The organism is Mycobacterium sp. NPDC003449 (assembly GCF_053588415.1).
Genome location: NZ_JBSFPX010000008.1, coordinates 1 through 87,622 on the forward strand (window position 1 = coordinate 1; position 87,622 = coordinate 87,622).

The 87,622-nt window shown below is 67.6% G+C and carries 92 protein-coding genes and 2 pseudogenes; 54 read left to right on the forward strand and 40 right to left on the reverse strand.

Annotated features, from left to right (window positions below; translation table 11 throughout):
- Positions 1-193: pseudogene (locus ACWDTP_RS04115) on the reverse strand (LppP/LprE family lipoprotein); the annotation flags it as partial.
- A 241-nt stretch (positions 194-434) separates the two neighbouring features.
- Here ACWDTP_RS04115 and ACWDTP_RS04120 point away from each other — a divergent pair.
- Positions 435-833: a hypothetical protein gene (locus ACWDTP_RS04120; RefSeq protein ID WP_450016856.1), complete on the forward strand. Its 399-nt coding sequence runs from the start codon at positions 435-437 to the stop codon at positions 831-833.
- An 83-nt stretch (positions 834-916) separates the two neighbouring features.
- On the opposite strand, the gene ACWDTP_RS04125 is transcribed toward ACWDTP_RS04120, so the two are convergent.
- The 4 genes from ACWDTP_RS04125 to aroA are packed head-to-tail and all read right to left on the reverse strand — an operon-like array spanning position 917 to position 5,014.
- Positions 917-1,723: an SDR family oxidoreductase gene (locus ACWDTP_RS04125; protein ID WP_450016858.1), complete on the reverse strand. Its 807-nt coding sequence runs from the start codon at positions 1,721-1,723 to the stop codon at positions 917-919.
- A 47-nt stretch (positions 1,724-1,770) separates the two neighbouring features.
- Positions 1,771-2,697, reverse strand: coding sequence for an SAM-dependent methyltransferase (locus ACWDTP_RS04130; protein ID WP_450016860.1), 927 nt, complete (start codon positions 2,695-2,697; stop codon positions 1,771-1,773).
- 52 nt (positions 2,698-2,749) lie between these two features.
- On the reverse strand, positions 2,750-3,730 hold the full coding sequence (gene rsgA, locus ACWDTP_RS04135; RefSeq protein WP_450016862.1) for a ribosome small subunit-dependent GTPase A: 981 nt from the start codon (positions 3,728-3,730) through the stop codon (positions 2,750-2,752).
- A gap of 6 nt (positions 3,731-3,736) precedes the next feature.
- Positions 3,737-5,014, reverse strand: a complete 1,278-nt coding sequence (aroA, locus tag ACWDTP_RS04140; protein ID WP_450016864.1) for a 3-phosphoshikimate 1-carboxyvinyltransferase — start codon at positions 5,012-5,014, stop codon at positions 3,737-3,739.
- Between the two features lie 53 nt (positions 5,015-5,067).
- On the opposite strand from aroA, the gene ACWDTP_RS04145 reads away from it, so the two are divergent.
- Both ACWDTP_RS04145 and ACWDTP_RS04150 read left to right on the forward strand, forming a co-directional pair.
- The gene (locus ACWDTP_RS04145) at positions 5,068-5,856 is read left to right on the forward strand and encodes an SOS response-associated peptidase (RefSeq protein WP_450016866.1); all 789 of its coding nucleotides are present in this window, start codon (positions 5,068-5,070) and stop codon (positions 5,854-5,856) included.
- The gene (locus ACWDTP_RS04150; RefSeq protein ID WP_450016868.1) at positions 5,853-7,346 is read left to right on the forward strand and encodes a DUF7782 domain-containing protein; all 1,494 of its coding nucleotides are present in this window, start codon (positions 5,853-5,855) and stop codon (positions 7,344-7,346) included. The genes ACWDTP_RS04145 and ACWDTP_RS04150 overlap by 4 nt, the downstream gene beginning before the upstream one ends.
- A gap of 13 nt (positions 7,347-7,359) precedes the next feature.
- Here ACWDTP_RS04150 and ACWDTP_RS04155 read toward each other — a convergent pair whose 3' ends face one another.
- A complete protein-coding gene (locus ACWDTP_RS04155) occupies positions 7,360-7,977 on the reverse strand; it encodes a TetR/AcrR family transcriptional regulator (protein ID WP_450016870.1) in 618 nt (205 codons plus the stop codon).
- Positions 7,978-8,178: 201 nt separating this feature from the next.
- Between ACWDTP_RS04155 and ACWDTP_RS04160 the strand changes: the two genes are divergently transcribed.
- The gene (locus ACWDTP_RS04160; RefSeq protein WP_450016872.1) at positions 8,179-8,613 is read left to right on the forward strand and encodes an MmpS family transport accessory protein; all 435 of its coding nucleotides are present in this window, start codon (positions 8,179-8,181) and stop codon (positions 8,611-8,613) included.
- A complete protein-coding gene (locus tag ACWDTP_RS04165) occupies positions 8,610-11,483 on the forward strand; it encodes an MMPL/RND family transporter (protein ID WP_450016874.1) in 2,874 nt (957 codons plus the stop codon). The genes ACWDTP_RS04160 and ACWDTP_RS04165 overlap by 4 nt, the downstream gene beginning before the upstream one ends.
- 22 nt (positions 11,484-11,505) lie before the next feature.
- Here the strand turns inward: ACWDTP_RS04165 and ACWDTP_RS04170 are convergent, their stop codons facing one another.
- The 3 genes from ACWDTP_RS04170 to ACWDTP_RS04180 form a co-directional block, all read right to left on the reverse strand.
- On the reverse strand, positions 11,506-12,354 hold the full coding sequence (locus tag ACWDTP_RS04170; protein ID WP_450016876.1) for an SDR family oxidoreductase: 849 nt from the start codon (positions 12,352-12,354) through the stop codon (positions 11,506-11,508).
- A gap of 130 nt (positions 12,355-12,484) precedes the next feature.
- On the reverse strand, positions 12,485-13,432 hold the full coding sequence (locus ACWDTP_RS04175) for an alpha/beta fold hydrolase (protein WP_450016878.1): 948 nt from the start codon (positions 13,430-13,432) through the stop codon (positions 12,485-12,487).
- Positions 13,433-13,675: 243 nt separating this feature from the next.
- Positions 13,676-14,143, reverse strand: a complete 468-nt coding sequence (locus ACWDTP_RS04180; protein ID WP_450016880.1) for a nitroreductase family deazaflavin-dependent oxidoreductase — start codon at positions 14,141-14,143, stop codon at positions 13,676-13,678.
- A gap of 291 nt (positions 14,144-14,434) precedes the next feature.
- On the opposite strand from ACWDTP_RS04180, the gene ACWDTP_RS04185 reads away from it, so the two are divergent.
- On the forward strand, positions 14,435-15,316 hold the full coding sequence (locus ACWDTP_RS04185; RefSeq protein WP_450016882.1) for an oxidoreductase: 882 nt from the start codon (positions 14,435-14,437) through the stop codon (positions 15,314-15,316).
- Between the two features lie 144 nt (positions 15,317-15,460).
- Here the strand turns inward: ACWDTP_RS04185 and ACWDTP_RS04190 are convergent, their stop codons facing one another.
- On the reverse strand, positions 15,461-16,273 hold the full coding sequence (locus tag ACWDTP_RS04190; RefSeq protein WP_450016884.1) for an SDR family NAD(P)-dependent oxidoreductase: 813 nt from the start codon (positions 16,271-16,273) through the stop codon (positions 15,461-15,463).
- Positions 16,274-16,353: 80 nt separating this feature from the next.
- Here ACWDTP_RS04190 and ACWDTP_RS04195 point away from each other — a divergent pair, with 80 nt between their 5' ends.
- The gene (locus tag ACWDTP_RS04195; RefSeq protein ID WP_450016886.1) at positions 16,354-16,773 is read left to right on the forward strand and encodes a MarR family winged helix-turn-helix transcriptional regulator; all 420 of its coding nucleotides are present in this window, start codon (positions 16,354-16,356) and stop codon (positions 16,771-16,773) included.
- A gap of 61 nt (positions 16,774-16,834) precedes the next feature.
- On the opposite strand, the gene ACWDTP_RS04200 is transcribed toward ACWDTP_RS04195, so the two are convergent.
- From ACWDTP_RS04200 to ACWDTP_RS04210, 3 genes are all read right to left on the reverse strand, one after another.
- Positions 16,835-17,155 carry an EthD family reductase gene (locus tag ACWDTP_RS04200; protein WP_450016887.1) on the reverse strand — a complete coding sequence of 107 codons (321 nt, stop codon included), beginning with the start codon at positions 17,153-17,155 and terminating at the stop codon, positions 16,835-16,837.
- A 323-nt stretch (positions 17,156-17,478) separates the two neighbouring features.
- Entirely contained in the window at positions 17,479-18,714 is a 1,236-nt protein-coding gene (locus tag ACWDTP_RS04205; RefSeq protein ID WP_450016888.1) for a CynX/NimT family MFS transporter, read from the reverse strand.
- Positions 18,715-19,012: 298 nt separating this feature from the next.
- Positions 19,013-19,435 carry a nuclear transport factor 2 family protein gene (locus tag ACWDTP_RS04210; protein ID WP_450016890.1) on the reverse strand — a complete coding sequence of 141 codons (423 nt, stop codon included), beginning with the start codon at positions 19,433-19,435 and terminating at the stop codon, positions 19,013-19,015.
- Positions 19,436-20,033: 598 nt separating this feature from the next.
- Here ACWDTP_RS04210 and ACWDTP_RS04215 point away from each other — a divergent pair.
- From ACWDTP_RS04215 to ACWDTP_RS04230, 4 genes are all read left to right on the forward strand, one after another.
- A complete protein-coding gene (locus tag ACWDTP_RS04215; protein ID WP_450016892.1) occupies positions 20,034-20,807 on the forward strand; it encodes a maleylpyruvate isomerase family mycothiol-dependent enzyme in 774 nt (257 codons plus the stop codon).
- A 306-nt stretch (positions 20,808-21,113) separates the two neighbouring features.
- Complete coding sequence (locus ACWDTP_RS04220; RefSeq protein WP_450016894.1) at positions 21,114-21,959, forward strand: SDR family NAD(P)-dependent oxidoreductase; 846 nt, start codon at positions 21,114-21,116, stop codon at positions 21,957-21,959.
- Between the two features lie 81 nt (positions 21,960-22,040).
- Positions 22,041-23,231 (forward strand): cytochrome P450 family protein, encoded by a 1,191-nt coding sequence (locus ACWDTP_RS04225; RefSeq protein ID WP_450016896.1) that lies wholly within the window; start codon positions 22,041-22,043, stop codon positions 23,229-23,231.
- A gap of 36 nt (positions 23,232-23,267) precedes the next feature.
- Entirely contained in the window at positions 23,268-23,936 is a 669-nt protein-coding gene (locus ACWDTP_RS04230; RefSeq protein WP_450016898.1) for a LysE family transporter, read from the forward strand.
- 120 nt (positions 23,937-24,056) lie between these two features.
- On the opposite strand, the gene ACWDTP_RS04235 is transcribed toward ACWDTP_RS04230, so the two are convergent.
- Together ACWDTP_RS04235 and ACWDTP_RS04240 are read right to left on the reverse strand one after the other, a co-directional pair.
- A complete protein-coding gene (locus ACWDTP_RS04235; RefSeq protein ID WP_450016899.1) occupies positions 24,057-24,803 on the reverse strand; it encodes an SDR family NAD(P)-dependent oxidoreductase in 747 nt (248 codons plus the stop codon).
- 4 nt (positions 24,804-24,807) lie between these two features.
- A complete protein-coding gene (locus tag ACWDTP_RS04240) occupies positions 24,808-25,611 on the reverse strand; it encodes an enoyl-CoA hydratase-related protein (protein WP_450016901.1) in 804 nt (267 codons plus the stop codon).
- 91 nt (positions 25,612-25,702) lie between these two features.
- Here ACWDTP_RS04240 and ACWDTP_RS04245 point away from each other — a divergent pair, with 91 nt between their 5' ends.
- The gene (locus ACWDTP_RS04245) at positions 25,703-26,338 is read left to right on the forward strand and encodes a TetR/AcrR family transcriptional regulator (protein WP_450016903.1); all 636 of its coding nucleotides are present in this window, start codon (positions 25,703-25,705) and stop codon (positions 26,336-26,338) included.
- On the opposite strand, the gene ACWDTP_RS04250 is transcribed toward ACWDTP_RS04245, so the two are convergent.
- Positions 26,295-27,212 (reverse strand): LysR substrate-binding domain-containing protein, encoded by a 918-nt coding sequence (locus tag ACWDTP_RS04250; RefSeq protein ID WP_450016905.1) that lies wholly within the window; start codon positions 27,210-27,212, stop codon positions 26,295-26,297. The two genes, ACWDTP_RS04245 and ACWDTP_RS04250, sit on opposite strands and share 44 nt — an antisense overlap.
- A 77-nt stretch (positions 27,213-27,289) precedes the next feature.
- Here ACWDTP_RS04250 and ACWDTP_RS04255 point away from each other — a divergent pair, with 77 nt between their 5' ends.
- The 4 genes from ACWDTP_RS04255 (at position 27,290) to ACWDTP_RS04270 (ending at position 30,865) form a co-directional block, all read left to right on the forward strand.
- The gene (locus ACWDTP_RS04255; RefSeq protein WP_450016907.1) at positions 27,290-28,513 is read left to right on the forward strand and encodes an acetyl-CoA C-acetyltransferase; all 1,224 of its coding nucleotides are present in this window, start codon (positions 27,290-27,292) and stop codon (positions 28,511-28,513) included.
- 101 nt (positions 28,514-28,614) lie between these two features.
- Positions 28,615-29,373 carry a 3-oxoadipate enol-lactonase gene (gene pcaD / locus ACWDTP_RS04260; RefSeq protein WP_450016909.1) on the forward strand — a complete coding sequence of 253 codons (759 nt, stop codon included), beginning with the start codon at positions 28,615-28,617 and terminating at the stop codon, positions 29,371-29,373.
- Positions 29,370-30,146: a CoA transferase subunit A gene (locus ACWDTP_RS04265; RefSeq protein WP_450016911.1), complete on the forward strand. Its 777-nt coding sequence runs from the start codon at positions 29,370-29,372 to the stop codon at positions 30,144-30,146. Before pcaD ends, ACWDTP_RS04265 begins: the two co-directional genes overlap by 4 nt.
- Positions 30,143-30,865 (forward strand): CoA transferase subunit B, encoded by a 723-nt coding sequence (locus ACWDTP_RS04270; protein ID WP_450016912.1) that lies wholly within the window; start codon positions 30,143-30,145, stop codon positions 30,863-30,865. Before ACWDTP_RS04265 ends, ACWDTP_RS04270 begins: the two co-directional genes overlap by 4 nt.
- Here the strand turns inward: ACWDTP_RS04270 and ACWDTP_RS04275 are convergent.
- On the reverse strand, positions 30,781-31,320 hold the full coding sequence (locus ACWDTP_RS04275) for a M15 family metallopeptidase (protein WP_450017018.1): 540 nt from the start codon (positions 31,318-31,320) through the stop codon (positions 30,781-30,783). The two genes, ACWDTP_RS04270 and ACWDTP_RS04275, sit on opposite strands and share 85 nt — an antisense overlap.
- A 74-nt stretch (positions 31,321-31,394) precedes the next feature.
- Positions 31,395-31,883, reverse strand: coding sequence for an aminoacyl-tRNA deacylase (locus ACWDTP_RS04280; protein WP_450016914.1), 489 nt, complete (start codon positions 31,881-31,883; stop codon positions 31,395-31,397).
- Between the two features lie 215 nt (positions 31,884-32,098).
- Between ACWDTP_RS04280 and ACWDTP_RS04285 the strand changes: the two genes are divergently transcribed.
- Both ACWDTP_RS04285 and rsrA read left to right on the forward strand, forming a co-directional pair.
- Positions 32,099-32,746 (forward strand): sigma-70 family RNA polymerase sigma factor, encoded by a 648-nt coding sequence (locus ACWDTP_RS04285; RefSeq protein ID WP_450016916.1) that lies wholly within the window; start codon positions 32,099-32,101, stop codon positions 32,744-32,746.
- Entirely contained in the window at positions 32,743-33,045 is a 303-nt protein-coding gene (gene rsrA / locus ACWDTP_RS04290) for a mycothiol system anti-sigma-R factor (protein ID WP_450016918.1), read from the forward strand. The genes ACWDTP_RS04285 and rsrA overlap by 4 nt, the downstream gene beginning before the upstream one ends.
- 77 nt (positions 33,046-33,122) lie before the next feature.
- Here the strand turns inward: rsrA and ACWDTP_RS04295 are convergent, their stop codons facing one another.
- Entirely contained in the window at positions 33,123-33,215 is a 93-nt protein-coding gene (locus ACWDTP_RS04295) for a 50S ribosomal protein bL37 (RefSeq protein WP_003882799.1), read from the reverse strand.
- Between the two features lie 140 nt (positions 33,216-33,355).
- On the opposite strand from ACWDTP_RS04295, the gene ACWDTP_RS04300 reads away from it, so the two are divergent.
- Together ACWDTP_RS04300 and ACWDTP_RS04305 are read left to right on the forward strand one after the other, a co-directional pair.
- On the forward strand, positions 33,356-33,571 hold the full coding sequence (locus ACWDTP_RS04300) for a biotin/lipoyl-binding carrier protein (protein WP_450016921.1): 216 nt from the start codon (positions 33,356-33,358) through the stop codon (positions 33,569-33,571).
- A 46-nt stretch (positions 33,572-33,617) separates the two neighbouring features.
- Positions 33,618-35,144: a sensor histidine kinase gene (locus tag ACWDTP_RS04305; protein ID WP_450016923.1), complete on the forward strand. Its 1,527-nt coding sequence runs from the start codon at positions 33,618-33,620 to the stop codon at positions 35,142-35,144.
- Positions 35,145-35,263: 119 nt separating this feature from the next.
- On the opposite strand, the gene whiB1 is transcribed toward ACWDTP_RS04305, so the two are convergent.
- The 3 genes from whiB1 to ACWDTP_RS04320 all read right to left on the reverse strand — a co-directional run bounded on the left by whiB1 (position 35,264) and on the right by ACWDTP_RS04320 (position 37,177).
- Positions 35,264-35,518 (reverse strand): transcriptional regulator WhiB1, encoded by a 255-nt coding sequence (whiB1, locus tag ACWDTP_RS04310; RefSeq protein WP_003893300.1) that lies wholly within the window; start codon positions 35,516-35,518, stop codon positions 35,264-35,266.
- 257 nt (positions 35,519-35,775) lie between these two features.
- Positions 35,776-36,738 carry a diacylglycerol/lipid kinase family protein gene (locus tag ACWDTP_RS04315; RefSeq protein WP_450016925.1) on the reverse strand — a complete coding sequence of 321 codons (963 nt, stop codon included), beginning with the start codon at positions 36,736-36,738 and terminating at the stop codon, positions 35,776-35,778.
- Positions 36,739-36,784: 46 nt separating this feature from the next.
- Positions 36,785-37,177, reverse strand: a complete 393-nt coding sequence (locus tag ACWDTP_RS04320) for a YchJ family protein (RefSeq protein WP_450016927.1) — start codon at positions 37,175-37,177, stop codon at positions 36,785-36,787.
- A gap of 85 nt (positions 37,178-37,262) precedes the next feature.
- Between ACWDTP_RS04320 and aroQ the strand changes: the two genes are divergently transcribed.
- Both aroQ and ACWDTP_RS04330 read left to right on the forward strand, forming a co-directional pair.
- The gene (gene aroQ / locus ACWDTP_RS04325) at positions 37,263-37,703 is read left to right on the forward strand and encodes a type II 3-dehydroquinate dehydratase (protein ID WP_450016929.1); all 441 of its coding nucleotides are present in this window, start codon (positions 37,263-37,265) and stop codon (positions 37,701-37,703) included.
- Complete coding sequence (locus ACWDTP_RS04330) at positions 37,700-38,077, forward strand: hypothetical protein (protein WP_450016931.1); 378 nt, start codon at positions 37,700-37,702, stop codon at positions 38,075-38,077. The genes aroQ and ACWDTP_RS04330 overlap by 4 nt, the downstream gene beginning before the upstream one ends.
- Here the strand turns inward: ACWDTP_RS04330 and ACWDTP_RS04335 are convergent.
- From ACWDTP_RS04335 to ACWDTP_RS04345, 3 genes are read right to left on the reverse strand one after another with little or no spacing between them, the layout of a single operon-like run.
- Positions 38,074-38,559, reverse strand: a complete 486-nt coding sequence (locus ACWDTP_RS04335; protein ID WP_450016933.1) for an N-acetyltransferase family protein — start codon at positions 38,557-38,559, stop codon at positions 38,074-38,076. The genes ACWDTP_RS04330 and ACWDTP_RS04335 overlap by 4 nt on opposite strands.
- Complete coding sequence (locus tag ACWDTP_RS04340) at positions 38,556-39,665, reverse strand: isochorismate synthase (RefSeq protein WP_450016935.1); 1,110 nt, start codon at positions 39,663-39,665, stop codon at positions 38,556-38,558. Before ACWDTP_RS04340 ends, ACWDTP_RS04335 begins: the two co-directional genes overlap by 4 nt.
- The gene (locus ACWDTP_RS04345; RefSeq protein WP_450016937.1) at positions 39,650-40,261 is read right to left on the reverse strand and encodes an acid phosphatase; all 612 of its coding nucleotides are present in this window, start codon (positions 40,259-40,261) and stop codon (positions 39,650-39,652) included. Before ACWDTP_RS04345 ends, ACWDTP_RS04340 begins: the two co-directional genes overlap by 16 nt.
- Before the next feature lie 28 nt (positions 40,262-40,289).
- On the opposite strand from ACWDTP_RS04345, the gene ACWDTP_RS04350 reads away from it, so the two are divergent.
- Together ACWDTP_RS04350 and ACWDTP_RS04355 are read left to right on the forward strand one after the other, a co-directional pair.
- On the forward strand, positions 40,290-41,117 hold the full coding sequence (locus tag ACWDTP_RS04350; protein WP_450017020.1) for a ParA family protein: 828 nt from the start codon (positions 40,290-40,292) through the stop codon (positions 41,115-41,117).
- A gap of 9 nt (positions 41,118-41,126) precedes the next feature.
- Positions 41,127-41,840, forward strand: coding sequence for a PP2C family protein-serine/threonine phosphatase (locus tag ACWDTP_RS04355; protein ID WP_450016939.1), 714 nt, complete (start codon positions 41,127-41,129; stop codon positions 41,838-41,840).
- Positions 41,841-41,935: 95 nt separating this feature from the next.
- Here the strand turns inward: ACWDTP_RS04355 and ACWDTP_RS04360 are convergent, their stop codons facing one another.
- The gene (locus ACWDTP_RS04360) at positions 41,936-43,165 is read right to left on the reverse strand and encodes an Rv3212 family protein (RefSeq protein WP_450016941.1); all 1,230 of its coding nucleotides are present in this window, start codon (positions 43,163-43,165) and stop codon (positions 41,936-41,938) included.
- An 18-nt stretch (positions 43,166-43,183) separates the two neighbouring features.
- Entirely contained in the window at positions 43,184-44,734 is a 1,551-nt protein-coding gene (locus tag ACWDTP_RS04365; protein WP_450016943.1) for a DEAD/DEAH box helicase, read from the reverse strand.
- Positions 44,735-45,049: 315 nt separating this feature from the next.
- Here ACWDTP_RS04365 and ACWDTP_RS04370 point away from each other — a divergent pair, with 315 nt between their 5' ends.
- Positions 45,050-45,751, forward strand: coding sequence for a ferritin-like fold-containing protein (locus ACWDTP_RS04370; RefSeq protein WP_450016944.1), 702 nt, complete (start codon positions 45,050-45,052; stop codon positions 45,749-45,751).
- A gap of 6 nt (positions 45,752-45,757) precedes the next feature.
- Here the strand turns inward: ACWDTP_RS04370 and ACWDTP_RS04375 are convergent, their stop codons facing one another.
- On the reverse strand, positions 45,758-46,534 hold the full coding sequence (locus ACWDTP_RS04375; RefSeq protein ID WP_450016946.1) for an MmpS family transport accessory protein: 777 nt from the start codon (positions 46,532-46,534) through the stop codon (positions 45,758-45,760).
- 236 nt (positions 46,535-46,770) lie between these two features.
- On the opposite strand from ACWDTP_RS04375, the gene ACWDTP_RS04380 reads away from it, so the two are divergent.
- Positions 46,771-47,010, forward strand: a complete 240-nt coding sequence (locus tag ACWDTP_RS04380; protein ID WP_450016948.1) for a DUF3107 domain-containing protein — start codon at positions 46,771-46,773, stop codon at positions 47,008-47,010.
- Position 47,011: 1 nt separating this feature from the next.
- Here the strand turns inward: ACWDTP_RS04380 and ACWDTP_RS04385 are convergent, their stop codons facing one another.
- Complete coding sequence (locus tag ACWDTP_RS04385; protein ID WP_450016950.1) at positions 47,012-47,671, reverse strand: TetR/AcrR family transcriptional regulator; 660 nt, start codon at positions 47,669-47,671, stop codon at positions 47,012-47,014.
- Between the two features lie 227 nt (positions 47,672-47,898).
- Here ACWDTP_RS04385 and ACWDTP_RS04390 point away from each other — a divergent pair, with 227 nt between their 5' ends.
- The 3 genes from ACWDTP_RS04390 (at position 47,899) to ACWDTP_RS04400 (ending at position 51,128) form a co-directional block, all read left to right on the forward strand.
- Positions 47,899-48,936 (forward strand): DUF3152 domain-containing protein, encoded by a 1,038-nt coding sequence (locus ACWDTP_RS04390; RefSeq protein ID WP_450016952.1) that lies wholly within the window; start codon positions 47,899-47,901, stop codon positions 48,934-48,936.
- A gap of 122 nt (positions 48,937-49,058) precedes the next feature.
- Entirely contained in the window at positions 49,059-50,237 is a 1,179-nt protein-coding gene (gene moeZ / locus ACWDTP_RS04395) for an adenylyltransferase/sulfurtransferase MoeZ (protein WP_450017022.1), read from the forward strand.
- Between the two features lie 36 nt (positions 50,238-50,273).
- A complete protein-coding gene (locus ACWDTP_RS04400) occupies positions 50,274-51,128 on the forward strand; it encodes a TIGR02569 family protein (RefSeq protein WP_450016954.1) in 855 nt (284 codons plus the stop codon).
- A gap of 89 nt (positions 51,129-51,217) precedes the next feature.
- Here the strand turns inward: ACWDTP_RS04400 and ACWDTP_RS04405 are convergent, their stop codons facing one another.
- Entirely contained in the window at positions 51,218-51,514 is a 297-nt protein-coding gene (locus ACWDTP_RS04405) for an MGMT family protein (RefSeq protein ID WP_450016955.1), read from the reverse strand.
- A 1-nt stretch (position 51,515) separates the two neighbouring features.
- The gene (locus ACWDTP_RS04410) at positions 51,516-52,301 is read right to left on the reverse strand and encodes an alpha/beta fold hydrolase (protein ID WP_450016957.1); all 786 of its coding nucleotides are present in this window, start codon (positions 52,299-52,301) and stop codon (positions 51,516-51,518) included.
- A gap of 172 nt (positions 52,302-52,473) precedes the next feature.
- On the opposite strand from ACWDTP_RS04410, the gene ACWDTP_RS04415 reads away from it, so the two are divergent.
- Positions 52,474-55,608, forward strand: coding sequence for a PD-(D/E)XK nuclease family protein (locus ACWDTP_RS04415; RefSeq protein ID WP_450016959.1), 3,135 nt, complete (start codon positions 52,474-52,476; stop codon positions 55,606-55,608).
- Positions 55,605-58,865, forward strand: coding sequence for an ATP-dependent helicase (locus ACWDTP_RS04420; RefSeq protein ID WP_450016961.1), 3,261 nt, complete (start codon positions 55,605-55,607; stop codon positions 58,863-58,865). Before ACWDTP_RS04415 ends, ACWDTP_RS04420 begins: the two co-directional genes overlap by 4 nt.
- 13 nt (positions 58,866-58,878) lie before the next feature.
- Here ACWDTP_RS04420 and ACWDTP_RS04425 read toward each other — a convergent pair whose 3' ends face one another.
- Positions 58,879-59,253 carry a DoxX family protein gene (locus tag ACWDTP_RS04425; RefSeq protein ID WP_450016962.1) on the reverse strand — a complete coding sequence of 125 codons (375 nt, stop codon included), beginning with the start codon at positions 59,251-59,253 and terminating at the stop codon, positions 58,879-58,881.
- Positions 59,254-59,328: 75 nt separating this feature from the next.
- Here ACWDTP_RS04425 and ACWDTP_RS04430 point away from each other — a divergent pair, with 75 nt between their 5' ends.
- The gene (locus ACWDTP_RS04430; RefSeq protein ID WP_450016964.1) at positions 59,329-60,423 is read left to right on the forward strand and encodes a potassium channel family protein; all 1,095 of its coding nucleotides are present in this window, start codon (positions 59,329-59,331) and stop codon (positions 60,421-60,423) included.
- Positions 60,424-60,484: 61 nt separating this feature from the next.
- Positions 60,485-61,408 carry an NAD(+) diphosphatase gene (nudC, locus tag ACWDTP_RS04435; protein ID WP_450016965.1) on the forward strand — a complete coding sequence of 308 codons (924 nt, stop codon included), beginning with the start codon at positions 60,485-60,487 and terminating at the stop codon, positions 61,406-61,408.
- 92 nt (positions 61,409-61,500) lie between these two features.
- Here nudC and ACWDTP_RS04440 read toward each other — a convergent pair whose 3' ends face one another.
- Both ACWDTP_RS04440 and ACWDTP_RS04445 read right to left on the reverse strand, forming a co-directional pair.
- Entirely contained in the window at positions 61,501-61,749 is a 249-nt protein-coding gene (locus ACWDTP_RS04440) for a mycoredoxin (RefSeq protein ID WP_450016967.1), read from the reverse strand.
- A gap of 50 nt (positions 61,750-61,799) precedes the next feature.
- A complete protein-coding gene (locus ACWDTP_RS04445) occupies positions 61,800-62,546 on the reverse strand; it encodes a helix-turn-helix domain-containing protein (protein ID WP_450016968.1) in 747 nt (248 codons plus the stop codon).
- A 132-nt stretch (positions 62,547-62,678) separates the two neighbouring features.
- Here ACWDTP_RS04445 and ACWDTP_RS04450 point away from each other — a divergent pair, with 132 nt between their 5' ends.
- The 6 genes from ACWDTP_RS04450 (at position 62,679) to ACWDTP_RS04475 (ending at position 67,527) form a co-directional block, all read left to right on the forward strand.
- Complete coding sequence (locus tag ACWDTP_RS04450) at positions 62,679-62,873, forward strand: CoA transferase (RefSeq protein WP_450016970.1); 195 nt, start codon at positions 62,679-62,681, stop codon at positions 62,871-62,873.
- Positions 62,874-62,884: 11 nt separating this feature from the next.
- The gene (locus tag ACWDTP_RS04455) at positions 62,885-64,021 is read left to right on the forward strand and encodes an acyl-CoA dehydrogenase family protein (RefSeq protein WP_450016972.1); all 1,137 of its coding nucleotides are present in this window, start codon (positions 62,885-62,887) and stop codon (positions 64,019-64,021) included.
- Between the two features lie 28 nt (positions 64,022-64,049).
- Positions 64,050-65,078, forward strand: coding sequence for an acyl-CoA dehydrogenase family protein (locus ACWDTP_RS04460; RefSeq protein WP_450017024.1), 1,029 nt, complete (start codon positions 64,050-64,052; stop codon positions 65,076-65,078).
- A gap of 88 nt (positions 65,079-65,166) precedes the next feature.
- A complete protein-coding gene (locus ACWDTP_RS04465; RefSeq protein WP_450016974.1) occupies positions 65,167-65,694 on the forward strand; it encodes a helix-turn-helix domain-containing protein in 528 nt (175 codons plus the stop codon).
- 135 nt (positions 65,695-65,829) lie between these two features.
- A complete protein-coding gene (locus tag ACWDTP_RS04470; RefSeq protein ID WP_450016976.1) occupies positions 65,830-66,615 on the forward strand; it encodes an aldolase in 786 nt (261 codons plus the stop codon).
- A gap of 33 nt (positions 66,616-66,648) precedes the next feature.
- Positions 66,649-67,527 carry a dihydrodipicolinate synthase family protein gene (locus ACWDTP_RS04475; RefSeq protein ID WP_450016978.1) on the forward strand — a complete coding sequence of 293 codons (879 nt, stop codon included), beginning with the start codon at positions 66,649-66,651 and terminating at the stop codon, positions 67,525-67,527.
- A gap of 59 nt (positions 67,528-67,586) precedes the next feature.
- Here the strand turns inward: ACWDTP_RS04475 and ACWDTP_RS04480 are convergent, their stop codons facing one another.
- On the reverse strand, positions 67,587-68,156 hold the full coding sequence (locus ACWDTP_RS04480; RefSeq protein WP_450016980.1) for a helix-turn-helix domain-containing protein: 570 nt from the start codon (positions 68,154-68,156) through the stop codon (positions 67,587-67,589).
- A gap of 121 nt (positions 68,157-68,277) precedes the next feature.
- Here ACWDTP_RS04480 and ACWDTP_RS04485 point away from each other — a divergent pair, with 121 nt between their 5' ends.
- From ACWDTP_RS04485 to ACWDTP_RS04500, 4 genes are all read left to right on the forward strand, one after another.
- Entirely contained in the window at positions 68,278-69,078 is an 801-nt protein-coding gene (locus ACWDTP_RS04485; protein ID WP_450016982.1) for a class II aldolase/adducin family protein, read from the forward strand.
- A gap of 106 nt (positions 69,079-69,184) precedes the next feature.
- Positions 69,185-70,579, forward strand: a complete 1,395-nt coding sequence (locus tag ACWDTP_RS04490; RefSeq protein ID WP_450016984.1) for an MFS transporter — start codon at positions 69,185-69,187, stop codon at positions 70,577-70,579.
- 59 nt (positions 70,580-70,638) lie between these two features.
- Complete coding sequence (locus ACWDTP_RS04495) at positions 70,639-72,765, forward strand: ATP-dependent DNA helicase UvrD2 (protein WP_450016986.1); 2,127 nt, start codon at positions 70,639-70,641, stop codon at positions 72,763-72,765.
- Positions 72,766-73,268: 503 nt separating this feature from the next.
- On the forward strand, positions 73,269-73,580 hold the full coding sequence (locus ACWDTP_RS04500; RefSeq protein ID WP_450016988.1) for a WhiB family transcriptional regulator: 312 nt from the start codon (positions 73,269-73,271) through the stop codon (positions 73,578-73,580).
- A gap of 23 nt (positions 73,581-73,603) precedes the next feature.
- Here the strand turns inward: ACWDTP_RS04500 and ACWDTP_RS04505 are convergent, their stop codons facing one another.
- The 3 genes from ACWDTP_RS04505 to ACWDTP_RS04515 form a co-directional block, all read right to left on the reverse strand.
- Positions 73,604-75,112 carry a carboxyl transferase domain-containing protein gene (locus tag ACWDTP_RS04505; protein WP_450016990.1) on the reverse strand — a complete coding sequence of 503 codons (1,509 nt, stop codon included), beginning with the start codon at positions 75,110-75,112 and terminating at the stop codon, positions 73,604-73,606.
- Positions 75,109-76,365 (reverse strand): CaiB/BaiF CoA transferase family protein, encoded by a 1,257-nt coding sequence (locus ACWDTP_RS04510; protein ID WP_450016992.1) that lies wholly within the window; start codon positions 76,363-76,365, stop codon positions 75,109-75,111. Before ACWDTP_RS04510 ends, ACWDTP_RS04505 begins: the two co-directional genes overlap by 4 nt.
- Positions 76,366-76,545: 180 nt before the next feature.
- A complete protein-coding gene (locus tag ACWDTP_RS04515; protein ID WP_450016994.1) occupies positions 76,546-77,916 on the reverse strand; it encodes an SLC13 family permease in 1,371 nt (456 codons plus the stop codon).
- 173 nt (positions 77,917-78,089) lie between these two features.
- On the opposite strand from ACWDTP_RS04515, the gene ACWDTP_RS04520 reads away from it, so the two are divergent.
- Both ACWDTP_RS04520 and ACWDTP_RS04525 read left to right on the forward strand, forming a co-directional pair.
- Positions 78,090-78,782 (forward strand): FadR/GntR family transcriptional regulator, encoded by a 693-nt coding sequence (locus ACWDTP_RS04520; protein WP_450016996.1) that lies wholly within the window; start codon positions 78,090-78,092, stop codon positions 78,780-78,782.
- 9 nt (positions 78,783-78,791) lie between these two features.
- Positions 78,792-79,574: a class I SAM-dependent methyltransferase gene (locus ACWDTP_RS04525; RefSeq protein ID WP_450016998.1), complete on the forward strand. Its 783-nt coding sequence runs from the start codon at positions 78,792-78,794 to the stop codon at positions 79,572-79,574.
- Between the two features lie 21 nt (positions 79,575-79,595).
- Here the strand turns inward: ACWDTP_RS04525 and ACWDTP_RS04530 are convergent, their stop codons facing one another.
- Both ACWDTP_RS04530 and ACWDTP_RS04535 read right to left on the reverse strand, forming a co-directional pair.
- Positions 79,596-80,930, reverse strand: coding sequence for a macrolide-binding ATPase MABP-1 (locus tag ACWDTP_RS04530; protein ID WP_450017000.1), 1,335 nt, complete (start codon positions 80,928-80,930; stop codon positions 79,596-79,598).
- Between the two features lie 42 nt (positions 80,931-80,972).
- Positions 80,973-81,257, reverse strand: a pseudogene (locus ACWDTP_RS04535) (cyclodehydratase); the annotation flags it as partial.
- Between the two features lie 13 nt (positions 81,258-81,270).
- On the opposite strand from ACWDTP_RS04535, the gene ACWDTP_RS04540 reads away from it, so the two are divergent.
- The 9 genes from ACWDTP_RS04540 to ACWDTP_RS04580 all read left to right on the forward strand — a co-directional run bounded on the left by ACWDTP_RS04540 (position 81,271) and on the right by ACWDTP_RS04580 (position 87,569).
- A complete protein-coding gene (locus tag ACWDTP_RS04540; RefSeq protein WP_450017002.1) occupies positions 81,271-82,770 on the forward strand; it encodes a recombinase family protein in 1,500 nt (499 codons plus the stop codon).
- Positions 82,767-83,132, forward strand: coding sequence for a hypothetical protein (locus tag ACWDTP_RS04545; protein WP_450017003.1), 366 nt, complete (start codon positions 82,767-82,769; stop codon positions 83,130-83,132). The genes ACWDTP_RS04540 and ACWDTP_RS04545 overlap by 4 nt, the downstream gene beginning before the upstream one ends.
- Before the next feature lie 98 nt (positions 83,133-83,230).
- The gene (locus ACWDTP_RS04550; protein ID WP_450017005.1) at positions 83,231-83,371 is read left to right on the forward strand and encodes a hypothetical protein; all 141 of its coding nucleotides are present in this window, start codon (positions 83,231-83,233) and stop codon (positions 83,369-83,371) included.
- Between the two features lie 301 nt (positions 83,372-83,672).
- Positions 83,673-83,897 carry a hypothetical protein gene (locus ACWDTP_RS04555; RefSeq protein WP_450017007.1) on the forward strand — a complete coding sequence of 75 codons (225 nt, stop codon included), beginning with the start codon at positions 83,673-83,675 and terminating at the stop codon, positions 83,895-83,897.
- 98 nt (positions 83,898-83,995) lie between these two features.
- Entirely contained in the window at positions 83,996-84,775 is a 780-nt protein-coding gene (locus ACWDTP_RS04560) for a hypothetical protein (protein ID WP_450017009.1), read from the forward strand.
- Positions 84,776-84,879: 104 nt separating this feature from the next.
- Positions 84,880-85,839, forward strand: coding sequence for an AAA family ATPase (locus tag ACWDTP_RS04565; RefSeq protein ID WP_450017011.1), 960 nt, complete (start codon positions 84,880-84,882; stop codon positions 85,837-85,839).
- A gap of 748 nt (positions 85,840-86,587) precedes the next feature.
- The gene (locus tag ACWDTP_RS04570) at positions 86,588-86,791 is read left to right on the forward strand and encodes a hypothetical protein (protein WP_450017013.1); all 204 of its coding nucleotides are present in this window, start codon (positions 86,588-86,590) and stop codon (positions 86,789-86,791) included.
- A 112-nt stretch (positions 86,792-86,903) separates the two neighbouring features.
- Entirely contained in the window at positions 86,904-87,179 is a 276-nt protein-coding gene (locus ACWDTP_RS04575; RefSeq protein WP_450017015.1) for a hypothetical protein, read from the forward strand.
- A gap of 213 nt (positions 87,180-87,392) precedes the next feature.
- Positions 87,393-87,569 (forward strand): hypothetical protein, encoded by a 177-nt coding sequence (locus ACWDTP_RS04580; protein ID WP_450017016.1) that lies wholly within the window; start codon positions 87,393-87,395, stop codon positions 87,567-87,569.
- Positions 87,570-87,622 lie beyond the last annotated feature (53 nt).

Genomic DNA, 87,622 nt, shown 5'->3' on the forward strand with positions numbered 1-87,622 from the left:
CGACCGGCGGCGGCGGAGCCGGGGTTTCCGGGGGTGCCGTCGTCGTGGTCGTCGTGGTGGTGGTCGTCGTGGTCGGACTGGTCGGGGCCTGCTCTTCGCTGGTGCCGCAGGCGGCGAGCAGGCCACCCATGGCGATGAGGGCGGCCAGGCCGGCGGTGGCGGCCAGGCGGCGGGGGAGATGACCTGCGGTCATGGCGATGTCCTGTCTGTCGCGGTACATTCGGGCGAACTGAATTGAACTTTATCGTCCAGTTATGGGTAAGGTCAATCGCTGTTTCAGGTGATGGCGTGTGATTCATTCCGAAATGCCGGACGATGAGGTCCAGTCATGGGGTAACTCCAAGTGTTCACCCGACGTCCTCCCAGCGGCCTGGCAGTCGGCGGTTCTAGCCTTCGGCCACTGAATACGTTCGGTTGTCGGCTCGGAGGGCGAGATGAACAAGCTGCATGGTGTGGCCGTAGCCGCATTCGGCGCATGCGCGATACCGGTGGGAATGCTGGCCACCGGGGTGGCCTCGGCAGACGACTACGCCGGGCAGACCTATGGCGATGCCCAGTCGGCGTTGAGCGATGCCGGAATGAAGGGGGTGGTCGCCTCGCGTTCGGGCGATTCGCTGTCCGACGACGACTGTGTGGTGACCAGTTCGGAGAAGGCGCCGTGGCTCAAGGGCGACGACTTCGCACCGGTCAGCGACACGGTGCTGAACCTGAACTGCAACGCCGGTGTCGCCACCGCGACGAAGCCGGGGAACTCGGCGGCCAGCCCCGAAGGCCGGGTCGCGATCCAGAAGGCCAAGGACGAGGCCGCGAAGGACGCCAAGCAGGCCAAGTAGCCGTGGCACGGCGAGCGTGCGGGTCTGCCGCCCGACACGCCGCCCGCGGCCGGCATATGCGCACGCTCGCGCGCTCGCGCCCGTCACCTGTCGATCTGCCACACCTTGGGCCAGTCCTTACCGCGGAACGCGGCGTCGGTCCCGCCGTCGATGAAGATCACCGACCCGACGAAGTACCCGGCGTCCGGGGCCAGCAGGTAGGCCACCAGCGCGGCCACCTCATCGGGGCGTCCGCCGCGCCCGGCGGGAATGGTCTTGAGGAACTGCTCCATCGCCTCACCGGTCAACGGGTCCTTGCGCCCCTGCTGGGTCATCGGGGTGTCGACCAGACCCGGCGCGATCGCGTTGAGCCGGATGCCGTCGGCGATGTACTCCGCGGACCTGGTGCGTGCGTAGTAGGCGAGCGCCGCCTTGGTCGCCGGGTACGCCTGCAGGGCCGCGTAGTCCCCGCACGAGTCCGCGACGGCGTTCGCGCCGGCCTCATCGCCGGCCAGGCATGCGTCGGCCAGGGCGACCGGCCAATTCGGCTGGCTGGTCGTCGAATTGGAACTGATCAGCACTACCGACGGATTCTCGCCACGGGCCAGCAGGGGGCGAAGACCTTCCAGCAGTTCGATCGCCCCGAAGTAGTTGACCGCGATGAGCGGCCGGGCCGCCCGACCGGTCGCGGCGGCCAGCCCGGCGAACGGGACGAAGCCGTCGATCCGGTCACCGGCGATCTCGGTCACCCGGGCGATCGCGCTGGCCCGGCCCTCGGACGTGCCAAGGTCCACGGTCACATCCGCGTCGTGCAGGTCGATTCCGATCACATCGTGGCCGTCGGCCTGTAGTCGGGTCTTGGTGGCTGCGCCGATTCCGGACGCGCTGCCGGTGAGAACGTAAGTGGCCATGGTCAGGAACCGTAACGTGGCCGGCCCGACGGCTGGTCGGGTACGGGTCAGTCCTTGATCGCGGTGCTGTAGTAGTTGTCGCTGAGCGAATGCTGGCCGTCGGTGCGCGGTGGTACCGGCAGACCGGCTTCGGCGAGCAGGGTGGTCAGCGGGGTGCGGGTCGAGCTCCAGCCCAGTGCGCCGAGGTACTCGTCGACGTCGTTGCGCGGGCCCGGATAGCCGAGATCGCCCAACTCGACGTCGAAACCGTGCTCGCGCCACCGTTCGGTGATCGGATCGAAGCCGTCGAAACCGTCTGTCTCACTGTCGCTGCCGATCAGCGCCACCTCCGAGGCCAGCCTGCTGCCTCGGGCGCTGAGCTCGCTGATGGTGTCCAACAGCTTGTCCTGCGCGTCGGAGGGCAGGAACGGCAACAGCCCCTCGGCGCTCCACGCCGACGGCCGGGTCGGATCAAAACCCGCTGCGCACAACGCCGATGCCCAGTCGTCGCGGAGGTCCACGGGCACATTCCGCAGCTCCGCGGTGGGGATCGCGATCAAGTCGGACAGCGCGGTGGTCTTGAAGGACAGCACGTCGGCGACGTCGATCTCGAAGACGACGGTCCCGGCCGGCCAGGCGAGCCGGTAAGCGCGGGCGTCCAGGCCCGACGCCAGGATCACCACCTGGCGGATCCCGGCGGCCGTCGCATCGCCGAAGAACGCGTCGAAGTAGCGGGTGCGGGCCGCGAGCAGGTTGGTCATCTGCTCCATGCCCCACGGCGCGCCCGGAATGTCGACCGCGGCGGAGTCCAGTTCGCCGGTGGCCCAGCGGATGAAGAATTCGACGCCGACGGCGCGCACCAGGGGTTCGGCGAACGGATCGTCGATCAGGGCGGCCGCGGCGTTGGTGGCGCGGGCACGGCCCGCCGCGACCATGGTCGCGGTGGCGCCGACGCTGGTGGCGAGATCCCAGGTGTCGTTATCGGTACGTTCCATGCCACGATCTAACGCTTAGATACACTAACCAGCAAGGTTGGGGGCCCGATTATCAGGATTCTTTCAGGACCGCCAACAGCCGTCGCGCCGCGGCGACCCGGTCTGCGGCCGGGCCGGACAGGGGGTCCAGCGCGCACTCCGGATCGGCGGGCGGTCCCATGTGCCCGCAGCCGCGCGGGCAGTCGGCGATGGCCTCCGCCAGATCGGAGAACGCCAGCAGCACATCGTCGGGTTCGATATGGGCCAGCCCGAACGAGCGCACCCCCGGCGTGTCGATCACCCAACCGTCGCCGCCCAGCGGCAACGCCACCGACTGCGTCGAGGTGTGTTTACCCTTCCCGACCCCCGAAACCTCACCGGTGGCCCGCTCGGCCTCGGGGACAAGGCGATTCACCAGGGTCGACTTGCCGACCCCGGAATGGCCGAGGAACACCGTGACCCGGTCGGTGAGCAGTGGGGCCACCGTGTCCAGCGGATCGTCGCGGCCCGCGTTGACGATGGTCAGGTCCAGATCGGTGAACTGCGCCGCGAACGGCTCGGGCGGTGCGAGATCCGACTTGGTCAGGCACAGCACCGGTTCCAGCCCGCCGGCGTAGGCGGCGATCAGCGCGCGTTCGACGAATCCGGTCCGGGGCGGGGGATCGGCCAGCGCCACCACGATCAGCAGCCGGTCGGCGTTGGCCACCACCACCCGTTCGGTCGGGTCGGTGTCGTCGGCGGTGCGGCGCAACACCGTTCGCCGATCCCCCCGGCGGACGATGCGGGCCAGCGTGTCGGGCCGCCCGGACAGGTCCCCGACCACGTCGACGTCATCGCCCACCACGATCGGGGTGCGGCCGAGCTCGCGGGCCCGCATGGCGGTCACCCGGTGGTCCTGGTCACGGTCGAGGGCGCAGCCCCAGCGACCGCGGTCGACGGTCACCACCATGGCCGGGCGGGCATCGGCGTGCTCGGGCCGGGTCTTGGTGCGCGGGCGGGTACCCCGCCCCGGCCTGATCCGGACGTCGGATTCGTCGTACTCCCGAGCGCTCAAGTCCGATTACCCTGCGGCGGCCAGCATCTCGACCCACATCAGCGGAAAGTCGGGCAGGGTCTTGGCCGTTGTCTCGATGTTCTCCACCTCGACGCCGGGAACCCGCAGGCCGATGATGGCGCCCGCGGTGGCCATCCGATGGTCGGCGTAGGACCGCCAGGTCCCGCCGTGCAGCGGCCGCGCCGTGATCAGCAGACCGTCCTCGGTCTCGGCGCAGTCGCCGCCGAGACCGTTGATCTCGGCGGTCAGCGCGGCCAACCGGTCCGTCTCGTGCCCGCGCAGGTGGGCGATACCCCGCAACCTCGAGGTCGAGCCCTCACGAGCCAGCGTGGCCAGCGCCGCCATCGTCGGGGTGAGTTCGCCGACGTCGTGCAGATCGGCCTCGAAGCCGTCGTAGCCGTCCGCGCCGCCGACTTCCAGCTGGGAACCGGTGTGGCGCACGGTCGCATCGACCTTCGCCAGCAGGGCGAGGATGGTGTCGGCGGGCTGGATGCTGGCCGCGGGCCATCCCGAGATCCGGACGGTGCCGCCGGTCGCCAGCGCGGCCGCCAGGAACGGGGTGGTGTTGGAGAGGTCGGGTTCGATGACCCATTCCCGCGCCGCCACCGGGCCGGGGGAGACGTGCCACCGGTTGGGAGTCGAATCATCAACGGCGACACCGGCATCGCGCAGCATCGCCACCGTCATCGCCACATGCGGCGCCGACGGGACCGAGGCACCGGTGTGCACGATGGTGAGCCCGTCGCGCATGGTGGCCCCGGACAGCAGCAGCCCCGAGACGAACTGCGAGGAGCCCGACGCGTCGATCTCCACGGTTCCGCCGGTGATCGCGCCGGTTGCGCGCACGACGAACGGCAGCCCGTCGCCGTCGATATCGACTCCGAGCCCACGCAGCCCGGTCAGCAGCGGAGCCATCGGCCGCGACCTGGCCTGGGCGTCGCCGTCGAAGGTCACCGACGACGTGCTCAGTGCGGCCAGCGGCGGCACGAACCGCAGCACCGTCCCGGCCAGCCCGCAGTCCACCCGCGCATCGGGAGCCGGTCCGATCGCGCCGCTCACGGTCAGCTCGCTGCCGTCACCATCGACCGTGACCCCCAGCGTGCGGATCGCGTCGATCATCAGATGGGTGTCTCGGCTGCGCAACGCGCCGCGGACGGTCGACGACCCCTGGGGGGTGGCCAGCGCGGCCAGGATCAGGGCCCGGTTGGTCAGCGATTTCGAGCCGGGCACCGTCACGGTGGCGTCGACGGGAACCGTCGTGGACGGGGCGGGCCAGTTTTGCACGTACTACATCCTGCCTCATCCTGCATGGTCCGGTTTCTGCGAGCATGGGCTCTATGTGTGGACGTTTTGCGGTGACCACCGATCCGGCGCTGTTGGCCCAGAAGATCCAGGCCATTGACGAGACGGCGGAACGCCCGGCCGACGGCGCCGGTGGGAAGGACCTCGCGGGTGCCAACTACAACGTGGCGCCCACGACCACCATCAGCAGCGTGGTCAAACGCCACACCGACCCCGATGACGAATCGACCCGCCGGCTGCGGTCGATGCGGTGGGGGCTGATCCCGCCGTGGGTGAAGACCACCGAGGACGGCGCCCCCGACAACAAGGGGCCGCTGCTGATCAATGCCCGCGCCGAGAAGGTGACCACGTCGCCGGCGTTCCGCAACTCGGCCAAGAACAAGCGCTGCCTGATCCCGATGGACGGCTGGTACGAGTGGAAACCCAACGACGGCGCCGCGGGCGGCAAACCCAAGAAGGTGGCCAAGACGCCGTTCTACATGTACGGCTCCGACGGTGAGCCGCTGTTCATGGCCGGGCTGTGGACCACATGGCGGCCCTCGGGTGCGCCGCGCGCCAGCGCACCGCTGCTGAGCTGCACGATCATCACCACCGACGCCGCCGGGCCGCTCGCCGAGGTCCACGACCGGATGCCGCTGACGATCAGCGCATCGGACTGGGACCGCTGGCTGGATCCTGACGCCCCGATCGACGAGGGGCTGCTGCGCGGGCACGGCGATCTGGACCGCATCGCCATCCGGGAGGTGTCCCGGCTGGTCAACACTGTCCGCAACAACGGCCCGGAACTGATCGAGCCCGCCGAACCCGAAGCGTCGCTGTTTTGACCGCGCTGGAGCCCCGGCTGCTCGACGCGGTCGGGGCCGATCTGCGCGCGGCCGGTTATTCGATCGACGGGGTGGCCGAGCTGTTGGGCGCGGAGGCGGATGCGGCGCTGGGCCGGGGCGTGTGGTGGCCCGCGCTGCGCGTCACGCTGGCCGCGCCCGTCGACAAGCGACCACTGGCCGTGCTGGTGCGCCTGTTCCTGCTCGGCGCCGACGAGCCGCCCGAACACGTCGAGCTCGCGTTTCCGTCGACGCCGCCGGAGGCGCTGGTGGCCAGCGGCGTACTCGAGCGGGACGGGCACGTCCTGCGGGCGGCTCTGGACATCCGGCCGCACAGTGACGGGGCGCGGGACTTTCTGGTCGTCTCCGATCAGGACTCCGCGGTGCGTGGCGGGCCGGTGCGCCACGATCACGTCCTCGGGATCGGCGGGGCGTCGGTGTCGCTGGCCCGCGCCGTCGTCCGCACCCCGGTGCGACGTGCGCTGGATCTGGGCACCGGCTGTGGCATTCAGGCGCTGCACCTCGACGCGCACTGCACCGACATCGTGGCCACCGACACCAATCCGCGGGCACTGGCGCTGGCGGCGGCCACTGCCCGGCTCAACGGGATGTCGTGGGATCTGCGCTGTGGCAGCCTGTTCGAGCCGGTGGCGGGCGAACGCTTCGACCTGATCGTCTCCAACCCGCCGTTCGTGGTCGGCTCGGGCGCGCTCGACTATCTCTACCGTGATTCGGGTGTCGCGGGAGATGTCCTGTGCGAGAGCATCATCGAACAGATCGGCGCACACATGGCGCCCGGTGGCACGGCACACATCATGGCCAATTGGATCGTGCGCAACGGCGATGACTGGCGGGAGCGGGTCGGCGGCTGGCTGTCGGGTACCGGGCTGCACGCCTGGGTGGTGCAGCGCGAGCTCGCCGACCCGGTCGGCTATGTCTCGATGTGGCTGGCCGATGCCGGTGAGACGCCGCAGCAGGCCGCACGCCGTGGTGGGGACTGGCTGGACTGGTTCGCCGAACACGACATCGCCGGGATTGGGATGGGGTTGATCTCATTGCGGGTGCCGGGGGACGGCGAATCCCCCGAGCAGATCCTCGAGGAGATCACCGGCGCCGACGAGCTGGTCACCGGACCCGAGGTGGAGGCGTTCTTCGCCCGGCGGGCCTACCTGCGCGACACCTCGGACCATGCGCTGCTGGCGGCCCGGCTCTCGACCGCGCCGGTGTTCCTGGAGGTGCAGTCCCTTCCGGGACCCGGCGGCTGGCAGTCGGTCGGTGCCGCGGTCCGCCGGCCGGGTGGGCCCGGCGCGGTCCTCGGCGTCGACGAGGTGATGCGGGCGCTGCTGGCCGGATGCCGCGGCGAAGTGCCGCTGGGCGCCCTCGTCGATCTGTTGGCCGCCCACCACGATGTCGACGCCGACGCGCTGGCCGAGGCTGCCCTGCCGGAGGTTCGCGACGCGATCGGACGCGGGATTCTCTATCAGGCCGACTGAGATCGGCTGGGCCTCAGACGTTGTAGGTGACCGGCGACAAGAGCCGGTTCGACAGGTCCAGGAGCGCGCCGTGCAGGTCGGCATCGTCGATGTCGGCGAGCAGGGGGTCGGAGACTGCCCGGCCCACCCCGCCGACGAAGACTGACAACGCGATCCGCCTGGCCGGGTCGGGTTCGGGGCCCTCCACCAACTCGCGGACCCGATCGGAGACGGATCTGTATTCGGGCTCGGCCAGGACGATCTGGTCGATCGCCGGGTCGCCGTGAAACAGCACGGCCAGCCGTCGGTGCCGTATCGCCATTTCCACCATGCCGCTGATGGCGACCGCCTGCCGCGCCTCCCGGTCGGGCAGTGCTTCGGCGATTCTGACGACGCGCGCCATGTCCTCGATCGTCGGGCGCAGCACTTCCAGGACGATGTCTTCCTTGGACTGGAATTGGTAGTACACCGCGGGTTTGCTGACCCCGACGCGGTCGGCGATCATCTTCAGCGATGTCCCGTGCACGCCGTGTTCGGCGAACAGGGTAAGTGCGGCTTCGAGGATTCGTTCCCTGGCGAGGCCCCGCGGTGACACCGGCTTCGCCACGTCGCTTCCCTCCTGGTGGACTCGTTCGCCCTCCGAATGCTCCACGCTAGCCCTCCGTTACTGACCTAGGGGATCAACCGGTCTTCGCAGCATCGTGTAGTTGACCGAACGGCTTGCCATAGTTTTGGTGACCGCTTAGTGTTTGTTTTGCGATCGTTCAACTATCGCAAAATCCTCCGCCGCACGACCCCTTGGCCAGATGGTGCACAGACGCGAGCTCGGTCAGGCGAAACGAAAGGCACATCAGTGGTCGGACTAGTGAAGCGGGCATGGATTCCGCTGCTCATCGTGGTGGTCTTCGCGATAGGCGGATTGGTGGTCTACCGCATGCACGGATTGTTCGCCTCGGACAACGAGATCACCCGACCCGGCGCCGGTCTCGCCGAGGATGCCGAGCCGTTCGACCCCAAAGTCGTGAAGTACGAAATCTTCGGAATGGAAGGCGCCGTGGCGACCATCAACTATCTCGACCTCGAAGCGGTACCGCAGATCGTCAGGAATACCCCGCTGCCCTGGTCGATCACGCTCACCACCACCGCACCGTCGGCCAGTGCCTCAATCGTGGCCCAGGGCGACGGAGACAGCATCGGTTGCCGCATCGTGGTGAACGACAAGGTCAAGGAGGAGAAGACGACGAACGCGGTGCGGGCACAGACGTTCTGCCTGGTGAAGTCCGCGTGAGTGACAACCACGCCGGCCAGCATCCGGCGATTCCCCGGTTCATTCGGCGCTTCTCGGTACCGATCCTGTTGGCCTGGGTGGCGTTGAGCGTCATCGTCAACGTGGTCGTCCCCCAACTGGAGGTGGTCGGTCAGGAACACTCGGTGTCCCAGGCGCCCGATGACGCACCGTCGCTGCAGGCGACGACGCTGGTAGGCAAGCTCTTTGAAGAATTCGACTCCGACAGCTCGGCGATGATCGTTCTGGAGAGCGAGCAGCCACTCGGGGGTGAGGCCCACCATTACTACGACGGGCTGATCGCCAAACTCAGGGCGGACCCCACCCACATCCAGCACGTCCAGGACTTCTGGGGCGATCCGCTCACCGCGGCGGGCGCGCAGAGCGCCGACAACAAAGCGGCCTACGTGCAGCTGTACCTGGCCGGCAACCAGGGTGAGACCTTGGCCAACGAATCCGCCCAGGCGGTCAAAGACGCCGTGGCCGCCGATCCGCCGCCGGCGGGTCTGAAGGTCTACGTCACCGGGTCGGGGCCGCTGGCCTCCGACCAGCAGCACGCCGGTGACGAGAGCGTGCAGATGGTCACCGCGTTGACCGTCGTGGTGATCCTGGTGATGCTGCTGCTGGTCTACCGCTCGGTCATCACCCTGGCCCTGGCGCTGCTGATGGTGATGCTCGAATTGGTCGCGGCCAGGGGCATGGTGGCATTTCTCGGCCACTACGAGCTGATCGGGCTCTCGACGTTCGCGGTCAATCTCCTCACCATGTTGGCGATCGCGGCGGGCACCGACTACGCGATCTTCCTCATCGGCCGCTATCACGAGGCGCGTCAAGCCGGCGAAGACCGAGAGACCGCCTACCACACCATGTTTCGAGGCACCGCGCACGTGATCATCGGCTCGGGCCTGACCATCGCCGGGGCGACGTTCTGTCTGAGTTTCACCCGATTGCCCTATTTCCAGACGCTGGGTGTGCCCTTGGCCCTCGGCATGCTCGTCGTCACGCTGGGGGCGGTCACCATGGCCCCCGCGGTGATGACGGTGGCCAGTCGATTCGGATTCCTCGACCCCAAACGCACCGCGACCACGCGATGGTGGCGTCGGGTGGGCACCGCCGTCGTGCGTTGGCCCGGCCCGATCCTGGCAGCGACCATCGCGGTCGCCCTGGTCGGGTTGCTGGCCCTACCGTCCTACACGACGAGCTACAACGACCGGGATTACCTGCCCGCCGGCATCGAGGCGAACGAGGGCTACGCCGCGGCGGAGCGGCACTTCTCCCAGGCCCGCCTCAATCCCGAGTTGCTGCTGGTCCGGGCCGACCATGACATCCGAAACCCGGCGGACATGCTCATCGTCGACCGGATCGCCAAGTCGATCTTCCACCTGCCCGGCATCGCCCGGGTGCAGGCCATCACCCGGCCACTGGGCACCCCGATCGAGCACACCTCGATCCCGTACCAGATCGGCATGCAGGGCGTCACCGAACAGTTGAACCAGTCCTATTCGGAGGAACGCACGGCTGACCTCCTGGCCCAGGCCGGCGACATCTCCAAGACCATCGGGGTCCTGCGCCAGCAGATGGCACTGCAGCGGGAGAGCGCGGCCGCCCAACACGAGCAGACCGAAGCCTTCCACCAGATGATTCCGATCGTCATGGATCTGCGCGACAAGATCGCCACCTTCGACGACTTCTTCCGGCCGCTGCGCAACTACTTCTACTGGGAACCGCACTGCTTCGACATTCCCTCTTGCGCCGCAATACGATCGGTGTTCGACGCCCTCGACGGCATAGACGCGGTCGTCGACCAATTCGGAAGCGTCACAGCCAGTTTGGACAAGCTCGATGCTCTCCAGCCGAAACTGAATGCCCTTCTCCCTCCGCAGATCGCGAGTCAGGAGGCCAACCGTGACCAGATCCTGGCCAACTACGCGACGCAGAAGGGCCGCCAGGACCAGCAGGCCGAGCAGCAACAGAACTCGAATGCGATGGGCCAGGCGTTCGACGAGTCCAAGATCGACGACTCGTTCTACTTACCGCCCGAGGTCTTCGACAACGAGGATTTCAAACGGGGCCTCAAACAATTCGTGTCGCCCGACGGTAAGGCCGTGCGCTTCATCATCTCCCATCAAGGGGATCCGGCGTCCGCGGAGGGCATCTCCCACATCGACGAGATCAAGAACGCGGCGTTCGAGGCCATCAAGGGAACGCCTCTCGAAACCTCGAAGATCTACCTGGGTGGCACCGCCGCGACCTACAAGGACATGCAGGAGGGCTCCAATTATGACCTCATGATCGCTGCCGTGTCCGCGCTCTGCTTGATCTTTGCCATCATGCTGGTGATCACCCGGGCATTCATCGCCGCACTGGTGATCGTCGGCACGGTGGTGCTGTCGCTGGCCGCGTCGTTCGGCCTGTCCGTCCTGCTCTGGCAACACATCATCGGGCTCGAACTGCACTGGTTGATCCTGGGGATGTCGGTGATCATTCTGCTGGCGGTCGGATCGGACTACAACCTCCTGCTGGTGTCCCGCTTCAAGGAAGAGCGCGATGCGGGATTGAACACGGGCATCATCAGGTCGATGGGCGGCACCGGCAGCGTGGTGACCTCGGCCGGTCTGGTGTTCGCCTTCACCATGATGTCGTTCGCGATCAGCGACCTACGCGTGCTGGGGCAGGTGGGTACCACCATCGGGCTCGGGCTGCTCTTCGACACCCTGGTGGTGCGGTCGTTCATGACACCGGCCATCGCGGCGTTGATGGGCCGATGGTTCTGGTGGCCGCAGAACGTACGTACCCGGCCCAGCCGTCGTCAACGTGAGCTGACCGCGGCCGCGGGCCGGCACCGAACCGAACCCGCCCCGACGGCGCGTTGAGGACGGGACGGGTGCTCGACAGTCAGGGCTGGGTGTACCCGGGCGGGTTGGGGGTGTCGACCCACAGATCGACGCCGAGGTCCGAGCCGGGCACGCAGTCATACACCGACAGGTCGGTGACGCCGGAGTCGAGCAGCACGTCCTCGCACAGCAGGCTCTGCCCGGTGTACTCGCGGGCCGGTTTGGTGAAGATCGCATAGGCGGCGTCGGCGTAGACGTCGGGTTTGCGGGCCCGTCCCATCGCCTCGTCGCCGCCGAGCAGGTTCTGCACCGCCGCGGTGGCCACCAGGGTGCGCGGCCACAGCGTGTTGGATGCGACGCCGGCCTCGCGCATCTCCTCGGCGATCCCCAACGCGCACAGGGTCATCCCAAACTTCGCCATCATGTACGCCGTGGGTTTGAGCCATTCGGACTCCAGCCGGATCGGCGGTGACAGGGTCAGGATGTGCGGATTCTCCCGGCCCTTCATGTGCGGGATGCAGGCCTGTGAGACGGCGTAGGTGCCGCGGATCTGGATGCCGTTCATCAGGTCGAACCGTTTGAGCGGCACCTCCTCGATGGAGCCGAGGTTGATCGCCGAGGCGTTGTTGACGCACAGGTCGATGCCACCGAACTGTTCGACCGCCTTGGCCACCGCACCGGCCACCGAGTCGCCGTCGCGGACATCGCCGACGATCGGCAGCGCCTGCCCGCCGGCCTCCTCGATCTCCTTGGCCGCGGTGTAGATCGTGCCTTCGAGCTTCGGGTGCGGTTCGGCGGTCTTGGCGACCAGGGCGATGTTCGCGCCGTCGGCGGCGGCCTTCTTGGCGATCGCCAGCCCGATACCGCGGCTCGCGCCGGAGATGAACATGGTCTTCCCTGACAGTGTCATACCGACACCTTAGGCTTGGCCGGTCTGACCGGAATACCGGATGGCCCAGCGCCCCGTCGTCTTCGCCTGTCGCTCGCGTACCCGAGCCACACTCTTGCACGCACCGTTTCGCGAAATTTCGTGCACGGAGCTAACTCGCGACGTTCTGGGAGATCCAACTTTGCACAGTTTCGGCGACGTCGTCGCTGTTCAGATCCATCATCATATTGTGGGAATTGCCGGTATGGCCGAGCTCGGGGAGCACCAGGGTCTCGGCCCGCACCCCGTGTTGTGCGGCAGCGACGACATATTTGGACCAGACGGCTTGGAGGTCCTCGTAAAGAGCGCTCTCCTCGATGAAGTCGCCTTGGATGATGACCTGCGGACCCGGGGCGGCCCCTTCGGAGATGTCGGGTAGTCCGTGTGGCTCCAGCAAGACGGCGGCCGCAACCAGGCCCGGGTTCATCATCGCTACGTGAGCGGAGATGCCTCCGCCGTGGCTGTGGCCGACGAGGACGCAGCGGCCGATGCGCTCCACGGCAGCGGTAAGGCTCGCCACGGCGCGGCCGTTACTGCTGGTCCAGCGTGGGACCGACTGTCGCGTTACTTCTTCTAGCGCCGAGACGGGAAACTGCGAACCGGGGAATGCGCGGCGTTCGGCATAGTCGGACATGCGGCCGATCCGGAAGACGTCCCAGGATTGCTGTTCATTGCGCAGAATTGGTTGGCCCTCCCACTGTCCTGGCAGTGAACACCATCCGGCGCGGCCGCGTTCGACATTGTCCACGACGTAACAGGGATGACCGGCCGTCAGGAAACTGGTCACCCATCCTGGTCGGCCATCCGGAGTGCTTTCCCACATCGCGCCGGTCAGGCCGCCGCCATGGACGAAGACAACGGGTGGTTTGGTGCTCCTCGCCGGGATCAAATAGTTGACGTAGGCATGGTCAATCGCATAAGTCCCGTTCGGATCATGGGCGTAGGCGGGAAGATCTCCGGTAAGTCGCACGTGTTGGTGCGGTTCGCCGGTAATCGTTATCCGTTGTCCGCCAGCGTAGAAGCTGCCGACTGACTCGAGAACGATGTGTTGGGCGGTCAATGAATACTCCTAGTCTGTCGATGTCCATTACCAAGCCTCGATCACGCCGACCATGTTGCGGCTCTTGCAAAGTGCAGCGGCAAGGCGCCCAGCTGTACGGATACACGCCGGCCCGCCCGCGTCGATTGTCGACGGCAACTCATGCTTGGTGGTGTAGCGCGAACTACGCTGCCATCGAGACTAGTCAGCGCCGGCGAGGCACCTTGGCGCACCCGGCGAGGATGACTGGAGATCCGCCACGGGTTAGGCGCGTACCAGCTCGAACAGCGGAATTGTCCGGTCGGTCTTGGTCTCGTATTCGGCGTAGAGCGGCGCAATTCGGACGATCTCTGACCATGTTGCATCGCGCTCCTCGGCGCCCAGTTCACGGGCAGTGACGTCGTAGACCTCGGGTCCGACCTCGATGCGCGCGGATGAATCGGTCCGCAGGTTGTGAACCCACGCGGGGTCTATGGGCGCACCCCCGAAAGATCCGACGATGAACATTCGGCCATCGACCGACACGTACGACAGCGGGGTGAGCCGCGGGTGGCCCGATTTGGCTCCCGTCGTGTGCAGCAGCAGCAAGGTCCGCACTTCGATGATGCCTTTTGCGAACGTCTCGCTCAACGTGCCACCGTTGGCGCGAAATTCGTCGATGACCGTGGCGTTGAAGTCGTTGATCGCCTTCGTGTCGGAGAGCAGCTTGTCCTGATCGGCTTCATCATTCACGGGAAGCCACAGCCTTCAGATCTGTGTTCCTATTCCCTATCTTCGCCACTCGTGGAAATTTGTCCGCCACGCGCTTCTGGCCCGCCGGGGCGCGAACGCAGGATCCCTCGGTGGGGTCACCCTTCGGCGTGGCGTTAGTGCCAGACTCCTCGCGCTGCCGCGGCGTGAACGGTGCGAGCGGTCAGCGGATCGATGCCGTCGAACAGGGTTGCGCCACATCGAGACTCGTCGGGGGGCGAGGTCTGACCGCGTGACGCGTCCGGCAGGGCAGAATTCGGTACATTTGCGGGAGTGAATATTGCTCTTATCGGCCCGGGCGCCATCGGCGCGACCGTCGCCGCCCTCCTGTACGACGCCGGCCACCAAGTAGCGCTCTACGGTCGTACGCCCCGGGCCTCCATCGAACTCCGCGACGACCACGGCGGCCCCGTGACGGTGCCCGGGCCGGTCTACACCAACCCGGCCGACGCACCGGGCCCGGCGGACGTCGTGCTGTTGGGAGTCAAGGACACCCAGAACGACAGCGCCGCCGATTGGCTGGCCAAACTGTGCGATCAGAATACGGTGGTGCTGGCGCTGCAGAACGGCGTTGAGCAGGTGGCGCGGGTCGGCAGGTTCTGCCCGGCGTCAACGGTCGTGCCCGCCGTCATCTGGTTCTCGTCGGCGACGCACCCGGATGGTTGGATCCGGTTGCGCACGCCGGCGCGGATGGTGCTGCCCGACGACGACGCGGGGCGCCGGTTGGCCGACGTGCTGAGGACGCAGAGGTTGACCATCGACCTCGACTCCGACTTCGTCACCGCCGCGTGGCACAAGCTGCTCGTCAACGCGGTCGCCGGGCTCATGGTGCTCACCGGCCGCAAGTTCGGGATGTTCCACCGTGCCGACACAGCCGCGCTGGCGCGCTCTTACCTTGCCGAATGCCTCACCGTCGCACGGGCCGAGGGCGCACGTCTCGGTGACGATGTCCTCAACGAGATGGCTACGATGTTGGTCGAACTACCGCAGGACATGACGACGTCGATGTTGACCGACCGTGAGCTCGGCAGGCCGCTTGAATGGGACATCCGCAACGGGGTCGTGGTGCGCAAAGCTCGTGAGCACGGGTTGACGACACCGATCGGGGACATCCTGGTCCCATTGCTGGCGGCGGCCAGTGACGGACCTGGCTAGAAGTACCGAGTCCCACACCGTGCTCGCGAGGGGTGCCGCACCTGGGGTACGTCACTCGGAACAGCCATCGACGGTTCTTCGGCGAGGCGCACGACAACGTCCAAGCCTTCCTTGACGGACAACCGATTCGGCTGATCCGACCGGTTACGTGGCGTCGACCACCTCGTCGTAGCGCTGCTTCCGGTTGACGGCGCCAGCCAATCGGGCGGTGGTGGCCCGTGGAAGCACCCGAGGTAGCCAGCTGACGACTCGGATTCGGGGGTGGCCCGGGTAGGACGCCGAGCGGCGCTTGGCGTAGTCGTCCAGCGTTCGTGTCGCGATTCGTTCCGGAGTGTCGGCGCCGGACTGGATGGTGGCGGTGGTGCGGTCGAAGAAGCCGGTGTCGATCGCGCCAGGGTGTGACGCCATCACGTGTACCCCGGTCCCGCGCAGTTCTTCGGCCAGCGACTCGCTGAAGGAGGTCACGAACGCCTTGCTCGCGGCATAGCTGGCTTGGAAGGGCAATGGCTGAAAGGCCGCTGCCGACGAGATGTTGATGATGCCGCCGGAGCCGCGGGCAACCAGCTGGCCTCCGATGGCGTGGGTCAGCGTGAGCAGAGCGTTGACGTTGAGTTCGATGTCGCGCAGTTGCGGCCCGAGCGGGCGGCGTAGGAAGCCCCCCGCATCGCCCGCTCCGGCGTTATTGATCAGCAGATCCACGGTCAGGCCGCGATCTCTGAGCTGCCGAATTATGTGTTGCGGGCCGTCGGGGGCGACGAGGTCGCCGACGATCACCTCGACGACCCGGTTGCTGTGTCGTTGCCTGATCTCGGCGGCGAGCTCGTGCAGTTGCGCTTCGGAGCGGGCGACCAGGATCAGCGCTGCTCCCCGTCCCGCCAGCTGCAGCGCGAGCGTTCGACCCAAGCCCTTGGATGCGCCCGTGACGAGTGCCGTGACGTCGCGATAGTCGTCTCGCATCGTGTCCTCCATGTACTTCGAGTCTTGAATAATTCATCCTACCGAATAGTTCGAAACTCGAACCGTCGTAGACTGGCGGTATGGCCGCGTCCGAACTAGTCGAGGTGGTCGCGGCGATTCATCTCATCTGGATGCGCACCAATCACCTACTCGGGGAAGTGCTGGAAGAACACGGTCTGACGACGGCGACGTTTCAAGCCTTGTGGGCGATCGATCCGGACGCGCCACCACCGTCGATGAAGGTGATGGCCGAACGAATCTTCTGTAACGCCCCGAATCTGTCCTTCATCACCAACCAGCTCGTCGAGCGGGGATTCGTCGAACGCTCGGTCGGTCCCGATGACCGCCGCTCGCGTGTCCTCGTCCTGACCGACAAGGGCCGGCGAGTGCGAATCGCTGCGGTGCGCGCTGCGGCGGAGCAGTCTCCGCTGGCGGAGCTCGGCGACGGCGAGTTGCGCCGACTGCTGGTTCTGTTGGACCGCGCCGTACCTGCCGACTGAGCCGGTGCATTCGGAGAATGTGGCGGGTGGCCCTCATCTCCCGCTCGCTGTTCACCTGGTTTCAGGTGGCTGCTTCAGCCTCGAACATGCTGAAGCGCGAGGGCGCGATGTCGGTGAATGTGCTGATATCTGCCATGACCGGCTCGGTCTCGGGCGCCGCCAACGCACGCGCCAAGGCGGCGCTATCAATGAAGTGGCATAGACATGTCGCGGCCATCTCGTCACGAGGGGCGGAGTCGTCCGAGAAGTACACTTCAACACGCTGGAGCCCAAAGGGTTTCCAGGTCTGGGTGACCAGGGGAATGTGGTGTGCGAGGTACCTCGCACGGTCGAAACGACTGCTCTTGTTGCCGAAGTAGCTGACCATCAACGTCGCTGTCACTGACCCCACGCTTCCCGAAATCGTTCGGCTGGAACGATATTAAAATTTGCCGCTCGCCGATGCTAGCTGAGGGACGTGAGGCGTGGAGGGGTGTACCGCGGCCCCGCAAGCGCGCGGCATGGCAGCTACTGTCGATGAGGCGATCTACTTCGGCCAGTCGCTGGGACGCGCACCGCGCAGCAACTCCGGACGGTCCTGATGGGCGTACCGGCCGCCGGACCGCGATGTGAATGACCAAAGACTGGAGATGGTGGAAACTGTGACGCTAGAGGCGCAGACACCGATGAGGTCCGTACGACATCAGCGAGCCGCATCAACGGTTTTCACCCGCGGCCGCCGGTTTCGGCCGGTTCGGCCATCGTGACGTCTCGGCCGGCGATCAGGGCGGCCAGCGCCTGGGGTATCAAGACGGTGCTCAGCGCTGCGGTCGCAACGGTCCACGAACCCGTCAGATCATGCAGCACTCCGAGAATGAGGGGTCCCGCGGCGGCAAGCAGGTAGCCCATGCTCTGGGCCATTCCTGAGACCTGGCTGGTCTGCGCGGAAGACGTGCTGCGGAGCACCATGAACAACAACGACAGTGCCACGCCGGCGCCCGGGCCCACCATGATGCACAGGGTCCAGAGCACCGGCCCCTGGTCGGTGCTCAGAAAGCCGATGAAGCCCGCCGCGCACAGACCGACCGTGATGAGGGTGAACACCCGTTGGTCTCGGTAGCGCACAGCGATCATGGGTGCGATCAAGGAACTGAGCAAGGAGGCTATCTGGCAGACGGCCAGCACGGCACCTGCACCGGCAGGGGAGAGGCCACGTTCGATCAAGATCTCAGGAAGCCATGCGGTGATCGCGAAGAAGATCGTCGATTGTGCAGCCATAAAGATGGTAATTGCCCACGCGATCGGGTTCCGCATCACGGTGCGTCCCTTCGCGACGTCGGGTTCGGCTGGGTGCGCCCACCGCAGCTGCGATATCCACACGATGATTGCGATCACGACCGGGATCACCCAGATAACCAGTGTGGTCCGCCACTGCCCTCCCACGGCATTATTGAGTGGAACCGCAAGTGCCGCCGCTACGGCCGCCCCACCGGACAACGCCATCGAATACAACCCCGTCATCAATCCGGAGTGTTGTGCGAAGTCGCGTTTGATGAGAGCGGGCAGCGTTGCGTTACAGACGCCGATGCCCGCACCCACCAAGGCTGAGCCGATGAACAACGCGCCTACGTTGGGTACGACCCGAAGTGCGATGCCCACGGCCATACCGACGAGTGCGGCGAACACGGTGCGCTCGAGGCCGATCTTCGCCGCCAGATAGGGGCCCAGCGGAGCTGAGAGTCCAAACATCAGCAGGGGAAACGTGCTCAGCGCACCAATCATCGCACTGGACCAGTGGGTGGACGACCTGATGCTTTCCACCAGCGGCGCCACGGCGACTACCGCTGGTCTGAGATTCGCAGCCACCAGGATGATCCCGACGGCAGCGAGGGCGATGGTGATGCGGCCAGGCCTTTCTCGCGAGTTCTCGACGGTCGGCACCTGCCCGGCTCTGCAGGTCACTGGTGAGCTCCTCGATTCTCGTGGCACCCGTAGGCGTCTTTAATCGCCCAGACACCAACCGGTTTGAGAATCGATTGGCGGACGACCCACCGGTCCGGCAGCCACATACTCCGTCGTTGACGCTTCATCGCGCGAACGGTAAACACGAACCGGACGTACTCGCCTCACTGCACGGGACCGTGGAAAGACAGGAATACTCACTATATCCGGTGAAACGTGCAACCACCCGGGTGCCGCTTTTATGCCACCTTCGGTTGTAGTACGGACCACAGTGTCCTCGACGTTTTTCCCCGTTCGATCAGTCGTCTCGCAAGGCGCTCAATGTCTTGGCGGTGTCCCACATGAAGGGCTCGATCTCGGCAATGAGCCCCTCTTTGACAGTGATCATCTGCAACATGGGCCAACTGACACTCGCCCCGTTGGAACGGGCGACTGCATCAACCGTGCAACGCACGAACACCCGGTCCGGAGGGGACGGGAAGAACGACGGATCGGTGACGGCCAGCGTCGACCACGTGTCACCGAACCGCCCCAGCCACCTCTGTACGCCGTGGTGGCCCACCCAGGATCCGGCATATGGAAGCGACTCGGGGTGCCGCACAATACAATCGGCATGCAATGTGGTGGCCAGCGCGGAGAAGTCCTTCGTCGCCGACCTCAGATACGCGGTTTCCGCGGCGTAGAACGCACGCAAGATGGAGATTGTCTCGTCCAGGTTCACGATGCATTTCCCTATGTCAGTTCGATTATGGAGTCCGGATGACCGTCGGCTGGCGGATGCCGTGCGACAACATCGTGACAATCGGCAGCGGTCATCGATGGCTCGCTCTCACGTCGCAGGCGGACACGCATGGTAGCCATACGTTGCCGGAAGTTACCAGCGTGCGGAAATCCGGGTCAATCGCTTGATATCAAAGATGAGGCGTCGAATGCCGCAGCTCGTCGGCTCAACTCCTGCGCTACGGCGGCCTCGCAGGAAGCGGTGTTACCGTTGATAACGGTTAGGCAGTATCGGCTGAAGCCACGAACAGGCAGGCGTCGCCGTGAGACCCGGCTGTAGGCCTCACGAAGAGCGTTGTCGGAGATGACATTCGCCCAGCAGGAGACGTCAAGCTATCTCAAAGCCAAACTGCTGCCGACCGGGGCTTCGTGATGCGTCGTGGCTGGGTGGCGAGTGATAGTTGACGATCGGAACAAGCGTCGGGGCCGGTCTGGCGGCACATCGAGGATGGAGTAGTTCTGTTGGGAACATTGGATGGCAGGGTTGCGGTAATGGCCGGGGCGGCGGGCGGTATGGCCCTGCAAGCGGAGGCCTGACTGTGGACCACATCGAGATCATCGGCCGGGAGGCGGCTCGGCTGGCCGCGGTGCTGGTGGATGCCCAGCCCGATTCGACGTGCCCCACCTGCCCGGAGTTCAGTGCCGCGGATCTGTTGTGGCACCTGACGAGTGTGCACTTCTTCTGGGCGGAGATCCTCTCGAGGCGGGTGCAGGACGCGGCCGACCTTCCCGCTATCGAGGCCGCCAAGCCGGACCGACCCGCCACCATGGCGGACATGGTGCCGATCCTCGAGCGCTCGACGGGTTCGATGCTGACCGCGTTGGCGGCCTATGAGGATTCGCAGGCGTGCTGGTCCTGGTGGCCGGCTGATCAGACCGTGGGATTCAGCCGGCGAATGCAGACCTACGAGGCAACGATGCACCGGGTCGACGCTGAACTGGTCGCGGGTCTGCCCGTGGGTCCCATCGCCGACGACGTCGCCGCGGGCGCGGTGGATCACGCTGTGGACGTGATGTGGGGTTGGCCGGGATACGGCGAAACCTATCGTGCCGACGCGGTCGTGGAGCTGATCGCTACCGACACCGGCCAGACCTGGTTGGTCGAGGCGGGTTCCTGGTGGAGGTCCGATGGTCAGGGCCCATTTCCCAAAGGGGTTCGTGCGACGACCGGGGACCCCGAGGCAACGGTCCGCGCGCCCGTTCTCGATCTGGCGTTGTGGGCGTGGACGCGGGGCGGATCGGTGCGAGTGTCCGGCACTCCTGCTGCCCGGACAGCCCTCGATGCCGTGCTCGCCAAAGGAATAGTGGGATAGGACCTCCCAGCCGTCGAACGCCGCGGCCGGCGGCACCGTGCATTGGACGACGAATCATGCCGTTGTGGACTTGGTCGTCACCTACCCCACGATCGACGAATGTCCGGATGCCGCAGAATGACTCATGAGTGCGGCTACCGATACCCTTGGCGTCTCGCCTGTTTCGTCCGGGTGACGAGGCGCCGCCGGCGTGGATTGGCTGCACCGTCAGCAGCCCGTCGTGTCCGCGAAGGGATTGCCCCACCGCGCCGTTACCTACCACTGGACCCTAACGATCGGTTGGGTGCAGTGCAGTGAAGGAGCGCGATGAAGATTCACCGGGGAGATGTAGCCCTCATCACGGGGGCCTCGCGTGGGCTAGGACGGCATATCGCGCTGGAATTGGCGGGCCGGGGAATGAATGTGGTGTTGGCCGCGCGGAGTCAGGACGGTCTCGACGCCGTCGCCGCCGAGGTGCGCGCCGACACCGGCGTTGCCGTGTCCACGGTGGAGGTCGACCTGGCCGATCGCGCGCAGGCGGCTTCCCTGGCGTCGCGGGCGGTCGAACTGGGTGGGCGTGTCGATGTGCTCGTCAACAACGCCGGGGTCGGCGAGGCTGCCGCGCATGAGGTAGCCGACCTCGATGATCTCGGTGTCATCACTGACGTCAACCTGCTGGCTCCGATGGTGCTGACCAGCAGTGTTTTGCCCGGCATGATCGAACGCCGTCGGGGTCACATCGTCAACGTGTCATCGGTGGCAGGGTTGATGGCCACCGCGTACATGGAGCCGTACACCGCTACCAAGTTCGGCGTCGTCGGGTACACCCGGGCGCTGCGTCTGACGGCCCGGGATCAGGGCTGGAACGTGAGCGCGTCGGTGTTGTGTCCGGGGTTCATGGCGGCCGAGGACGGGCTGTACACGAACATGAAGCGCGAGTTCGGGGTGTCCGCTCCCAAGGCGGCCGGAGAGGTGCCGATCGAGGCGTTGGGTAGGGCGGTCGTCAAGGCGATCGAGAAGGATCTGCCCGACGTGATCGTCGCGCGCGGCGGGTCGAGGGCAATAGCGGCGGCCTCGATCGCGATGCCCAGGCTGATGGAGCGCTTTGCGCTCAAGGCCGACCTCGCCGCACCGTTCCGGGTGGTCGCCGAGCGGCACCGCGCCCAGCGTTGAGTTCGCGGCTAGTGCCGCAGGGACGGGTGGGATGGCGGTTGGAACCGGCCTCCATTGAGGATCTTTGACCAAGGAGTTTGAATGACTGAACAACTGCCCGCCACCGGCGAACGGATATGGCAGACGCATGCCCGGTTTCGCGAACTCGGCCCGGTGATCCCGCTAGGTCTGCCGGGTGGAGTGGACGCGTGGGCGGCAACCAGCCATGCCGCTGTTCGCGAGGTACTCCAAGGTGACAATCGTCTGTTCGGCAAACACCTGTCGAAATGGCGGGCCTACAACGAAGGCCGCGTCCCAGACAACTGGGTGCTGATGCCGCTGGTCCGAGCCGAGCATATGCTCGCGCAGGACGGTGCCGATCACGCCAGGCTGCGTCGGCTGATGTCCAGTGCCTTCTCACCAGCCCGGGTGAAAGCACTCGAGCCGTTCATCGAACGCGTGGTTGACGACCTGTTGAGTGACATGGGTGCGACCGCCGACCTCGTACCCGCCCTGGCCGAGCAGGTGCCGATGGCAGTGATCTGTGAGCTTTTCGGCGTTCCCGATGCCGACCGCGGCAGCATCCGGCAGTGGAGTTCGGTGTTGTTCAGCCACACTGCCACCCCAGAAGACGCCAATACGGCGGGCCGGGATCTGCTGGCGTACATCAGCGGCCTGGTCGAGGCGAAGCGCGGAAGCAGCGACGACGACCTGACGACGGCATTGATTCGGGCACACGATGACGGTGACCGGCTCTCCACCGAGGAACTCGTCGATTCGCTGCACCTGATGTTGGTTGCCGGGCACGAGACCACACTGCACCTCATAGGCAGTGCGGTGATCGCGCTGCTGACGCACCCCGATCAACTTGCCGCGGTCGTCGAGTCCGATCGCTGGTCGGATGCGATCGAAGAGACGTTGCGCCTCCGATCGCCGGTCGCCGGAACCATTTTCAGGTATGCGCTTCAGGACGTGACGATCGCAGGTGTGACGATCCCGGCAGGCGACGCGGTCTACCTCTGTTACAGCGGTGCCGTGACCGATCCTGCCGCCTACGGCGAGGATGCCGCGCGCTTTGACATCGACCGCGAAAACCGGGGCCAGCTCGCCTTCGGCCATGGTCCGCATTTCTGCCTCGGTGCGCCGCTCGGTCGGATGGAAGCGCGAATCGCCCTGTCGCGGCTGTTCCGCCGCTTTCCTGAGATGAAACTCACGGTTGACCCCGAACAGGTTCCATATACCCCTTCGTTCATCACCAGCGGGCCGATGAGCGTGCCGGTGGCGCTCCGCTGACCGCACCGACGTTCCGCGGAAATCAGCGGAACGTCGGTGGCGCGGTCGTCGTTCATAGAAGACGTGAACACGGTGGTGAACGACTGGCATCGGTGGCTCGGCTTTTTCGGTACGTCGGTCGCCGTATGCTTCTCGCCCGGGGCGGGCGCTGTCCAGTCGCTGACGTCGGGTCTGCACCACGGTCTGGTTCGGTCCTACTGGAGCATCGCCGGTCAAGAATTGGGACTGATCCTGCAATTGACCTTGGCTGCAGTAGGGTTGGGGGCCGTCGTGGCCGGCTCGGTTGTCGCCTTCACCGTCGTCAAATTCGCCGGAGTGCTCTATCTCCTGTATCTGGCGGTCCGGCAATGGCGGGCGGCCGGCGGTGAAGGCGTGCGGGTCAAGGAGTTTGGGGCGAGGCCGGGACTTCCGCTGCTGGGCCGTGGATTCATGGTCAATGCCACCAACCCCAAAGCTCTGGTGTTCTACCTGGCCGTGCTGCCACAGTTCATCGCGCCGGCCGCTCCGCCGGTCGCACAGTATGTGGTACTCGGTGCGACGTTCGTCGCCGTCGATATCGTGGTGATGAGTGTGTATGCAGCCCTGGCGACGCGGCTTCTCCCATTCCTCGGCGCACGCCGCCGCTACGTGGATCGCGTGTTCGCGGGTTTGTTCGCCACGGCCGCTGTGGTGCTGGCGCTGGTCCACCGCTCCGAACCCGTCTGACGCCAAGCGGCCCATGCACCGAACTCGACGAAACCGTCGCCAACGACGCGCGGTCGCGACGATTACGTCGAATTCGCCGATGTTCGACAATCAGGTTCTGCACCCGCCGCTCGGGCGCACTCAGCTCATCGTGAGCCCGCCGCTGACACTGACGGTCTGGCCGGTGACGTAGGCGGCCTCGTCGGAGGCGAAGAACGCCACCACATTGGCCAGGTCGGCGGGCTGGGCCAGGCGGCGCATCGGGATGGCCCGCGTCAGGGCGTCGCGCAGCTTGGGATCGTCACCGCCCATGGAGGCGAACAGCGCGGTGTCGGCCGGCCCCGGGCACACCGCGTTGGCATTCACGTTGTGCCGGGCCATCTCCCGGGCGATTGCCTTGGTGAAGGCGATGACCCCGCCCTTGGCTGCCGAATAGACGGCCTCTCCCGAGGAGCCGACCCGGCCCGCGTCGGAGGCGATGTTGACGAGTGAGCCGAAACCCTGCAGCACCATCCGGGGGAGGATGGCCTTCGTGGTGTTGAGCACCCCGTAGAAGTTGATCGCGATGATGCGGTCCCAGTCGGCGCGGTCGGAGTCGACGAAGGCGCCGGCCCGGTCCCAGCCGGCGTTGTTGACCAATACGTCGATGCGGCCGAACCGGCCCGTCACCCGTTCCACCATGGCGTCGACCGCCGCGGGGGAGGTGACGTCGGTTGTGATGCCGATCGCGTTGGCGCCCAGCGCGGTTGCCGTCTCGTTGGCGGTGGCCTCGTTGATGTCGGTGACCACCACCGTCGCACCCTCGGCGGCCAGCTTCTCGGCGATGCCGCGGCCGATGCCCTGGCCGGCGCCGGTGACCACGATGACTTTGTCGTTCAGTCTGCCCATGATGTCAGTGCCAATTCACGTGCGAGTTGAAGTCGGCCTGCCGTTTCTCGGCGAACGCCGCCGCGCCCTCCAGGCCCTCGGGTGATGCGGTGAACAGGTCCAGTGCCGACATCGCCAGGTTGGACAGGCCGGCCTGGTGGTCGGTGTCGGCGTTGAACGACTGTTTGCAGAACCGGATGGCCGTCGGGCTCTTCTGGGCCACCTCGTCGGCCCAGGCCTTTGCGGTGCTCATCAGCTCGTCGGCCGGGACGACGATATTGACCAGCCCCATCCGCTCGGCTTCCGCAGCGCTGTACTGACGGCACCAGAACCAGATTTCGCGAGCCTTCTTCTCGCCGACCACCCGGGCCAGATAGGCCGTGCCGAACCCGGCGTCGAACGAGCCGACCTTGGGGCCGGCCTGCCCGAACCGCGCGGTTTCGCTCGCGATCGAGACGTCGCAGAGCACGTGCAGCACATGCCCGCCACCGACCGCGATGCCGTTGACGGCGGCGATCACCGGCTTGGGGATGTCACGGATCAGCTTGTGGAGATAGCCGATCTCGAACATGCCGCTTTCCGACGGCCCGTAGTCACCGGTCTCAGCGCGCTGCTTGACGTCGCCGCCGGTGCAGAAAGCCTTGTCGCCAGCGCCGGTCAGGATCACCGCCTGTACCCGCTTATCGGCCCAGGCCGTGCGGAATGCGTTGATCATCTCCTCGACCGTTTTGGCGCGGAACGCGTTGTAGCGCTCCGGTCGGTCGATGGTGATCACCGCGGCGGGTCCGTCGACCTCATAGCGGATGTCTTCGTAGGTCTGCCCGGCCATATCGGCCACGATGACAAAATTCGACCCATGAGTCAAGAAATGAACACCAGGTAGAATTAGGACAGTCGGGTCGGCACAGAAAGGGGTGGGCGTGGCTGGGGAGGCGGTTGCCGAGGTGAGGCCGACGTCGGAGCGCGTGCGACGCAAGCGTGGTCGCAAGATCCGGGAGATCCTCACCGCGGCGGCCGAGCTGTTCGGTGAGCGCGGCTACGACGCGGTCAGCCTCGACGATGTCGCCGATCGTCTCGATGTCACGAAAGGTTCGCTCTACTACTACTTCGCCAGTAAAGACGAGCTCGTCACCGCCGCCATCGAGTCGCTCGGCGACGAGTGGACAACCCGGCTCGAACAACTGCTGGAGCGCACCGAGGGAACGCCCGCGACGCGGCTGGGAGCCCTGATCCGTGAACACCTCACCATCGCAGTCCGCGATTACCCCGCGGCGCTGCGGCTGTTCCTGGAACCCCGCGAGTGGCCGGACGCGCAACACGATCGGATCAAGGACCTTCGGCGTCGGCATGACGGGTTGTTTCGGAAACTGATCGAGCAGGGGACAGCCACGGGTGACTTCCGGGTGGTGGACCTCGACACCGCCCTACAGTGCATGCACGCCGCGATGAGCCAGGCGCCGTTGTGGTGCGTGGAACTCTCGGATCGCGCGCAGCGCAAGGCGATCGACAACCTCACCGCGACGTTGATGATGCTGACCGGTCCTCACCCGCGGTGAGGCCGCGGAGCACCCGCATCACGTTGGCGATCATCGCCGAATCGTTGGCCCGTGCCCGCGCAGCCACCAGGTCGATCCCGAGGGTGGCGGGTGCCAGCGGCACATACCGGACCCCGGCGATGTCTAGCGCCGCCGTTGGATCGGGCACGATCGCGACCCCGAGCCCGGCGGCCACCAGCGTCACCAGGGTGGAGGTTTCGGAGACCTCCTGACGGATGCGGGGAGCGTATCCGGCCTCGGCACAGATCGCGGCGACCAGGCTGCTCATCACCGAGCGGCCGTGCCCGGCATGCACGACGAAGTCCTCGTCGCGCAGGTCCTCGACGGCCACCTCCGCGGTGTCGGCCAGGCGGTGACCGGCGGGCAGCGCCGCCAACAGGCGGTCGCGACGGACGACCTCGGCGAGGATGCCGTCCTGGTTGACCGGCGGGCGTAGCAGGGCCAGGTCGACGTCGCCGGAACGCAGCGCGTCGAGCTGGGCCGGGGCCAGCATCTCGCCGTGCACACTGACCTCGACCCCGGGAAGCGACTCACCGAGCGCCCGCACCAGTGCCGGCAGCAGGGAGTAGGTGGCCGAACCGACACACCCGATCGACAGCCGGCCCTCGGTGCCCCCGGCGATCCGCCGGGCCTGGGCCCCGGCATCGTCCACGGCGTCGAGAATCTCCACCGCACGGTCGAGGTAGGCGCGCCCGGCCGCGGTCAGTTCGACGCTGCGCGTGGTGCGGGTCAGCAGCGACACCCCGAGTTCGCGTTCGAGTTGGCGGATCTGCTGGGACAGTGGTGGCTGGGCGATGTGCAGCCGTTCGGCGGCCCGGCCGAAATGCAACTCCTCGCCGACCGCCCGGAAGTAGCGCAGATGACGCAGTTCCACAATTAGGACTCTACACATCTCAATAAACGTAAAATGAGTATTTCAGGATATCTGTGCTGGTGGCTACCGTCGAAAACATGACGTCCGGTTCCGATGTGCTGATCTGCAGTCCCCTTCGCACCCCGGTGGGTCGCATGGGCGGTGCCCTGGCGACGCTGACCGCCACGGAGCTGGCCACCCTGACGCTGCGCGAGCTGGTGGCCCGGACGGGTCTCGGTGAAGGCGATATCGACGACGTGGTGCTGGGCAACGGCTACCCGAGCGGTGAGGCGCCGGCGATCGGCCGGATCGCCGCACTCGATGCCGGGCTGGGCACCGGGGTGCCCGGCCTGCAGATCGACCGGCGCTGCGGATCGGGTCTGCAGGCCGTGCTCTACGCCGCCGGTCAGGTGGCCGCCGGCGCGGCCCGCACGGTCGTCGCCGGCGGCGCCGAGTCGATGTCGAACGTCGAGCACTACGCTCTTGGCCTACGCACCGGTATCCGTCAGGGCGGTGTCGCGCTGCTGGACCGGCTCGACCGCGCCCGCGAAACTGCAGGCGGTGCAAGCCATCCCATTAACGGCGGGATGATCGAGACCGCCGAGAACCTGCGCCGCGATTACCAGATCTCGCGCGCCGAACAGGACGAGTTGGCGGTGCGTTCGCATCAGCGTGCGGTGATCGCGCACGACGAGGGCCGCTTCGCCGATGAACTGGTGCCGATGACCGTGCCCGGCCGCCGCGGCAAGCCCGACACCGTCGTCGACCGCGACGAGCACCCCCGCGCCGACGTCACCACCGACACGCTGGCCGCGTTGCGCCCGATCCGGCTCAAGGTCGACCCCGAGGCCACCGTCACCGCGGGCAACGCCTCGGGCCAGAACGACGGTGCCGCGATGTGCATCGTCACCACCCGCGGCGAAGCCGAAAAGCGTGGTTTGACACCGCTTCTGGCATTGCGCTCGTGGGCAGTCACCGGGTGCGCGCCGGAGACCATGGGCATCGGTCCGGTGAGCGCGACCGCGGCCGCCCTGGACCGCGCCGGACTGGTGCTGAACGAGATCGACCTCATCGAGCTCAACGAGGCGTTCGCCGCGCAGGTGTTGGCCGTGCTGGACCGGTGGAAGGTCGACCCGCTCGACGACCGGCTCAACCCGAACGGCTCGGGCATCTCGCTGGGGCATCCGATCGGTGCCACCGGGGCACGGATCCTGGCGACCGCGGCCTACGAGGCGCACCGCCGCGATGCCCGCCACGTGCTCGAAACCATGTGTATTGGTGGCGGCCAGGGACTGGCGGCGGTGTTCGAGGTCGTGCGATGAGTTTCCAGCGAGGAGCGAAGGCGGATCGCGCATGAGCTTCCAGCGAGGAGCGAAGGCGGATCGCGCATGAGCTTCCAGCGAGGAGCGAAGGCGGATCGCGCATGAGCACCGTCGATGTGCACCACCTCGTGAGCGGCCGCGCCGACGGTCCCGTCCTCGTGCTGTCCAACTCACTGGGCTCCACCCACCGCATGTGGGACGCGCAGATCGCGCAACTGGAAAAGCATTTCACCGTGGTGCGCTACGACACCCGCGGCCACGACAAATCCCCGGTGCCCGACGGCCCGTACTCGATCGATGATCTCGCCGACGACGTCATCGCCCTGCTCGACACCCTCGACGTCGAACGTGCGCACGTGGTCGGGCTGTCACTGGGCGGGATGACCGCGATGCGTCTTGCCGCCCGCAACCCCGGGCGGGTCGACCGGCTGGTCCTGTTGTGCACCGGAGCCCAGTTACCACCGGCGCAGGCCTGGCTGGATCGGGCCGCCACCGTACGGGCCCACGGCAGCCGGGCCGTCGCCGAGGCGGTGGTGGCCCGCTGGTTCAGCCCCGGCTACCCGGGCGACCGGTCCCGGTGGGAGGCGATGGTGGCCGCTACCCCCGCCGAGGGCTACGCCGGGTGCTGTGAAGCCATTGCGGCGTTGGACCTTCGGTCCGACCTGCCCGGAATCACCGCACCGACGTTGGCGATCGCCGGCACCGACGACCCGGCCACCCCGCCCGCCAAACTCACCGAGATCACCGACGCCATCCCGGGCGCGAAGCTGCTCGTCGTCGAGCACGCGGCCCACCTGGCCAATGCCGAACAGCCCGCCATCATCACACCCGCCCTCATCAGCCACCTGGAGCAGTCATGACCCTCGACAAAGTGGCCGGCTCGGCAGCCGAAGCCGTCGCCGACATCCCCAGCGGCGCAAGCCTCGCGGTCGGCGGATTCGGCCTGGCCGGCATCCCGTGGTTCCTGATCGCGGCGCTGCTGGAGCAGGGCGCCGACGATCTCACCATCGTCTCCAACAACTGCGGCGTCGACGGCGCCGGACTGGGCCTGCTGCTGGAAGCCGGACGGATCAGCCGCGTCATCGCCTCCTACGTCGGGGAGAACAAGGAGTTCGCCCGCCAGTACCTGGCCGGTGAACTGACCGTCGAACTCACCCCGCAGGGCACCCTCGCGGAGCGGATGCGGGCCGGCGGCAGTGGAATCGGCGCGTTCTTCACCCCGACCGGGGTGGGCACTCTCGTCGCTGAGGGCGGGTTGCCGTGGCGCTATCACCCCGATGGCACCGTCGCGCTGGCCTCGCCGGCCAAGGAGGTCCGCAGGTTCGGCGGCAGGGAGATGGTGCTGGAGGAATCCATCGTCACCGATTACGCGTTGGTGCGCGCCGCGGCGGCCGACAAGGCGGGCAACTGCACGTTCCACGCCGCGGCTCGCAACTTCAACCCGCCCGCGGCCATGTCGGGCCGCGTCACGATCGTCGAGGCCGAGAAGGTCGTCGAGGTGGGCGCCTTGCATCCCGACCAGATCGCGCTGCCCGGGATCTTCGTGCAGCGCGTCGTCGAACTCACCCCGGAACAGGCCGCGCACAAGGACATCGAGAAACGCACCACCCGAGTGCGAGGAGCCGCACGATGAGCTGGACCCACGAACAGATGGCGGCCAGGGCCGCGGCCGAACTGCGCGACGGCGACTACGTCAACCTCGGCATCGGGCTGCCCACCCTGATCCCGGACTACCTGCCCGAGGATTCCGATGTCACCCTGCACGCCGAGAACGGCATCCTCGGGGTGGGCCCGTTCCCGTACGACGACGAGGTCGACCCCGACCTGATCAACGCAGGCAAGCAGACCGTGTCACTGGTCGCCGGTGCGTCGTTCTTCGATTCGGCGACGAGTTTCGCGATGATCCGCGGCGGCCACGTCGATGTCGCGGTGCTGGGCGGCATGCAGGTCGCGGCCAACGGCGACCTGGCCAACTGGATGGTGCCCGGGTCGATGGTCAAGGGCATGGGCGGCGCGATGGATCTCGTCAACGGCGCCGGCAGGGTCATCGTGCTGATGGATCACGTGACCAGATCCGGTGCGGCAAAACTGCTTTCGGCCTGCGAGCTGCCGTTGACCGGTAAGGCCGTTGTGAGTCGGGTGATCACCGGCCTCGGGGTCTTCGACGTCACCGGTGACGGATTCGCGGTGGTGGAACTGGCACCGGGCGTCGGGTACGACGACGTGGTGGCCAGCACCGGGGCGCCGGTGAGCGACGCCACGGACCCTCAGCCCGCGGCGTTGGGCAGCAGCGGCGGGCAGGTGCCCAGCGGGTCGGCGACCAGTTCGAAATGCCACAGCTCGTTGGCGTAGATCTGGCACAGCCCGAATCGCGGGCCGTTGGCGATCAACCATTGGTCGGCGCCGGTTCCTCCGATGTCGACGGCCTCGCCGGTCACATGACGGGATGCCGCCGGGGTCTGCACGTACTCGCGGGCCGCGGCCAAGCTGCCGTAGGTCTGCACCGCATTGTCGAGCAGGGTCTGCTGGAAGTCCGGTGACCGCCAACCCGAGGTGACGGTCATGGTGATGCCGTCGGCCGAAGCTGCGTTGGCCGCGTTCTGGACGGCGGTCAGCAGCCGCGGATCGAGCTTGCCGATCGCCGGGTTCTGCACGTCGAACGGGGTCAGGGTCTGGTCGCCGGACAGCGAACCGTCACCTGGCTCCAGCGCCACAGTGTTGTCGACCAGCGTGATCGAGGGTGGCGGCGGGGCGCCGCCGAGGGCGGCCGCGATCACTGCCACCGCGGCCGGTGCGAGCGCGCCCATCCCCAGAACCGTCAATTTCACCGGGCCCACATTACGTCCAGGGGGGAGACGCAGCGCTGGGCGGCTGCCCGCAGTCACCGAACGCCGATCTCGGCGGTCACCGCGCCCGTCGCGCGAATCAGGTCGGCCGGTGCGAGCGCCAGGTCCAGCCCCCGTTTGCCCGCGCTGCACAGCACCTTGTCGAACCTGAGTGCCGAGCTGTCCACCACGGTCGGCAGTGCCTTGCGCTGGCCGAGCGGTGAGATGCCGCCGAGCACATATCCGGTGGAACGCTGGGCCGCCGCCGGATCGGCCATCTCGGCTTTCGGCACCCCCAGCGCGGCCGCGGCGGCCTTCAACGACAGCTTCGCCGGCACCGGCAGCACGGCCACCGCCAGACCTCTGGGCAGGCCGAGCACCAGGGTCTTGAACACCTGCTCGGCCACGATGCCGCCGGCGGCGAGTTCGGCGACCGCCTCGGCCCCGAAAGATGTATTGCGAGAGTCGTGGCGGTAGGCCACCACCTCATGGTCGATTCCGGCCGCCACCAGGGCCGCGATGGCCGGGGTCGCTGCGCGTGCCACCGGGCCAGCGTAACCGGGAACAGTTCGGCCCGGCCGTGCTGTTATTGCAGTCAGCGTCAGTGCGTGAGCGCACTCGGCGTGGTTTGTCGCTAGCACGCTCTAGGATCGGAGGAGGGATTTTGGCGTCGACCGTGTGCCTGGAATATCCGGCGGTTACCGGGTGGCATCCCGGTTCGTTCGGTGACGCCGCGACTGAAGGGAAGGTGTTTCCCACGATGACTGACGTCGACCGGGCAGAACCCGGGACGCCGGACGCGACGCCCGAGACGGATGCCGACCTCACGGCGCGGTTCGAACGCGACGCGATTCCGCTGCTGGATCAGCTCTACGGCGGTGCGCTGCGGATGACGCGCAACCCCGCCGACGCCGAGGACCTACTGCAGGAAACCATGGTCAAGGCCTATGCCGGGTTCCGCTCGTTCCGCGAGGGCACCAACCTCAAAGCGTGGCTGTACCGCATCCTGACCAACACCTACATCAACAGCTACCGCAAGAAGCAGCGGCAGCCGTCGGAGTACCCGACCGACGAGATCACCGACTGGCAGCTGGCGGCGAACGCCGAGCACTCGTCGACCGGTCTGCGTTCGGCCGAGGTGGAGGCGCTCGAGGCGCTGCCCGACACCGAGATCAAGGCGGCGCTGCAGGCGCTGCCGGAGGAGTTCCGGATGGCGGTCTACTACGCCGACGTCGAGGGCTTCCCGTACAAGGAGATCGCCGAAATCATGGATACGCCGATCGGGACGGTGATGTCCCGCCTGCACCGCGGCCGCAAGCAGCTGCGCGACCTGCTGTCCGATGTGGCCAGGGATCGCGGCTTCATTCGAGGTCAGCAGCTTGGTGAGCCCGAGGAGGTGTCGTCATGAGCGAGCGCGACGAAGAGGAACGCTGGACCCCGCCGGTGGGTCCGGTCGACCCGGAGCATCCCGAGTGCGCGGCGGTGATCGCCGAGGTGTGGACGCTGCTGGACGGTGAATGCACGGCCGAAAGCCGCGACAAGCTCAAGCACCACCTCGAGGAATGCCCGGCCTGCCTGCGCCACTATGGGGTCGAGGACCGGGTGAAGCGCCTGATCGCCAGTAAATGCAGTGGTGAGAAGGCTCCGGCAGGTCTACGCGAGCGGCTGCGCATCGAGATCAGCCGCACCACCATCATCCGGGGCTGACGGGCCTGGCCCGCCGCCCCGACGACAAACCGCCCGATCTCCGCGGGGAGTCGGGCGGTCACGGTCGGCCGGATCGGCTAGCGCACTGACTTCGAACCGGCGTTGGGACGCTTGCCGTGGTTGGCTTTCGAATGCTTACGGTCCCGCTTCTTGCGGCCACGCTTGGCCATGATGTTCCTCCAGACGTTTAGAGCTTGCCCCCCAGTGTCTCATGGCCCGGCGACAGCGCTGTCCACGCCGGGTTGTGGTTCGATATAGGCCGGTAGACAGAAGTGATCGGTGACAGCAGCCGGAGTTGAGTGGGGTGAAGATGGCCGAGGATGTTCGCGCGGAAATCGTGGCCAGTGTGCTTGAGGTCATGATTCATGAGGGCGATCAGATCGGCGCGGGGGACACCCTGGTGCTGCTCGAGTCGATGAAGATGGAGATACCGGTGCTCGCCGAGGCGGCCGGCACCGTCACCAAGGTCAGCGTCGCCGTCGGCGACGTCATCCAGGCCGGCGACCTCATCGCGGTGATCGACTGACGCGGGTCACTGCGCTGCCGCCCACGTGCCCGGTGGACGCTGGCTGATGTCGACCCTCGGTGACCTGCTGGCCGAGCACACGGTCCTGCCCGGGAACGCCGTCGACCATCTGCACGCGGTGGTCGGTGAATGGCAGCTGCTGGCCGATCTGTCGTTCGCCGACTATCTGATGTGGGTGCGCCGCGATGACGGCGTGCTGGTGTGCGTCGCGCAGGTGCGGCCCAATACCGCCCCGACCGTGCTGCTGGCCGATTCGGTCGGCACCCTGGCCGCAGCGGGCGATCTTCCCGTCGCCGCCACGGCCTTCGAATCGGGCGCCATCGGACGCGGGAGCGACGACGGACGCCACGACTCGCCGGAGGCACCCGGGCTGAACGTGGAAGCGGTCCCGGTGCGGCACCGCGACCAGGTGGTCGCCGTGCTGACGCACCAGACCGCGCTGGCCGCCCGGCGGATGGCCAGCCCGCTGGAGGGCGCCTACCTCGACTGTGCGGGCGACCTGCTGCACATGCTCTCGGAGGGCACCTTTCCCAACGTCGGCGATCTGGCCATGTCGCGGTCCAGCCCCCGGGTCGGCGACGGGTTCATCCGCCTCGACGAGGTCGGCGATGTGGTGTTCGCCAGCCCCAACGCGATCTCGGCTTATCACCGCATGGGGCTGGCCTCCGAGCTCGACGGGCACAACCTCGTCACCGCCACCCGTCCGTTGATCTCAGACCCGTTCGAGGCGCAGGAACTGGCCAACCACGTCCGCGACTCGCTGGCCGGCGGATCCAGCATGCGCATGGAGGTCGACGCGGGTGGCGCCGCGGTGCTGCTGCGCACCCTGCCGCTGGTCGTACACGGCGCTGCGGCCGGTGCGGCGGTGCTGATCCGCGACGTCACCGAGGTCAAGCGACGGGACCGGGCGCTCCTCAGTAAGGACGCCACCATCCGGGAGATCCACCACCGGGTGAAGAACAACCTGCAGACCGTCGCGGCGCTGCTGCGGCTGCAGTCCCGTCGCACCAACAACGTCGAAGCTCGTGAGGCCCTCACAGAATCCGTGCGCCGGGTGTCCTCGATCGCGCTGGTCCACGACGCGCTGTCGATGTCGGTCGACGAGGAGGTCAACCTCGACCAGGTGGTCGACCGGATCCTGCCGATCATGAATGACGTTGCGGCCCCGGACAACATGGGAACCCCGATCAGGATCAACCGGGCGGGAGACCTGGGCGTGCTCGACGCCGACCGGGCCACGGCGCTGATCATGGTGATCACCGAACTGGTCCAGAACGCCATCGAGCATGCCTTCGACGCCACCACATCGCACGGGAACGTGACGATCCGGGCCGAGCGCTCGGCCCGCTGGCTCGACGTCGTCGTGCACGACGACGGCCGCGGTCTGCCCGCCGGCTTCAGCCTGGAGAAGTCCGACCGGCTGGGTCTGCAGATCGTGCGGACGCTGGTGTCCGCCGAACTGGACGGCTCGCTGGGGGTGCACGATGTGCCCGACGGCGGCACCGATGTGGTGCTGCGGGTGCCGATCGGCCGGCGTAGTCGAGGGGTCGCGCAGAGTTCGGCCGATAAATAGCGGTCGTTAGTGCGAAATGTGACGCCGATTACGGAATTCGCCGTGGAATTCGTCGAAGAAAAGCGCTACGGCCCCGACTTTTCGTCGGGGCCGTAGCGCTTTCTGAGGGCTTGTCCGCCTCAGACCCCTGTGCGGGCCTTGGTGCGGGCGTTGCGACGCTTGAGGGCACGACGCTCATCCTCGCTCATGCCACCCCACACGCCGGCATCCTGACCGGACTCCAGTGCCCAGCTCAGGCACTCGGTGGTCACCGGGCAGCGGTTGCAGACCAGCTTTGCGTCAGCGATCTGGGCGAGCGCCGGTCCGCTGTTTCCCACGGGGAAGAACAGCTCCGGATCCTCGTCGCGACAGACCGCCTTGTGGCGCCAATCCATTCGTCTAACTCCTCGTCAAATTTCATCTGTGCGCAGCAAGACGCACGAGCTTTTTTCTTCGGCTGTTAACGCGTGCACACGGAATGTTTCTGCACTGTTGCATCCGATGTTTTCACAGGCTGAACAGATGTCAATAGCGGCGCGTTAACTCGTGGGCAATGTCACTACCAAGGCCTGTTATCAGAGGCCTCATCCGTTTGTACTACACTAAACCCACTTGCGCCCTAAAATAATCGTAGGCGTCTTATCGCTGCAGGTCAGGGAGTTTTAGCCGGGGGTGCCACCACGCTCAGCGCCTCGGGGACAGCCGTGAACGTCATGGTTTCACGCAGTCCGGCGTAATCACCGTCGATCTGGCACGAAACGGGCGTGTTACTCGTCACTGTGACCGTTGACACGTCGTCGTCGCGGACCAGATGCCTGCCCGTGATGCTCGGGTTGCGCGAGACCATCTGACGTACCAGTCGCAGGTTCGCCCAGACGTTCATGCTGGTGGTCGCGAACACGCCAAGGCCGGTCTCGAACGTGGTGTCCGGGTTGGTCCACACCGGTCGGGTGTTGGCGTAGGTCCACGGGCTGGAGTTGGACACGAAGGCGAAATGCACACCGCCGATCGGCTCGGCACCGGGCAGGTGCAGCGTCAGCGTGGGCTCCCTGCGCGCGCTGGCCAGCATCTCGCGCACCGCGACCCTGATGTAGCGGGATGCGGTCACCGTGCGGCCCTTGGCGCGCTGAGCCTCCACCGCACCCACCACATCGCCGTCGACGCCCATGCCCGCGGTGAACACCGCCCAGCGCTCACCGCAGTCCATCAGCCCGATCCGGCGCCACTGGGCGCCCCGCCGGTAGTCGCCGAGCAGATCGACGAGCTGGTTGGTCGCCTCGATCGGGTCGGGGCTGATACCGAGGGCACGCGCGAAGACGTTCGCCGAACCGCCGGGCACCACCGCCACCGCGGGTGCGGCCTCGGCGTCGGGCCGACGGCCGCAGTCCCCGAGCACGCCGTTGACCACCTCGTTCACCGTGCCGTCGCCGCCGTGCACGATCAGCACGTCCACCCCGTCACGGGTCGCTTCGTCGGCGATCTCGATGGCGTGGCCCCGGTGATCGGTGTGTGCGACGGTCAGCTTCACGCGGCTCTCGAGCGCGTGGGCGAGCAGGTCACGCCCGGCCGGGGTGGTCGAAGTGGCGTTCGGATTGACGATCAGGACGGCACGCACGGGGGATGAGCCTAACCCGGAGTGGTTAACCGGTCGTGTCGGCGACTCACCCCCGCACATCCCCGTCCAGGTAGTGCCATACCGCGTCGCCGTCGCGCACGAATCGGCTGCGCTCGTGCAGGATCAGCCGGTCGCCGTCGCGCTGATACACCGCGCGGAACTCCACCACCCCGGTCTCGTCGTGCGGGCCGCCTGCCTCGGTGTCGACGATCTGCAGCCGGCGCCAGACGATGGTGTCGTCGAGGGTCAGGCGACGTGGGCGGGTGCTCGGATGCCAGCTGGCCAGCAGGTAGTCGCCGAGCCCGAGGGCAAAGGCGGAAAACCGGGACCGCATCAGCGTGAGGGCGGTCGGCGCGATGCGCGCACCACCGTGCAGTGGCCCGCAGCACGAACCGTATGCCTCACCCGACCCGCAGGGGCAGCGCTGCTCGCTCGGCATCGGATCAGTGTCCCAGCCCCGGTTTCGAGGTGCCCTTACCGGTGAGCCTTGCCGCCCGGCGGTAGCGCATCGGTACCTTACGAGGGTGACCGATCGCCGATTGCTGCTCGTCAACGGACCCAATCTCAACCTGCTCGGCACCCGCCAGCCCGAGGTCTACGGCTCCACCACGCTGGCCGAGATCGAACAATCGGTAGCGGCCTTGGCCGCCGAATTCGGCTTCGAGGTGCGCGCCGTACAGAGCAACCACGAGGGCGCACTGATCGACGCGATCCACGCCGCCCGCGGTGACTGCGCGGGCATCGTGATCAATCCCGGCGCCTACAGCCACACCTCGGTGGCTATCCGCGACGCCTTGATCTCCGTCGAATTACCGGTCGTGGAAGTGCATTTGAGCAACATCGCGGCCCGAGAGGAGTTCCGGCACCATTCCTTCGTGTCGGGTGTGGCCGATGCGGTGATCGCCGGTGCCGGTCCGGCTGGGTACGAATACGCGGTGCGCTACCTGGCCGGGCGATTGTCGTGACGCAACCGCCCGCGGTGCGCTATGCGGGATTCCTGACCGCTGCGGAGGGGGTGGCCGCCCTGGTGATGGCGGTGGTGCTGCTGGTGCGTGCGGTTGGCGGGGCCGATCAGCACATCGTGAGCGGATACGGCACGGCGGTCTGGTTCATCCTCATCGGCGCCGGTGTGCTGGCCGGCGGCTGGGCGCTGATCACCGGCCGCCGGTGGGGCCGGGGAATCGCGGTGCTGACCAATCTGCTGTTGCTGCCGGTGGCCTGGTACGTGGTCACCTCCCACCACGTCGTCTATGGCCTGCTGGTGGGCCTGCTGGCGGTGCTGACGCTCGGGATGCTGTTCAGCCCGAGCGCCGTGCAGTGGCTCACCACCCGCGATTAGGCGGTCTCGGCGGCCAGCGCGGTGAGTTCGGGGCCCGACACCCGGTAGGTGGTCCACTCGGTCTGAGGTGTACCGCCGACCGCGTCGTAGAGGGCGATGGCGTTGACGTTCCAGTTCAGCACCGCCCACTGCAACCGGGAGTAGCCGTTGCGCACGCATTCGTCGGCCAACGTGGCCAACAGCTTTCGGGCCAGGCCACGCCTGCGGAACGCGGGCCGCACGAACAGGTCCTCGAGGTAGATCCCGGCCACACCGTCCCAGGTGGAGAAGTTCAGGAACCACACCGCGGTGGCGGCCGCCTGTCCGTCGACCTCGACCAGGTGCCCGTAGGCCACCGGCTTGTCGCCGAAAAGTGCGGTGTGCAGCTGTGTTTCGGTGACGGTGCATTCGTCGGCGGCACGCTCGAATTCGGCCAGTTCGCGGATCATCGCGGCGATCTCGACCTCATCGCCGGGCCGCACCCGCCGGATCAACTCACTCATGTGGTGGCCCCCAGACCGGTCAGAATGGTACGGAATTTCGTTGTGGTCTCGTCGACTTCGTCGTCGGGGTCGGATTCGGCGACGATACCGCCCCCGGCGTGGGCCAGTGCGGTGCGCCCGTCGGCGGACAGCAGCGCGCACCGGATCGACACCACCCAGCTGCCGTCGCCGTCGGCGTCGCACCAGCCGACCGCCCCGGCATAGAAGCCGCGGTCTCCCTCGAGTTCGCCGATCACCGCCGCCGCCAGATCGGCGGGTACGCCGCCGACGGCCGGGGTGGGGTGCAAGGCTAGCGCCAGATCGATTGCTGTGGTGCGCTTTTCACGCAGACGACCGCGGATCGGGGTGCTCAGGTGCCACAGCGCGTCGGTGCCGTGCAGTTCGGGTTCGGCCGCGATCGCCAGCTCGGAGCACAACGGGTCCAGCGCCGTGCGCATGACGTCGACCACCAGCTGGTGCTCATGGCGGTTCTTGCCGGAGGCGGCCAGCGCGACGGCATTGGCCCGGTCGGTTTCTGGATCGGGCGAACGCGGCGCCGAGCCCGCGAACGGTCGGCAGACCACGGTGTCGCCGTCGCGGGCGACCAGCAGCTCGGGGCTCGCGCCGACAAGGACGCTGCCGGAGTAGCGCCCGCCGGCCGGGGACAGATCGGCCAGATACACCGTGGCAGCCGGATCGGCCGAGGCCAGTCTGCGCAGCACCGCGCGGGTGTCCCACGGCGCCGACGCCGTCAGCCGCAGGGTGCGGGCCAACACCACCTTGTCCAGGGCCGTATGTGGATTGCGCAGCCGTCGAACCGCCTCGGCCACCCGCTGCCGGTGCACCTCGCCGCTCGGCAGCGTCTCGCGATCGGGCGGCGGCTCAGGGGCGCTCCCCACCTCCCAGTCGGGCAGCGCCGCGGTGAACCGGAACGCCGTCGGCTCGTGCAGCGCCGCCGGTGCGGTCAGATCGAAGGGCAGCGCGCCCACCACGATCGGCGCGGTCCCGGTGCGCAGCGCGGCCTGCGCATCGGAGATGCCGGCGAACCCGGTCCGCACCCCGTCCGCCACGATCGCCCCGGCCGGGCCTGCGAGTACGAAGGACGGGCCGGTCACTGCGGCAGGCATGGGTTGGGGTGGCCGGTGAGGCCGAGCGCGGTGATCTGGCGGACGCCGTGCTCGAAACCACACACCGCGATCGAGGCCGCCGCCATCGAGAACCGGATACCGTCGGCGACCGGCAACTCCACCCAGCGGGTGAGCAGCGTGCGGGAGAAGTGACCGTGCCCGACGAACACCACGTCACGGCTTTCCATCTGGCGCAACGCCATTGCGACCGCGCGGTCGGCGCGCCCGCCCACCGCGGCCACATCCTCACCGCCCGGGCAGCCGTGCGTCCACACCAGCCAGTCCGGCACGGTGCGGCGAATCTGCGCGGTGGTCAGCCCCTCGTAATCCCCGTAGTCCCATTCCGCCAGCACCGGGTCGACCTCGTCGACGGTCAGCCCGGCCAGCTCGGCGGTCATCAGGGCCCGGTGCCGCGGGCTGCTGATCACCAGCGGGTGGTCCAACTGGAGGTCGGCCAGTGCCTCGGCGACCAATTTCGCCTGTTCCCGGCCAGTTTCGGTGAGGTCGAGGTCGGTGCGGCCGGTGTGTCTGCCGCTGGCCGACCACTCGGTCTCGCCGTGTCGAAGCAGCATGAGACGGTGCTGTGTGGCGCTCACACCGGCGATTCTGCCGCACGCCGGCCCGATGCCGCCCGGCGCGTGCTTGGATGAACGGGTGACTCGAGTATTAGCGGTCGCCAATCAAAAGGGTGGGGTAGCCAAGACGACGACGGTGGCGTCGGTGGGTGCGGCGATGGTGGAGAAGGGCCGGCGGGTGTTGCTGGTGGACCTGGACCCACAGGGCTGTCTGACGTTCTCGCTGGGCCAGGACCCGGACAAACTGCCGGTCTCGGTACACGAGGTGCTGCTCGGCGAGGTTGAGCCCGGCGCCGCGCTGGTGCCCACCGATGAGGGGATGACGCTGCTGCCGGCGAATATCGACCTGGCCGGCGCCGAGGCCATGCTGCTCATGCGGGCCGGGCGGGAGTACGCGCTCAAACGTGCCCTGGCCAAGATCGAGTCCGAGTTCGACGTGGTGATCATCGATTGTCCGCCGTCGCTGGGTGTGCTCACCCTCAACGGCCTGACCGCCGCGCACGACGTGGTGGTGCCGCTGCAGTGCGAGACGCTGGCGCATCGCGGCGTCGGCCAGTTCCTGCGCACCATCTCCGATGTCCAGCAGATCACCAACCCGGAGCTCACGCTGCTGGGCGCGCTGCCGACGCTCTACGACGCGCGCACCACGCACAGCCGCGACGTGCTGCTCGATGTCGCCGACCGGTACGAGCTGCCGGTGCTGGCCCCGCCGATCCCACGCACCGTCCGATTCGCCGAGGCGAGCGCGTCGGGCTCATCGGTGCTGGCGGGACGTAAGAACAAGGGTGCGCTGGCCTACCGGGAACTGGCCGACGCACTGCTCAGACATTGGAAATCCGGCAAGAAGCTGCCCACCTTCACGCCAGAGGTGGTGTGATCGAGCCCGATGTCAGTTGTCGTGACGGCCGCGACGGCCACCGATCAGGGCCCGGTCCGGGACAGTAACCAGGACGCGGTGCTGGCCGACGGGATCCTGTACGCGGTCGCCGACGGTTTCGGCGTGGCCGGTGCGGACGCCAGCCGGCTGGCACTGGAGACGCTCGCGGCCGGATTCGCCGCCTCGTCCGACCGCGACGGGCTGGTGGAGGCCGTGCAGCGGGCCAACGAGCGGGTCTGGCAGCTGGTCAGCGCCGGCGGTGCCGACGGTGGCGGCGCCTCGGGGGCCACCCTGACCGTGGTGGCGGTATTCGGCCCCGATCAGGGTGGGCCGTTGGCGCTGAACGTGGGTGATTCGCCGCTGTACCGGATCAGGGACGGCCGGATGGACCAACTCACCGACGATCACAGCGTGTCCGGTGAGCTGGTGCGGATCGGGGAGATCAGCCGCGCGCAGGCCCGGCTGCATCCGCAACGGCACCTGTTGACCCGGGCGTTGGGCATCGGACCGGTGCTGCACCCCGATGTCGTCGACGTCGAGTGCCGCCCCGGTGACCGGCTGTTGATCAGCAGTGACGGATTGTTCGCGGCCGCCGACGAGTCGGCCATCTTCGACGCCGCCACCGCGGCCGATGTGCGGGCCGCGGCCGACCGGCTGGTCGAGGTGGCCAACGACGCCGGCGGCAGCGACAACACCAGCGTCGTCGTCATCGACCTCGGCTGACACCTGGCGGGTGCGGCCCGCCCGGCGAATCCGACGAAAACGCGGTCCGCGGCGCTGCTCGAGCAACAGTTTCGTCGAACTCGGCGCGCAGGTGGTTATCCGGAACCCAGCGCCACCAGTTGGGAGCCGCGCTGTTCGAGCACGGTCGATCCGGCGATCGCGGGCACCACCGGGGAGACGCTGGGCTTGCGGGCCAGTGGGATGTGCCGCTCCCCGGTCCCGGTGTCGGGGTCGAACACGTCGTAGCCGTCGTCGACCGGCACCAGCAGCCGTCCCGACATCACGGTGGCCGGGCCGACCGGCAGGTGTCGCCCCGACGGGCTGACGGTGTACTTGTAGCGCAGTCCATCGGCCCCTTCGTCGGTGCTGAACACCAGCACCGAATCCCCGGTCCACCAGGTGATCAGCTTCCCGGCGCTGGTCGTGGTGGACTGCGGTGCGGCGGGTTTGGCCAGGAGGGTGCTGGCCACCGTCGCCCCGGTCTCGTCGACGATGTTGACGGTCGGTTTCGGTGTCGGCAGATAGACCGCGGTCGTGGTTCCCGAGACGGCGATCACCCGGGCACCCGATTCGGCGGTCACCCCGGGCAGGTCGACGAAGCGCACATCGGGGGTGTCCTCCTCGTCGGCCGGGCGCAGCAGGGTCAGCCGCAGATCCTTGGCTTTGGGGCAGGATTCCAGCACCGAAACGGCCGTCGAGCTCGCCGCCGCCGACATCAGCCGGCACAGCGGCAGCGCGGGCACGTCGGGTTTGATCCTGGCGTCGAGCGCACCGTAGCTGAGCATCCGGACCATATCGGAACGCCACAGTTCGAGGCGGCTGTCGCCGGCCGACAGCACGGTGGTGCCGTCGGTGGACAACTTGACGGCGGGGTCGGCGTAGGCGGTCCGGGTCGGGCCGCGCCGCCCGGTCTCACCGTCGATGGTGCTGACTTGGCCGCATCCGCGCTGGTCCGGGTAGACCGCGACGGCGTACTCATACACCGAGGTCACCCCGCACAGGTCGACGTCGCGGGCGTAGCTCCACAGCACCGCGCCGCTGACCGGGTCGCGTCCGTCGACGGTGCGCCCATCCCCGGTCACCACCGATCCGCCGGCGATCACCGGCACGGTGGTCTTGCGGCTGTCGGCGGCCCACCGCTGGGCGAGGGTGCCCGGCACCGCGGAGGCCGGGGTCAGATACGGCACTGGTGACGGTGCGGGCCTGCTCATCGTGGCCCGCGCATCACTGGTCCACCAGATCAATCCGGCCGCGACCGCGATGACCGCGACGATCGCGGCGGCCGCGACGATATCGCCGCGGGTGCGGCGTTCGGGTTTGACCATCGGGTGATGGGCTGCCGGCTAGCCGGCGGTGGCCGATTCGGTCTTGCGCGGGCGGCGACGGCGGCGGCGCCGGGCGGAATGCGGCGCCTCGTTGCCGTTGTCACCGGAATCGGTGACCGGTGCCCCGTCCGACGCCTCGGCGGCAGCGCTCTGGGGATGGCCGGTGGCGGTCTTACCGCCGCGGGTGCGCCGCCGGTTGCGGGTCCTGGCCGGGCGGTCCGACGGCGAATCCGCCGAGGAGATCCGCGTCTCGGATCCGTCGCCCCTACCGGCCCGCCGGTCCTCGCGTTTGGCGCCGGAGCGGCGCGGGGTGCCGACGGTGCCGCCCGCGTCGGCCGGAATACCGAGTTCGGTGTAGACGTGCGGCGAGCTGGAATAGGTTTCGGCCGGATCCGGGCAGCCCAGGCCCAGCGCCTTGTCGATCATCGCCCAGCGGGGCAGCTCGTCCCAGTCCACCAGGGTGATCGCGATACCGGTCTTGCCCGCCCGGCCGGTCCGGCCGATCCGGTGCACATAGGCCTGCTCGTCCTCGGGGATCTGGAAATTGATGACGTGGGTGATGTCGTCGATGTCGATACCGCGGGCGGCGACATCGGTGGCGACCAGGACGTCGATCTGGCCGGTGCGGAACGACTTCAGCGCCTTCTCGCGCGCGCCCTGGCCCAGGTCGCCGTGCACCGCGCCGACCTTGAAGCCGCGTTCGGCCAGCTCGTCGGACACCTTCTGGGCGGTGCGCTTGGTACGGGTGAAGATCATCGTGGCGCCGCGGCCGTCGGCCTGCAGGATTCTGGCCACCAACTCGACCTTGTCCAGCGCGTGGGCCCGGTAGGCGAACTGCTCGGTGGTGTCGTGGGTGGCCGCCGAATGCGGGGCCTCGGCCCGGATGTGGGTCGGCTGGTTCATGAACGTGCGGGCCAGCGTGATGATCGGGTCGGGCATGGTGGCCGAGAACAGCATCGACTGCCGGTCGTCGGGGGTCAGCCGCAGGATCCGCTCGATATCGGGCAGGAAGCCCAGGTCCAGCATCTCGTCGGCCTCGTCGAGCACCAGCACCGACAGGCCGCCGAGCTGCAGATGGCCCTGCTGGGCCAGGTCGAGCAGCCGACCCGGGGTGCCGACAACCACGTCGACACCGTTGCGCAGCGCCTCGATCTGGGGCTCGTACGGACGGCCGCCGTAGATCGAGGTCACCGAGAACTTGCGGTCCGGTGCGTTCAGGTACTGCGCGGCGCCGGCGAGGTCGTCGTAGACCTGCAGGCACAGTTCGCGGGTGGGAACCACGACCAGCGCGCGGGGGGTGCCGTTGAGCGGCCGCTTCTCGTCACTGACGACGCCGTGCAGCAGCGGAACGCCGAAGGCGTAGGTCTTGCCCATGCCTGTGCGGGCCTGGCCGATCAGATCGTCGCCGGCCAGCGCCAGCGGCATGGTCAGTTCCTGGATGGCGAAGGGGTGTTCGATGCCTTTCTCGGCGAGGGCGCGCACGATCTCCTCGCGCACACCGAGCTCGGCAAAAGTCTTGTTCAGATGGGTCATAATCGCGGGCGGTAGCCTTTCACTGTCAAACCTCATGGGCATCCAGCGCGCACGAGTTCGACGATGAAAACGGCCGGGTTCGCCCGGATACATCGGGTATCCGACGGCGCTGCCGATCCGCTTGGGCCCAGCTCTGGCGGCGGGCCGACTGCGTGCACGCACATTTCCTGGTAGCGGATCCGGGCAGACCTGAATCGACTTGAACCGATGGCGTATCGATGTCCAGAAACGACCCGGTATCGGTCCAATAGTGGGCTCGAAGCCGTTACCACGTGTCATTGTAGCTGGTCGGCATGCCCGGCCCGATTTGCCGGCCGTTCCGGACGCCGCGCGGAGTCTAGAGTTGGCGCCATGAATGCGTCTCAGCCTGCCGCAGAACGGATCGTCGACCAGGGCGCCCCCGGCGGTGTGACCGCGGCGCATCCGGGGGTCAACGAGTTGTTTGCGGTGCTGGCCTACGGCGAAGTCGCGGCGTTCTACCGGCTGACCGACGAGGCCCGGATGGCGCCGGACCTGCGGGGCCGGATCAACATGGCCAGCATGGCCGCCGCCGAGATGGGCCACTATGAGATGTTGCGGGATGCGTTGGAACGCAGGGGAGTTGACGTCGTCTCCGCGATCTCCAAATACGCCACGGTGTTGGAGAACTACCACCGGATGACCACGCCGAGCACGTGGCTGGAGGCGTTGGTGAAGACCTACATCGGCGATGCACTGGCCGCCGATTTCTACCTGGAGATCGCCGGCGCCCTGCCGGAAGAGGTCGCGTCGGTGGTGCGGGCGGTGCTGGCCGAGACCGGTCACTCACAGTTCGTGGTGGCCGAGGTGCAGAACGCGGTGACCGCCAGCGAACGCCAGCGGCACCGGTTGGCCCTTTGGGCGCGTCGTCTCCTCGGCGAGGCGGTCACCCAGGCGCAGTTCGTGCTCGCCGATCATGACGAACTCGTCGATCTGGTGATGTCCAGCGGTGAGGGGCTGACCCAGATGGCCGAGTTCTTCAGCCGCCTGCAACACACCCACCATTCCCGGATGCAGGAACTGGGCCTGGCCTGATCCCGGCTACTGGGTGCAGGTGGAGATCATGCTGTTGGTGTTCTGCTGCAGGATCACGGCGCCGGAGGCGTCGGTGATCGAGCAGTTGAGCTGACCGGCGATGCTGGTCGCGGTGACCGATTTGAGCTCGACGCCGGGATTGAGCACGACGGTCTTGGCCCACGGCAACGCCACGTTGATATCGGTCTGCAGCGCGCCCTGCGCATCGGTGTAGACGATCGTCACCAGGTCGATGAGCTGGCGTGTCCCGGTCACCCGGTAGGTGATCGTGCGCGGGTCGGTGGCGGGCGCAGCCGCGGCCGCCGGGGCGGGCGGCGCCGCGGGTACCGGCGGGGTCGTCGCGGCGGGGGCGCTGGGCGACGGGGTCACCGTCGTGACCGTCTCGGGGGACAGCGGTGCCGACGGCGCGACCGGCTTCGGGGTCGACGTCGCATCCTGCGGGGGCGTGGTGGCCGGCTGGCTGGTCTCGGTGGGCGGTGGGGCCACCGTCGCCGACACCGAGCCGCTGTCGCCGCCACCCAGGATCACCACCGTGCAGATGACCGCGACCAGCAGCACCGCGCCTGCCACACCGGCCACCCAGATCCAGCGCCGGTCGATGGGGTCCTCGTAGAACTCGATGTCGTCGACGAAGTCGTCGTAGTCCTCAACCTGGTAACCGGCCTCGTAGCTGGCGTCGTGACCCGGGTGGGAGGGGTACGTCCGGTAGGCGCCCGGCTCCGAGCGGTGGTCCCCGAAACGTTCGGTGTGCGCCGTGTCGTACGGCGAATAGTGCCTGGTCATGCGGCTGTCCAGTCGTCTCGTCCAATATCGGTGCTGATGCTATCGAGACAGAAGTGACAGATGATGTTCAGCGCGGCGCGTGTTGGTCACGGTCCGGACTCGGTTCGGCCGCCCAACATCTCGACCGCCGCCCGGCCGCTTCGCTCAGCGCGTAGTCCCGTCGCCGCCGGGGCGTGGGCGGCGTCCATTAGCCTGCTGAGGGACACGAAGTAAGCAGAGAAGAAAAGGGGTCCAGCGTGGAGGTCAAGATCGGTGTCACGGACAGTCCGCGGGAGCTGACCTTCAACAGCGCGCAGACGCCCACCGAGGTGGAGCAGCAGGTCACCGACGCACTCACCAAGGATGCGGGTGTGCTGGCGCTGACCGATGAGAAGGGACGCCGATTCCTGGTGCAGTCGAGCCGGATCGCCTATGTCGAGATCGGTGCGGCCGATGTTCGCCGCGTCGGCTTCGGCGTCGGTGCCGAATCCGCCTGAATCAGGAGCGGGTGAGCGGCACGTGTGACAGTCCGCCCCAGGCGAACTGCACCGTGCCCTCAACGGCCGCGTCCTTGTCGATCGGCCGCTCGTTGTTCAGCCAGTAGCGCGCCGAATCGACGCTGACCGCCACCAGGCCCACCGCGATCATCCTGGCCCGGTGCGCTTCGAGCCCCGAATCCCGGCTGATCAGGTCGAACACCGCATCCGTGCAGGATTCGGTGGCCACCTTCACCTGGGCCGCGACCTGCGGTTCGGTGACGTAGTCGTTCTCGAAGATCAGCCGGTAGCCCTGGCCGTCGTGTTCGATGAAATCGAAGAACGCCTCGACGGCGGCGCGCAGCCGCTGCCGGTTGTCGGTGGTGGTGCGTAACGCCTGCCGCACGCCCGACACCAGATTGTCGACATGGCGCTGCAGCACCGCCAGGTAGAGCTCCAGCTTCGATGAGAAATGTTGGTAGAGAACGGGTTTACTGACGCCCGCACGTTCTGCGATCTCATCCATACCCGCGGCGTGATAGCCCCGGTCGACGAACACCTCGCTGGCAGCCGCCAGCAGCTGCCCGCGGCGTTCGTCACGCGGGAGCCGGTTTCCGCGGCGGCCGGCACCCGCCGCGGGCTTTTCGCCTCTCCTCTCAGCGGGGTTGGCGAGATCGCTCATCAAGTCCTCAATCTGTATTGCTGTGGCGCACTTGGACATGTTCGTCCGCGCAGCTCATCGCCACGACATTACTACCGTTGCGCGCCGGGTAGCCAAACACGCTCGCTCATCGGCCGTCGATCCCGGCCCGCTGGGGCACCGGTCGCGGATTTCGGAATGGCACCGGCGAGGTCACGGAGCGGACGCGCAGCGAACGGATCGAGGGGCGGCTGTGCCATTCTGGTGCGGTGACCTACGACCCGGGACATCGCGGGGGTGGCCGTGTCCCGGCGCTGCGCAACGAGTGGCGGGAGCCGCTGCGCGCGCAACGCGATCCGCTTGCCGTGGATTCCGGCCGAACCCGCTCCAATCGAGACGACCGGCAACACTGGCGCAAACAGACCTGGATCGGGCGTTTCGTCTCCACCTACGGATGGCGCGCGTACGCGCTTCCGGTGCTGATCGTGCTGACCGTGGTGGTGGTGTACCAGACCGTCACCGGCACCAGCGCACCGCAATCGGCCCTCGGCGACGACGGCCCGGTGCAGGGCCCCCCGACGATCGACGCCGCCAGCACCGCGATCGTCGGGGCTCCGCCCAAAGGGCTGACCGAGTTCGACGCCAACCTGCCGACCGGGATCCTGCCCGCGGGCGGGCCGTTCACCGAGGCCGGCGCCAAGACCTGGCACATCGTGCCCGGCGCGCTGCCGAAGGTGGGGGAGGGCACCACCAAGTCGTTCACCTACACCGTCGAGGTCGAGGACGGGGTGGACACCGCCTCGTTCGGTGGTGACGAAGGGTTCGCGCGGATGGTCAGCGAGACCCTCTCCAACCCCAAGAGCTGGACCCATAACGGCCTGTTCGCCTTCACCAGGGTCGACGCGGGCAGTGGCGTCGAACCCGACTTCCGGGTGTCGCTGACCTCACCGATGACGGTCCGCGAGGGCTGCGGCTACGACATCCAGCTCGAGTCGTCGTGCTTCAACCCGTCCTACGACGGCGATCAGCCCAGGGTGTTCGTCAACGAGGCCCGCTGGGTGCGCGGGGCGGTGCCGTTCCAGGGCGACATCGGCTCCTACCGCCAGTATCTGGTCAACCATGAGGTCGGCCACGCCGTCGGCTACCGGCGCCACGAGGGCTGCGAGGGCAACGGGGACCTGGCGCCCATCATGATGCAGCAGACCTTTTCCACCTCGAACAACGACGCCGCCAAGTTCGATCCGGAGACCGTCCAGCCCAACGGGCTGACCTGCCGGTTCAATCCCTGGCCGTATCCCATCGCTTAATCGCCGCCCCGGAACCGCTGCCGCCGTTCGGGAAGCATGATGCCCCGATTACCGTTGTGGGTACGAGCACCTGGGACCAGGAACTGACCGCGAAACTGAGGAGACCTCCGGTGTCCACGAATTTGGATGTGTCGCTACCGCCGCTGGTTGAGCCGGCCGCCGAACTCACCCGTGAAGAGGTGACCCGCTACAGCCGTCACCTGATCATTCCCGATGTCGGCCTGATCGGGCAGAAGCGGCTGAAGAACGCCAAGGTACTGGTGATCGGTGCCGGCGGGCTCGGCTCGCCGACGCTGCTCTACCTGGCCGCCGCCGGGGTGGGCACGATCGGCATCGTCGAGTTCGACGTCGTCGACGAATCGAACCTGCAACGCCAGATCATCCACGGCCAGTCTGACGTCGGGAAGTCCAAGGCGCTCAGCGCCAAGGAATCGATCCTGGAGATCAACCCGCTGGTCACGGTGAATCTGCACGAGTTCCGGCTCGAACCCGATAACGCCGTCGAGTTGTTCGGCCAGTACGACCTGATCCTGGACGGCACCGACAACTTCGCCACCCGGTACCTGGTCAACGACGCCGCCGTGCTGGCAGGCAAGCCCTACGTCTGGGGCTCGATCTACCGGTTCGAGGGCCAGGTGTCGGTGTTCTGGGAGGACGCGCCGGACGGTCTTGGCCTGAACTACCGCGACCTCTACCCCGAGCCGCCGCCCCCCGGCATGGTGCCGTCCTGCGCCGAGGGTGGCGTGCTGGGCATCCTGTGCGCCTCGATCGCCTCGGTGATGGGTACCGAGGCGATCAAGCTCATCACCGGCATCGGCGAGCCGCTGCTGGGCCGGCTGATGGTCTACGACGCCCTCGACATGACCTACCGCACCATCCGAATCCGCAAGGACCCGGCCACCCCGAAGATCACCGAGCTGATCGACTACGAGGAGTTCTGCGGCGTCGTCTCGGAAGCCGCCGCCGACGCCGCGTCCGGTTCCACGATCACCCCGAGCGAGCTCCAGGAGCTGCTCGACTCCGGCAAACCGTTGGCCCTGATCGACGTCCGTGAGCCGGTGGAATGGGATATCAATCACATCAAGGGCGCCGAACTCATCCCGAAGCCGACCTTCGAATCCGGTGACGCCTTGTCCAAGCTCGCGATCGACCGGACACCGGTGCTGTACTGCAAGACCGGGGTGCGCTCGGCCGAGGTGCTGGCCATCGTCAAGAAGGCCGGATTCTCCGACGCCGTGCACCTGCAGGGCGGGATTGTGGCCTGGGCCAAACAGCTCGAACCCGACATGGTCATGTACTGACGGCCTGTTTGCGGGTCCACAGCTTAGGCTGAGGTAGTGAGTGTGGAACGCCCGCCGGAACATGTGCTGGCGGCGTTCGGCCTGTCCGGGGTGCGCCCGGTCCCGCTCGGCTCAAGCTGGGAGGGTGGCTGGCGCTGCGGCGAAGTGGTGATGTCTCTCGTGCCAGACCATGCCCGCTCGGCGTGGTCGGCCAAGGTGCGCGAGACGTTGTTCGTCGACGGGGTGCGCCTGGCCAGGCCCGTCCGCTCGACCGACGGGCGGTACGTGGTCGCGGGCTGGCGGGCCGACACCTTCGTCGCGGGCACCCCGGAACCGCGCTACGACGAGGTGGTCTCGGCGGCGGTGCGGCTGCACGAGGCCACCGCGAAACTGGACCGGCCGCGGTTCCTGACCCAGCCCCCGGTCGCGCCGTGGGCCGATGTCGACGTGTTCATCGCCGCCGACCGCGCCGCCTGGGAGGACCGCCCACTGCATTCGCTGCCGGCCGGGGCCAGGGTGGCACCGGGCTCGACGGACGGGCAGCGCTCGGTCGAGCTGATCAACCAACTGTCCGGGCTGCGCAGGCCGACCAGGGGTTCCCCCCAGCTGGTGCACGGCGACCTCTACGGCACAGTGCTTTTCGCCGGCACCGCGGCCCCAGGCATCACCGACATCACGCCGTACTGGCGGCCGTCGTCCTGGGCCGCCGGGGTGGTCGTGGTCGACGCCCTGTCCTGGGGTGACGCCGACGACGGGCTGGTGGAGCGCTGGGACTCGCTACCGGAGTGGCCGCAGATGTTGTTGCGGGCTTTGATGTTCCGCCTGGCGGTGCATGCACTGCATCCGCGGTCCACCGCCGCGGCGTTCCCGGGTCTTGCCCGCACCGCCTCGTTGGTCCGGCTGATCCTCTAGCGCTCCCGTTCTCTGGCGAGTTTCTCCGGCGAGCAGACATAAAACTGCCCCAATTTCGCCCGAAACAGGCAGGTTTGCGTCTGCTCGCCTCAGAACTGGTGCCGGTATTCGCGCAACGGCACCCGACCGTCGACGGCCAGCACACCCTCGGCCCGCAACCGTTCCAGCTGCCGGGTGGCCAGATGCGGTGCGGGCCGGCCCGATGCGGTGATCACCCGGTGCCAGGGCAGATCCGAGGAGTCCGTGCGCATGATCCAGCCGACGATCCGCGGACTGGAAAGCCCTGCGGTGTTGGCGATATCGCCGTAGGTGGACACCCGGCCGGCCGGAATCGCGGCGACCAGGGCCCGTACCGCCTCGACCTGCTCCTCGGTCACCGCCGCCATATCAGCCCAGCCGTTCGCGGATCAGCGCCGCGGTGTCGGCGGGCCTGGCCTGGGCCACCATATGGTCACAATCCCAGTCCAACAACGTGAAATCCGCACCCAGGTGGCCGGCCAGCGTGTCGATCAACCCGTCGCGCGCATACGGCGGACTGGTGCGGGTGGCGCGCACCAGCACGGTCGGCGTCCCGCCGCGCGGAAGGGCGGGCCGTCTCGCCAGCTCACTCCAGTACGCCATCATCGCCGGGATGCTGAGCCGCCAGGCCCACCGCCCGTCCGACCGCTCGACCAGATGCTCGTCGAGATCACGGTCAAGCTCGGCCGGCTCGACCTCACCCCAGGAACCGTTGACCTTCTCCAGGCGGGCCTCGTCACGATCCGTATAGTCGGGCGAGGCCAGCATGCTGTCGGCGATATCACGCATCCAGTGGCCGTCCAGCCCGACCGCCGGATCCAGCAGCACCAGACCGCTGACCAGATCAGGATGGGCGGCAGCGAGATTCAAGGCCAGCGCCCCACCGAACGAATGCCCGACCACCAGGGTCGGGCGGTCCAGCAGCGCGGCCAGCGCCGCCGCGTTGGCGTCCAGCGTCCACGGCGCCTGCCATGACGAGCGGCCGTGCCCGATCAGATCGGGCGCCGCGATCGACAACTCCGGCAGATACCGCGTGGCCAGGGTCTGCCAGCGCTGGCCGTGACCGGTCAGGCCGTGGATCAGCAGCAGCTGCGGTGGACCCGGTGGGCCGTACCGGTACACCTGCAGCTGGATGGGCTCGTGGTCGTCGGGCACGCCGTCGATGCTGCCAGGCCGCCCGCGACCGCTGCCTATCGGGCCTGTCGCTCCAATCCGCTCCGCTCCGCTACTTGTCGGGCTTGTCGCTCCAATCCGCTCCGCTACTTGTCGGGTCTGTCGCTCCAATCCGCTCCGCTACTTGTCGGTCCCCTCTGGTGTCATGCTCACCATGACCGCACAACACGTCGAGTCCGCGCTCCCGGCCGGCACCGCCCTGCTCGAGCCGGGGCGCACTGGGGTGGTGCGGTTGCTGGGCGGGCCGGGCACCGGCAAGAGCTCGCTGCTGGTCACCACCGCGGTCGAGCACATCGCCGCCGGCGCCGACCCGGAATCGGTTCTGCTGCTGACCGGGTCGGCGCAGCTCCGTACCGCCGCACGGGCCGCCATCACCGCGCGCCTGCTGGCCGCCGGCACCTCGGGCGTGGTTCGCGAACCACTCGTGCGCACCGTGCACTCCTATGCCTTCGCGGTCCTGCGGCTCGCCGCGCAGCGCAACGGTGATGCGCCGCCCCGGCTGATCACCAGCGCCGAACAGGACGGCATCATCCGTGAGCTGCTGGCAGGCGATCTGGAGGACGGCGCGGATTCGCCGGTGGGCTGGCCGCGGCAACTGTGGCCGGCTCTGAGCACGGCAGGATTCGCCACCGAGCTGCGTGATCTGATCGCGCGCTGCACCGAGCGCGGGGTGGATCCGCTTGCGCTGCAACGGCTCGGCCGGTCGGCCCGGCGCCCGGAATGGCTGGCCGCCGGGCGGTTCGCCCAGGCCTACGAACAGATCATGCTGCTGCGTTCGGCGGTCGGTATGGCTGCGCCGCAGGCCACCATCCCCGCGCTGGGCGCCGCCGAACTGGTCGGTGCCGCGCTGGAGGCATTCGGCACCGACGCCGATCTGCTGGCCGCCGAACGCGGGCGGATCAGGCTGCTGCTGGTCGACGACGCCCAGCAACTCGACCCGCAGGCCGCCCTGCTGGTCCGGGTACTCGCCGCCGGCAGCGGTCTCACCGTCATCGCCGGGGACCCCGACCAGTCCGTATTCGGCTACCGCGGCGCCGATCCGGAGCTGCTGCGCGACGACACCCATCCGGCGATCACCCTGACCGCATCGCATCGGTGTGCACCAGCGGTGGCCGCGGCCGTCGCCGGTATCGCGGCTCGGTTGCCGGGGGTGGGTGGCGCGCGCGAGTTGTCGGGAAACCCGGAGACCGAGGGCACCGTCACCGTGCGCATCGCCGCATCGCCGCACGCCGAGGGCGCGATGATCGCCGACGCCCTGCGCCGGGCACATCTGGTGGACGGGCTGGCCTGGTCGGATATGGCGGTCATCGTGCGGTCGGTTCCCCGCACCGGTCCCGGCCTGTCCCGCGCATTGACCGCGGCCGGCGTTCCGGTCAAGGAGCGGGGTGCGGCCGCGTCGGCGGCCGCGCAGCCCGCGGTCGCCGCACTGCTGACGGTGTTGTCGGCGACCGCCGCGGGCGGCCTGGACGCCGTCGACGCGGTGGGATTGCTGACCGGGCCGATCGGGCGGGTCGACCCGGTCACCCTGCGACAGTTGCGCCGCGCCCTGCGCCGCGCCGACGGTTCGCAACCGCCAAGGGATTTCGGCGACCTGCTGGTCGCCGCGGTGGCTGCGGACCCGGACGGGCTGTCCGCCGAGCAGCTGCGGCCGTTGCGCCGGCTGCGGGCGGTGCTCGCGGCCGCGGCCCGTGCCGACGCGGGAGGCGCCGATCCGCGCTACACGCTGTGGCAGGCCTGGCATGCCAGTGGGCTGCAACGTCGCTGGCTGACGGCAGGCGAGCGGGGAGGCAGCGCCGGGGTGCAGGCCGAGCGCGATCTGGACGCGGTGACCGCGCTCTTCGACGTGGCCGATCAATACGTGAACCGGACCGCGGGCGCCTCGGTGCGCGGGCTCGTCGACCACGTCCTACGGCTGGGTACGCAGGCAGCACCGGCCGAAGCCGACACCTCCGACGCGGTGGCGGTGCTCAGCGCGCACGCCGCGCTCGGCGGCGAATGGGAGTTCGTCGTGATCGCCGGGGTCCAGGAAGGGCTGTGGCCCAACACCATTCCGCGTGGCGGGGTGCTCGCGACCCAGCACCTGGTGGACGTGCTCGACGGGGTCGCCACCGCAGCGGACCGGACCGTGTCGACCAGGGCACCGCTGCTGGCCGAGGAGCGACGGCTGCTGCTGGCCGCGATGGGCCGGGCCAGGACTCGGCTCCTGGTGACCGCGGTCGACAGCGACGCGGGCGACGAATCGCTGCTGCCCTCGCCGTTCTGTGGTGAACTCGCGGGCCTGGCCACCGAACCCGTCCGGCAGCCGCCGCTGGTCGCGCCGCGGGTGCTGGTGCCTTCCGCGCTGGTCGGCCGGTTGCGGGCCGTGGTGTGTGCCCCGGACGGATCGGTCGACGACGAGGATCGTACCTGTGCGGCAACACAATTGGCTCGGCTGGCCGAGGCCGGGGTGGCCGGCGCCGACCCGGCCCACTGGCACGCCATGACCCCGCTGTCCACCGAGGAACCGTTGTGGTCGGATCCGACCCGCCCGGTAACCCTGTCACCGTCGACGCTGCAGACACTCACCGACTGCCCGCTGCGCTGGCTGCTGGAACGCCACGGTGGCAGCGACGGTCGCGATGTCCGCTCCACCGTCGGATCGCTGGTGCACGCCCTGGTCTCCGATCCGGGCAAGACCGAGAGTCAACTGCTCAATGATCTCGAAAAGGTTTGGCAGAAATTGCCCTTCGAGGCGCAGTGGTACTCGGACAACGAGCTGGCACGTCATCGTGCCATGCTGGAGACCTTCACCCGGTGGCGTTCGGACACCCGGCGTGAGCTCACCGAGGTCGGCACCGAGATCGATGTGGACGGGGTGGTCGTCGAGCCGGACGGCGATGCGCCCGGCGTGCGGGTGCGGGGGCGCCTGGACCGGCTGGAGCGTGATGAGGCAGGCCGTCTCGTGGTCGTCGACCTCAAGACCGGCAAGAGCACGGTCAGCAAGGCCGATGCGCAGAGCCACGCCCAGCTGGCCATGTACCAGCTTGCGGTCGCGGCGGGCCTGCTGGCCGAAGGGAATGAGCCGGGCGGGGGCCGGCTGGTGTATCTCGGTAAGGCCGGCGCGGCCGGGGCCACCGAACGCGAGCAGGATCCGCTGACCGCCGAATCCGAGGCGCAGTGGCGGGATTCGGTGGCCCGGGCCGCGGCGGCCACCGCGGGACCGGAGTTCCTCGCGCGGATCAACGACGGCTGTGCACACTGCCCGGTGCGGTCCAGCTGCCCGGCCCAGTCCGGTGGGCAACGGTCATGACGGCGGTCGCCACGGCCCGCTACACCCCGGCCGAATTATCCGCGGCGCTGGGGCTTTTCCCGCCCACCGACGAGCAGGCCGCGGTGATCGCCGCACCGCCGGGGCCGCTGGTGGTGATCGCGGGTGCCGGGGCCGGCAAGACCGAGACGATGGCCGCCCGGGTGGTGTGGCTGGTGGCCAACGGCTACGCCACCCCATCGCAGGTCCTTGGCCTGACGTTCACCCGCAAGGCCGCGGGCCAGCTGCTGCGCCGGGTGCGCACCCGGTTGGCGCGGCTGGCCGGTGCCGGGCTGGCCCCGGCGCCGGGCGCGGCCGACGACACGGCCGGGTCGGTCACGGTGAGTACCTACCACGCTTTCGCCGGCACCCTGCTGCGCGAATACGGTCTGCTGCTCCCCGTCGAGCCCGACACCCGGCTGCTCAGCGAAACCGAACTGTGGCAGTTGGCGTTCGACGTGGTGTGCGCGCATCCCGGTGAACTCGACACCGACAAGACACCGGCGGCCGTCACCGCCATGGTGTTACGGCTGTCCGGGGCGCTGGCCGAACATCTCGTCGACACCGACCAACTGCGCGACACGCACGTCGAACTGGAACGGCTCGTACACACCCTGCCGCCCGGTCCGTACCAGCGCGACCGAGGCCCCGGCCAGTGGCTGTTGCGGATGCTGGCCACCCAGACCGAACGCACCGAACTCGTCCCGTTGATCGACGCCCTGCATGAGCGCATGCGCGCCGACAAGGTGATGGATTTCGGTATGCAGATGGCCGCGGCGGCGCGGCTGGCCGCGAGGTTCCCACAGGTCGGTGCGGAGCTGCGACAGCGTTACCGGGTAGTGCTGCTCGATGAGTACCAGGACACCGGACATGCCCAGCGGGTGGCACTGTCGGGGCTGTTCGGCGGTGGGGCCGACGACGGCCTGGCCTTGACCGCGGTGGGCGATCCGATCCAGTCGATCTACGGCTGGCGCGGCGCTTCGGCGACCAACCTGCCGCGGTTCACCACCGACTTTCCCTACGCCGACGGCACTCCCGCGCCCAGCCTGGAACTGCGAACCAGCTGGCGCAACCCGCCGAGCACCCTGCACGTGGCCAATGCGGTGTCGGCGGAGGCGCGTCGGCGCTCGGTGGCGGTGCGGGCGCTGCGGCCGCGGCCCGATGCCGAGCCCGGCACCATCCGGTGTGCGCTGCTGGGCGATGTCGAGGCCGAGCGGGACTGGGTGGCAGATCATTTGGCGCGGACCTATCACGATGCGGTGGGCCGGGGCGTGACCGCCCCGACCTCGGCGGTGCTGGTGCGGCGTAACGCCGATGCCGCCCCGATGGCCGATGCGCTGACCTCCCGCGGGGTGCCGGTAGAGGTGGTCGGGGTGGCCGGGCTGCTGGCGGTACCCGAGGTGGCCGACCTGGTGGCCATGTTGCGGCTGGTGGCCGATCCCACTGCGGGTTCGGCGGTCATGCGCATCCTCACCGGGCCACGGTGGCGGTTGGGCGCCCACGACATCGCCGCGTTGTGGCGTCGCGCCGTCGAACTCGACGACCGGCCTGCGGGTGAGCCGAGCGCCGCCGATATCGTCGCGCAGGCGGCTCCCGACGCCGACGCCGCCTGCCTGGCCGACGCGATCTGTGATCCCGGTGCGCCCGAACGGTATTCGCCCATCGGTCGGCAGCGCATCGTCGCGCTCGGTCGCGAGCTCACGATGCTGCGGGCCCATCTGGGCCAGCCGCTGCCCGAATTGGTCGCCGAGGTCCGGCGGGTGCTCGGCCTGGACGCCGAGGCACGCGCCGCCCGTCCGGTGACGGCGGGGTGGTCGGGCACCGAACACCTGGACAGGTTCGGCGACCTGGTTGCCGATTTCGCCGGCAGGCCGGGGGCCTCGGTGCCGGCCCTGCTCGCCTACCTGGACGCCGCCATGGAGGTGGAGAACGGCCTGGCGCCTGCCGAATTGACGGTGGCCCACGACCGGGTGCAGATCCTCACCGTGCACGCCGCCAAGGGGCTGGAGTGGCAGGTGGTGGCGGTGCCGCACCTGAGTGGGCGGGTGTTCCCGTCGACGGCGTCGGCACGAACCTGGCTCACCGACCCCTCCGACCTGCCTCCGCTGCTGCGCGGCGACCGCGCGACCGTGTCCGAGATCGGGGTGCCGGTACTCGACACCTCCGACGTCAACGATCGGAAGATCCTGTCCGACAAGATCTCCGATCACAAACGCAGTCTCGAACAGCGGCGCATCGACGAGGAACGCCGCCTGCTGTACGTGGCGATCACCCGGGCCGAGGACACCCTGCTGGTCTCCGGTCACCATTGGGGTGCCACCGAGAGCAAACCGCGTGGACCGTCGGAGTTTCTCGTCGAGCTCAAGGCCATCATCGACGAAGCCGCGGCCGACGGCACGCCGTGCGGCGAGATCGAGCAGTGGGCGGGCGATCCCGCCCCGGGCACGGTCAATCCCCTGCGGGACAGGGTCGTCGAGGCACTGTGGCCCCCGGTCGCGGCGGGTGGCCCCGGCGTGCGGCTCGGGGCAGACCTGGTGACACAGGCGATGGCCGGCGCGATCCACACCGACACCGACCGGGAAGGCTGGGCCGCCGACGTCGACGCCCTGCTGGCCGAACGGGAACGCGGGCCGGCGCCGGTGCCCGTCGAGTTGCCGGGGCAACTGTCGGTCAGCACCCTGGTCGAACTCGGCCGCGACCCGCAGGGCACACGGGAGCGGCTGCGCAGGCGGCTGCCGCGGCGTCCCGACCCACACGCCCTGCTGGGCACCGCATTTCACGAATGGGTCCAGCGCTACTTCCATGCCGAGCGGTTGTTCGACCTCGACGATCTCCCCGGCGCGGTGGACGGGGACAACGGACAGGCCTGCGCCGAAGATCTCGCCGAACTGCAGGACGCGTTCATCAGGTCGCCGTGGGCCGCCCGCACCCCGATCGAGGTCGAGGTGCCGTTCGACATGGTCATCGGCGCCCGCAGAACCGTGGTGCGCGGCCGGATCGATGCGGTGTTCGCCGGGGCCGACGGCCTCACCACCGTGGTGGACTGGAAGACCGGCGAACCGCCGTCGACTCAGGAAGCCAAGCAGCACGCCGCGATCCAGCTCGCGGTGTACCGACTGGCCTGGGCGGCGCTGCGCGGGTGCGCGCCGGAGTCCGTCCGTGCCGCATTCCACTATGTGCGGTCGGGGACGACCGTCAGTCCGGCCACGCTGCCCGGCGTCGAGGAACTGGAGGCGCTGTTGGCGACGCCCCCCGAGTGACCGTCGGCCGCGGTCAGGAGTTTCGGTAGACCTTCCACGCCGAGGTGATCATCGGGATCTGCAGCGGCAGGCGCGCGATCGCACCGATGCGCATCGGCCACGGCTTGCCCCACCACAGCCGCACCATGTTGATATTGCCCGGGAACACCGCGATGAACAGCGCCGCCGCCGCGAGCCCCCCGACACGCCTGGTACGCGGCGCGACCAGCAGCGCACCGGTGGCCAGCTCGGCCGCCCCCGAGGCGTAGGTGTAGAACCGCGGGCCGCCGGGCAATTCGGCCGGGATGATCGTGTCGAACGGTTTGGGTGCGAGGAAGTGCACGATCCCCACGCCGAACAGCATGGCGGCCAGTCGGTAGGCGATCTGCGCGGGCGTGGGTGCGGTCATGGTTACATTGTGACGTGCGTGTGCTCGGATCGGTCCCGGTGCTATCCGGGTGGCTTTGTTCGATGACCGGTTCGCATGGCTAAGGGCAGGCTGCGGCGCCGGCTGGCCGCGATCGACCCCAGCCTCACCTCGCAGCCCGACGCCGCGCTCGTCGATGTGCTGCGCATCCCCGAGCCTTTCGTCAGCCCGGGGCGCAGGATCGCCATGCGGATGCTGTACGCACTGGCCGCCCTGTTCGCCGCGGTGCTGATCGTCTACCTGGACCGGCACGGCTACCGTGATATCGAGAGCACACCCGACGACAACGACCCGCTGACATTCCTGGACTGCCTGTACTACGCGACCGTGTCGCTGTCGACCACCGGATACGGCGACATCACCCCGTACTCGCCGTCGGCCCGCCTGGTCAACGTCCTGGTCATCACTCCGCTGCGGGTGGCGTTCCTGATCGTTCTCATCGGTACCACGGTGGAAACGCTGACCACCCAATCGCGGCAGGCGCTGAAGATTCAGCGATGGAGGAACAAAGTGCGCAACCACACCGTCGTCATCGGGTACGGCACCAAGGGGCGGTCGGCGGTCGCGGCGATGGTCGGTGACGAGGTCGCGCCGGCCGATATCGTTGTCGTCGACGAGAACGCGGCCGCGCTGGAACGGGCCAAGGGAACCGGCCTGGTCACCGTCCACGGCGACGCCACCAATTCCGCCGTCCTGAGACTGGCCGGTGCCCAGCATGCGAAGTCGATCATCGTCGCCGCCGACGACGACGCCAGCGCCGTGCTGGTCACGTTGACCGCCCGTGAGTTGGCGCCAAGGGCGAAGATCATCGCGGCGGTGCGGGAATCCGACAACCTGCACCTGCTCAAGCAGTCCGGTGCGGACTCGACGGTGGTGTCCTCGGAGACCGCGGGCCGGCTGCTGGGCATCGCGACGCAGACCCCCAGCGTGGTGGAGATGATGGAGGACCTGTTGACCCCCGATGCCGGTTTCGCGATCGCCGAGCGCCAGGTCACGCCCAAGGAGGAGGGCGGCTCGCCGCGGCATCTGCATGACCTGGTGTTGGGGGTGGTGCGGGGCGGTCATCTGGTGCGGGTGGACGCGCCCGAGGTGGATGCGCTGGAGGCCGGGGACCGGCTGCTGTACATCCGTAGTGCGGACGCCGAGCGGTGACCGGGGGCGAGCGTAGCGACGGGGGAAATGCCAGGGGCGAGCGCAGCGACGGGGGATTGTGATGCGGTTTCAGCTACGCCATGTTCCGCTGCTGTCGAGGGTCGGCGCCGACCGTGCCGATGTGCTGCGCACCGATATCGATGGGGCGCTGGCCGGCTGGGCCGATGCGCTGCTGCTGCGGGTGGACCGGCGCAACCAGGTGCTGATCTCGGGTGGCCGGGCGGTGCTCGGCCGGGCCGCCAAGCTCGGCGACAAACCTCCGGAGAACGCGGTCTTTCTGGGGCGCGTGCACGACGGCAGACACGTGTGGGCCGTGCGTGGTGCGCTGGAGGGGCCCGAGGATCCGGACGCCGAGACCGAGGTGCTCGATCTGCGCCGCGCCGGGCAGGTGTTCGACGACACCAGCGCGCAGCTCGTCGCGACCGCCACCGCGCTGCTGAACTGGCATGACAACGCCAGATTCAGCGCGGTCGACGGCGCGGCGACCAAACCCATCAAGGCTGGCTGGTCCCGGGTCAACGCCGACAGCGGCCACGAGGAGTTTCCCCGGATCGACCCGGCGGTGATCTGCCTGGTGCACGACGGTCACGATCGTGCGGTGCTGGCCCGCCAGACGGCCTGGCCCGAGCGGCTGTTCTCGATCTTGGCCGGATTCGTCGAGGCGGGTGAGTCCTTCGAATCGTGCGTGGTGCGCGAGATCGCCGAGGAGGTCGGCCTGACCGTCACCGACGTGCAGTATCTGGGGAGCCAGCCTTGGCCGTTCCCGCGCTCGCTGATGGTCGGGTTTCACGCGGTCGGCGATCCTGAGCAGCCGTTCTCGTACAACGACGGCGAGATCGCCGAGGCCGAGTGGTTCACCCGGGCCGAGATCCGTGAGGCCCTCGCGCACGGCGACTGGAGCAGCGAGTCGTCGTCACGGCTCCTGCTGCCCGGATCGATCTCGATTGCCCGCGAGATCATCGAGTCGTGGGCTGCGCTGGACTGAACCGCCCCTGTTCCACGGCGAGCAGACACGTGCGTACCCGGAACGTCGCCGTACCGGGTACCTGCGCGTCTGCTCGCGAGAAAACGGAACGGTCAGCCGAGTTTGGCCTTGACCTGTTTGATGTTGGGGTTGGTCAGGGTGGACCCGTCGGCGAACTTGACGGTCGGCACGACGTGGTTGCCCCCGTTGACCGAGCCGACGAACTCCGCCGCGGCCGGGTCGGCCTCGATGTCGACCTCCGACCAGGCGATGCCCTCGGCCTTCAGAGCGGTCTTGAGCCGGGAGCAGTAACCGCACCATGTGGTCGTGTACATGGTCAGCGCGGGGGATGAAGCACTCATAGTGCACACAACGTAGCCGAACGCCCGGATATGCCTGCGGCTGCGGTCGGTCAGCCGGTTCGGCGGGCCGACCAGTCCCCGGCCCGCTCGCGCAGAATGACCGTCAGCTCATCGCGACGTGCCGAAATCTCCTCGTGCGTCGAGATGATCCCCACCGCGGCCACCGTCTTGTCCTTTTCGCGCACGGCGATGGAAATGCCGTCGCCGCGTTCGGAGGCGTTGGGGGCCGCGCAGATTCCGCTCTCCTCGATAGCGGGCAGGGCCGAGAAGAATCGGTCGATCAGGGGTTGTTCGTCGTCGGCCACACCCCGCAGATAGGCCCACTGGTCACGTTTGTCCATCCCGGCCAGCAGCACCCAGCCAGCCGAGGTGCGGATCAGTGAGCGTTGCACGTAGTTCTCGGCGAGATAGGCGAATCGTGGATCGGTCGAGCAGTAGTCGACGTAGAAGATGTTGGGGCCCACCGCGATCGACAGCACCGTGGTCAAGCCGGACCGGTCGTGGATGGTCCGCAGGTCGGCGTGGGTGACGGTGGACACCGGCTCGCGGCCGGCCAGCCGGTTCAGCAGATACGGCGCACTGCCCAGCCCGTAGCGCCGGTCGCGCTCGTCCAGATACCCGGTGGCGACCAGCCCGTTGACCAGCCCCTGCACCGAGCTCACCGGGGCGCCGAGGTGTTTGGCGATCTCGCTGAGGGTGGTGCCGGCGTGGGCGCGGGCCGCGAATTCGAGGATCTCGGCAACCCGGTCGACGGTGCGGTGCCTGGCGCGGGGTTTGGCGTCGGGTGGGTGGGTCACGGGAGGTCCTCTCGGAGCTGACCAGAAGCATAGTAAAGATGTATATACGTAAAATAGTCCGATATTGCGTAAGATGTCGGGACCTGCGATAGTCGATTGCGGCGCGGTCCGCCACGGCGAAAGGATGTCCCGATGCACATCACTCCCGGTGCTGTGGCCGGTCTGCGGGTGATCGACCTGACCACGGTCATCATGGGGCCGTTCGCCACCGCGACCCTGCCCGATCTGGGTGCCGAGGTGATTTATCCGGAGGCCGAGATCGCTGCTCTGGCCGAGTCCGGCGTGGTGAAAGCCAGGCCGACGGTCACGTCGATGGCGGCCGGATGAACGGAACGCAGATGACCCGACTGGTACCGGCGGTGGCCGACGATCCGCACGATATGGACGAATTACGGCTCCAGGTGAGGCAGTTCGTCGCGGGCCAGCAGCGCGCCGGGAAGATCGGGCGCTACGCCGACAGCTGGCTCACCGGCTGGGATGAGGACTTCAGCCGGGCGCTGGCCGCCCAGGGTTGGCTCGGGATGACCGTGCCGGTCGAATACGGCGGGCACGGCCGCAGCCATCAGGAGCGGTTCGTGGTGACCGAGGAGCTGCTCGCGGCGGGGGCGCCGGTGGGGGCGCACTGGATTGCCGATCGCCAGATCGTGCCGTCGCTGCTGAAGTACGGTACCGAGATCCAGAAGCGAAAGTTCCTGCCCGCCATCGCCAAAGGGGAGTGCTACTTCGGGATCGGGATGAGCGAGCCCGACTCCGGATCCGACCTTGCCAGTGTCCGCACCAGGGCGGCGCGGACCGACGGCGGATGGCACGTCACCGGCACCAAGGTGTGGACGTCGGGTGCGCATCTGGCGCACGCGTTCATCTGTCTGGCCCGCACCGCGCCCGTCGACCCCGTGCATCGACACGACGGATTGAGCCAGTTCATCGTGGACCTGCGCGCTCCCGGCGTCGACATCCGGCCGATCATCTCGATGAACGGCAAGCACCATTTCAACGAGGTCATCCTCGACGACGTGTTCGTGTCCGACGAAATGGTGTTCGGCACCATCGGAAATGGTTGGCAGCAGGTGACTTCCGAGCTGAGCTTCGAGCGCAGCGGGCCGGAGCGTTTCCTGTCCACCTTTCCGCTGCTGGCCGGCGTCGCCGGGCAGATGGCCGCCGATGTCCTGCCCCGCCATACCGAACTCGGGCGCTTCCTCGCGCGCATCACCGGTCTGCACCAGATGTCGACGGCGGTCGCCGGGGCGCTGCAACGCCACGAGCCCGCCGACACCGCCGCCGCGGTCGTCAAGGTGCTGGGCACCACCACCGAGGGGGACATCGCCGATTTCGCGGATCTGCTCGGTGAGATCGACGATGACGAATACCGGCAGCTGCTGGCCGACGCGGTCGTCCAGCGTCCCGGTTTCACCCTGCGCGGCGGGACCAACGAGGTCCTGCGCGGGGTGATCGCACGGGGACTGGGGATGCGCTGATGAGTGCTTGCGCGAAGAAGAGAGAGCGCTGATGAGCGAAACTGTGGTCGACGCCGATCTGGTCGAGATGATGTCTGCGGTGTTCGCCGCCCACCGGGAACGCTACGAGCCGGGCCACGGGCTGGACGAATTATGGGGCCGGCTCGGCGAACTCGGCCTGGTGCGGCTCACCGGCTCGGAGAAGTCCGGCGGCAGTGGGGCGGGCTGGGCCGAGGCGGCCGAGCTGCTGCGGGCTGCGGCGGGCAACGGGGTGAGCGTCCCGCTGGCCGAACACGACCTGCTGGCCTGCTGGCTGCTGGAGGCGGCCGGGTTGCCGGTCGACGCGTCGCGGCGCACCGCCTGCCTGCTCGACGGGGACGGCGCCGCCAGGGCGGTGCCGTGGCTGTCGACGGCCGAGCGTCTCGTCGTGGTGTGGCATGACGGCACCACGCACCGGGTCGCCGACGTGGACCCGGCCGGGCTCACGGTCACCCCGGGCAGCAACGGGGCCGGTGAACCGCGCGACACCGTTGCCTGCGATCTCTCCGCGCTGCACGGAGAACCGGTGTCCGACACCGTGGTCCGGGAATTTCATCTGCGTGCGGCGCTCGCGCGGGCGGTCCAGGTCTGCGCGGCGCTGGACCGGATCCTGGCCATGTCGGTAGCACACGCAGGTGAGCGCATCCAGTTCGGCAGACCGCTGGCGAAGTTCCAGGCCGTGCAGAACCTGGTGGCCGACATCGCCGCCGAGGCCGCACTGGCGAGGGCCGCAACCGACGGTGCCCTGGCCGAGGTGCTGTGCACCGACTGGGCCTCACCGCATCTGGAATTCCTTGTCGCCGTGGCACGGTCGTGCGCCGGGCACGCCGCCTCGGTCGTGGTGCGCAACGCCCATCAGGTGCACGGCGCGATCGGCACCACGCGCGAACACCGGCTGCACGAGTTCACCACACCCGCGCTGGCCTGGCGTTCGGAGTACGGGTCGGTACAGTATTGGGACGACAGGCTCACCGATTACGCGACCGCCGCGGGCTCAGAGGGCCTGTGGGCCCTGGTTACGGGCACCGCGCGATCCTGAACCTGACGGGATGTCCTCCATAGGACACCATATGTCCTATGGGATCATGTCGAGCACCTGAGACGATCGCCGATCGGACGGAGGTGCGATGAGCGCTCTGCTGCGTGCCGTGCGTCAACAGCGTGGAATGACGCTGGACGAACTCGCCAAAATCACGGGTCTGACCAAGAGTTATCTGTCGAAGATCGAGCGGCAGCGGTCAACGCCGTCGATCTCGGTGGCGATGAAGGTCGCCCATGCGCTTGAGGTCGATGTGGCACAGCTGTTCTCCGAGGACCCGTCGGTCACGACGTTGACTGTCGACCGCGCTGCGGAACGGACGGCCGGTCGCTACCACGCCGTGGCGACCGCCATGCTGGGAAAGTCGATGTCGCCGTTCATCGTCCAACCCACCCTCGAGTTCACCGACCATCCGCACCCGGCTCATGCCGGACAGGAATTCGTGTTCGTTCATGCCGGGACGGTCGAGATGCGCTATCAGGATGAATTGATCACCCTGCGAACGGGTGACTGTGCCTATTTTGACGCGTCATTGCCGCATCAACTCCGCCAGCGGGGCAAAGCGGCCAGCGAGGTGCTCGTGCTGACTCATACCGATTACCTGCGTCATCGATGACGCAACCTGACCGGCTGATGCCGGCGCGGGCCCGCATCCCCTGACCGCGGCGCCGCGTCAACCATATTGACCATAGGACACAAAGTGTCCTATGGTGTCGGGTAGGTCGCCCGTCTACCCGGAAGGTGTTCTCTGATGACAAGCACACTCGGTGATTCAAAAGAAACCCTGATGAAGCGTGCGTTGGATGGAATGTCCACGCACGTCGAGGAATCACAGCTGACGACTCGGCAGAAGCTGGCGTTGACGAGTCGCGCGTTGTTCGACGCGGGCCACGACTCCGGCCTCGCCGGGCAGATCACCGCTCGCGCCGAAGAACCGGGCACGTACTACACCCAACGGTTGGGGCTGGGGTTCGACGAGATCACCGACGGGAACCTGCTTCTCGTGGATGAGGACCTCAACGTCCTCGACGGCGACGGGATGGCCAATCCCGCCAACCGCTTCCACTCCTGGATCTACCGGGCCCGGCCGGACGTGCAGTGCATCGTGCACACGCATCCGTTTCACGTGGCGGCACTGTCCATGCTGGAGGTGCCACTGCAGGTCTCGCAGATGGACATCGCTCCGCTGTACGACGATTGCGCATTTCTGGCGGACTGGCCGGGAGTCCCAGTCGGCAACGAAGAGGGCGAGATCATCAGCGCTGCCCTCGGTGACAAGAAAGCCATCCTGTTGGCCCACCACGGCCAGGTGGTCGCCGGCGCCAGCATCGAAGAATCGTGTTCACTGGCAATGCTCATCGAACGCGGCGCGAAGCTGCAACTTGCGGCGATGTCCGCGGGGGTGATCGCCGAGTTGCCACCGAGGTTGGCGCGTGAAGCGCATGACTGGACGTTGCGGCCCAAGCGGAGCCAGGCCAACTTCGCCTATTACGCACGACGCGCACTCCTCCGCCATCCCGACGCCATCGGCAACTGACCCCCACCTCATCGCACACCGAAGGACACAACCATGACCACTCCCGACATCCACGGAATCATCGCTTACCCCGTCACGCCGTTCACCGCTGACGAGGAAGTAGACACCGGCAGACTGGCCGCCCTCATCGAGGGTCTGGTGACCGGGGGAGCGCACGCGATCGCTCCGCTCGGCAGCACGGGTGAATCCGCGTATCTCACCGAAGCCGAGTTCGACACCGTGGTCGACACCACCATCGGCGTGGCCGGGCGCCGCGTGCCAGTCATCGTCGGCGCCTCCGATCTGACCACTGCCAACACGATTCGCCGAGCCCGCTACGCCGAACGCGCCGGGGCGGACGCGGTGATGGTGCTGCCCATCTCGTACTGGAAGCTGTCCGAGCGGGAGATCGCGCAGCACTACGCCGCGATCGGCGCTGCTATCGGCATCCCGATCATGGTGTACAACAACCCCGCGACGAGTGGTATCGATATGCGCCCCGAGCTGTTGGTGCAGATGTTCACCGACATCGACAACGTCACCATGGTCAAGGAATCCACCGGTGACCTGTCGCGCATGCTGCGCATCGCTGAGCTCAGCGACCGGCAGCTGCCCTTCTACAACGGCAATAATCCCTTGGTGCTCAAGGCGTTCAATGCCGGGGCGAAGGGTTGGTGCACGGCCGCACCGAACCTGCGTCCGCAGCCCTGTCTCGATCTCTACGATGCGATCCTGGCGGGTGACGCGGCACGGGCCGAATCCTTGTACGACGACCTGCGTCCGCTGCTGGAATTCATCGTGGCCGGTGGGCTGCCGACCACCGTCAAGGCCGGTCTCGACCTCCTGGGGCGGGGCGTGGGAGATCCGCGTGCGCCGCTGTTGCCGCTCGACGAGGCCGGGCGCGACGAACTCGGCAGGCTCCTCGCGGTTTGATTCCCGACTCTGTTCCGGAGGGGCGCGTGTCCGCCGCGCCCCTCCGCGCAACGGGCAATTCAGGCCGGATGGGCGTCGTTCGGCCTACCCCCCGTGCTCGCGGTCACGATCAAGACGGTCGCCGGGGCATCGGTGGTATTCACCAGGTGGTGTGGAGCCTGCGCCTCGAAGTGCACGACGTCACCCGCTGAAAGACCCAAGGTGGTCCCGCCCTGGACCAGGCCGGCTTCACCGGCGAGCAGGTAGATCCATTCTTCGCCGGCGTGGTGTACGTCGCGGGTGGTTGACTCGTGCGCGTTGAGCTCGAACCGGATCGCGGTGAGCAGATTCTGGCCGACGATGCCGCTCAGCGGCGTATAGGTACCTCCGGTGCCGGCGTAGGGGGCGGCGGTGCCGTTCCTGATGAGATGCAGGGTCTCCTGCGGCTCCTCGCCGACCAGCTGCCCCAACGACATTCGATAAGCCCGTCCCAGCTCGATGAGCAGACCGATCGAGGGCTGTCGATCACCGCGCTCGATCCGGGACAGATGGGCAACGGAGACGCCGGCCTGTGACGCTGCGTCTTTGAGCGTCAGGCCGAGGTCGCGTCGCGCCTGGGCCAAGCGGGCGGCGATCCGTTTCGTCGTCATGTCCGGCACCTCGATAACCCTACCGTGACCTTAGAGGCGAAATTCTTGCCTTTGAGGCTTGCACCACGCTGTTGTCTGTGAGACAAATTATTTGTCAGACATGGAGGAAAGGTGGACCGAGATGACGCAGGTGCAGGGCGCCCCCCGGGAGGAGCAGTACGAGGTGCTCGATCTCGAGCCGATTTCAGAAGGGGGGCGGTCGATCGAAGACGAGCGGCGACACCGCAAGGAACAACTGGCCATAGCCTTCCGCATCTTCGCCAGGTACGGATTCGACGAGGGCATCGCCGGCCATATCACCGCACGCGATCCCGGTAATCCCGAGCACTTCTGGGTCAACCCGTACGCGGTCCACTTCTCCCGGATGAAGGTCAGCGACCTACTTCGGGTCGACGAAAACGGCAGGGTGGTCGAAGGCGCCAAACGGACCAATAAGGCCGCGTTCTCGATTCACTCGACCATCCACGAAGCACGGCCCGACGTGGTGGCGATCGCGCATGCACACACGATTCACGGCCGGGCATGGGCGGCGCTGAGCCGCCCGCTCGATCCGATCATTCAAGAGGCCTGCGCGTTCTACAACGACCATGTGGTATTCGAGGAATACAAGGGGCTTGTCTTGGAACGCGATGAGGGACAACGTATCGCGGCATGTATGCAGCACCGGCGAGCCGCAATCCTTCGCCACCACGGCTTGCTGACGGTCGGCCAGAGCGTGGAGGAAGCGGCCTGGTGGTTCATCACCATGGACCGGGCGTGCCAGGCCCAGTTGCTGGCTGAAGCCGCAGGGACACCACGGGTCATGAGCGACGAGGAGGCGACGATGGCCCACCGGCAGTTCGGAAACCGGAATATGGCCAGGCACGGCTTCCGGCTGCTCGCCGAGCTGGTGACCGAGCAGGAACCCGACGTCCTCGACTAGCACGGGTCATCATCGTCCGCCTCGGCCATGACCAACGAGACCGGTTCTCGGTCAACAGAAACCGCCGGTGCCTGGAATTGGCCGGCCCGATGACACAGGACATCCCATGAGCACTCAGACACCGACTCCCAACGCGTCGCCGCGGCTGGTCGCATTCGCCAGTAGTGTCGGCGCGACCATCGAATGGTACGACTTCTTCATCTACGGCACGGCCGCCGCCCTAATCTTCAACCGGCTCTTCTTTCCCAGTTTCTCGCCCGTCGCGGGCACCCTGGCGGCCTTCGCCACGTTCACGGTCGGCTTCATCGCGCGTCCGTTGGGGGGCGCGGTCTTCGGCCATTTCGGAGATCGTCTGGGGCGCAAGACGATGCTCATCGCCTCGTTGCTCATCATGGGGCTGGGCACGGGGCTCGTCGGGCTCCTGCCCACCTATGCCACGTTGGGGCTCGGCGCTCCGGTCCTACTGGTCGTGCTCCGGGTGCTCCAGGGGATCGGGCTCGGTGGGGAATGGGGCGGGGCGGTCCTGATGTCGGTCGAACATGCTCCACCCCGATCGCGCGGACTTTATGGCGCCCTGCCACAAGCGGGCGTACCGGTCGGACTCATATTCGCCACGGCGACTTTCGCTCTGGTGTCTCGGCTCCCCGACGAGGCGCTGTACTCCTGGGGCTGGCGACTGCCGTTCCTGTTCAGTTTCGTCCTCGTCGCACTCGGTCTGGTCGTCCGGTACCGGGTGTCGGAGTCGCCCGTCTTCAGCGAGGTGAAATCGGCTGAGGATACCCATCGTTCGCCCGTGATGGAGACCATCCGGCACCAGTGGAGGAGTCTGCTGCTCGGCATCGGTCTGAGATTCTGCGAGAACGGCTCGTTCTACATCTACACCACCTTCATCCTGGTGTACGGAACCAGCCATGCGTCGTGGTCGCGCGCACAGATGCTGGTCGCCGTCATGGTCGCTGCGACCTTGGCGCTGTTCACCATTCCGTTGTGCGGATGGTTATCCGACCGCTTCGGCCGCAGGCCGATTTTCATCGCGGGCACGTTGATGTCCGCGGCGATGGCCTTCCCGTTGTTCATCGGTATCGACAGCGGCAACTCCGCCATCCTGTGGCTCGTGTGTCTGACGGTGCTCGGGGTGGCGTACGCGGCCATGTACGGTCCCGAGGCCAGCTTCATGTCGGAGTTGTTCCCCACCAACGTCCGGTACAGCGGCATCTCATTGTCGGCGCAGGTGGCTGGAGTGCTGGCCGGTGGCTTCGCGCCGTTGATCGCCACCGCGCTCCTGGCCCGCGCCGGCCACTTCTGGCCGATCGCCGTCTACCTGGTCGTCATTGCGGCGATCAGCTTCACCGCCGCGCTCGTCGCGCCCGAAACGCATCGGGCAGACCTCGACGAACACCACGGTTCCGCCGGGCGGCCGACCGGTCCCGATCCCGCTCGCCAGGGACAGGGCGGACGTGCGCCGGCCATGACCCCGGCCGGCATCCGATCCGCTGACTGACCGCTGCTGCCCGGCGACGTGATCGGTGCCTGTCGGGCGGCCCTGCCATCATGGAACCCATGTCGTTAGAGGCTCCTTCCCCGACCCTGGGCGATCTCGACGACGAGCAGCGGGAGGCGGTGCTGGCCGCGCGCGGCCCGGTGTGCGTCCTCGCCGGTGCGGGCACCGGCAAGACCCGCACCATCACGCGGCGGATCGCTCACCTGGTGGCGTCGGGACATGTCGCGGCGGGCCAGGTGCTGGCGGTGACGTTCACCGCGCGGGCCGCGGGTGAGATGCGGGGCCGGCTTCGAGTGCTCGGGCAGGAGTCCGGGGTGCCCACCGGTGCGGTACAGGCGGTGACGTTTCACGCCGCGGCCCGGCGGCAGTTGCAGTACTTCTGGCCGCGCCTGGTCGGTGGCACCGGCTGGGAGCTGCTCGACAGCAAGTTCTCGGTGGTGGCCCAGGCCGCGAACCGGTCCGGGATGCCGACGAGCACCGACGACGTCCGGGATCTGGCCGGCGAAATCGAATGGGCCAAGGCGTCGCTGATCACCCCGGAGTCCTACGGTGCCGCGGTGGCCAAGGTGGGTCGCGACATCCCGTTCGACGCCGAGAAGGTGGCGGCCGTCTACGCCGGCTACGAGTCGCTCAAGGCGCGCGGTACGGATCTCATGCTCCTTGATTTTGATGACCTGCTGCTGCACACCGCCGCCGCGATCGAGAACGACGCCGGGGTGGCCCAGGAGTTCCGCGACCGCTACCGGTGCTTCGTCGTCGACGAATACCAGGACGTCACGCCGCTGCAGCAGCGCGTGCTCGACGCCTGGCTCGGTGAGCGCGACGACGTCACGGTGGTCGGCGACGCCAACCAGACCATCTACTCGTTCACCGGCGCCACCCCGCGCTACCTGCTGGACTTCTCGCGGCGATTCCCAGACGCCGCCCTGGTCCGGCTGGAGCGCGACTACCGGTCCACCCCGCAGGTGGTGTCGCTGGCCAACCGGGTGATCGCGGCTGCCCGGGGCCGGATGGCCGGCAGCAGGCTGCATCTGGTGGGGCAGCGCGATCCCGGCCCGGCGCCGACGTTCTCCGAGCATCCCGATGAGGTCGCCGAGGCCAACGCGGTGGCCGGGGCGATCAAGAAACTCATCGCAGCGGGGACCGAGCCGGCCGAGATCGCGGTGCTGTACCGGATCAACGCCCAGTCCGAGGTGTACGAGGAGGCGCTGACCGAGGCCGGTGTCGCCTTCCAGGTCCGCGGCGGTGAGGGGTTCTTCAGCCGGCAGGAGATCCGCCAGGCCCTGGTGGCGTTGCAGCGCAACGCCGAGCGCGAGCCCGCAGGCGGCGAGCTGCCCGCCCTGGTCCGCGAGCTGCTCGAACCGCTGGGCCTGACGGCCGAGCCGCCGGCGGGCACCCGGGCCAGGGAGCGCTGGGACGCGCTCACCGCGTTGGCCGAACTGGTCGACGAGGAGGTCGCCGTCCGGCCGGAACTGGACCTGCGGGCCCTGGTGGCCGAACTGCGCCAGCGCGCCGACGCCCGGCACCCGCCCGTCGTGCAGGGCGTGACCCTGGCCTCGCTGCACGCGGCCAAGGGGCTGGAATGGGACGCGGTGTTCGTGGTCGGGCTGGCCGACGGCACGCTGCCCATCTCCCATGCGCTCGCCCACGGCGCCGACAGCGAGCCGGTGGAGGAGGAGCGCCGGTTGCTCTACGTCGGGGTGACCAGGGCCCGGGTGCACCTGGCGTTGAGCTGGGCACTGGCCCGGGCGCCCGGCGGGCGGCAGGGCCGCAAACCGTCCCGGTTCCTCAACGGCATCGCCCCGCAACTGCAGGGGTCGAAACCGGCGGGCCAGGACCGCCCGCGGCGCCAGCGTGGCCCCGCGCCGCGGTGCCGGGTGTGCAACGCGACGCTGACCACGTCGCCCGCGATCATGCTGCGGCGCTGTGAGACCTGCCCGTCCAACCTCGACGAGGAGCTGCTCGCCGAGCTCAAGGAGTGGCGCCTTGGCATCTCCCGGGAGATGAAGGTGCCGGCCTATGTGGTGTTCACCGACAACACCCTGATCGCCATCGCCGAGTCGCTGCCGGTCGACGAGGCCGCGCTGGTGGCGATCCCCGGGATCGGGGCCCGCAAGCTGGAGCAGTACGGATCGGATGTGCTCGGGTTGGTGACGGCGCGCGCCAACGCCCGCCACGATTCGTAAAGATCATGCCAAAACCGCAGGTAGAAAATAGGTTGTGCGATCTTGCTGTTAGGCTTTAACCTCAAGATCACACTCAGGCGATGTGAAGGAAGGAGGGTGCCCGCAATCATGGATATCGATATGACGTTCAGCGGTGTAGCGGTTGTAGGCATGCCCGCATCCTTCCGTGCCCTTGGTGCGGTCAGTGCTGCCCACCGCATCACCGGCGCTCCCGTCGTGGCTTCGGCATATCCCGTGCCGAATGCGCACGCCCCCGGCGCCGGATGGCCGGCCGCCGCTGCTGCCATTGTCCCGCAGCGCAAGCGCCGTCCCGCCGCAGACCGCGCGTCCGTGGATCGGAGCCCCTACTAGGTAGAAGCTCCCCCATCAGCCAAATGGCCACGGACCCGCAGTCAACCGGATCCGTGGCCATATTTGTCGGACCCCCCGATAAGACTGGTCGCAGATCCCTCAGAAGACAGATCGTCGACGAACAAACGACCAGGAAGCAGGGGGAACAACACATGTCCATTGCGATGAACGCTCCAGGTATGGGCGTCGCGCCGGTGACATGCGATCAGCGGCTGCCGGCGGTGCCGTGCCACATTGGCGATCCCGATCTGTGGTTCGCCGAGAGCCCCGTCGACCTCGAGCGCGCCAAGGCGCTGTGCGTCGACTGCCCGATCCGGACCGCGTGCCTCGCCGCGGCGCTGGAGCGGCAGGAGCCGTGGGGTGTGTGGGGCGGTGAGATCATCGACCGCGGAACCATCGTGGCCCGCAAGCGGCCGCGTGGGCGGCCACGCAAGAACGCCGGGGGAAATCCGGCGGCGGCCTGATCGCCGTCGCCGGATTGCCCCGGTCATCCGGTCGGTGCCAGGACGGTGGCTGGTTGACCGATCCGGTCGAACCGCAGCACCCGCTCGGCGAGTCGGCGGGCGGTGTCGGTGTCGGCCAACGCCGCCAGTTCCGCGCCGATCAGGGCGGCGGCCCGCGGGCAGAATTGTTCGGATTCGGCCGCGGCGTCCGGGTATTCGGGGATGATGCGGTCGACGACGCCGTGCGCCAGCAGGTCCGCCGAGCGTACTCCCTGTTTGGCCGCCATGGCCTTGGCCTGGCTGGTGTCGTGGTGCAGGATCGCGCTGGCGCCCTCCGGGGGAAGCGGGGAGAGCCATCCGTTGGCGGCGGCGAGGATGCGGTCGGCGGGCACCAGTGCCAGCGCTCCGCCCCCCGCGCCCTGCCCGAGAAGCACTGAGACGGTGGGTACTTCGAGTGCGACCAGCTCGGCGATGCAGCGGGCGATCTCACCGGCCAACCCGCCCTCCTCGGCTTCGGGTGACAGCGCCGCACCCGCGGTATCGATCACGGTGACCAGGGGCAGGTTCAGCTCGGCGGCCAGCCGGATCCCGCGGCGGGCCTGTCTGAGCGCGCCGGGACCCAGCGGCGCATCGGGGGCCGGGCGGTTGCGGTCCTGCCCGAGCAGTACGCACGGCCTATCACCGAACCGGGTCAGCGCCAGCAGCACCGACGGGTCGTTCTCGCCCTGCCCGGTTCCGTTGAGCGCCAACACATCCGTGGCATAGTGCAGCAGGTCGCGCACGCCGGGGCGCTCCGGGCGCCGCGATGCGGTCACCGAGTGCCATGCCTCGGCGTCGGGCGTTGGCGCGGTAGCGGGCCGAGGAGCCGAGGTGGCGCCTGAGCCGGGCGCGATGATGGTCAGCGCGCGGTCCACCAGCTCGCCGAGCCCGTCGAGCGGGGTGACCGCGTCGACGAGCCCGCGGGCGTGGAGATTCTCGGCGGTCTGCACACCGGGAGGAAAAGGCTTGCCGTGCAGTGCCTCGTACACCCGAGGGCCGAGGAAACCGATCAGGGCCCCCGGCTCGGCCAGGGTCACCTGTCCCAGTGAGCCCCACGACGCGAATACCCCACCGGTCGTGGGGTTGCGCAGATAGACCAGGTAAGGGAGATGGGCGGCCTTGTGGGCGACGACGGCCGCGGTGATCCTGACCATCTGCAGGAACGCGGTGGTGCCCTCCTGCATCCGGGTGCCCCCCGACGTCGGCAGTGCCAGCAGCGGCAGCCGCTGGGCGGTGGCCCGCCGGATCGCCGCGGTCAGCCGGTCGCTCGCCGCGACGCCGATCGATCCGCCGAGAAACCCGAAGTCGCACAGCAACATTGCGACGCGGCGCCCGCCGACGGTGGCGGTTCCGGTGACCACGGCCTCATCGAGCCCGGTCCTGGCCCTGGCGGCGGCCAGATCGCGGGTGTACTGCGGGTCGGCCACCGGCCGGGTCAAGGGCAGATCCCAGGATTGCCAGGTCGCGGGGTCGGCGAGCTGTGCGATGACGTCGTAGGCGCCGAACCGGGTCATCGCAGGCCCGCCCGCAGGGCCGTCGCGATCAGGTCGTTGTCCGCGCCGAGCACCGGCGGCGGGAGATGGTGGGTGCGGGTGACTTCGGTGCCGCCGGCCTCGAAGAAACGCAGCGGCGGGCCGGGCAGCGTGATGGTTCCCAGCGTGGCGTGCTCGACGTCGATCAGCAGTCCCTGCGAGCGGGTCTGGTCCCATTCGTAGACTTCGGCAACCGAGCGCACCCGTCCGGCGGGGATGCCGATCCGGTCGAGTTCGACGAGTAGATCGGCGGTGGTGTACTTGCCGAACACATCCTCGATCAGTTCCATCACCTGCTTGCGGTTCTCCACCCGCTCCGGATTGGTGGCCATCCCGGCGGCCGCGGCGTCGAGCCGGAAGCCGCTGCAGAAGCGGCGCCACAGGCCCTCGCTGCCGACCGAGATCTGCACCGCTCCGTCGGCGGTGTGGAACAGCCCGTACGGGCAGATCGAGGGGTGATGGTTGCCCTGGGCGGTCCCGACCTCGCCGGCCACCGTCCAGCGGGTGCCCTGAAAGGCGTGGACGCCGACGACGCCGGCGAGCAGTGAGGTGCGGACCACCCGGCCCTTTCCGGTGTGCTCGCGCTCCCGCAGGGCGGCGAGGACGCCGAAGGCGCCGTACATGCCCGCGAGAAGGTCGGCGATCGGCACGCCGACCCTTTGGACGTCGTCGGGACCGGAACCGGTCAACGACATCAGGCCCGCCTCGCCCTGCGCGATCTGGTCGTATCCGGCCCGGCCGCCCTCGGGGCCGTCGTGCCCGAATCCGCTGATGGACAACACGACCAGGCGCGGATTGAGTTCTGCGAGACGCTCGGTGGAGAAGCCGAGACGGTCCAGCACGCCGGTGCGGAAATTCTCCATCAGCACGTCGGCGGTCGCGATCAGGGCCCGCAGCGCCGTTTTCCCGGCGTCGGATTTGAGGTCGAGGGTGACCGATTTCTTGTTCCGGTTGGCCGACAGGAAATAGGTCGATTCCCGGTCGTCCTCCCGCGGGCCGCCCTGATCGGGCCGCGGCGCCGGCTCCACGAACGGCGGGCCCCATCCGCGGGTGTCGTCACCGCCGGCGGGGCTCTCGATCTTGATGACGTCGGCGCCGAGGTCGCCGAGCATCATCGCGGCGTGCGGCCCGGCCAGTGCGCGGGTCAGGTCGATGACCCGGAGACCGTGCAGTGGGCCGGCGGACCCGTCGGGTTGCGTGGTGGGTTCCGCCGAGGAGAGAGCTGTCGATGTCATCGCATACCCCGAGACCTAGTGACTTGGTGGGCTAGTGGACTAGCCAATTCAACGATGCGTGTGACCGGCTGTCAAGCGGTGGGCGATTGTGATCCGGGTCTCAGTGACCCCGGAGTCGGCGGTGCAAGACAACGCGGGGCCGCCCATGTCCGGGCGGCCCCGCGGGAGGGGTTGGTCGGCTCAGAGCCAGCCGGGGACCACCAGCACGGCCCAGGCGATCACCGGGCCGATGACCACGACCAGGGCGCTGTACTTGAGGATCTGCTTGTAGAAGCGGTCCTTGTCGAGCCCCTTCGGCGCGTTCGCGAGCACCAGCGCGCCGTTGGTCGAGAACGGGCTCACGTCGACGATGGTCGACGAAATAGCGAGTGCCACAACGACTCCGACCGCACCGACGTCACCGGCCAGCAGGAAGGGCACGGCCAGCGGAATCGTCGCGCCGAGAATGGCCGTCGAGGAGGCGAATGCGGACACGATGGCCCCGATGTAGCAGAGGAGCAACGCGACCAGCAGCGGCATCCCCAGTCCGGCGACCGCGTTGCCGACGTAATCCACGGTCCCGGCCTCCTGCAGCACCCCGACGAAGGTCAGCACACCGCCGATGAGCAACACCGTCGACCAGCTGATCTGGGCGATCGCACCCTTCTGGGCCTGCGGCGACAGCAGGGCCAGAACCACCGCGACGGTCATCGCCACGAATCCGACGTCGAGGTCCATCACCAGTGAGAACAGCGCCAGCGCGCCGAGCCCGACGAGGGTCGCGATCTGTTCGAAGGTCACGGCCTGCTTGGTCGGTGCGGGTTCGGTGGGGGTGGGCGCCAGGGTCTTGGTGGCCGTTGTGCCCGAGCCGGTCGGCATCGGCGCACCGCCCGACGCGCCGTTCGTCGCGCCCGGCTCGGCCGCCGCGGCGTCGTCGATGCCGTCCGGATGATCGTCGACGTGCCTGCCGATCAACGACCGGCCGCCGAGGAAGGCGAACAGCGCCACCCCGATCGCCGCGTTGAACACCAGGCTGCCCAGGAACAGCGCGACCGGGCTGTCGATCAGGCCGGCGTCGGCGGTGATCGAGTTGACCGTGACGCCGTAGACGCTGATCGGGGAGAACCCGCCGGCCTGCGCGCCGTGGATCACCATCATGCCCATCAGTAGCGCGTTGATCCGGTACCGCGCGGCGAAGCCGAGCGCGATGGGCGCGATGATCGCCACGGCCGCGGGTCCGAGTGCGCCGACCGCGGTGAGCAGTCCGGTGATGCCGAACATCACCCAGGGGATGAGTGCCACCCGCCCGCGCACCAGCCGCACGGCACCGCGGATCATCAGATCGACGGTGCCGTTGTTCTGCGCTATCGCGAACAGGTAGGTGACCCCGACCAGGGTCAGGAAGAGTTCGCCGGGAAAGCCGCCGATGATGTCGTCGGTGCTCATTCCCACGAAGACGGTGCCGACGACGAATGCCGCCACAAAACCGAGCGCGCCCATGTTCACCGGTAGCACCGTGGCAGCGATGAACATCACGGCGAGCGCGATGATCGGTATGAGTTCAGTCGTCATCGAGGATCTCCGGGTCTAGTTTGCTGAGGATTAAGATTGACTCAGTGGAGCATTGGCCTAGCCAATAGTGCCGGTGATGCTTCTCACTGTCAACCTGAATTGTGACTGCTGTTACCGCGGGTGAGCACTCCTATAGCCTGGGAGGACGAGTGGATAGGAGAGTGGGTGACCCAGTGGTTGACCAACTGCGTCCGGTGACGCGTCCGCGCTTGTACGAGGTGATCGTCGAAAAGCTGTGCTCGCACATCGCCAGGAACGAGATGATGCCGGGCGACCGGCTCCCGGCCGAGCGTGAACTCGCGGCCAAGCTCGGGGTGAGCCGCGCCTCGCTGAGCCAGGCGCTGGTGGCCCTCGAGGTCCAGGGTGTGCTGTCGGTGCGCCACGGTGACGGCGCGGTGCTGGTCCGCAGGCCGGTGGAGGACCGCGCCGTCAAGGCATTGCGTGAACACGCCGATCGCCTGCCCGACATCATCGAGGCCCGCGAGGCACTGGAAGTGAAAATCGTTGCCCTGGCCGCCGAACGGCGCACCGACGAGGAGATGGCGGCGATCGACGACGCGATCTCGGCGATGGAAGCCGAAATCGATGCGGGTGACCGCGGCGTGCTCGGCGACGAGCAGTTCCACGAGGCGCTGACCGCGGCGGCGCACTCGTCGCTGCTCGCCAAGCTGATGCACGAGATCGCCGGGCTCATCCGCGAGACCCGCATCGAGTCGCTCTCGCAGCCCGAGCGGCCCCGCATCTCGCTCGAGGGGCACCGGCGGATCGCGGACGCGGTGCGCCGCCAGGATGCGACCGAGGCCTCGCGGGCGATGATCGCCCACATCCGCACGGTCTCCGACGTCGCGTTGCTACGCCAGATCTGACGCCACGGCATGTCCGACAGCCACCGGGAACGGATCCGCAAGGCGTTCACCTCGCAGGCCGCCACACTCGAGGACACCGGGCTCAACCTCGCCTTCACCTCGAGCGTGCCCTGGCTGCTGGAGTATCTGAGCCCGGGGCCCGGCGACGTCGTGATCGACGTGGCGGGCGGGACCGGCATCGTCAGCAGGGCGCTGGCCGCGCGGGTGACCCGGGCGGTGGTCGTCGACAGCACGCCCGCCATGATCGATCAGGGCCGGCGGCAGGCCGAGTCGGAACGGCTGACCAATCTGGCCTTCGTGCGTGGCGCCGTCGACGAACTTCCGTTCGCCGAGGGCACTTTCACGCTCGTGTTCGCCCGGTTCGCGCTGCACCATCTGGTCGATCCGCGACCGGCGCTGCGAGAGATGGCCAGGGTGAGCCGCACCGGCGGACGGGTGGTGGTGATGGATCTGGTGTCCTCCGGCGATCCGCGGATCGCCGCCGAACAGGACCGTATCGAACGGCTCCGCGACGATTCGCACGTCCGGATGCCCTCCCGCGGCGTCGTCGCCGACTGGTTTCGGGACTGCGGGCTGACCGTCGCGGCGGTCGCCGAGCGCGAGATCGACCGGCCGGTCGAGGCGTGGCTGCGGCAATCGGCGACCGGCGCCGAGGCGGCTGCCGCCGTACGCGAGGCGTTCGAGGCCGAGCTGGCCGGCGGCGCGCAGACCGGCATGCGACCGCACCGCGCCGAGGACGGCGCGGTGTGGTTTCACCAACGGTGGGAGATCACCTCGGCGCACAAGGCCTGAACCCGGCGCTGCCCGAGCGGGTCAGGCCGCTTCCTCGGCGAAGCCCGGAACCAGTTCGGTGGCAATCGCTTTCACCGGGACGTGCGCGTCGAGCTGACAGCACATCGCGATCGTCGAGGCGATCACGCGCAGCGGGATGGCCAGGTTCGGCGGCAGGTCGAGCTGGCGGGCCGTCCTGATCTGGGCCACCCAGTTGTCCATCTGGCCTGCCGCCATCCGCTGAATCCACCGGCGGTTGTAGTGGAAGACCTCGACCTCGATCGGCTCGACGTACTGGCGCAACATATCGTCGACTTCCTCGATCGAAACCTCCTGGCCCTTCTGGATGAAACCGGCTTCCTCCATGGTGGGCAGCAGCTCGTCGTAGTTCTTGTCCCGGGCCAGCCGGATGCACTCGCCCAGGGAGGTCGGGAACCCGTCGGGCAGCGGCGCGACCGCGCCGAAGTCGATGACGCCCATCCGCCCGTCGGCCAACAGCATGAAGTTCCCCGGATGGGCGTCGCCGTGCATCATCTGCAGCCGCTTGGGTGCGTCGAAGGTCAGTTCGGAGAGCCGGGTGCCCATCAGATCGCGCTGTTCGGGGGTGCCCTCGCGGATGATCACCGACATCGGGATGCCGTCCATCCATTCGGCGATGACGACCTTCGGTGCGCTGGCGACGATGGCCGGGACACAGAAGTGCGGATCGTCGCGGTAGGCCTTGGCGAACGCACGCTGGTTCTGCGCCTCCAGCCGGTAGTCCAACTCCATGTCGGTGCGCTCGATCAATTCGTCGACGATGCCCTGGATGTCGACGCCGGGGGCCAGCTGTTTGAACACGCCGACCAGGCGCTGGATCGTCTTGAGGTCGGCGCGCAGGGCCTCGTCGGCGCCGGGGTACTGAATTTTGACCGCCACCTCGCGGCCGTCGGACCAGACCGCCTTGTGCACCTGACCGATGCTGGCCGAGGCCACCGGGGTGTCGTCGAACGAGGTGAACCGGTCCCGCCATTTGGTGCCGAGCTGCGCGTCGAGCACCCGGTGCACCTTGGCGGCCGGCAGCGGCGGGGCCTCGCGCTGCAGCTTGGTCAATGCCTCGCGATACGGCTTGCCGTATTGCTCGGGAATCGCCGCCTCCAGCACCGAAAGCGCCTGGCCCACCTTCATCGCCCCGCCCTTGAGCTCACCGAGCACGGCGAACAGTTGCTGAGCGGCCTTGTCCATCAAATCGGCGCTGACCTCGTCTTTGGATTTTCCGGTCAGGCGTTTGCCGAAGCCCAGCGCCGCCCGGCCTGCCATCCCGCCTGCCATCCCGGCCAGCTTCGCATTCCTGGCGACGGAACCCCGCTTGATCTCAGACACGAGACCATCATCCACGACGGCGCTGAACGGCCCACATCCAAGTGGCAACATTCGTTTTCAACATGGGCAGTCGGGGTGTCGTGACCAGCGCCGGGTGAGAACCGAATGGCCGTCGGGGCCGAGTTCGAGGGTGGTGTCCAGGGCCGGGGTCTCATGGCGGGCGGCGTCGGCGTCGGCGACCGCGCGCATCACCAGATCGATCTGGCGCAGCGCGAGGGCGGCGGTGGCCAGGAGGGTGGCCCGGCCCGCGCTGCCCACGACGCCGCGTAGCTGGGCCGCCACCGCCGGCCAGGAGGCGTCGCGATCACGCCGGTGCAGGTCGGCGCAGTGCAGGCAGCTAGTGTATTCTTAACGGGTGGGTACCGCAAGCCGTGAACGCGCTGTGTTATATGCGCGAATCAGTTACGACCGATCACTAGAAGAGGTCGGCGTCACACGCCAGATGAATGACATGCGCCAGCTCGCCGAGGTTCGCGGCTTCGAGGTGGTCGCCGAGCTGCAAGACAACGATCTGTCCGCAACCAAAGGCCTGCATCGTCCTGGTTATGAGGACGTGTGGAACCTGGTGCGAGCTGGCGCTGTCGATCACCTCGTGGTGTGGCAGACCTCCCGTTTCGTCCGCAGTCGGGAGCAGCGCGCCGAAGTCATCGAGACGTTTGGGCGGCACAACGTCGACATCATCGCGGTCAAAGGGCCGAGCCTGGATCTACGGACCGCCTATGGGCGCGGCATGGCTGATTTGATGACGGCGTTCGACTCTTTGGAGGGTGAGGTCAAGGCCGAAAGAGTCTCTGCGGCCATCGGTGACCTTGCTCGACGTGGCAAGAGTTGGGGTATCTGTCCGTACGGGTGGGATCGGGTGGGCAAAGGTATCCATGCCCAGCAGGTTGAGAACCGCCATGAGGCCGATGTGGTGCGCGAACTTGTGGACCGACTACTGGCAGGCGAGTCGTTGAACGAGTTGTACCGAGACATGAACGGGCGTGGCGAGCCGTCGCCTGGACATGCCCAATGGCTGAAGCGCCCCGCCGAGACGCGCGAGCGACTGGAGGGGCGGGGCCGCAAGGCGCCCACCATCCAATGGGCTAAATCGACCGTCAGGACGTTGGTGGCGCGCGACTCGAACGCTGGCATCCGCCGCCGCGATGATGGGTCTGAGTTGGCGGGGGACTGGCCCGCGATTGTTGAACGCAGCAAGCACGACCGTCTGAAAGCCTTGCTGTCGTCGCCTGAGCGCCGCAGCCACACAGGCCCACGCCCTGGCGCCCGCAAGCACTTGCTCACCAACGGGATCGGTGCGTGTGGCGTCTGCGGTGCGGTACTGCGGGTGGCGCGCCGAAACGGCACCCGGGACGGCACGCCGATCTACACATGCGCCGGGAAGCGCGGCTGCGTCGGCCGCACCAAGGACTTGGTCGACAGGACAGTTGCCGATGCGGTCGTGAAGCGTCTCGCCCGCCCCGACGCATTGGATTGGGCGATGGGCGACGACAAGGAGGCTCGGCGCGCGGCTGAACTAGTTGATGACATACAGCGACGGCTAGATGAGGCTGCCGACCTATTCGCCGATGGCAAGATCAAAGTGCGCCAGTTGGAGCGCATCACTGCCCAGTTGACGCCCGAGCTTGAGGCTGCCCAAAGGGCCCGTGATGTTGCCGCACGCACGGTGGATATCGAGTCATTACGAGAGCTAGCACGCCCCGATGCAGCGGCACAGTGGAAGGCTCTGACGGTGTCGGCGCAACGTGCGATCCTGGAGGCACTGGGCGTGACCGTGACGATTCTGCCCCGCCAAAAGCATGGACCAGGGTTCGAGCCCGAGACGGTAGGCGTCAAGTTTGGGGGTGAAGCGTGAGCCTGTCGCAGCCGCGAGACGAACGTGAAACCTGGCTGTCGTGGTTTGAGAACTTCAAAGCGGCGGATGGGAATCGGGATGCGGGAGGCTGGACACCCACGCTCGGCTACAAGACGCTGGACGCCCTGCCGCCCCGAGTGGAGGTGGAGCGGGTGACCATCGTGGAGCGGTGCCGCAATCGTGACTGTCGCAAGATCGCAGCCCGCTTCACGGCGCCAGACGAACTGCGCGTCGGTGGCTGGCAGCGGCGCCCGTGCTGCGCCGACCCTGTTGTGGTGCTTCCTGTCGGGCGTGCGCTGGAGCGCCGTGTAGCACGCGAAAGGGAGCGCAGAATAGAGTCTGATAGGATGAAACGAGCCTAGGGTTCCTTAGGCATCATTCGGCTCACACGAAACGCGGTGCGCGCGGCACCAAAATGCGAGCGAGAGCGGTTCGCACGACTGGAAGGTCGTGCCGCCGCATGCCCGTTTTATCCGACGCCGAAATTCTGGCCCGCATCGATGAGTACACCACTCAGGTGGTCGAGGCCGCCCCGCCACTGAGCGATTCGCAGAAGGCTCGCCTTCGCGAGCTGCTGCGTCCCGTGGGCGGTGCCCGATGAGCGCCGTGCCCGAGACCGTGTCGCAGGCCCGCACCTGGCAGCGGGTTCGGGATCACTATCGCTCCACAGGATTGTGTGACCGCTGTGCCGCTCAGGCGGCGTGGGCGCATCAGGACCACGGCGACCAGTGGGTGACAATCCACCCGCCGTGCCCCCGTTGCGCGCCGATTGTGGCGACGTTCCCTGATCGGACTCCGTCCGGGTCGTGGCGGAAATGTATTAGGCCGAGCAACTGCGACTTCGCGCACCCGCTAATACCTCCGAAAGCTGTGGTTGACAGTGAAATCGGGGTGCAGGCCCTGTGACCGCGACACCAACCGAGGCTGCCGTGGCGATCATGTCGGCGCTGGAGCTACGCGACCCTGACTTGATGTGGGAGCTGTTCACGGAGAAGCACGCCGCGCTGGGCTTGGCGATGATGGCTAACCGGTTGCTGAGCTTGGTGGAGCACTACACCGATCTGGACCGCGCCGAGATCCTCCAGCGCTACGCGGCAGCACACACGGGGCGGTCGGCATGGGTGTAACTGCTCCCCCTAGCAAACCCACGAATGGTATAATTATACCTACGCGGAAATCGTCTTGGGTTGGCACTGGGAAGTATCAAGTCCACCCTGACGGCAGGGTGCGCAAGACCAGCAACCGTCGCCCCGTCAAGAACCGAGCCATCATCGAGGCTCTGGTGCCGCAGCCTAAGCACCTGTACGTGACGCTGGCGTGCTGCGGCTCGGTGGTGCGGGTGGATCACTACGACCTGGCTGCGGACCACTACGCGGCTTGCATTCAGGGCATGTTCGCCAACCAGAAGATCTCCCACACGCATCGGATCGACCGTGATCCCGAAGCGGGGCCGTACATCCGAGACACCGATGTTCGCCGGCCACGACGGTTCCCAGTGGCGATGCCTGAGCCGTTGGTGCGTATCAGATTGTCCCCAAACACGAGGGGATTAGGTTTCGCTGTCCAACCTTGGGCGGCGGCTATCAACACGCTCGCCGAGGTGGCGAGTGTCTACACCCTGTCGACGACAGCAGAGGAGGAATTGTGCAATGCCAGAAACCTGGTGAACACCCGTACATCGCATCAGCGAAGCAATGCCCGCAGTGCCGCAGGGAACGTCAGGCCCGCTGGGCCGACCGTAACCGCAAAGGCCGCAGGCTGCTCGATGAGCTTCGTGATGCTGGAGACGGAGCCGACCGAGCTGGAGCGTCGGAATAGCGTGGACGACCCATACGACACGACCATCGAGCAGCCCAGTGTTGACGATGTCCTTGAGGAAGGTCGTGACGTCGCACCCGATGACATCAGCCTGCCCGTTGATACGGGCAACTGGGGGCCAGTATGCACCGATCAACGCTGCGTGCATTGGCGCCTACAGCACCGCTACCCGTGCGAAATCAGTTAGGAGACAACCGTAGTGAGTGAGCACACGGAGGGTGAGTTGCGCGCCATCGCGGCGATGAACGAATCGGATCTTGGACGGTTCGACTACGTGGACATCGTCAACGGGTGGTGGCGGTGATGTGGTCCGCGCCTTTCCAGCCATTCGAGTATTGGGCCGACCTGGCCGAGGACGAACCCGACTTCATCATTGATGGGCTGCTGCATTCGGCGACCAACAGCGTGAGCGGCAAGCCCACGGTCGGCAAGACTCGACTCGTGGCGGCCATGGCAGCGGCGATTGCCAAGGGTGACAATGAGTTCTGCGGTTCCGAGGTGGTCGACCACGGCCCCGTGATGGTCATCTCCACCGACGCTGGCGAGACCCGACGCTGGGGTCTACGAATGCGCGAGCATGGCGTACCTGAATCGCGGGTAGGCATTGCCAAGTTCAACCCTTTGGACTGGCGGCTATACGAGGGGCAGGCCAAAGGGGCGCGGCTAATGATCCTGGACAACCTGACAGGCACGTTAGGCGCCCGCAAGATCGGCGATGATGACGCCGCCCGCGAGCTGTGCCAACCACTGGCCGAGATCGCCGAGAACGGCACCACGGTACTGATGATTGCCCACAGCGCGAAGAACTCCGAGGCGATGTCCGGCCGGTACACACCCACGGGAGTGATGGGCAGCACGGTCTATCAAGCCTGGGAGCGCCTCAACATCCACATCCACGATGTCACTGAACCGAACACGCGGGCTGTCGCTATCCGATCCAACGATCACGGGAACAGGGATCTACTGCTGCAAGCGGAGTGGGGTCGCTCATCGGCTACGTGGTCACTGTTGAATGAGAAGGCCGATACCCGACAGCGCACCGAGGAGACCTACCAGAAGCGCGCCGACCTGTTCGGGCGAGTCGTCAACGATCCCGACCTGGTGCGTATCGAATCGGCGAACAGGGTTGGCAAAGAGTTGTTCGCCAAGTATGGCGAGTGGCCGACCGAGGGCGCTGCGATCAAAGCGTTTAACCGCGCTAAAAGATCGTCGGGTGGCCAGTTCGTAGACGGCCGCTGGCAGGCCACCTAACTGAGGTGGGACACGAGACCCCCCCCTTGTAGTAACCCCCCCGTGTCCTACTTGACGGTTTCTGCCCACCAGGTAGGCCATGACAGGCATTGCTCAACACGATGCCAACCCAACCACGTCGACAACGCAACACTCCATACAGCGAAAGCGAAAACAACCACGTACCGCGCCCCTAGGGCGCGTGGAGGTGAATCCTCTTTTTGGGTGTGGAAGGTCCCGTATCGAGCGTGCCCCAGCTTCAACGTCGTCTTCTTCATTTTGATGTTGGACGTTGCCGTTACGAAGTGGCGCAGCTTGCTGCGCTTATGGCCCGCCGAGCGCGCCAGCGCTCGTAACAGTGCAGAAGTGATGCAGTGGCCCTCCAATAATTCGGGGTGTGGCCATCTCTCGTTGTCGACGGGGAGACACCCCGCACTGCGCCTGCGGCGCGCACCGTGCGGGCTAGTTCGCCTACGGCTCACCGGCGGAATGGGCGCAAGGCGCCCCAACCAACCACCACCTAGTTCAGCAACCATCTCTAAACATTCATCTCTAGTAGTGGCCGCCCATCTCGGCATGGCCAGCAATCAAGTTAGGAACAACCTTGTGATACCTACTGCTATCGCCGTGGCTCACGACGGCCACATTGAAAGCTTGCCCTTACGGGTGGACGGTACGGGCTGGCTTGCCCGACTGAACGGCGAAACCATCCACGTAACCGTCACCCGTACCAGCACGGCCGCGACACCTAGCCACGCGCGGTGGTCCGATGGATGAACCCATGTACCACGAGCGAGGCGTGTTCCCAACCCCCGATGGCGGCAACCTCGCTGTCGGTATCTCGGCGGGCGGGGATGCCCTCTATCTGCTGAAGCGCCGACCTAGCGGGCGCCGTACCCGTGTCGTCATCCCTGGCCACTTGGCCTACGAGATTGCCAACGTCCTCGTGGACGCGGCCGAATCGCTCACCTGAGAACTTCCCGCCCGCCAGCGATGAATGTCGCCAGGAGCCGGGTGCGCAACACCAGCTGCGCAGGCGCCGTAGCGGCGGGGACGGCGCCACCCAAACATCTATGGAGAACCAATTGACTATCAAGATCACCGACGGGGGTGTTCGTGTCGGCGAACGCCCCGCCATCAAGTTCAACGACACCGATGCCCGATACCTCGCGCGAGTGCTGAAGTCCATGCATGAGGCAGGCCGCGATGCCACACCATCAACCGTGATGGTGGCAGCGGGTAAGCCTGTCACTGTTGAGCCTGGCCCCGACAACACCCTGATCCTGAGTAAGGGTCGCGCCCGTGTAGTGCTATCGGGCCAAGAGTCGGGATGGATCGTGAAGGCGTTCAATGGCATCTAGACGACGTAACAGCTCGGTGCCGTGCTCGGTCGAAGGCTGCCCTGGCCGTACCCGTAATCGTTCCCGTCGATGCCGCAACCACCGACTACCCACAGTCACACGGGTGCGTCACGTCGTGGAGATAGTGCACCCAACGGGCTTCACCTTGGCCCTGTCGGAATCCGATGCCGTCAAGTTGGCGGACCTCCTTGTCGATGCCAGCGAGGTCGGGTCGTGAACACGATCAGCTCGGCATCCGACGTGATCACGATCGAGGTCATCGATGAGTACATCGTGATCAGACGAGCAATGGGTGGTCCTGATGGCCAGTGGACATGGCGGTTGGATATAGCAACCGCACAGGCCCTGTGCGATCACGTGAACGATCTGCTCGATACCTACACGGGCTGAACGGCTCTCACAGCCCCTACACGCTCATGCCCGGCCATTGGCCACCAGGGCAC

Coding starts and splice junctions, on each gene's coding strand:
- ACWDTP_RS04270 (WP_450016912.1), top strand. CDS start 30,143: ATGAGCTGGACCCACGAACAGATGGCGGCCAGGGCCGCGGCCGAACTG.
- ACWDTP_RS04470 (WP_450016976.1), top strand. CDS start 65,830: ATGACAAGCACACTCGGTGATTCAAAAGAAACCCTGATGAAGCGTGCG.
- ACWDTP_RS04235 (WP_450016899.1), bottom strand. CDS start 24,803: ATGGGCAGACTGAACGACAAAGTCATCGTGGTCACCGGCGCCGGCCAG.
- ACWDTP_RS04455 (WP_450016972.1), top strand. CDS start 62,885: ATGACCCGACTGGTACCGGCGGTGGCCGACGATCCGCACGATATGGAC.
- ACWDTP_RS04320 (WP_450016927.1), bottom strand. CDS start 37,177: ATGCCGAGCGAGCAGCGCTGCCCCTGCGGGTCGGGTGAGGCATACGGT.
- ACWDTP_RS04510 (WP_450016992.1), bottom strand. CDS start 76,365: ATGACATCGACAGCTCTCTCCTCGGCGGAACCCACCACGCAACCCGAC.
- ACWDTP_RS04225 (WP_450016896.1), top strand. CDS start 22,041: ATGACTGAACAACTGCCCGCCACCGGCGAACGGATATGGCAGACGCAT.
- ACWDTP_RS04495 (WP_450016986.1), top strand. CDS start 70,639: ATGTCGTTAGAGGCTCCTTCCCCGACCCTGGGCGATCTCGACGACGAG.
- whiB1 (WP_003893300.1), bottom strand. CDS start 35,518: ATGGATTGGCGCCACAAGGCGGTCTGTCGCGACGAGGATCCGGAGCTG.
- ACWDTP_RS04515 (WP_450016994.1), bottom strand. CDS start 77,916: ATGACGACTGAACTCATACCGATCATCGCGCTCGCCGTGATGTTCATC.
- ACWDTP_RS04375 (WP_450016946.1), bottom strand. CDS start 46,534: ATGACCAGGCACTATTCGCCGTACGACACGGCGCACACCGAACGTTTC.
- ACWDTP_RS04370 (WP_450016944.1), top strand. CDS start 45,050: ATGAATGCGTCTCAGCCTGCCGCAGAACGGATCGTCGACCAGGGCGCC.
- ACWDTP_RS04240 (WP_450016901.1), bottom strand. CDS start 25,611: ATGGCCGGGCAGACCTACGAAGACATCCGCTATGAGGTCGACGGACCC.
- ACWDTP_RS04385 (WP_450016950.1), bottom strand. CDS start 47,671: ATGAGCGATCTCGCCAACCCCGCTGAGAGGAGAGGCGAAAAGCCCGCG.
- ACWDTP_RS04425 (WP_450016962.1), bottom strand. CDS start 59,253: ATGACCGCACCCACGCCCGCGCAGATCGCCTACCGACTGGCCGCCATG.
- ACWDTP_RS04130 (WP_450016860.1), bottom strand. CDS start 2,697: ATGGAACGTACCGATAACGACACCTGGGATCTCGCCACCAGCGTCGGC.
- ACWDTP_RS04360 (WP_450016941.1), bottom strand. CDS start 43,165: ATGGTCAAACCCGAACGCCGCACCCGCGGCGATATCGTCGCGGCCGCC.
- ACWDTP_RS04305 (WP_450016923.1), top strand. CDS start 33,618: ATGTCGACCCTCGGTGACCTGCTGGCCGAGCACACGGTCCTGCCCGGG.
- ACWDTP_RS04120 (WP_450016856.1), top strand. CDS start 435: ATGAACAAGCTGCATGGTGTGGCCGTAGCCGCATTCGGCGCATGCGCG.
- ACWDTP_RS04340 (WP_450016935.1), bottom strand. CDS start 39,665: ATGCCTGCCGCAGTGACCGGCCCGTCCTTCGTACTCGCAGGCCCGGCC.
- ACWDTP_RS04145 (WP_450016866.1), top strand. CDS start 5,068: ATGTGTGGACGTTTTGCGGTGACCACCGATCCGGCGCTGTTGGCCCAG.
- ACWDTP_RS04405 (WP_450016955.1), bottom strand. CDS start 51,514: ATGGCGGCGGTGACCGAGGAGCAGGTCGAGGCGGTACGGGCCCTGGTC.
- ACWDTP_RS04365 (WP_450016943.1), bottom strand. CDS start 44,734: ATGAGGTTTGACAGTGAAAGGCTACCGCCCGCGATTATGACCCATCTG.
- ACWDTP_RS04125 (WP_450016858.1), bottom strand. CDS start 1,723: ATGGCCACTTACGTTCTCACCGGCAGCGCGTCCGGAATCGGCGCAGCC.
- ACWDTP_RS04220 (WP_450016894.1), top strand. CDS start 21,114: ATGAAGATTCACCGGGGAGATGTAGCCCTCATCACGGGGGCCTCGCGT.
- ACWDTP_RS04490 (WP_450016984.1), top strand. CDS start 69,185: ATGAGCACTCAGACACCGACTCCCAACGCGTCGCCGCGGCTGGTCGCA.
- ACWDTP_RS04450 (WP_450016970.1), top strand. CDS start 62,679: ATGCACATCACTCCCGGTGCTGTGGCCGGTCTGCGGGTGATCGACCTG.
- ACWDTP_RS04500 (WP_450016988.1), top strand. CDS start 73,269: ATGTCCATTGCGATGAACGCTCCAGGTATGGGCGTCGCGCCGGTGACA.
- ACWDTP_RS04170 (WP_450016876.1), bottom strand. CDS start 12,354: ATGACACTGTCAGGGAAGACCATGTTCATCTCCGGCGCGAGCCGCGGT.
- rsrA (WP_450016918.1), top strand. CDS start 32,743: ATGAGCGAGCGCGACGAAGAGGAACGCTGGACCCCGCCGGTGGGTCCG.
- ACWDTP_RS04570 (WP_450017013.1), top strand. CDS start 86,588: ATGGATGAACCCATGTACCACGAGCGAGGCGTGTTCCCAACCCCCGAT.
- ACWDTP_RS04335 (WP_450016933.1), bottom strand. CDS start 38,559: ATGAGTGAGTTGATCCGGCGGGTGCGGCCCGGCGATGAGGTCGAGATC.
- ACWDTP_RS04465 (WP_450016974.1), top strand. CDS start 65,167: ATGAGCGCTCTGCTGCGTGCCGTGCGTCAACAGCGTGGAATGACGCTG.
- ACWDTP_RS04430 (WP_450016964.1), top strand. CDS start 59,329: ATGGCTAAGGGCAGGCTGCGGCGCCGGCTGGCCGCGATCGACCCCAGC.
- ACWDTP_RS04550 (WP_450017005.1), top strand. CDS start 83,231: ATGCCCGTTTTATCCGACGCCGAAATTCTGGCCCGCATCGATGAGTAC.
- ACWDTP_RS04295 (WP_003882799.1), bottom strand. CDS start 33,215: ATGGCCAAGCGTGGCCGCAAGAAGCGGGACCGTAAGCATTCGAAAGCC.
- ACWDTP_RS04480 (WP_450016980.1), bottom strand. CDS start 68,156: ATGACGACGAAACGGATCGCCGCCCGCTTGGCCCAGGCGCGACGCGAC.
- ACWDTP_RS04190 (WP_450016884.1), bottom strand. CDS start 16,273: ATGCGAGACGACTATCGCGACGTCACGGCACTCGTCACGGGCGCATCC.
- ACWDTP_RS04525 (WP_450016998.1), top strand. CDS start 78,792: ATGTCCGACAGCCACCGGGAACGGATCCGCAAGGCGTTCACCTCGCAG.
- ACWDTP_RS04475 (WP_450016978.1), top strand. CDS start 66,649: ATGACCACTCCCGACATCCACGGAATCATCGCTTACCCCGTCACGCCG.
- ACWDTP_RS04505 (WP_450016990.1), bottom strand. CDS start 75,112: ATGACCCGGTTCGGCGCCTACGACGTCATCGCACAGCTCGCCGACCCC.
- ACWDTP_RS04255 (WP_450016907.1), top strand. CDS start 27,290: ATGACGTCCGGTTCCGATGTGCTGATCTGCAGTCCCCTTCGCACCCCG.
- ACWDTP_RS04485 (WP_450016982.1), top strand. CDS start 68,278: ATGACGCAGGTGCAGGGCGCCCCCCGGGAGGAGCAGTACGAGGTGCTC.
- pcaD (WP_450016909.1), top strand. CDS start 28,615: ATGAGCACCGTCGATGTGCACCACCTCGTGAGCGGCCGCGCCGACGGT.
- ACWDTP_RS04195 (WP_450016886.1), top strand. CDS start 16,354: ATGGCCGCGTCCGAACTAGTCGAGGTGGTCGCGGCGATTCATCTCATC.
- ACWDTP_RS04265 (WP_450016911.1), top strand. CDS start 29,370: ATGACCCTCGACAAAGTGGCCGGCTCGGCAGCCGAAGCCGTCGCCGAC.
- ACWDTP_RS04420 (WP_450016961.1), top strand. CDS start 55,605: ATGACGGCGGTCGCCACGGCCCGCTACACCCCGGCCGAATTATCCGCG.
- ACWDTP_RS04275 (WP_450017018.1), bottom strand. CDS start 31,320: ATGGGCGCGCTCGCACCGGCCGCGGTGGCAGTGATCGCGGCCGCCCTC.
- ACWDTP_RS04350 (WP_450017020.1), top strand. CDS start 40,290: ATGCCGCCCGGCGCGTGCTTGGATGAACGGGTGACTCGAGTATTAGCG.
- ACWDTP_RS04440 (WP_450016967.1), bottom strand. CDS start 61,749: ATGAGTGCTTCATCCCCCGCGCTGACCATGTACACGACCACATGGTGC.
- ACWDTP_RS04355 (WP_450016939.1), top strand. CDS start 41,127: ATGTCAGTTGTCGTGACGGCCGCGACGGCCACCGATCAGGGCCCGGTC.
- ACWDTP_RS04285 (WP_450016916.1), top strand. CDS start 32,099: ATGACTGACGTCGACCGGGCAGAACCCGGGACGCCGGACGCGACGCCC.
- ACWDTP_RS04300 (WP_450016921.1), top strand. CDS start 33,356: ATGGCCGAGGATGTTCGCGCGGAAATCGTGGCCAGTGTGCTTGAGGTC.
- ACWDTP_RS04415 (WP_450016959.1), top strand. CDS start 52,474: ATGACCGCACAACACGTCGAGTCCGCGCTCCCGGCCGGCACCGCCCTG.
- nudC (WP_450016965.1), top strand. CDS start 60,485: ATGCGGTTTCAGCTACGCCATGTTCCGCTGCTGTCGAGGGTCGGCGCC.